The following is a 115343-nucleotide window of genomic DNA, read 5'->3' as shown; positions in this document are numbered from 1 at the left end:
GGTATCGGCTTGCGCGGTCCTGGTGAGACGCAGCTCGAAACAGACCGCCGGCTGATCGGCGAGCGCATCAAGGCGCTCAAATCGCGGCTCGAAAAGCTGCGCCGCCAGCACGGCACGCAGCGCCGCCAGCGCGCGCGCAATCAGACCATGTCGGTGTCGCTCGTCGGCTATACGAACGCGGGCAAGTCCACGCTGTTCAATGCGCTGACGAAAGCGCAGGCGTATGCCGCCGACCAGCTGTTCGCGACGCTCGACACGACCTCGCGGCGCGTCTATCTCGGCGACGAAGCGGGGCAGGTGGTGGTGTCCGACACAGTCGGTTTCATCCGCGAGCTGCCTCACCAGCTGGTTGCGGCGTTTCGCGCCACGCTCGAGGAAACCATTCACGCCGATCTGCTGCTGCATGTGGTCGATGCGTCGAGCGCGGTGCGTCTCGATCAGATCGATCAGGTGAACGAGGTGTTGCACGCGATCGGCGCGGACACGATCCGTCAGGTGCTCGTGTTCAACAAGATCGACGCGGTGCCGGAACTGGCCGCCCGTGGCGAAGCGGTCGAGCGGGATGAGTATGGTAATATTTCGCGCGTCTTTTTGAGCGCGCGCACGGGGCAGGGGCTAGATACATTGCGCGCAGCCATCGCTGAAATCGCTACAGCCGAACCTCTTCCCGACATGCTGCCGGACTCCCCGGAAGAAGACCGGCCGGCAGCGCCACGCGACGACCGCAAGGTTCCAGAACTCGGGCACTGACCCGTTCCAATTGCACTGACCCGCTGTCTACTCTGGTGAACGAACACAGGTGAACGATTACAACGAGCGGAGTATCTGGGTGCGCATGCGTACCATGCTTTCACTGAACGATCCGCGCTGGGGCCGTGGCGACGGCAATGGCGAGCGCCAGCGTCCGGGCGAACCCAGGCGTCCGCCGGCCAAGGACGGTGAAGGGCCGCCCGATCTCGACGAGATGTGGCGGGATTTCAACCGCCGTTTGAGCCGGATGTTCGGCCGCAAGGGCGGCGGTGCCGGCGGGGGCCGCCCGGATAATGGCCGTGGCGCGCGCATCGGCGTGGGCATCGTGATCGGCGTGCTGATCGCCATTTATCTCGGCAGCGGCGTGTTTGTCGTGCAGGACGGCCAGGCGGCCGTCGTCATGCAGTTCGGCCAGTATCGCTATACGGCGGGCCAGGGCGTGCACTGGCGTCTGCCCTATCCGTTCCAGGCGCATGAGCTTGTCAATATCGGTCAGGTTCGTCAGGTGGAAATCGGCCGCAACAACGTGGTACGTCTTGCGAACGTGAAAGACGCCTCCATGCTGACGCACGACGCGGACATCGTCGACGTGCGCTTTGCGGTGCAATACCAGGTTCGCAAGCCGACCGATTATCTCTTTCGCAGTGTCGATCCCGATCAGAGTGTGATGCAGGCCGCGCAGGCGGCGGTGCGCGGCATCGTCGGCGCGCGCGGCACCAGCGAGATTCTTGATCAGGATCGCGAAGCAATTCGTCTGCAGCTCATCGCGGCGATCCAGAAATCGCTCGACGACGACCAGTCTGGCCTCGCTGTGACCAACGTAACGATCCAGGGCGTGCAGGCACCCGACCAGGTGCAGGCGGCATTCGAAGACGCCGCCAAGGTCCGTCAGGAAAACGAGCGTGCGAAGCGCGACGCGCAGGCGTATGCGGCCGATCTGCTGCCGCGCGCGCAAGCCGACGTCGCGCGCCAGATCGACGACGCGAAATCCTACAGCGACAAAACAGTGGCGCAGGCGCAAGGCGACGCGGACCGTTTCAAGGAGGTCTACGCGCAATACTCGAAGGCGCCCGCTGTGATTCGCCAGCGCATGTACCTGGAAACCATGCAGCAAATCTATTCGAATACGACCAAGGTGTTTGTGGACAACAAGGGCGGCAATAACGTGCTGTACCTGCCGCTCGACAAACTGGTCGAGCAGACCCGTCAGCGCGTCGCGGATGCAGCCGCGGCTGCATCGAATGCGGCATCCGGCGCGGCCGCTTCGAGCGCTCCGCAAACCTCGAATGCGGGCGCGCCGTCCGTCGGCGGATCGTCGGCGGCGGTGCCGGGCGTCGCCGCATCCGCGCCTGCCGCGGCCTCCGTCTCCGCAGCCAGCCGCGCGGCCGCCGCCAGCGACTCGCTGCGTTCACGCGACTCCTTCCGCAGCCGTATGCGCGAAGACGACGTTCAATAAGGAGCGCACATCATGAACAGGATCATTGCGCTCGTCATCGCGGTTGTCATCGTGCTGTTTGCCGCTTCGTCGATGGTGTTCGTCGTCGATCAGCGTCATATGGCGGTGTTGTCCTCGCACGGCAACGCGTCGCCGGCGCTGCTCGGCCCCGGCCTGCACGTGAAGCTGCCGCCGCCGATGCAGACGGTCACGCTGATCGATAACCGCGTCCAGTCGCTCGACGCGCCAGACGAAGACCGCTACGTCACGTCCGACAAGAAGGATCTGCTTGCGAATCCGGTCATCAAGTATCGTGTGACCGATCCGCTGAAACTGCTGGCGCAGACAAAGGGCGACGTGGCGAGTCTGCCGGACCGCCTCGCGCTCGTTGCACGCGGCGCGCTCGGCGACGCGTTCGGCAAGTACACCCTCGCCGAGGCGCTCGCCAAACAGCAAGCCCTCGCCGACGAAGCGCGCGGCGCGATGGACAAGACTACGGCTTCGCTGGGCGTGTCGGTGGTGGATGTGCAATTGACGCGCGTGGATTTCCCCGCAGCGATGGCGGACTCGGTTTACAAGCGGATGATCGCCGAACGCGAGGAAGCCGCGGCGGACGTGCGCGCGAAGGGCGCTGCCGAAGCCGACAAGATCAAGGCGGACGCCGTCGATCAGCAGCAGGCGATTCTCGCGGACGGCTATCGCCAGGCGCAAGCGATCAAGGGCGAGGGCGACGCGAAGGCCGCGGAAATTGCCGCGCAGGCCTACGGCAGCGACCCGGAGTTCTATCAGTTTTATCAGAGCATGCAGGCGTACAGGAACACCTTCAAGCCGGGCGACGTGATCGTGGTCGACCCGAGCAGCGAGTTCTTCCGCTTCATGCGTAGCCCGACCGGCGGCCCCGCCCCGGACGCTTCCGCGGCCTCGCGCAAACACTAACAACCCGGAACGCTGCGGCACTCGCATCGCGGCCCCTTCTTTCGCATGGATATAGTCGGCTCGTTACTGCTCGCGATCGCGTTGATGCTGATTATCGAGGGGATGTTTCCGTTCGTTTTTCCGAGCGCCTGGCGCGACACCTTCCGTAGAATAGCGGAACGGCCCGCGCACCAGATTCGTGTCGGCGGCTTGATCGTGATGCTGCTCGGACTGATTCTGCTGTATTTCGTGACCTGACGAAGCGGGCTGCAACGGAACCTGTCGAGGTTCGCTGAGCCCGCGCTATCGCGAAGCCGCCAACGTCTTCGCCCGCGCGGGAAAAGCGCTGGAAAGGCGCCCGATTCGAGCCTTCGCCCGCCATTCACACTCATTTGCCGGCGCGCCCAGCCGCCGTGTTCAACGCCGTAGGACTGTATCGATGTCGACCTGGTTACTTCCCGAGAATATTGCCGACGTGCTGCCGTCGGAGGCACGCAAGATCGAAGAATTGCGGCGCCATTTGCTGGACCGTTTCCGTTCGTACGGCTACGAGATGGTCATGCCGCCGCTGCTCGAATATATCGAGTCCCTGCTCACGGGCGGCGGGCAGGACCTGAATCTGCGCACGTTCAAGCTCGTCGATCAGTTGTCGGGGCGCACGCTCGGTCTGCGCGCCGATATCACGCCGCAGGTCGCGCGTATCGATGCGCATCTGCTGAATCGCCAGGGCGTCACGCGCCTGTGCTACGCCGGGAACGTCGCGCACACGCGGCCACGCGGCCTGCACGCCACGCGCGAACAGATCCAGATCGGCGCGGAAATTTATGGCCATGCGGGTCTCGAAGCCGACCTGGAAATCCAGCAGTTGATGCTCGACGCGCTGCGTCTCGCGGGTCTCGGCAAAGTGCGGCTGGATCTGTGTCACGCCGGTGTGCTCGCTGCGTTGATCGACGCCGAACCGGCGGCCGCCGAACTCGGGCAATCGCTTTACGACGCGCTGGCGGGCAAGGACGTGCCGCGCCTCATCGAACTGACCGCGAATCTGACGGCCGTCACGCGCGATGCGTTGCGCTCGCTGCCCGCGCTTTACGGCGACGCGGCGGTGCTCGAGGAAGCGCGCGCGCGCTTGCCGAACGCGCCGGCTATCGCGCGCGCGCTCGACGATCTCGCGTTTCTCGCAAGCCAGGTGGCCGGCGCCGAAGTGATGATCGACCTCGCCGATTTGCGCGGTTACGCATACCACAGCGGCGTGATGTTCTCCGCGTATGTGGACGGCGTGCCGAACGCGGTCGCGCGCGGCGGCCGCTACGACCATGTCGGCCAGGCGTACGGCCGCGCACGCGCGGCAACGGGCTTTTCGCTCGATCTGCGCGAAGTGGCGCGCATCTCGCCGGTCGAGGCGCGCAGCAGCGCGATCCTCGCGCCATGGCAGCACGACGACGCGCTGCGCGTGAGCGTCGCCGCATTGCGCGATGCAGGCGAAGTGGTGATCCAGGCGCTGCCTGGCCACGAACACGATCTGGATGAATTCGCATTCGACCGCGTGTTGGTCGAGCGCAACGGCGCATGGACCGTCGAACCGCGCTCGTGAGCGCGTTCCGATAGTGCCGCCCGGAAGTTTTCCGGGCAAAACAGAGGGCGTCGCACATGCCGTGCATGCGTCGCCGGACATGGCGCGGCCAACCATCGCCGGTCGCCGCGCTTCTTTCGCCATACCCACCATAACGTGCATACCGTTGAGCGGAAACGGAAAAATTCCAGAAGCTTCCGCGAACCTAGGTAGAATACGTTTTTAACCAGCTTACGAAACAACATGTCTGCCAGCGCAGTGAATGTGAACCCCGGGCGTAACGTCGTCGTCGTGGGGACCCAGTGGGGTGATGAAGGCAAGGGCAAGATCGTCGACTGGCTGACGGACCACGCTCAAGGCGTCGTTCGCTTCCAGGGCGGTCACAATGCCGGTCACACGCTTATCATCGGCGGCAAGAAAACCATCTTGCGTCTGATTCCGTCGGGCATCATGCATCCCGGCGTCGCGTGCTACATCGGCAATGGCGTCGTGTTGTCGCCGGAAGCGCTGTTCAAGGAAATCGGCGAACTCGAAGCCGCCGGCGTCGACGTTCAGAATCGCCTCTTCATTTCCGAAGCCACCACGCTGATCCTGCCGTATCACATTGCCATCGACCAGGGCCGCGAAGCGCGCCGTGGCGCGAGCAAGATCGGCACGACCGGCCGCGGCATCGGCCCGGCCTATGAAGACAAGGTGGCGCGTCGCGGCTTGCGCGTGCAGGACCTGTTCGATCCGGCCACGTTCGCCGAACGTCTGCGCGAAAACCTCGACTATCACAACTTCGTGTTGACGCAGTACCTCGGCGCCGCCGCTGTCGACTTCCAGCAAACGCTCGACACGATGCTGGGCTACGCAGACCGTCTGAAGCCGATGGTGACCGACGTGTCGCGCCGTCTGTACGACGCGAACGCCGCAGGCAGCAATCTGCTGTTCGAAGGCGCACAAGGCACGTTGCTCGACATCGACCACGGCACCTATCCGTTCGTCACGTCGAGCAATTGCGTGGCGGGCGCGGCAACGGCGGGCGCGGGCGTGGGTCCGCAAAAGCTGAACTACATTCTCGGCATTACCAAGGCGTATTGCACGCGCGTCGGTTCGGGCCCGTTCCCGAGCGAGCTGTACGACGCGGACAACGCCGCGCGCCAGGAAGCCATCGGCCTCGAACTCGCCACCGTCGGCAAGGAATTCGGCTCGGTCACCGGCCGTCCGCGCCGCACCGGTTGGCTCGACGTCGCCGCGCTGCGCCGCTCGATTCAGATCAACGGCGTGTCGGGCCTGTGCATGACGAAGCTCGACGTGCTCGACGGCCTCGACGAAGTCAAGCTGTGCGTCGGCTACACGGTCGACGGCGCGAACGTCGATCTGCTGCCGCGCGGCGCGTCGGAAGTCGCGCGTTGCGAGCCGGTGTACGAAACCTTCGCGGGCTGGAAGGAAAGCACCGTCGGCATCAAGGAATGGGACAAGCTGCCGGCGAACGCGCGTGCGTATCTGTCGCGCGTACAGGAAGTGGCGGGCATTCCGATCGACATGGTGTCGACCGGTCCGGATCGCGACGAGACCATCCTTCTTCGTCATCCGTTCAAGGTTTAAGCAATGGTTCAAGGTGTACCCATGATTGCGATGAAAGATCCGCGCAACGACGACAAGAACTTGTGGGTCGGCTGGGACGAATATCACCGGCTGATCGAACTGCTGGCCATGGCGGTGCATGAGTCGGGCTGGAAGTTCGACAAGATCCTGTGTCTCGCGCGCGGCGGCTTGCGCGTGGGCGACCAGCTATCGCGCATTTACGATCTGCCGCTGGCTATTCTCGCCACCAGTTCGTATCGCGAAGCGGCCGGCACGGAGCAGGGTGAACTCGACATCGCGCAATACATCACGATGACGCGCGGCGAGTTGCATGGCAACGTGCTGTTGGTCGACGACCTTGTCGATTCAGGCGTGACGCTCGCGCGTGTTCAGCAGCATCTGAAGGAGCGCTATCCGGCCATCACGGCGGTGCGTTCGGCGGTGCTCTGGTACAAAGGCTGTTCGAAGGTGAAGCCCGATTATCACGTGCAGTTTTTGCCCACGAATCCGTGGATTCATCAGCCATTCGAGGAATGGGACACGGTTCGTCCGCACAACCTCGGCGCGTGGATCAAGCGCGGCGTGGCGCAAGCGCAGGAGTCCTCGGAAAAGTGATGAACATGGGCGCGAATGCAGCGCTCATGCAGAGCACTTACGCTGTGCATACAAAGCGGAGCCCATTGGGCTCCGTTTTTTTTATGTGTCGTCATCGGCATCGACAATCAGGGTCTGCGCGCCACGTCGCGGTTCGCTTCACGACTCGCCGGGCGCATCGGTTCACGCAGCAGACGCGCACATATCGCAGTGCTACACTGCGCGGACCTTCCACGTGGTGTATCCACAACAAGCCGGGCGGCGCCGGGCAGGCGGTTTAGAATAACGGTCGCTTTTTCCGCCCAGGAAACGGATTTCCTCGCGTTTATGACAGATAACAATCACGTGCACAAACAGCCACTGCCTTCTCTCGCTATCGCGGCGATTGGCGTGGTGTTCGGCGACATCGGCACGAGCCCGCTGTACTCGCTGAAAGAAGCGTTTAGTCCGTCTCATGGCATCCCATTGACCGAGCAATCCATTCTGGGCGTGATCTCGCTGCTGTTCTGGGCGATCGTGATCGTGGTCGGCATCAAGTACGTGCTGTTTGTGATGCGCGCGGACAATAACGGCGAGGGCGGTGTGCTCGCGCTCATGGCGCTGGCGCTGCGCTCGCTCGACGAAAAATCGAAAGGGGCCGGCTTGCTGATGATGCTCGGCATCTTCGGCGCCTGCATGTTCTACGGCGACGCGGTGATCACGCCCGCCATCTCGGTGATCTCCGCGGTCGAGGGTCTGGAGATCGCCGCGCCGCATCTGTCTCACCTGGTGTTGCCGCTCACTATCGTCATCCTCGTGCTGCTGTTCTGGATTCAGCGGCACGGCACGGCGACGGTCGGCCGCCTGTTCGGCCCGATCATGCTGCTGTGGTTCGTCGTGCTCGCCGCGCTCGGACTCTGGCACATCATGCAATCGCCGACTGTGATCCGCGCGCTTAACCCGTATTACGCATACACCTTCATGGCCGCGCACGTGCTGCAAGCGTACGTCGTGCTCGGCTCGGTGGTGCTGGTGCTGACGGGTGCCGAGGCGCTCTACGCGGACATGGGCCATTTCGGCGCGAAGCCGATCCGCATGGGCTGGTACTTCGTGGTCATGCCGTCGCTAGTGCTCAACTATTTCGGCCAGGGCGCGTTGCTGATGCACGACGCGAAGGCGATCGAAAATCCCTTCTTTCTGCTCGCGCCGCAGTGGGCCTTGCTGCCGCTGATCGTGCTGTCGACGGTCGCCACCGTGATCGCTTCGCAGGCGGTAATCTCGGGCGCGTATTCGTTGACGAGCCAGGCAATTCAACTCGGCTACGTGCCGCGCATGAAGATCCTCCACACGTCCGAACTGGCGATCGGCCAGATCTATGTGCCGGTGGTGAACTGGATGCTGCTTTTCATCATTCTGTGCATTGTGATCGCGTTCAAGAGTTCGGACAATCTCGCGGCCGCGTACGGCATCGCAGTGACGGCGACCATGGTCATCACCACGATTCTGGCTTGTGTCGTGATGGTGAAGGTGTGGAACTGGAACAAGATCCTTGTCGCGCTGATCATCGGTGTGTTCATGACAGTCGACATGGGCTTCTTCGGCGCGAACCTGCTGAAGGTGGAAGAGGGCGGCTGGCTGCCGCTCGGTATCGGCGCGTTGCTGTTCTTCCTGCTGATGACATGGTTCAAGGGCAGAATGATCGTCAAGGAACGCACGGCCGCCGACGGTATTCCGCTCATGCCGTTCCTGCAAGGGCTGCTCGCACATCCGCCGCATCGCGTTTCGGGCACCGCGATTTACCTGACGGGCAGCGATTCGCTGGTGCCGGTCAGCCTTCTGCATAATCTCAAGCACAACAAGGTGCTGCATGAGCGCACCATTTTCCTGACCTTCGTGACGCGCGATATTCCGTATGTGAAAGACTCGGAGCGCGTGAGCGTGAAGAACATCGACGGCGGTCTGTATGTCGTCAAGGCGGCCTACGGGTTCAACGAAACACCGGACGTGAAGGCCGTGCTCACGGAAATCGGCCGGACGCACGACATGACGTTCGAGTTGATGGACACGTCGTTCTTCCTCGCGCGCGAAACGGTGGTGCCGACGCAATTGCCGGGCATGTCCGTGTGGCGTGAACGCGTGTTCGCGTGGATGCATCAGAACGCCGCGAAGCCGACCGACTTCTTCAGCATTCCGGCCAATCGGGTGGTGGAGTTGGGGACGAAGATCGAGATTTGACCGTAGGCTCGCCAAGGTTCGCGGGCATCGCGAACGCAGCCGCCGTCAGAAGCAAAAAACCCACGCGAATGCGTGGGTTTTTTATTGGCTGCCGGGCGTGATAAGAGCCCGGCTCCTTACTTCTGCTTCAGCTTCGCGAACGCAGCGGCCATTGCGCCGCCCGGTTCCGGCTCGCGCGCGCGTTGCGGTGCGCCTCGGCCATTGCCGCCTGAACGGCCGAAGTTGCCGCGATCCTGCTGCGCGCCACCGCTGCCGCTGCGCGTTGCGGCCGCGCCGAATTCGTCGTCGAGGCGCATGGTCAGCGCGATGCGCTGGCGCTTCACGTCGACTTCGAGCACCTTCACTTTGACGATCTGTCCGGCCTTCACGACTTCGTGCGGGTCCTTGATGAATTTCGTCGACATGGCCGACACGTGCACGAGACCGTCCTGATGCACGCCCACGTCGATGAACGCGCCAAACGCGGCCACGTTCGTCACCACGCCTTCGAGCACCATGCCAGGCGTGAGGTCGCTGACCTTCTCGACGCCTTCGCGAAACGTTGCCGTCTTGAACTCGGGGCGCGGATCGCGGCCCGGCTTTTCCAGTTCGAGCAGGATGTCGCGCACGGTCGGCAGACCGAAGCGTTCATCGACGAATTCCGTCGGCGACAGGCCGCGCAGCGCGTCGCGATTGCCGAGCACCTCGCCGACATGCTTGCTGATTTTCGCGAGCATCCGCTCGACGACCGGATACGCTTCCGGGTGCACCGACGAGCGATCGAGCGGATTCTCACCATTGTTGATGCGCAGAAAACCCGCAGCTTGCTCGAAGGTTTTGTCGCCGAGGCGCGGCACCTTGCGCAAATGCTCGCGCGAAGGGAATGGGCCGTTCGCGTCGCGATAGTCGACGATATTGCGCGCCAGCGTGGCGTTCAATCCGGACACGCGCGCGAGCAGCGCGACCGAGGCTGTGTTCGCGTCCACGCCGACGGCGTTCACGCAGTCTTCGACCACGGCGTCGAGCGAGCGCGCCAGTTCGCGCTGGTTCACGTCGTGCTGATACTGGCCGACGCCGATCGCTTTCGGCTCGATCTTGACGAGTTCGGCGAGCGGGTCTTGCAGGCGCCGCGCGATGGACACCGCGCCGCGCAGCGACACGTCCATGTCCGGAAACTCCTTCGCCGCGAGTTCGGACGCCGAGTACACCGACGCGCCGGCTTCCGACACAACGATCTTCTGCAACTTGAATTCCGGATGACGCGCGATCAGTTCGCTCGCGAGCTTGTCCGTTTCGCGCGACGCCGTGCCGTTGCCGATGCTGATCAACTCGGCTTGCGTCTGCGCGCAGATGCGCGCGAGTTTCGCGATCGAGCCATCCCAGTCGCGGCGCGGCTCGTGCGGGTAGATGGTGTCGGTCGCTAGCACCTTGCCCGTGCGGTCGACCACCGCCACCTTCACGCCGGTGCGCAGGCCGGGATCGAGGCCGATCACGGCCTTCGGACCAGCCGGCGCGGCCAGCAGCAGATCTTTCAGATTGCGCGCGAAGACGCGAATTGCTTCGTGTTCGGCTTCGTCGCGCAGGTTTGTGAGCAGTTCGTTTTCGAGGTGCGGCTGCACCTTCACGCGCCAGCACCAGCGGCACACGTCGGAAAGCCACTTGTCGGCCGGACGGTTCTGGTTCGCAATGCCGAAGTGACGCGCGATCAGCGCTTCGCCCGGATGCGGCACCTGCGCGTCGAGTTCTTCGCCGAGTCCCAGCTTGATCATCAGCACGCCGGCATTGCGGCCGCGGAACAGCGCGAGCGCGCGATGCGACGGCACCGTGCGGATGGTTTCCGCGTAGTCGTAGTAGTCGCGGAATTTTTCTTCTTCAGCGGTCTCTTTGCCCTCGACCACTTTCGACGACACCACGCCCTGATTGAACAGGTAATCGCGCAGCTTGCCGAGCAGATCCGCGGTTTCGCCGAACTGTTCGCAGAGAATGTCGCGCGCGCCGTCGAGCGCGGCCTTCACGTCGGCCACGCCTTTCTCGGCGTCGACGTAGGCGGCGGCTTCGGTTTGCGGGTCGAGCAGCGGATTGCCGAGCAGCGCGTCGGCGAGCGGCTGGAGGCCGGCTTCGCGGGCGATCTGCGCGCGCGTGCGGCGCTTCGGCTTGTACGGCAGATACAGGTCTTCCAGCACCTGCTTGCTGTCGGCGCCTTCGATCGCGCTGCGCAACTCGTCGGTGAGCTTGCCCTGTTCGTCGATGCTCGCGATGATCGCCGCGCGCCGGTCTTCCAGCTCGCGCAGATACAGCAGGCGTTCCTCGAGATTGCGCAGTTGCGTGTCGTCGAGATTGTCGGTCACTTCCTTACGGTAGCGGGCGATGAACGGAACAGTCGCTCCTTCGTCGAGGAGTTGCACCGCGGCCGCGACCTGGCGCGGCTGGACGGACAGTTCGGCGGCGATGCGCTGTACGATCTTGAGTGCTACGGTTTCCGTCATAAGCTCTTGGGTTTCCTGCGGACTCGGTCAAAGGCCGTGCGCCGGCGGCGCCGGTGGCGCCGGGCAGGCAGTGCATGCGCGCTGCGGCCAGGTGGCTGGAGCGGGGCATTTTGCCATAAATGCCAAAGGGCTCAACCGCCGGGGTGATAGAATTTCGGGCATGTTCCGTTGACCCTCTATGACGTTGCCAATCACGTTGCCAATCTCCTTTTTGTTCAACCGCCAGGGCTCGCACCCGGTCTCCCGCTTGCTCCATTTGCCGCCGTTCGCCGTGCGCTGGCCGTTCGCATCGCGCGGGGCGGCGCCGCATCGCGCCGAGGGGTTGGCGACTGCCTGTGCGTCCGCTTCCGTGTCTGTTTCCGCTTCTGCTCTGGCTTCTGCTTCTGTTTCCGGCCGCATGTTCCTGATGTCCTGCGCGGCGTGTGTGACGGCCGCGGCGCTCGCGTTGTCCGCGCCGGCTTCGGCGCAGTCCGTCGCGCCTGCGGGTTTGGGTGCGCGCTCGGGTGCGGCCTCGTCGGTTGGAGCAAATGCCGCTGCGGACTCGGCAACCCGCGCCGCGGCCGATGGCACGGACAGTGAGGCTTCGGCGGAACGCGAGTTCGACGCGCGCCAGAAAGTGCTGGATCAGCGCACCGACGACAACAACTATCGCTATGGCGTTGCCGAGCATAATTGCTACAGCAAGTTTTTCGTCAACCATTGCCTCGACAAGGCGCGCGATCAGATGCGCACCGTGCAGGCGCAAATTCGCAAGGAACAGCTCGCGCTCGACGGCGAGGAGCGCGTGCAGCGCGCCCGCAAGCGTGACGAAGACGCGGCGCTCAAGCGCGCGCAGGACGAAGCAGGCGCCCCGCAGCGCGCCGCCGACGACGCGCGCAATGCCCAGGCTTACGACGAGAAACAGCGCCAGCACCAGCTCGACCAGGCGCAACGCGAAGCCGAGGCGCCGCAGCGCAACGCCAATGCACAGGCGTACGAGGAAAAGCAGCGTCAGCACGCAATCGACGAGGCGCAGCGCGGCATCAGCCCGCCCAAGGCCGCGGCGAATCAGCGGGCCTACGATCAGAAGCAAGGCGACTTCCAGCGCAAGCTCGACGAAGCTCGCCAGCAGGGTGCGCAAAAGGCGCAGGAGCGCGTCGAGAAGCAGCAGAGCTTCGAGAGGAAACAGGCCGACGCCGCCCAGCATAAAGCCGACGTGCAAACACGTCAGAAGCAGGCCGCCGAGAAAGCCGAGCAGAAACGTCAGGACGATCTGAAGCAGCAGCAACTGGAAGAACAGCAGAAGCAGCAACAGCAACAGCAACAACAGCAGCAATGAGTAGAGCGCGGCGGCCCGTCTGGGCCGGGCGCCGCGCGGTTGTAGTATCCGACGTACAGCCAGTGATAGAAGCGGTTTTGCACGCAGTTTGTAGACAGTCGCCGTAACGCGTTTTAAGCCGGACAGCAACCTCAGGCAAGGGCTGAACATGCCGACGCAGCCCGCGCCGCAGACGAGCGGAGGCGAGCATGCGCGATCAACATCACGTCATCAACGCGGACACACTTCGCGACCGTATTCTGCAACTGGAATCGGAGCACAGTGGGCTCGACCGTTTGATCGACCGAATGTCGGATGAGCCCGGCATCGACGACTTCGAGTTGCAGCGCCTGAAAAAGCGCAAACTCAAAGTCAAGGACACCATCATCTTGCTGCAATTGCAGCTCGAACCGGACGCGCGCGCCTGAGTTCGCGGCCTGGCAGGCGCCGGGCGCGCGCCGCGCGAGCCGGATTTTGCAGGAAACGCTTGCCTTGAATTCACCGCTTGAAACTTCACGCCGCGCCACGACCGCCGACGCGGACCGGGAAACCGGCGCGCCCGTGCCGCGTGCCGCCGCGTCCGCGCTTTCCGCATCGCTCAATCCACGCCGTGCCGCCGAACTCAACGAGATCTTCGCCGACAACGGCCTGTTGGCCCGGCAGATCGACGGCTATCGCTCGCGCGCGTCGCAGATCGAAATGTCGCGCGCCGTCGCGGCCGCCATGGAGGCGTCGGGCCGCGCCATGCCCGAGCCCGCGATGTTCGAGGCACAGAAGCGTCCCGCGCGGCGTCTGCAATCCGCCGCGACCGACGCCGCAGCCGAACACCCTGAGGCCGATGAGGCGCAAACCGTCGACGGCGGCGAGAACACGCTGATCGTCGAAGCGGGCACGGGCACCGGCAAGACCTACGCGTACCTCGTGCCGGCCATGTTGTGGGGCGGCAAGGTGATCGTCTCCACGGGCACGAAGCATCTGCAGGATCAGCTCTTTCAGCGCGATATTCCGACCGTGCGCGACGCGCTGGCCGTGCCCGTGTCGGTGGCCATGCTGAAGGGGCGCGCGAACTATCTGTGCCACTACTATTTGCAGCGCACGGCGGATAACGGCCGCTTGCCGTCGCGCCAGGAAACCTCGTATCTGCAGGACATCGTGCGCTTCGCGAAAATCACGCGCACCGGCGACAAGGCCGAACTCGCGAGCGTGCCGGAAACGGCGGCGGTGTGGTCGATGGTTACGTCGACGCGCGACAATTGTCTTGGCCAGGAGTGTCCGCATTACAAGGACTGCTTCGTGATGCAGGCGCGCCGCGAAGCGCAGCAGGCCGACATCGTGGTGGTCAATCACCACCTCTTTTTCGCCGACATCATGTTGCGCGATACCGGCATGGCCGAGCTGCTGCCCACGGCCAACACGGTTATTTTCGACGAAGCGCATCAACTGCCCGAAACCGCCACGCTGTTCTTCGGCGAGACGCTGTCCACCGCGCAGTTTCTCGAACTCGCGCGCGATTCCGTCGCCGAGGGTCTGGGTCATGCACGCGACGCGCTCGATTGGGTCAAGCTCGGCTCCACGCTCGAGCGCGCCGCGCGCGACGTGCGGCTTGCGTTCAAGGAAGACTCGGTGCGCCTGTCGATCGGACAGTTGCCGGACGATCATCCGTTGTTCCCCGCGCTCGAAACGCTCGAAACCGAACTCGATGCGCTCGCGTCCGCGCTCGCGGGTCAGGCAGAACGCGCCGAGTCGATCGGCGCATGTCTGCGGCGCGCGCGCGAGTTGCAAGGCGTGCTCGCCGGCTGGACCACGCCGCCCACCGAAACCGAGCGTGCCACGGCAGATGCCGGTGCGAGCGGCTCGGCCGACAGCAAAAGCGAGCGAGCCGATCCGAACGAGAAAGTGCGCTGGATTGAAGTCTTCGCGCATACCGTGCAGTTGCACGAAACGCCGCTCTCGGTCGCGCCGATCTTCGCGAAGCAGCGCGCCGGCGTGCCGCGCGCGTGGATTTTCACATCGGCCACGTTATCGGTGCGCGGCGACTTCACGCACTACGCCGCGCAAATGGGCCTGAACGCAAAACGTTCGATGACCTTGCCCAGTCCGTTCGACTATCCGGCGCAAGGACTTCTGTATGTGCCTCGCAATTTGCCGCAGCCGTCGTCGCCGATGTTCACCGACGCGGTATTCGACGCGGCGTTGCCGGCAATCGAAGCGTCGGGCGGCGGCGTATTCATGTTGTGCACGACGCTGCGCGCGGTGGACCGCATCTCGGCGAAATTGCGCGACGTCATCGAGGCGCGCGGCTGGAACTATCCGCTCCTCGTTCAGGGCGACGCCAGCCGCACGGAATTGCTCGATCGCTTTCGCGCGTATGGCAACGCGATTCTGGTCGGCAGTCAGAGTTTCTGGGAAGGTGTCGATGTTCGCGGCGACGCGCTCTCGCTCGTGGTCATCGACAAGCTTCCGTTCGCACCGCCTGACGATCCTGTTCTGTCAGCGCGACTCGATGCGCTTACGAAGAAAGGTCTGAGCCCGTTCGCGGTTCATCAGTTGCCGCAGGCTGTCATTACGCTCAAGCAGGGCGCAGGCCGCCTGATTCGCGCTGAGACCGATCGCGGCGTTCTGATGATCTGCGACACGCGTCTCGTGGACAAACCTTATGGCCGCCGCATCTGGCAGAGCTTGCCGCCGTTCAAGCGCACACGCGAGATCGAGGTTGTGCGCGAGTTCTTCGAGGAGGGCGCAGGGCCCGCTCACCAGCTCGATTGAATATCGGGATGCCGTTGTAAAAACGGCGCGCAAATAACAAAACGCCACGAATGTGAATTCGTGGCGTTTTGTTTGCCGCTCGGGAAATCGTGATGATTTCCCGATGCGGTTTTCGCCCGAAGGCGAACCCTATGCGACAGCTTACTGGCTTGCGCCCGAAGCCGGAGCAGCAGCCGAAGCAGCAGCGCCTGCGTCCGAAGCAGCGGTCGTAGCCGAAGCAGCAGCGTCGCTCGCAGCAGCAGCCGCACCCGAAGCAGCAGCAGCCGAATCCGAAGCTGCGGCAGCCGGTGCCGAAGCGGCAGCTGCGTCGCTAGCCGGGGCAGCGGCTTGGTCGTTGCTCTTGTTGCATGCAGCCAGTGCCACAGCTGCCAACAGGGATGCTACGAGGAGGGATTTCTTCATGATCACGTCCTTTTATGGTTAAAGGTAAGCAACAGCGCAAAATAATACCGGTAATGTGCTCCAACACCGACCTGGGCCGCTGGTGGAGACGCTCTTTTGACGAGCGAGAATCTTCCCTACGGCTTGGGCGGAAATTATATGCACTTTTGTACTGACAATCCATAAATCCGGGGTCAATACGTTGTCTTTCTCATACAAAATTTCAATGTACCGTGTATAACAGGCAGACGACGCTATGCAAGCTCGCCCACCTGTATCCAGCCCGCACGATACCACTCGTGTAGCCGTGCTGTCACCGACGAATCGTGTGAGAGTGTTACAAAGCGTTTCGCACTCAAACACCGGGAATCGGCGAGATTAAACACCCATTTTTTCTCACCGTCGAATGACATTTTCTCTCCATTTAGGAAGAAAAAACGGCGGTTGTACAACAAACTGGTCTTGCGGTCCAGCCGTACACCTAACTTGGATGCCCGGCTGATGAAACGGGCCTCGTTAAGCGGCCTTTGCGGCGGATCGAACACGACACTCGGCTTGGGTTCGCTGAGATACGTGCCAAGGAACGACGCGACGTCCTGCTCATTCCATTTGATTCCAGCAAGGATTGCGCCAATGCGGTCGACAAGCGCTGGCGGAATTTCCGCGGGACGCTCCACGGCAGGCTGTTGCGGGTCGCGATAATGCGCTCCGGCGTCGCCGCTCGCTTCGCCGCGTTCGGCAAGATGGTAGAGGAACTGCGCTGTCAGCTCGCCCGCCGAGGGCGCGCGAAAGCCAATCGAGCATGTCATGCATTCGCCCTCGGCCACACCGTCATGCGCGATGTGCGGCGGCAGATAGAGCATGTCGCCGGGCTCCAGCACCCACTCTTCTTCCGCATTGAAGTTCTGTAAAACTTTCAACGGCAAGCCGGCTTGCAGCGTCAGATCTTTCTGCGCGCTGATGCGCCAGCGCCGCTTGCCTTTTACTTGCAAAAGAAACACATCGTAGGAATCGAAGTGCGGGCCTACTCCGCCGCCGTCGGTCGCGTAAGAGATCATCAGATCGTCGAGGCGCGCATCGGGCACGAAGCGGAAGCGGTCGAGCAATGCGCGCGCACGATCGTCGTAGAGATCCACGCCTTGCACGAGCAGCGTCCATGCGCGCTGTTTGAGCGACGGCAGTTCGTCGGGCGCGAAGGGGCCGTGCTCAAGCTGCCATTTGTTGCGAAGGTGTGTGATGAGCCGGGACTCGACATCGTCCTGATCCGCCAGTTCGAAGAACTCGTCGCGCGAAAGCGGCGACTCCACGTTCGGAATCGCCTGGCGAATCAACAAGGGCTTTTTTTGCCAGTACCGGCGCATGAATTGCGACGGTGTCAGGTTGCCGAGTAGCGGCGTGGGCGTGTCGGGCGAGGGCGGCAGAGTTGCTGAAGCCGCCTTTCCAGCCGGTGAGGAATGGCGTGCCGAAGCTGCTTCGGCCGAGTGGTCAGTGGGCCGCCTGGGCATCGTATAATGTGAGTTGTATTCTGGAGAATCGAATGAAAATCGCAAAGAACACCGTCGTGTCGGTCGCTTACAAGCTGTCGGATGCGCAGGGCAACCTGATTGAAGAGAGCGACGAGCCGATGGTCTATCTGCACGGCGGCTATGATGGCACGTTCCCCAAGATCGAGGAAGAGCTCGACGGCCACGAGGCCGGCTTCGAGACGCAGATCCAGCTTGAGCCGCAAGATGCATTCGGCGAGTACGATCCGGAGCTCGTGAAGATCGAGCCGCGCAATCGCTTTCCGGAACCGCTCGAAGTCGGCATGCAGTTCGAAGGCACGCCGGAAGAAGGCGACGAGGACCTCGATTCGCTCGTCTACGTGGTGACCGACGTCGCGGAAGACAAGGTCGTGCTAGACGGCAACCATCCGCTTGCCGGCATGGCGCTGCGTTTCGCGTTGACGGTGAAAGACGTGCGTCCGGCGACCGAAGATGAAATCCAGCACGAACACGCGCATGGCGCAGACGGCCTCGAAGTTCTGGATGAAGACGACGAAGCTGACGAGGACAAGTCAGGGCCCACGCTGCACTGAGCTGGCGGGCACGCCGGGCGCGCCCGAGGCCGCCAGCGTTCCCGGTTGCGACGGCGGCACTGAAGTGGCAGGTCCGTATCCACCGCCGCCCTGGTCGGCTGGAATGCGCGGCAACTGGTCGAGTTGCTGCGAGTCGGGCGGTTGCTGGCCTGGTGGCTGAAGCAACGGCGGCAAGTCCGACGCGGGGCCGAACGTTGGTACAGCCGGCATAGCTGACGCGGCCGGCACCGAGGCCGCCGGCTCTTCGCGCGGCAAGATGGGCGGCGTCGCCGGCAGCGGCATTTGCCTCGGCACATCGCGCACCATCACGCGGAACGGCGGTTTCTTGCCGAAGTCCGCTTCTATCTGAGTCCACTGGTTAAGACGGTCATGCGGCGCAAGCGCGATACGCGTGAGGTTCGTCACCAGCATGCCTTTGTCATTGCGTAGCGGCTGATCGATCACAAAGCCGGCGCTCACGTGTTCGTCGTCGGAATGAATGACGAGCACCGGCCCGCGGAAAATCTGTGCGAGCTTCACGAGACTGCGTTTGAATTCCAGAAATCCATCGCGGCGCGGATTGCGCCCGAAGCGCAGCCATGCAAAACGCTCGGGACGTTCATAGCGCTCCGGGTCGGGATCGCCCTGAATGAACACGACGATCGCGCGCGCGTCGCGGCGCTTTGCATATTCGCCGGCGTGTTCGAGCCAGAACGCATTGGCAATCACGCGGTCTTCGAATTCGCCGTTGCGCCCGCCGGCAGTCAGATAGTGATTGTTGGGACTCGGCGCATTCAGCCCGACGAACACGGTATCGCCCACGAGCCAGCGCACATTTTCGCGATACGGACGAAAGCGCGACACCTCGCTCTCGCGTGTTAACGCAATGGGATTCTGGCCCATCGAGTTCGAATCGCCGAAGAGCGTCTGGCGCAACTGGTCCAGACGTTCGACCGGATCGAAACCGCCCGCCTGCGCGCTCGCGCAATCGACCCAGTCGTGCTGGCCTGGAATGAAGAAGAGGGCCGGCCGTGACGTTTCGAACAGCGCATGCCGCCGTTCATAGAGCGCGTCCCGGCAGGCTTCTTTCGGGCCCTTCAGATTGCCGTCGTACACGATGAACGACACGTCGCGCTCGCGGCCGATTGCGTCGATCAGCCGTTGCGTGAGCGCCTCGTCGGCGGAACTCTGCATGGTGTTCGCGATGACCGCGAAGCTGTAGTTCGGCGCGGCCGCATACGCCGGCGCGGTCCAGATCAACAACGCGGAAACGGCGGCGCGCGGCGCGCGGCCGCTCGCTAGCGCCGCTGCAATGCCCCGTGCCGCGCGGAACGTGCGCGGACGCTGCGAGCGGCGGCGTGCGTCAGTGACCGGCATCCGGCGCGGCGGCCAGTTCATGTAGTTCGTACAGCAGATCGAGCGCTTCGCGCGGCCGCAGATCGTTCGGATCGATGCCGCGCAGACGCTCGACGAGTGCCTCCATGGCGGGCGATAGTTGCGCAGCTTGCGGTGCCGTGTTGTCGGCGTCTTCGAGCAACATGGGCAACGGCGTGGCGAACAGATCGAGCTGCGGCGCGGGTTGCGCCGCCGATTGCTGTTCGAGATGCGCGAGATGTTTGCGCGCCGCGCGAATCACCGCGTTCGGCACGCCCGCGAGCTGCGCGACCTGCAAACCGTAGCTCTGATTCGCCGGTCCTTCGTTGACGGCGTGCAGGAACACAATGCCGTGCCCATGCTCGACCGCCGACAGATGCACGTTAGCCGCTTGCGGAAACTCGGCCGGCAACTGCGTGAGTTCGAAGTAGTGCGTGGCGAAAAGCGTATGGCAGCCGTTGTGCGCGAGCAGATGCCGCGCAATGGCCCACGCGAGCGCGAGGCCGTCGAACGTGGATGTGCCGCGGCCGATTTCATCCATCAACACGAGGCTTTGCGGCGTGGCGTCGTTCAGGATCGCGGCGGCTTCGGTCATCTCGACCATGAACGTGGAGCGGCCGCCGGCGAGATCGTCCGCGGCGCCAATGCGCGTGAAGATGCGGTCGATCGGGCCGAATGCCGCGCGCCGCGCCGGCACGTAGCTGCCCACATAGGCGAGCAGCGCGATCAGCGCCGTCTGACGCATGAAGGTCGATTTACCGCCCATGTTCGGGCCGGTGATCAGCAGCAGTCTGCGCTCGGCTGCGAGCGTGCAGTCGTTGGCGATGAATTGCTCGACCTGCGCCTCGACAACCGGATGGCGCCCCTGTTCGATTTCGATGCCCGCGTTCGGCGAGAAAGCCGGCGCGACCCAGTCGAGTGCGCGAGCGCGTTCGGCGAACGCCGTCAGCAGATCCAGTTCCGCGAGCGCCGAGGCGACGCGCTGGCAATCCGGAATGAAGGGCAGGAGCGCCTGCAACACCGCGTCGTAGAGCGAGCGCTCGCGGGCCAAGGCGCGTTCCTGCGCGGACAGCGCCTTGTCTTCGAACGTTTTCAGCTCCGGCGTGATGTAGCGCTCGGCGTTCTTCAGCGTCTGACGGCGCCGATAGTCGTCGGGCACCTTGTCGGTCTGGCCGCGCGTGACTTCGATATAGAAGCCGTGCACCTTGTTGTATTCCACGCGCAGATTGCCGATGCCCGTGCGCGCGCGTTCGCGCGTTTCGAGGTCGATCAGGAACTGCCCGCAGTTCTCCGAAATATCGCGGAGTTCGTCGAGGTCCGCGTCGTAACCGCGCGCAATCACGCCGCCGTCGCGCACCATGGCGGCCGGCTCCTGTGCGATGGCGCGCGAGAGCAGGTCCACACACGCTTGCGGCGGGACGAGCGACGCGTCGATGCGCGCGAGCGCGTCCGCATTCGAGGACACAGCCGCCAGCTTCGCGCGAAGTTCCGGCAGCGCAATGAAGGTATCGCGCAGGCTCGACAGATCGCGAGGCCGGGCCGACAACAGCGCGAGGCGGCCCGTGATCCGCTCGATGTCCGAGATGTGCCGAAGCGCGCCGCGAAGGGAGTCGACGTCCGCGCCCGCGGGCGCTTCGAGCAACGCGCCGATAGCCTGTTGCCGCGACTGCGCGACCGCCGATTCGCGCGGCGGATGATGCAGCCAGTGACGCAGCAGACGGCTGCCCATGGTGGTGCAGCAGGTGTCGAGCAACGAGCACAGCGTGGGCGACTCCGTGCCGCGCAGCGTCTCTGTGAGTTCGAGATTGCGGCGCGTGGCGGGGTCGAGGCCGATATATTCCGACTCGTATTCCACCTTCAGGCTGCGCACATGCCGCAATTGCTGGCCTTGCGTGGCCGCCGCGTACAGCAGCAGCGCGCCGGCCGCGCCGCACGCGCAGGTGAGCGAATGCGCGCCGAAGCCGTCGAGCCCCGCGACTTCGAGTTGATTGCACAGGCGCTGCGTGCCCGACGCGATATCGAAATGCCACGCCGGCACGCGCGTGAGCGCGCCCGCGCTGACAGGCGGCGCCCAGCTTGCGGACTCGGCGGCGCTATCGGCGACCAGAATTTCCGCGGGACGAATCCGTTCGAGCGCCGCCGCAACCTGGTCCGGCGCGACTTCCGCGAGCCGCAATGCGCCACTCGCGAGATTGAGCCACGCGAGCCCGACACTCGTCGCGACGCCGCGGCGATTGTGCGCGACGCACATGGCCAGCAGGAAAACGTCATTCTTGTCGGACAGCAGCGCGGCGTCGGTGAGCGTGCCCGGCGTGACCACGCGCACGACCTTGCGCTCCACCGGACCTTTCGACGTAGCCGGGTCGCCGATCTGCTCGCAAATCGCCACGGATTCGCCGAGCTTCACGAGTTTCGCCAGATACTGTTCGACCGCGTGATGCGGCACGCCCGCCATCTTGATCGGATTGCCCGCCGATGCCCCGCGCTGCGTGAGCGTGAGATCGAGCAGACGCGCGGCTTTTTCCGCGTCGTCGAAAAAGAGTTCGTAGAAGTCGCCCATCCGGTAGAACACGAGTGTGCCCGGATGGTCCGCCTTGATCCGCAGATACTGCTGCATCATTGGCGTGTGTTGTGCGACGTCGCTGGCCGCTGCGGTTTGAGTGCCCATCCTCGGTGTCTTTCTGCTTTAGCTGTTCAGGGCGTGAGTTTAACCCGGCGGCGCGGCGAGCGGACCCTGGCCGGATGGCCGAGGCAGGTTGTCATCGCTCGAATTCCGGCGCGGGCATGAGCACGCGCGCCGGCGTCATTCTTCCAGCAGCGCGCGCATATCGACGCGGCGCTCGTTCTCTACGCTGCGGCGTTTGGCGAGCCACATCATGAACGTGATGAACGCGCCGAACACGACAATGATCCACTGTGCCGGCATCTTCGCCGTGAGCAGCAGCGCGTACGCGCCGAGCATCAGCAGCACGGCGAGATTCTGGTTGAAATTCTGCACCGCGATCGAATGGCCGGCAGTAAGCAGCGTCGCGCCGCGATGTTGAAGGATCGCGTTCATCGGCACGATGAAAAAGCCGGACAGCCCGCCGAGCAGGATCATCAGCGGGTAGGCGAGCAGGATAGACACCGGCGCGACGTGCGAACCGATGTGGAGGCCCGCGCCCGCGGGAAAAAGGTTCTTGTTGTAGAAGGCCATGGCGATCGCCACCGCGCCCGTCACGAGGCCCACCGGCAACACGCGCAGCGAACGGCGCAACGGAATCAGCGCGGCCGCCGCCGCCGCGCCGACTGCAATGCCGAGGCCCGTCACGCCTTGCATGACCGCTGCTTTCGAGAGCGACAAGCCGAGATTCACGTTGGCCCACTTCAACACCAACAGTTGCATCGTGACGGCGCCGCCCCACATGAGCGTCGTCACCCACAACGCGATCTGCGCGAGCTTGTCGCCCCACAGCACGTTGAAGCAGTGATAGAAGTCGCCGACGAGCTTCGTCGGTTCGGCGAGCCGGTTCGGATAGCGCGCGCCGGTATCGGGAATGAACATGTTGATGCCGGCGGCGATCGCGTAGGTGAGCATCACGGCGAACATCGCGAGATCGGCGGATGAGCGGATCAGCGGCAGATGCGCGTGCGCGACGAACTTGTCGGCGAAACTGCTGATGAGCGCGCCGCCCACCATCGTGCCCACGATGGTCGACAACACGGTGGCCGATTCGAGCCACGCGTTCGCCTTGACGAGTTTTTCGGCGGGCAGCAGCTCGGTGAGAATGCCGTACTTCGCGGGCGAATATGCGGCCGCGCCGAAGCCGACGACGCCGTAGGCGATCATTGGATGCACGCCGGCGATCATCATCATGCAGCCGCTTGCCTTCAGCGCGTTCGAGACGAACATCACGTGGCGCTTTTGCATGGCATCCGCGAACGCGCCGACGAAGGGCGCGAGCAGCACGTACGACACGGTGAAGAAAATCTGCAGCAACGGCGTGACCCACGCGGCGGAATGGATCACGGACAACAACGCGATGGCGGCGATCAGCAGGGCGTTGTCCGCGAGCGACGACACGAACTGCGCCGCGATGATGGTGTAGAAGCCTTTTTTCATGAAGCGAAGGGGAAGCTGCGCGCGAGACCGGGCGCAGTCGGGCTCAGACGATGGCGCAGCGAAGAACTCGAAATGCAGCCGGCGAAAAAAAGCGCGCCGGCGCGGCTTCTGGCTTTGTAGCACGAACGCCCGCGCAATGCAGGCGCCATGCAGCCGCGCAAACGACAAAGCGGCCGAAGCCGCTTTGTGATGAAGCCGTGGTGAAGCGCTGCCCGCCGTCTGGCGGGCGAGGTTCAGGCCGCTTGCTGACGGGTGCGGCTATAGCGCGACAGGATCGGCACCATCTGCGCGTAGATCTTCGGATTGCCCGCGACCACTTCGCCTACGTGCAGGAAGTCCGAGTCGCCGGTGTAGTTGCCCACGAGGCCGCCGGCTTCGGTAATCAGCAGGCTGCCCGCGGCGACGTCCCACGGGTTCAGGCCTTGCTCGAAGAAGCCGTCCATGCGGCCCGCGGCCACGTTCGCCAGATCGAGCGCGGCCGCGCCCGGACGGCGCAGGCCCGCGCAGGCTTGCGTCATTTCCGCGAACAGGCGGCCGTATGCGTCGAGACCGTCCGTCTCGCGGAACGGGAAGCCCGTGCCGATCAGGCCGTCGGCGAGACGGTCGCGCTTCGCGACGCGAATGCGGCGGTCGTTCAGGAACGCGCCACGGCCGCGCGATGCGGTGTAGAGGTCGTTGCGGGTCGGGTCATACACGACGGCCTGCGTCACGAGGCCCTTGTGAGCCAGCGCGATCGACACGCAGTAGTACGGAAAGCCGTGAATGAAGTTGGTGGTGCCGTCGAGCGGATCGATGATCCACTGGTACTCGGACTCGTTGTCCGACTTGCCGGATTCTTCGGCGAGGATGGCGTGGTCGGGGTAGGCGGTCTTCAGCGTGTCGATGATCGCCGCTTCAGACGCTTTGTCGATCTCCGTGACGAAATCGTTGTGCTGCTTCTTGCTGACCTGAATCAGATCGAGGTCGAGCGACGCGCGGTTGATGATCTGCGCTGCGCGGCGCGCGGCCTTCACAGCGATATTGAGCATGGGATGCATGGACTGATCCTTGTGCCGGGGCAGCACGGCTGCTTGCCGGAAAATGAGCGCTAGGCGCGCGCTAAGTGGCGCCCTGCAAATTGACGCCCTGTATAAGGCGCGAAAACAGCACGGAACGCTCGCCCGGTGAACACCGGTGCGCATTCCGCCAACGGAGACGAATTGAATAAGAACGAGGCGTCCGGCTATGCTCAATTGCCTACACTGCAAGGGAATGGCTCGGGCCGGGCGCGAATTCCGGTATTTTACCCGACTCCGCGGGTTGCCGCAGCGTTGGGCCGGGGGCGCGCGTTGGCGCTACCATACGCGTTCTTTGGCTTGCAGAACTTCATCGTGGAACACACTCATCATTCTTCCGATCCCGCCGTGGCCGATTTGCGCGGTGGCTTCACGTCGACGCGTTTCGTGCTTGTCGAGCCGAGCCATCCCGGCAACGTCGGAGCCGCGGCGCGCGCGCTCAAAACCATGGGTTTTTCGCGGCTCGTGCTGGTCGCGCCGCGCGTGCCGCACGTGCAGAGCGATCCGGAAGCCATCGCGATGGCAAGCGGCGCCGACGACGTGCTCGCCTCCGCGCATATCGTGCCGACGCTCGCCGACGCGCTTGCCGGCGTGCATTGGTCGATCGCGCTCACCGCGCGGCAGCGCGAATACGGGCCGCCTCAATGGACGCCGCGCGCGGCCGCCAATCTTGCGCGCGACGAGGCGTTGCACGGCGAGATCGCGCTTGTGTTCGGCAACGAACGCACCGGCTTATCGAACGAGGACGTGGAGCGGTGCAGCGCGCTTGCGCATATTCCGGCCAATCCGGCCTACAGTTCGCTCAATCTCGCGCAGGCGGTGCAGGTGCTGGCCTACGAGCTGCGCATGATCTATCTGACAAGCGACGCGGAAACGGCCGACTCCGCGCCGGGCGCGCCGCATGCCGGCGCGGTGCACGTCGAAGCCGCGGGCGCGCGTGCCGCGAGCGACGAAATCGAAAGCATGTTCACGCACCTCGAAACCGCGCTCGTCGCGCTGGAGTTTCTCGATCCCGCCAATCCGAAGAAACTGATGTCGCGTCTGCGGCGGCTCTTTGCGCGTTCGGGGCTGGAGCGTGAGGAAGTGAACATTGTGCGCGGCATCGCCAAGCATATCCTGCTCAAGACGGCGCGCAAGGACGACGGCGCGCAGTAAGAACGCCCGCCTCGTCGGCGGCTGGCCGGGATTGACTATGAGGCACGACCTTTTGAGCTAGATGGACTTCCGGCGTTTTTCCGGTAATGGTCCTACAATCTTCGCAGAGTTCTAAGCAAAGCAGCCGATCTGCCAAGTGATGCCGTGCCTTCGTGCACGGCGTTTCACGCAAAAACGCGGACGGTCTTTCTCCACACAACTACGTCCCTGCCATGTTCACGAGACTTCGCGAAGACATTGCCACGATCCGCGAGCGCGATCCCGCCGCTCGCAGCGCCTGGGAAGTGCTCACGTGTTATCCGGGCTTGCACGCGCTGGTGCTGCACCGGCTCGCGCATCGGTGCTGGCAGGCGGGGCGCCGCTGGCTCGCGCGCTTCATCTCGCAGATGGCGCGCTTCATGACGGGCATCGAAATTCATCCGGGGGCGACGCTCGGGCGGCGCGTGTTCATCGATCACGGGATGGGCGTGGTGATCGGCGAGACCGCGCAGATCGGCGACGATTGCACGATCTATCAGGGCGTGACGCTTGGCGGCACGTCGCTCACGCGCGGCGCGAAGCGGCATCCCACGCTCGAGCGCGGCGTGATCGTCGGCGCGGGCGCGAAAGTGCTCGGCGGTTTCACGATCGGCGCGGACGCGAAGATCGGCTCGAATGCCGTCGTGACCAAGCCGGTGCCGGCGGGCGGCACGGCCGTGGGTAATCCGGCGCGAGTGATCGTGCCGGCTGCCGCTGCGTCTTCTGCCACTTCTGCCGCCTCTACCGCTTCTGTCATTGCAATGCCCGTGGCCGTCGGCGCGGCGGCTCGCAATGCGTCATCGGGTGAGCAGGCCGCTTCGAATGGCGGCGCGGGCGACGGCGCGAAACGCGCGGCCGAGCGCGGCGCTTTCTGCGCATACGGCATCACGCCGAATGCGGACGATCCGGTGTCGCTGGCCATTCACGGGTTGATCGATCAGGCGGCCACGCAGGCCAAACGCATCGATGAAATCGTCGTCGCGCTCGAACACCTCGGCACGAGCCTCGAAGGGCTGCAAGGCGCCGACGCGGCGCTGCTCGATCTGCGGCGTTTGTCCGCGGCGATCGCGGGCAAGGTGGACGGCGCCGTGGTGGCAGGGCGCTGAACGCGCGCACCGTTGCCGCATGCGGCGCTCTCGCACACGCTGGGCGCTCAATCCAGCGGCAACGCCCGGATTCCTTCCGAATCGATACGCAGATAACCGCCACGGCGTTCGCCGTGGTCGAGATCCCAGTCGGGCAGCACCCAGCGTATGCCGCCTGGCTCGCGATGCCGCGCGGGGCGATGCGTGTGGCCGTGAATCATCGTGGCCGTTTTCGTCGATTTGAAGAGCTTCGCGACGCCCTTCGGCGTGACGTCGTATTTGAGCGAGACAGGGCGCAAGCGGCCGTGCTCGCTTTTCGCGCGCATGTTTTCCGCGAGCGCCTGACGCCACGAAAACGGCGACACGAGAAATAGCATCTGCGCGAAACGGTTGCGCGCCAGATGCCGGAACATCTGATAGCCGCGATCCGCGGTGCACAGGCGGTCGCCATGCGCGAGCGCGACGCGCGTGCCGAAGGCCGTGATCACGAACGGATCGGGTAGCCAGATCGCGCCGGCCGCTTTCATGAAGCGCTTGCCCAGCAGAAAATCGCGGTTGCCGTGCATGATGTAGAGCGCGATGCCGCGCTCGCTCAGCGTGTGCAATAGCGCCGCCATACGCGCGGCGAACGGCTCCGCGAGCATGTCGTCGCCGACCCAGTATTCGAACAGATCGCCGAGTATGAACACGGAATCCGCCTGATCGGCGGTGACGCGGATGAAGTGCTCGAACGCGGCGACCGTGCGCGGGATCGCCTCGCTCAGATGAATATCGGAGAGGAAAAAAAACGGGCGTGCGGCGTGCGGGCGTTGGCCCTCGCCAGGCACACCCGCGGCGACGCTTCGCAGCGGCGTTTCTTGCAGCATTGAAGGTGCCTGTCTTGCAGTTTTTCTAGTGGACGCGAGTCCGCGATCAGTCGACGATCACGGCTTTTTCGATCACGACGTCGTCGGCCGGCACGTCCTGATGGAAGCCCTTCGAACCCGTCTTGACCTTCTTGATCTTCTCGACGATGTCCATGCCTTCGACCACCTTGCCGAACACCGCATAGCCCCAGCCTTGCGGCGTCGGCGACGAGTGGTTCAGGAAGTCGTTGTCGTTCACGTTGATGAAGAACTGGGCGGTCGCCGAGTGCGGGTCGTTCGTGCGAGCCATCGCGATCGAGCCGTTCACGTTCTTCAGGCCGTTGTTCGCTTCGTTGTTGATCGGCTCGGCCGTCGGCTTCTGCTTCATGCCGGGTTCGAAGCCGCCGCCCTGAATCATGAAGCCGTCGATCACGCGGTGAAACACCGTGTTGTCATAGTGACCGGCCTTCACGTAGTTGAGAAAATTCTCGACCGACTTCGGCGCCTTCTCGGCGTTCAGTTCGAGTTTGATGACGCCGTGGTTCGTATGCAGTTCGACCATGATGGAATCCTTTGATGAACAGGGTGGGTAGGAGAGACGCGGCGACGAGTCGTGCAAGTGCTTACTGCCTGTCTGCATTCGACTGCGGCCGCGCCGGGGCGTGGATCTGACGCTTGATGCGAGCGTTCCGTATCCTGTTGCTCGGGTTACTTGCCGCCGACGACCGTGGCCGATTCGATCACGACCGGCTTTTGCGGCACGTCGCTCATCGGGCCGCGTGTGGTGGTCGGGGTGCCTTCGATCTTCTTCACGACGTCCATGCCGCTCGTGACCTTGCCGAACACCGCGTAGCCGTTGCCGTCCGGATTCGGATAGTCGAGGCCGGCGTTGTCCACCGTGTTGATGAAGAACTGCGCGGTGGCCGAGTTCGGATCGCTCGTGCGCGCCATGGCGAGCGTGCCGACCGCGTTCTTCAGACCGTTGCGGCTTTCGAGCGGAATCGGCGCGCGCGTGGGCTTCTCGGCGAAGCTTTGCGTGTAGCCGCCGCCCTGGATCATGAAGCCGCGAATCACACGATGAAAGATCGTGCCGCTGTACTGGCCGGACTTCACGTAGTCGAGAAAGTTGGCGACGGTCTTCGGCGCTTTCTCAGGATACAACTCGACGCGAATATCGCCTTCCGACGTCTTGAGGAGGACGGACGGATGCGAGGCTTGCGAACCGGACTGGGCAAACGTGGGTGCGCTTGCGATCAGGGCGGCGCTGCCGAGCGCCAACATCAACCATTTCATGAAGATCCTCAGGGTTGGAAAAAACGTGTGACAGAACGCGTGGCCGCTTTATTGCGAGGGCGCCATGTAAGGCGGCATGGCGAGCGAGCCGTTTGCGCCGCCGAACTGGAAGCTCGGCGTTTGCGTCATGTTCGCGGTGGCGCGGGTCGTATAGTCGTCTTGCGCGGCCGCGGCTTTCTTCACGGGCGTGCGGGCCTTTTGCGGCGACACGATCTTCTGGATGTCGGCGATGCGCTGCGCGGTCGTGGCATTGGCCGTGCCGAGAGTCTGCGCGCGCCGATACGCTTCGTTTGCCATGCGCAGATAGAGGTCGCCGAGGTTCTCGTAGGCGAGACCGTAGCCCGGATTGACCTTGGTCGCGGTTTCGAGCGCCGCGCGTGCCTCGGCATAACGGCCGCGCTTCGCGTAAAGCGCGGCGAGATTGTTATACGGCTCGGGCAACTCGGGATACAGCTGCGTGAGTTCCGTGAAAGCGTTGATCGCTTCGTCGTCGCGGTTCAGGTGCGCAAGCACTGTCGCGCGTTTGAACTTTGCCTGTGCGTCGCGTGGATTCGACGCGATGCGCGCGTCGAGTTGCGTGAGCGAGGCTTGCCAGTCTTTCTGCGCGATCGATGCGTCGATCGCGGGCGTGTTGTCGCGTGTGGCGGGGCCTTGCGGCATGGTCGGCGCTTTCTGCGCGAAGGCGGCGGCGCCCGGCAGAATGCCGAGGGCGAGCGCCACGGCGACACGCAACGTGAAGGCCCGCGCAAGGTCACGGCTGGAACCGCGCGAGGGGCCGCTGAAGGCCGTCGCGGCGAGGGTCGCAGCGCTGCGCGCGCGGCCGCTGGAAGGTTTCATAGGCTCGGGTCTGGATGTTATACTCCGAGCCATTCTAACAAAAGGTCTGCGCGTTCCGTCGAACCGCCGGCTGTCTTTTCGCCACTCGTGGTCGTCTCCGCCTTGATAGCAGTCTGACCGCCGCACCAGGTGCCCGGTTTGCTGCTGTGCGTGCTGCGTCCGTGCTGCAACACTCGGCATTCCCCGGCAATACTCGGCAAAAACCCAGGCAACAGCCTGGCCTTCGTCGGGAATAATCGGGCAATAGCCGAATCCGCCGTTTTCTTCGCGGGGCGGCACGCACGGAACACATAGCGGATTTCCTTCGGCCCACGCACCGCTCTCTATGGAATCACTGCGCATCTACAACACGCTCGCGCGTGACAAGCAAACTTTCGTGCCGCTGCAAGCAGGCGTTGTGCGGATGTACGTCTGCGGGATGACCGTGTACGACTATTGTCACGTGGGTCACGCGCGTGTCATGGTCGTGTTCGACATCGTGCAGCGGTGGCTGCGCACGCTCGGTTATGACGTGACGTACGTGCGCAATATCACGGACATCGACGACAAGATCATTCGCCGCGCCGTCGAGAACGGCGAGACGATCAAGTCGCTGACCGATCGCTTCATCAACGCGTTGCACGAAGACGCGGACGCGCTCGGCATCGAGCGGCCCGACATCGAGCCGCGCGCCACCGACTTCATTGCGCAGATGCTCGGCATGATCGAGAAGCTCGAAGCGAACGGCTACGCGTATCAGGCGAGCGACGGCGACGTGAACTACGCGGTGCGCAAATTCGCGGGCTACGGCAAGCTCTCGGGCAAATCGCTCGAAGACCTGCGCGCGGGCGAGCGCGTCGCCGCGAACGACGCAAAGCAAGACCCGCTCGACTTCGTACTGTGGAAGCAGTCGAAGGCTGGCGAACCCGCCGACACCGGCTGGGATTCGAAGTACGGGCGCGGCCGTCCCGGTTGGCATATCGAATGCTCGGCCATGGGATGCAGCCTGCTCGGCGATCGTTTCGACATTCATGGCGGCGGCCAGGATTTGCAGTTCCCGCACCACGAAAACGAAATCGCGCAAAGCGAAGCTGCGACCGGTCAACCCTTCGTGAATTACTGGATGCACAACGGCTACGTGCAGATCGACAATGAGAAGATGTCGAAGTCGTTGAACAATTTCTTTACGATTCGCGAGGTGTTGGCGCAGTACGATGCCGAGGTTGTGCGTTTTTTCATCGCGCGGGCGCATTACCGTTCGCCGCTGAACTACAGCGACGTGCATATCGACGACGCGCGCAACGCTCTTGGCCGTTTGTACACGGCGTTGAAAGACGTCACGCCCGACGGCGCCGCGCTCGACTGGAACGAAGCACACGCGCAGCGTTTCCAGGCAGCCATGAACGACGACTTCAACACACCGGTTGCAGTGTCGGTGCTGTTCGAGTTGGCCACTGAAGTGAACCGCACGCGCGCCCCCGCGCTGGCCCGTCAATTGCGCGCGTTGGGCGCGGTGCTCGGGTTGCTCGGCCGTGAGCCGCGTGCTTACCTGCAACAGGCGGCGGGCGCGGCGGTTGAAGGCGCGCTCGAGCCCGCCGCGATCGAAGCGAAGATCGCTGAGCGCGTGGCCGCCAAGCAGGCGAAAGACTATGCGGCAGCAGACCGGATTCGGGCTGAATTGCTCGAAGCCGGCGTTGCACTTGAAGACAAACCCGGCGGGTTGACCGAGTGGCGGCGCGTGTGAGCGCACCTCGTACTTCCCTCTGAACGACTCGCCAGGCAGGAGGCAGGATGGCAACGGCCACGAAGACGCCGGCTAAACGAGCCACGTCTCAAACAAACGCGGCAGCCGCGGCGAAGTCGACCCGAACGTCGACGCGCACGGCAAGCGGCGCGGTGAAGACAGCATCGTCGAAAGGCGCGGGCGCGGCGGCGAAGACCGCTGCGAGCGCGGCGAAAAAGACAGCCGCCAAGCGCGCGCTCAACGGCGCTTCCGCGCCCGCGCCGGCTGCGAAGCAGGCTCGGGCGTCGCGCGCCAAGGGCAACAGCGGCAAGGGCGCGGGCGGCGGCAATGGCACGTCGGCCGGCGAACTCGCGGGCGACGTGCAGGAGATTGCGCGCGTCTCGAAATCGCAAGACGGGAATGAAGGCGAGATCGTGCGCAAGACGCGGGCGTCGTCCACGGCGGGCGGCGAAGCGGCGAGCGCGAGCGAAGTCGCGGTGCCGGTGCAGATCGGCGGTCTCACGCCCGAGGTCACGCGTCCGGACTACTGGGACAAAGCGTGTGCCGACCTCGTCAAGCGCGATCGCATTCTCAAGAAGCTGATTCCCAAGTTCGGACCGGTGCACTTGCTCAGCCGCGGCGATCCGTTCGTCACGCTCGCGCGCTCGGTCGTCGGCCAGCAGATTTCGGTGGCGTCCGCGCAGGCCGTGTGGGCGAAAGTCGCGGCCGCGTGCCCGAAGCTCGTGCCGCAGCAGTTCATCAAACTGGGTCAGGAAAAGTTGACCGCTTGCGGCTTGTCCAAGCGCAAGGCGGAGTATGTGCTCGATCTCGCGCAGCATTTCGTGTCGGGCGCGTTGCATGTCGGCAAGTGGCGCTCGATGGAAGACGAGGCGGTGATCGCCGAGCTCACGCAGATTCGCGGCATCGGCCGCTGGACCGCGGAGATGTTTCTCATCTTCAATCTCTCGCGTCCCGATGTGCTGCCGCTCGACGACCTCGGCCTGATCCGCGCGATCAGCGTGAATTATTTCAGCGGCGAGCCGGTCACGCGCAGCGAAGCGCGCGAGGTCGCGGCGAACTGGGAGCCGTGGCGCACGGTCGCCACCTGGTATATGTGGCGTAGTCTCGACCCATTGCCGGTCGATTACTGAAGAACAGGCAGCAGCGAACAAGAAGCGATGCCGTTTCAAAAACTATCAACTGTTAGATTTTGATAGTTGCGAAGTGGTTTTGACATCGGCGAGCGCGGTTAGAATACGCGCTGCCGGTAAGTCCAAGGATTAAAACCAATGAAGACCACCTTTCTGGATTTCGAGCAGCCGATCGCTGAACTCGAAGCGAAGATCGAAGAATTGCGCTTCGTGCAGGACGATTCGGCCGTCGATATTTCGGAAGAAATCGAGCGGCTGTCCAAGAAGAGCCAGCAGCTCACCAAAGATCTGTACGCGAACCTCACGCCGTGGCAGGTTTCGCAAATCGCGCGTCATCCGCAACGCCCGTACACGTTCGATTACGTGAACGAGCTGTTCACGGATTTCCACGAACTGCACGGCGACCGCAATTACGCGGACGACCTGTCGATCGTCGGCGGCCTCGCGCGTTTCAATGGCCAGGCGTGCATGGTGATCGGGCACCAGAAAGGCCGCGACACGAAGGAGCGCGCACTGCGTAACTTCGGCATGCCGCGTCCCGAAGGCTATCGCAAGGCCGAGCGCCTCATGCGTCTCGCCGAAAAGTTCGGCCTGCCGATCTTCACGTTCATCGACACCCCGGGCGCTTATCCCGGCATCGGCGCGGAAGAGCGCGGGCAGTCGGAAGCCATTGGCCGCAATCTGTACGTGATGGCCGAACTGAAGACACCGCTGATCGCGACGATCATCGGCGAGGGCGGTTCGGGCGGCGCGCTCGCCATCGCGGTCGGCGACAGCGTTTTGATGCTGCAATTCTCGACCTATTCGGTGATTTCGCCGGAAGGCTGCGCGTCGATTCTGTGGAAGAGCGCCGCGAAGGCGCCGGAAGCGGCGGAAGCGCTGGGCCTCACAGCGCATCGTCTGAAAGCGCTCGGTCTGATCGATAAGATCGTCAACGAGCCGCTCGGCGGCGCGCATCGCGATCCGAAGGGCATGGCCGCCATGCTGCGCCGTGCGCTCGCCGATTCGCTGCGCCAGTTCCAGGGCATGAGCATCAACGACCTGCGTCAACGCCGTTTCGACCGCCTGATGTCGTACGGCAAGTTCAAGGAAACGACGCCGGGCGCCTAAGCCCGCGCGTTCCCTTTCGTCCATCGGCGCACCACGCGTTCATACCGCGCCAGCGACGTGACTTCCACCGCCGAATCGCCCGCCGAGCGCCTCATTATCGAGGCGCTCGGCATTGCGCTTGCCGCGCTGCCCGCGAACGCACGCGTGGCGATTGCGTTTAGCGGCGGCGTCGATTCGAGCGTGCTGCTCGATGCTGCCGTGCGCGTGGCGGGCGCCTCGCGTTGCCTCGCGCTTCATGTGCATCACGGATTGAGCGCGAACGCCGATGCCTGGCTCGCGCATGGCGAGGCGTTCGCGCGGGAACGCGGCGTCGAATTCGCGGCGCAGCGCGTCGAGGTGTCGCGCAAGCCGGGCGTGAGCGTGGAGGCCGCGGCGCGCGACGCGCGTTATCGCGCGCTGGACGCGCTCTGCGCGGCGCACGGCGTGCACTTCCTGTGGCTCGCCCAACACGCGGACGATCAGGCGGAAACGGTGCTGCTGCAATTGTTGCGCGGCGCCGGCCTGGCCGGTCTCGCGGCGATGGCGCCGGAGTTTTCGCCGCCGGGCGCGGCGGCCACGCGCATGCGGCCGTTGCTTCATCTGTTGCGCGCGCAGATTGAGCAGTACGCAAGCGCGCGCGCGCTGCGCTGGATCGACGATGAATCGAACGCGGACACGCGCTATGCGCGCAACGCGCTGCGCCACCAGGTCACGCCGGCGCTGACGGTCCACTTTCCCGGTTTTCGCGACGCGCTCGCGCGCACCGCGTCGCATGCGGCGTCGGCGCAGCGCTTGCTGGACGACCTTGCGCGCATCGACCTCAGCACCGTCTCGCGAGACGAAGGGCGCGCGCTGTCGCACGACGCACTCGTCGCACTCGACGACGACCGCGCGCTCAATCTGTTGCGGTACTGGATGCGCTTGCAGGGCTTCGTCTCGGCATCGAGCGCGCGTCTTGGCGACGCGCTGCGTCAACTGCGCGAAGTGGGCGCGGGCGGCGACGGGCATCGTCTGCGGATCGATCATGCGGGTCATGCGTTGCGCAGCTATCGCGGGCTCGTCTATTGGGAAGCGGGCGACAGCAACGATCCCGCCGATGAAGCCGCGCTCATCGACCGCGAGACCGGTGAACTCGCATGGCAAGGTGAGGCGACGTGGCGTTTGCCGCAATGGCGCGGCACCTTTGTTTTTGAAGCAGTCGATCCGGCCGATCCGAATGCCGCCGACAGCGACGACGCGATTCCCGTCAGCGTCTTGCAGCGCGCATTGCTGAGCGCGCGCTCGCGCAGCGGCGGCGAACGCATGCGCACGAGCGATGCGCCCGGCGCGCCGCGTCGCACGCTCAAGAACCTGTTTCAGGAGCGCGGCATTCCGGCATGGAAGCGCGACGTGCCGCTGCTTTTTATCGGCGACGAACTGCTGTTCGTGCCGTCGCTCGGCGTGAACCGCGCCGCATTGCCGGCGCACGCGCCGCCGACCGAGGCGCGCGTGCGGGTCATCTGGCGTGAAGATTGGCTGATTGCCTGAGCGGCCGCCCGGTCACTTGCGAAGCGGCTCAATGAGTTTTGAAATAGGGCGCAAACGCGCGCCGGACAAGCCTTTGCGAGGGGCGCCGCGCGCGTGCGGACGGCCATTGCAGCTTGTCTTTTTGCGCTCGATCGGGTAATTTAACTTGTTTGCCCGACCCGCTTTTGCCGTCGCTTTTGTCGGTTTTCCGATCGTGATCCGAATTTCCCGGTAAGCCATTAGCGATCAATCACGGGCAAATCCGCGCGTGCTGCACGCGCGCTGCATCTACGCCGCCACACACTTTGCCGCCGTTCACGAGACGTTGCGCCCCTGTGCTTTTGTGCGGTCGTCGCGAGCGCGCCAGCGCGGTTTCTCCTTCAGTTCAGAACGACAATGGCACTCATCGTACATAAATACGGCGGCACTTCGATGGGCTCGGTCGAGCGCATCAAGAACGTCGCCAAGCGCGTCGCGAAATGGCACAAGGCCGGCCACAAGATGGTCGTCGTGCCGTCGGCAATGTCCGGCGAAACCAACCGCTTGCTCGGCCTCGCAAAAGAGATCACGACCCAGCCGAGCCCGCGCGAACTCGACATGATCGCGGCGACCGGCGAGCAGGCTAGCTCCGGCCTTCTGGCCATCGCGCTGCAGGACGCCGGTGTCGACGCGGTCAGCTATGCCGGCTGGCAAGTGCCGATCAAAACGGATAGCGCGTTCACGAAAGCGCGCATCAGCGAAATCGACGGCGAGCGCGTGCTGCGCGATCTCGACGCAGGCAAGGTGGTGGTGATCACGGGCTTCCAGGGTATCGACCCGGACGGCCACATCACCACGCTCGGCCGCGGCGGCTCGGACACCTCGGCGGTCGCGGTCGCGGCCGCGCTGAAGGCCGACGAGTGCCTGATCTACACGGACGTCGACGGTGTCTACACGACCGATCCGCGCGTGGTGGAAGAAGCGCGCCGGCTCGATCGCGTGACGTTCGAAGAAATGCTGGAAATGGCAAGCCTGGGTTCGAAGGTGCTGCAGATCCGCTCGGTGGAATTCGCCGGCAAATATCAGGTGAAGACACGCGTGCTGTCGAGCCTGACCGATCCGCTCATCCCGCTCGACGCCGAAATGAAGTCGGGCACCCTGATTACTTTTGAAGAAGACGAGACCATGGAAAAAGCAGTCATCTCGGGCATCGCGTTCCAGCGCGACGAAGCTCGCATCGCCGTGATGGGCGTGCCCGACAAGCCGGGCATCGCGTATCAGATTCTCGGCCCGGTGGCGGACGCGAATATCGACGTTGACATGATCATCCAGAACCAGAGCGTCGAAGGGAAAACGGCGTTCACGTTCACGGTGGGTCGCGGCGACTATCAGCGTGCCATGGACATTCTCACGGGCCAGGTGAAGGGCCACGTGCAGGCCGAGCAGGTGCTGGGCGATCCGAAGGTGTCAAAGGTGTCGGTGGTCGGCGTCGGCATGCGTTCGCACGTGGGCATTGCGAGCACCATGTTCCGCACGTTGTCGGAAGAGGGCATCAACATCCAGATGATCTCGACATCCGAAATCAAGATTTCCGTGCTGATCGACGAAAAATACATGGAGCTCGCAGTGCGCGCGCTGCATAAGGCTTTCGACCTGGATCAGGCGTAATTCGGTTGAAACAGCGGGGCGTACAAGAGCGCCTCGCGTGCTCGCGATGCATGCGTGGCCGCGGTGAGGAAAATTTCATCGCTAATGACAAGATTGGCACAAAAAGTGTTCGTCGGACATTGACCTATGCAGTTCGGCCCGCTATTATCTTGGCTTCGTCGCGCTGACTCCCTGCGCGACCGAAAGTTTGGGAGACGTGGCCGAGAGGTCGAAGGCACTCCCCTGCTAAGGGAGCATCTGGGCCAAAACCTGGATCGAGGGTTCGAATCCCTCCGTCTCCGCCAATGAAGGCGGCTTAAACCCCGTAAGTTCAAGGACTTACGGGGTTTTTGTTTTTTCGACCCACGAAGTGACCCACGTTGCGATAAGTGCGTCGCGCACATTGCAACGGCGTATGGTTGCGTTTGCATCCTTCTATGTCAAAGCTCATCGATGTTGGCTTCGTGGAATCGCCGTAGGTGCGCCAACAAAAAGCCGTGCACGAGGCGCGGCTCAATCATATGGGGCGGTCAGTTTTTGGCGGAGGCGGCGCGGCGGACGTCTGTCTGGTCGGCCTTTGTTGCGCAGGGTCAAGGGAGTGGGGCAGCGGCCAGATACTTACGCTTGGCCTCGACCGATACGCGCTGGTCCAGATACTTGCACGCCGCGCACCAGCAGCCCGCCAGTACCGCAATCGGGGACGTTGACCAGGTGTGGCCCCGTATACTCCCATTCCAGTTTCGTCGTGGCGTTCCTATAGGCGTCGGACAGGCATCGACCGCCACGCTCGCGAGCGATCTGGTTCATTTCTCCAATGGTATGGTTTGAGCGTTCCGCACGGGCGCACCCAAGGCACCAGGAGCCACCTTTGATATTGGCAGGGCTGGCGGCCCAAGCATGACCGCGTTTGCAGCGCCAGCGCATCGGATGCGCGCTGGTCCCATAGTCATCGGAGAGGCATTCGCCGCCGCGACCAGTGGCCAGCGCACGCATCTCCTCCAGCCTCGCGGCGCGGCGTTCCTGCTTTGCGCAGTCAGCACACCAGATGCCGTTGCGTACCTGGGCGGGGGACGTGACCCATTCGTGACCTGCGGCACAGCGCCAGCACAGTTTGCCCGTTGGTCCCGCGTACTCATTCGAGAGGCATTGTCCACCGCGCCGCGAGCGCGCGCATGTCCTCGATGCTGCGTTTCCGGCTATCGACGGCGCAAACCGGGCACCACGCCCCCCGCCACACGTATGCTGGCGGGCGTGGCGTCCCATGTGTGGCCGTGGTGGCATCCCCACGGCAGCTTCGTACGACCGTTGACGCGGGAGGTCGAGAGACAATTTGCCTCCCCGCTCGCGGGCCAGTGCCTCCAACAGGGGCAATCAGGTGCGCTCATGCTCTTCGGTGAGGCACGTCGAGCACCAGTTGCCTGTACGCTCACTAGCGACATCTGCCATTCGTGACCTTCGGGCATCGGCAGCACATACGAACCCATGTGGTGCACTTTCTTCACCGCGTAGTCGCCGTTGCCGTCCTTTTCGAACTTCACGCTCCAGCGGTCGAGTTCCTCGATCGTCGTGAAGCTGTGACGCGCATACGCATACACGGCTTCCTGATCGACGATGCCGTCGTTCGCGATGGTGACTCGCGCGTGTACTGCTCGGGCGTCGCGTGCCCCGGAACGCTCGCGTTGTTCAGACCGTCCATGCCCATCGAAATCGCGCCGCTGCGCTTCACGTTGGCCTTTTCGAGCAGCTAGACCTTGAGCGACGGATCGTGCTTCTTCGCCTTGATGGCCGCCATCGGCCCCGCCGTTCCAGCGCCGGCCACGACGATGTCGTAGTCGAGTACATGCGCATTGGTCATGCGCTCCTTGTGTTTTAGCGCTTATTCCGTGGGATTTTCTCGCGGTCGATGCGAAGCCGGCACTGAAAGGCGTCGCGGCGAAAGTACAGGTATTCGAAGTCCACCGGCTGTCCCGACGCATCGCGCGTGAGACGCTCGATCCGCAACCCGGCGTGGCCGAGCGACACATCGCAATCGTTCTCGATAATCAGAAAGGTGTCGCGCGTCGCGAGGTCCGCGTTCGCGAGTCGCTTGCCGATCGCTTGCGGCACCCACGGCAATTCGAGCGACACCGGTTCGCGATCGAGCACGCGATGCATCTCGATGGTTGACGATTTCATGGCCCATCGACGACATGGCTTCACAAGACGAAGTGACGAAGTGCGGTCTCGTGAGACGTCGTCTCGCATCAAACCAAGTTTTTCTGCTTTGCATTTGCCCAATCCTGCCGACGAACTGCGAAGACCTCGAATGTAACGAGACGTAACCGCACGGCGTCCTCGCGATGTTATGCATCAGTTATTACACACTTGAAATACGCGGCTCGCGACCTTGCGTTATATTTCCGCCCAACAACACATCTTCCAAGGGTGATCCATGAAGTCCGCTCGTTTTGTTCCGCTTCTGATCGGGGTCATTGCGCTGGGCGCGTCGAGTGCGGTAATGGCCGGGGGGCTCAACATCGGGGTCAATATCGGTATTCCCGCGCCGGTATACGTCGCGCCCGCTCCCGTCTACGCGCCGCCTCCGCCGCCCCCGCCGCCGGTCGTCTACCAGCCGGCGCCGGTGTATGCGGCTCCCGCTGTCGTGATCGGCTGGCACGGCGACCGCTACTGGGACGGCCGACGCTACTGGGCGCGCGACGACTGGTATCGCCGTCACCCGCCGGGCCGTTACGACTACGGCCGCGATCACTACGACAATCGCCGCGGCTGGCATTGAGCGAACGACGAAAAAAACCGCCCGTGAAAAGGCGGTTTTTTTCTGCCCGCGAGTGGTCGAAGTCAGCGGTGAGCCGCGCTCCTGTTCGCGCAGGTTTATTGGGTAGAATTCTCTCGCAACGCAATTGCCCACTGACCAATAAGGCGCTTATGACAACTGGCTCGCGACGGGTTCCATCGCCTCGTGCACTCCGATCCGGCGTGATTCCCCAGTCCTCGCGTGTCGGTCCCGCGCTCGTGTCGCGTTCATGGCGCAAGGTTTGCGTGGCAACCTGGTGCGGCGTGGTGGCCGCGGCCGCTTTGCTCGCGGCGCCCCAAGCTCACGCGGTCCACGCGATCGCCCAATATGGCGAGCCTAAATATCCGGCCGGTTTCAAGCATTTCGACTACGTCAATCCGGATGCGCCCAAGGGCGGCACGCTCGTGCTGGCCAATCCGAGCCGCCTGACGAGCTTTGATAAATTCAATCCGTTCACGTTGCGCGGCAACACCGCGCCCGGTGTCGATCTGCTGTTCGAGAGCCTGACGATCGGCAGTAGCGACGAAGTGGCGTCCGCTTATGGACTGCTCGCCGACGACATCAGAATCGCGCCGGATGGTTTGTCGGTCACGTTCCATATCAACCCCCGCGCGCGTTTTTCGAATGGCGATCCCGTCACCGCCGAGGACGTCAAATATTCGCTCGACACATTGAAAAGCCCGCAGGCCGCGCCGCAATTCGCGGCGATCTTCGGGCAGATCGTTCGCGCGGTGGTGGTCGATGCGCAGACGGTCCGCTTCGAGTTTCACCAGCGCAATCGCGAGTTGCCGTTGCTCGCGGGCGGCATGCCGGTGTTCTCGCGCAAGTGGGGCATGAAGCCCGACGGCAGGCATATTCCATTCGATCAACTGGCGTTCGAAAAGCCGATCGGCAGTGGGCCGTATCTGATCGAGCGCTACGATAACGGCCGCACGATCACGTACCGGCGCGATCCGAACTATTGGGGCGCGGCGCTGCCGGTGCGCGTCGGCATGTACAACTTCGAGCGCATCGTCTACAAGCTGTATTCGGATAACGTCGCGCGGCTGGAAGCATTCAAGGCCGGCGAGTACGACGCGCTCGTCGAATACGTCGCGCGCAACTGGGTGAGGCGCGATGTCGGCAAGAAGTTCGACAGCGGCGAACTGATCAAGAAGGTGTTCCCGCAACACAACGGCACCGGCATGCAAGGCTTCATGCTCAACACGCGGCGGCCCTTGTTTCAGGACGTGCGCGTGCGCCGCGCACTGGATCTCGCGCTCGATTTCCAGTGGCTGAACCGCCAGTTGTTCTTCAATCAGTACACGCGTATCGACAGTTTCTTTGCCAATACCGACTTGCAGGCGAAGGGGTTGCCTTCGCCGGGTGAACTGGCGCTGCTCGAACCGTGGCGCGCGAGACTCGATCCCGCAGTTTTCGGGCCGCCGCCGAAGCAGCCCGACACCGATCCGCCCGGCTCGTTGCGCGCGAATCTGCTGCAGGCGCGCGCGTTGTTGCAGCAGGCCGGATGGGTCTATCGCGACGGCGCGCTGCGCAACGCGAAGGGCGAGCCGTTCCAGTTCGAGATTCTCGACGACTCCGGCTCGGCCGCGCAGATGGAGCCGATCGTCGCGACCTACATCCGCAACCTGAAAAAGCTCGGGATTACCGCTACGTTTCGCGTGTCCGACTACGCGGTGTATCAGAAGCGGCTCGACGCATTCGATTTCGACACCACGACGATCCGCATGCCGGACGTGCAGGTGCCGGGTTCGGAGCAGATCGAGCGCTTCGGCAGCAAGGCGGCGGATACCACCGGCTCCGACAATATGATCGGGCTGAAGTCGGCCGCCGTCGATGCGATCCTGCGCGCGCTCGTCGAGGCGCAGACGCGCGAGCAACTGCTCGACGCCACGCACGCGCTCGATCGCGTGCTGATGCATGGTTACTACGTAGTGCCGCACTGGTACAGCGCGACGCATCGCGTGGCGTTCAGGCGCGGGCTCGCGTGGCCGGCCACGCTGCCCCTGTACTATGGGGCGGAAGGCTGGATCACGTCGATGTGGTGGTTCGTGCAACCGCAAGCGGCAAGCGGGGCCGAGCCGCAGTAATCCGGCGCGCGAGTCACGCGCTATAGTCATTCACATTGGTCAACCACGCAGTGCCCTCGCAACGGAAACACCCGCCATGTGGAGCTACATTCTCAAACGCCTGCTTCTGATGATCCCGACCTTGCTCGGCGTGCTGACGCTGACTTTCGCGGTGATCCAGTTCGTGCCCGGCGGCCCGGTCGAACAGATGCAGCACGAATTGCGCAAGGGCGCGGAGGGCGCCGCGCCATTCGGTTTGCGCGCGCATACCGGCGTCGACGCGCAGCAGATCGCGCAGCTCAAGGCGCTATACGGTTTCGACAAACCGCCGCTCGAACGCTACGTGTTGATGCTCAAGCGCTTCTCGACGTTCGACCTCGGGCAGAGTTATTTCCGTCATCAGAGCGTGTGGTCGCTGATCGTCTCGAAGCTGCCAGTGTCCATCAGCATCGGTTTATGGACGTTCTTTCTCACGTATCTGATCTCGGTACCGCTCGGCATTGCAAAAGCGGTGCGCAACGGCTCTCGCTTCGACTTCGCAACGAGCCTCGTCGTGTTGATCGGCTACGCGATTCCGGGCTTCGTACTCGGTGTGCTGCTGCTCGTGCTGTTCGGCGGCGGTACGTTCCTGCAACTCTTTCCGCTGCGCAATCTCACGTCGGATAACTGGGCGCAATTGAGCATCGCGGGCAAGATACTCGATTATCTGTGGCATATCGCGCTGCCCATCACGGCATCGGTCGTGGGCAGTTTCGCGGTAGTGACGATGCTCACAAAAAACGCCTTCCTCGACGAGATCCGCAAGCAATACGTGTTGACCGCGCGCGCGAAAGGCCTCTCCGAAAAGCGCGTGTTGTGGAAGCACGTGTTTCGCAACGCGATGTTGCCGCTTATCGTGGGTTTTCCGGGTGCGTTCATCGGCGCGTTTTTCACGGGAAGCCTGCTGATCGAGACGCTTTTTTCGCTCGACGGTCTGGGCTTGCTGTCGTATGAATCGGTCGTGCGGCGGGACTATCCGGTCGTGCTCGGCACGCTGTATCTGTTCACGCTGATCGGTCTCGCGACGAAACTGATTTCCGATCTTTGCTATGTGTGGGTCGATCCCCGCATCCAATTCGAACAACTGGAACGCTGATGAATCGAGCCCGCCTTTCCGCCGATGCAGCGGCGCGCACCGAGCCCGCGCGCGCGTTCGTCTCGCCTTCGCCCGCCCGCCGCGTGTGGCAGCGGTTTCGCCGGCAGCGTCTTGGCTACTGGAGTCTGATCGTGTTCGTCGCGGCTTTCGTGGCGAGCCTGGCGGGCCCGCTCTGGTCGAACGACAAGCCGATTGTGGTGCGCTACGACGGCCAACTGTATTTTCCGCTCTTCAAGACCTATGCGGAAACCACGTTCGGCGGCGATTTCCCCACGCCCGCGGACTATCTCGATCCGTATATCAAGCACCGCTTCGATGCGCCCGGCAACTTCGCCGTGTATCCGCCGAACCGTTACTACTACGACACGCTCAACTACTTTTCCAAGGCGCCGAATCCGGCGCCGCCTTCGCGTGAAAACTGGCTCGGCACCGACGACCGCGGCCGCGATCTGTTCGCGCGTCTGCTGTACGGTTTTCGGGTCTCGGTGGAATTCGGCCTCGTGCTCACGTTCATCGGAACGATACTCGGCATCGCGGCGGGCGCCGTGCAAGGTTATTTCGGAGGACGTATCGATATCGTCGGCCAGCGTCTGATCGAAATCTGGAGCGCGCTGCCGGAGCTTTACCTGTTGATCATTTTCTCGTCCATCTTCGAGCCGGGTTTCATCCTGCTGATCGTTCTGCTGTCGCTGTTCGGGTGGATCGGCTTGTCCGACTACGTGCGCGCGGAATTCCTGCGCAACCGGCAGCAAGACTATGTGCGCGCGGCGAAAGCCATGGGCCTCAGCAACTGGCAGATCATGTGGCGGCACGTGTTGCCCAACAGCCTCACGCCGGTGATCACGTTCCTGCCGTTTCGCATGAGCGGGGCGATTCTCGCGCTGACGAGTCTCGACTTTCTCGGCCTCGGCGTGCCTTCGCCTACGCCGAGCCTCGGCGAATTGCTCGCGCAGGGCAAGGCGAATCTCGACGCGTGGTGGATTTCGCTGTCCACGTTCGGCGTGCTGGTCGCCATGCTGTTACTGCTGACTTTCATGGGCGACGCGCTGCGTAATGCGCTCGATACCCGCCTCTCCGATGCCATGCGCGCCGGAGGTAATCAGTGAGCGCTCAAATCAACGGACAAGGGCGTGGCGGCGCGAAACCAGCCGAGCCGAGGAGCGACGCGCCACTGTTGGAACTGGATCGCCTGCACGTCAGTTTCGGCGACACCGTGGCGGTGAGCGACGTCACGTTGTCGATCCAGCGCGGCGAGCGCGTCGCGCTGGTCGGTGAGTCGGGCTCGGGCAAGAGCGTGACGGCGCTGTCCATCTTGCGTCTTCTGAGCGATGCGCGGATGAGCGGCTCGATCCGCTTCGACGGGCAGGATCTGCTTGCCAGAAGCGAGCGCGAGATGCGCGGCCTGCGCGGTTCGGACATCGCGATGATCTTTCAGGAGCCGATGACCGCGCTCAACCCGCTCTATACGATCGGCGACCAGATCGCGGAAACGATCGTCATGCACGACGGCGTGGCGGCGGCGGAGGCGCGCAAACGCGCGGTCGCGCTGCTTGCGCGCACGGGCATTCCGGAGCCCGGCAAGCGCGTGAACAGCTACCCGCATCAACTGTCGGGCGGGCAGCGGCAACGCGCGATGATCGCCATGGCGCTCGCGTGCCGGCCGCGACTTCTGCTCGCCGACGAACCCACCACCGCGCTCGACGTGACGATTCGCGCGCAGATCGTCGACCTGCTGCTCGAACTTCAGCGCGACGAGGCGCAAAAGCGCGGCATGGCCGTGCTGCTGATCACGCACGACCTGAACCTCGTGCGCCATTTCGCCCAGCGGATCGCGGTGATGGAAAAGGGCGTGCTCGTCGAAAGCGGGCCCGTCGAGCAGGTGTTCGAGTCGCCGCAGCATCCGTATACGCAACGCCTGCTGGAAAGCCGGCCGCAGCGCACCGTTTTGCCTGTGCTGCCTATCTCGCCGGTGCTGCTGCAAGCCCGCGATGTGTCCGTCGACTTCAAGACGAAGCTGCCCGGATGGGCCGGCTGGTTCGGCTCCGGGCGTTTTCGCGCGGTCGCCAGTGCGAGCGTTGCGGTGCGGCAGGGCGAGACGCTCGGCATCGTCGGCGAATCGGGTTCGGGCAAATCGACGCTGGCCATGGCACTGCTCGGGCTGCAGCGCACCGCGCACGGCGAGATCGAATTTCAGGGCAGGGCGCTCGGCAGCTATCGCGGCGCGGAGCAGACGGCGCTGCGCTCGAACATGCAGGTCGTGTTTCAGGACCCCTTCAGTTCGCTTTCGCCGCGCCAGACAATCGAGCGGATTGTCGGGGAAGGGCTCGCGCTGCACCGGCCGCAGATGTCGCCGCAAGCGCGGCGCGACAAGGTCGTCGGCGTGCTGCGCGAGGTCGGGCTCGATCGGACTGCGCTGCTGCGCTATCCGCACGAGTTCTCCGGCGGGCAGCGTCAGCGGATCGCCATCGCGCGGGCGCTCGTGCTCGAGCCGCGCCTGCTGATCCTGGACGAACCGACCAGCGCGCTTGACGTTTCCATCCAGCAGCAAGTGCTGAAACTGCTCGCCGGGTTGCAACGGAAGTACAACCTCGGCTTCGTTTTCATCAGCCATGATCTGGCCGTGATCGGGGCGATGGCGCATCGCGTGGCGGTCATGCAAGATGGTTCTATCGTCGAAAGTGGAGACGTTGAGCAGATATTTTCGGCGCCGTCCCACCCGTACACTCGAAAGCTCCTGAAAGCAGCGCTCGATCGTTGATTTTTCACCCTTTCGCCAATTGGGTGCGTGTCCCGATTGTATTTTTCTATTTGTTTTGACACGTGAATACTTACTGGCTAGTATCGACCAAACTTTTTTCCGTAGACCCCTGATTCTTTAGCAAAAAATACCGACCAATGCAGGACAGAAAACTCACCCAGGCTTGCACGCGCGTCGTCGCCGGGATGTTCATTGGCGTCTTGATGGCAGCAGCTCCCGGCGCTTTCGCCGACGAAGTAAGCAGTTTCAATCAAAATGCCTCGATTTCGCCCGTCAACGCGGCGAATTCCATGTCTTCCTCCAGCTCGCAATCGCTCAGCGGCAACACCGACAGCGGCGCCAAATCGTTCTTGTCCGGCATGGCCGGCAAAGCGGGCGACGTGGTGGTCGGCGCGCTCAACATGATTGGCGTTCGCTATCGCTGGGGCGGCAACACGCCGGATTCGGGGCTCGATTGCAGCGGCTTCGTCCGCTACGTTTTCCAGGACACGCTTGGCATGGCACTGCCGCGCCGCGCCGAGGAAATGAGCCGTGTCGGCGAGAAGGTTCGCGTGAGCGACTTGAAGCCGGGCGATCTGGTGTTCTTCAACACCATGCGCCGCACGTTTTCGCACGTAGGCATCTATATCGGCGACAACAAATTCGTGCATTCGCCTTCCACGGGCAGCACGATCCGCGTCGACGATATGGATAGCGGCTACTGGGAAAAGCGCTTTACCGGCGCGCGCCGCATCGAAACGTCGTATCAGGACGGCGAAGATCTGCGCAAGCGCGTGAACGCGACAATCGGCGGCAATAACTGATTTTTGCCGGGCTCGCCCGGTCGCGCGCATAAGAAAAAAGCCTGCTTCGAAAGAAGCAGGCTTTTTTGCGTTGCTGGCGGGACACTCTCGCAGGCAGCCAGAGCGTGCCTAATGCCGCGACTTATGCCGCGACTTATGCCGCCGCGCGGCTCGCCGCCAGCTTGCGTTGCAACTCCGGCATGATCTTCGCGACCGCTTCTTCTCCGGCCAGAATCGCCGCGTTGCGCTGCGAAAAGTCGCTGCCGCTCATGGCCGCCAGATTCGGCCGGATGACGATGTCGGCATATTTGTCGAGTTCGTAGGCCTTGATCGTCTGGCCCATGATCGTGAAGGTTTGCATGAGCACGTCGAACGAGCTGACCGTGAGGCCGCTTTCGGGGCGTTGCGAGATGTCCACGGCGATCACGAAGTCCGCGCCCATCTTGCGCGCGAACGAGGCCGGCACCGGACTCACGAGGCCGCCGTCGACATATTCGTGGCCGCCGATTTTCACCGGCTCGAAAATCGACGGCACGCTGCACGACGCACGCACCGCGATGCCGGTATTGCCGCGCTGGAACAGGATCGGCTGTCCGGTCCTGAGGTCGGTGGCGACCACGCCGAGCGGCTTGACCATTTTTTCGATGGGCCGATTGTTGAGCGTGGTGTTCAGATAGTTCTGCAGCGCGATGCCTTGCAGAAAGCCGCGCGTGCGAAACGGCATGGCCCAGTCGCTGATCGACGCTTCGTCCATGGTGAGCGCGAGCTTGTTCAGCGCGAAGCCGTTCATGCCCGACGCGTACAGCGCGCCGACCACCGACCCGGCGCTCGTGCCCGCCACGAGGTCCACCTGAACATTGCGCGCCTCGAGCGCCTTGATCACGCCGATGTGCGCGAAGCCGCGCGCGGCGCCGCCGCCCAGCGCGAGCGCGACGCGCAACGGCCGCTGCCGGTTGACGGGGGGCGTGTTCGTGGTGGGCGTGGCCGCGGATGTGTTCGACGGCGACGCGCCGTCGAGCTTGCTGCCAGCCGTGGTACAGGCGGCCAGCACCGCTGAGGCGGCCGCAAGCGAAAAGTTGCGGCGGCCGGGACGAGGCGACGAAGGTTTCAACGATTTCTCCAGCAACGGCGTACGCGGCGCGCTCCATGCAACAGGTGCAATCGGCGCCGTTTTTTCGCCGCGATCAGGCAAGGGTCAAGGCGACCGCGGAGGGCGGCTCCATGCGCCGTGGCGGGACTCCAGCCCCGGCGCGCGCACATCATAAATCAAAGCGGCGCGGGCGCGGCAGCCGGTAATGAAACGTTGCACAGGCGCCGGCCGCGCGCACCCCACGCGTGCCGTCTGACCATTCGGACGAGGGCAGGCGGCGCGCCGGTGAAAGGTATAATCCGGCTCTTGCTTATTCCTTCGCGTCCGTGCATGGCAGCGTCCTGCCGCATGGGTGCGGTTCGCTGCCGCGCTTTCCGGGCGATGTCCGTTCCGCGCCGGCGCCCGTCTTCGAGTAACCGCTAATGACCACCTCCGTTCGTACCCGTTTCGCGCCGAGTCCCACCGGCTTCATTCACCTTGGCAACATCCGCTCCGCGCTGTATCCGTGGGCGTTCGCGCGCAAGATGAAAGGGGTGTTCGTGCTGCGGATCGAGGACACCGACGTCGAGCGTTCCACGACCGAATCCGTCAACGCCATTCTGGAAGGCATGGAATGGCTCGGCCTGAATTTCGACGAAGGCCCGTTCTACCAGATGCAGCGCATGGACCGTTACCGCGAAGTGCTCAAAGAGATGCACGACGCGGGGCTCGTGTACCCGTGCTACATGTCCACGGAAGAGCTCGACGCGCTGCGCGAGCGTCAGCGCGAAGCCGGCGAAAAGCCACGCTACGACGGCACGTGGCGTCCCGAACCGGGCAAGGTGCTGCCCGAGCCGCCGGCGGGCGTGCAGCCGGTGCTGCGCTTCCGCAATCCGCTGACGGGCACCGTGGCGTGGGACGACGCGGTGAAAGGACGTATCGAAATCTCGAACGAGGAACTGGACGACCTCGTGATCGCGCGCCCGGACGGTACGCCGACCTACAACTTCTGCGTGGTGGTGGACGATCTGGACATGCGCATCACGCACGTGATCCGCGGCGACGATCACGTGAACAACACGCCGCGTCAGATCAACATTCTGCGCGCGCTCGGCGGTGAGCCGCCGGTCTATGCGCACTTGCCGACCGTGCTCAACGAGCAGGGCGAGAAGATGAGCAAGCGCCATGGCGCGGTGAGCGTGACGGGTTATCGCGACGCCGGTTTCCTGCCTGAAGCGGTGGTGAACTATCTGGCGCGCCTCGGCTGGTCGCATGGCGACGCGGAAATTTTCTCGCGCGAGCAGTTCGTCGAATGGTTCGACCTCGAGCATCTAGGCAAGTCCCCGGCGCAATACGACCACGACAAGCTGAACTGGCTCAATGCGCATTACATCAAGGAAGCGGATAACGCGCGCCTCGCCGGACTGGCCCGGCCGTTCCTCGCGGAGTTGGATATCGACGAAGCCGCCATTGTTCAAGGCGCGGATTTGACGGCGGTGGTGGGCTTGCTGAAAGACCGGGCGTCGACGGTGAAAGAAATCGCCGACAATGCGGCCATGTTCTATCGCGCGCCCGCGCCCGACGCCGACGCCTTGGCGCAGCATGTGACCGACGCGGTGCGTCCGGCGCTCGGCGACCTGGCTGCCGCGCTAAAGACGGTCGAGTGGACGAAGGAGGCGATCGCCGCCGCGCTGAAGGCGACGCTCGGCGCGCATAAGCTGAAGATGCCGCAGCTCGCCATGCCGGTTCGGCTGCTGGTGGCGGGCACGACGCATACGCCGTCCATTGATATGGTGCTGATGCTGTTTGGCCGCGAGGTCGTCGTGGGTCGTATTGAAAAGGCGTTGGCGTAACGAGCGCGTTCGCGGCGGCCATTGAGAGGGTTTGCGTGCGGCTTCAGAAAAAAGTCGCACGCAATTTGCTCAAAGGGTATTTACAAAGCGCAAATTGGCCTCTAGAATCTCGTTTCTGTTCTGCAAGGGGGTATAGCTCAGCTGGGAGAGCGCTTGCATGGCATGCAAGAGGTCAGCGGTTCGATCCCGCTTACCTCCACCATCAGAGCAGAGTGAAGTCGTTCCGAAGTCTGGAGCTTGTAGCAAAAAAGACTTCACAAACAGCGGTTGCGTAGTTTAAAATAGCGTTCTTCGCTGTTGACGAAACAAGCTTGTAGCGGAATAAGCAGCAAGTTAGCGTCAGTCAGCAGCGAGTTGAAGACAGATCTGAAAAGATTATGTCCCCTTCGTCTAGAGGCCTAGGACATCACCCTTTCACGGTGAGTACAGGGGTTCGAATCCCCTAGGGGACGCCAAACATCAGCGTCGCTTTAGTGTTCGGATTGCTATCCGGTTAGCAGTAAAGCAGCGCAGCTTGCAGAGAAATAACCGACGCTCGCAAGCTAGGGTGTAAAGACTGGAGTGGTAGTTCAGTCGGTTAGAATACCGGCCTGTCACGCCGGGGGTCGCGGGTTCGAGTCCCGTCCACTCCGCCAGACAAAGCCCGTTCATCCAAACTTGAACGGGCTTTTTCATTAAAGGTGTAAGCAGTACGTTGTCCCCTTCGTCTAGAGGCCTAGGACATCACCCTTTCACGGTGAGTACAGGGGTTCGAATCCCCTAGGGGACGCCAAAACATCGGCGTCGTTCGGTTGGAAGTTGAACGATGTAGTGGGTGAGTAAGCTAGCTAGCTTGCTCGCCAGGTGTGAAAATCTGGAGCGGTAGTTCAGTTGGTTAGAATACCGGCCTGTCACGCCGGGGGTCGCGGGTTCGAGTCCCGTCCGCTCCGCCAGATTTGAAAAAGCCCACTTCGAAAGAAGTGGGCTTTTTTTATTTCCGCCGACGATCCCACCCCATCCCGCCTGTTCACGCTCGGGACAAACAGCCATTGCCAGCGCACGCGGCCTGCTTTACCGTTAATCGACTTTTCTTCGTCGTGCCGCCATGTTCGATCCAACCGAAGCTCCGTCACCGTTCGTTCTGCGCGAAGCCAACATGGACGATTTCGAGTTCGCCGAAGCGCTGACTCATCGCAACATGGGCGGCTACTATGTGCGGCATCACCTCGTCTGGCGCGGCGATCTCTTTCTCGGTAGCTGGCGCGAGTCGGAGAACTTCATTCTGGAAATGGACGGCAAGCCGATCGGCGTATTGCGCATCACGCAGGAGGGCGATTCCCTGCATATTCGCGACGTCCAGATCGCCGAAGGCTATAGGCGGCTCGGCGCGGGGACGCATCTGCTGGACGTCTCGCACCAATGGGCGCGCGAGCGCGGCCTGCGCGAACTGCAACTGCGTGTTTTCGTCGATAACCCCGCGGCGCGGCTCTATCAGCGCAAGGGGTACAAGCTGGCCGGGCCGCGCCTCGCGCAGCTCGGCGCGATCCGTCATCTGGCACGGCGCGTTTGAGCTGCGCAGCCGGCAATCAACGCCCCGCGCCGCTCGTCACATCCTCTCCGAGCCGCGCCGGGTGCTCGCCGACATCTTCGCCCAGACCCGCGCCGTCTGCGCGTCCGCCATTTTCCAGCCGATGTTCCGAGCCGCGCTCAATAAACGCCCGCGGGCTCTCGCCGAAAGCGCGCCGAAACATCGCGGAAAACGCACTCTGGCTTTGATAGCCCAATTCCTGCGCGACATGCGAAAGCGGCCGCCCCTGGCTCAGCAACGGAATCGCCCGTGCCAGAATCGCCTGTTGGCGCCATTGCGAAAAGCTCACGCCGAGTTCCTGACGAAAGAGCCGCGCGATGGTGCGCGTGCTCGCGCCCACGCTTGCCGCCCATTGCTCGAGCGATTCGCCCGGCGTCGGGTCCGCGATCACGGCTTCGCACAGCGCGCGCAGGCGCTTTTCGTTGGGCATTGGCACGGAGAGAGGCAGCGGCTCGGAGCGTGTCAGTTCGTCAAGCGCGAGCGCGCCGAGCAGTTGCTCACGCGCGGCCGGAATGCCCGGTGTATCGAGCGCGGCAATCACTTCGCGCAGCAGATTGGAAACTTCGACCACGCGCGGCGTATCGAGGCCGGCGGGCACGGTTTTTTCGCTGATGTAGAGCGTGCGCAGGAATGCGTCTTCGACCGCGACGACCTCATGCATGACATGCGGCGGCACCCAGATCGCGCGCGAGGGCGGCACCATCCACGTCGTGCCGGTTGTCGCGACCCGCAGCACGCCGCGCGGCGCATACGCGACCTGCGCCCACGCATGCGCGTGACGCGCGAAGTGCGAGCCCAGCGGCATGGGCCGCGAGCGCACGCGAATCGGATGTGCGTCATTCGGCTGGAATTCGGGCGGGGTGTCGGTCAAGCTGACGAAGCTCGATGTGTCCGAGCCGACGGGCGAAGTCATGGCGAAGGTCGATCCACGAAACGAAACACTGCGGGTTGGAACCCGCCGGCTACGGGCGGATTCTCATTGTAGAGCTTGCCTGCTTTTCGACGTTGCATAATGTCCCGATTGACCCACCACCTATCAAGGAGCGCACACGACGATGCAAACCGTCTTTGTCTACGGCACGCTGCGAGCGGGCGAAGTGAACGATATCCGCGATGCCGCGGCGCGCAACGAGATCGCCGAGCCGAATCTGCTCGGTACGGCCACGATTCGCGGCCATCTATTCGACTTCGGCTCGTATCCGGGGCTCGTGATCGACGATCAGGGCGTGGACGTCATAGGCGACGTCTACGAGATCGACGATGAACTCGTCGCCGTACTCGACGAAATCGAGGCCGTGTACCCCGGCGTCGAAGACCGTTTTCTCGCGCGCGAGGCGATGGTCAAAGTGGACGGCAACGTGGTGAACTGCCGCTTCTATCCGGTCGCGCCCAATGCGGTGCAGGGGCTGCCCGAAATCCGCTCCGGCGACTGGGTGCAGCACCGCAGCACGCGCTGATCGCCGCGACAAACGCGGCAAACGCGACAATCAGGCCGGCACAAAAAAACGGCCCCTCGGGCTTACGCCCGTCGGGCCGTGCGGCCGGTCAATCTGTGCGCCCGGTCGCCGTGGCGACTCGAGCCTCGTTGTTTAGATTTCCTCGTAAAGCGGCAGCGTCAGGAAGTCGGTGAACTGCTCGGACGTCGACATCTCCTCGAAGATTTGCGCGGCGCGTTCGTACGGTTTCGTGTCGCCGCCTACAGCTTGCTTCACCTTGTCGAGTTCCTGCGCGGCGAGTTCGCGCACGAGTTCGGCGGTCACCTTACGGCCGTCGTCGAGAGTGCCCTTCGGCGAGCGAATCCATTGCCATACCTGCGAGCGCGAAATTTCCGCGGTGGCGGCATCTTCCATCAGGTTGTGGATCGGCACGCAGCCATTGCCCGCGAGCCATGAACCCAGGTAGTGAATGCCGACGTTGATGTTGTTGCGCAAACCGCCTTCGGTGATCGGCGCCTCCGGGCGGAAGTCCGTCAGGTCAGTCGCGGTGACGAGCACGTCGTCGCGTTGCTTGCCGATCTGATTCGGCTTGTCGCCGAGCACCTTGACGAATTCTTCCATCGCGATCGGCACGAGGCCCGGATGCGCGACCCAGCCGCCGTCGTAGCCGTCGCCGGCGTCGCGCGCCTTGTCGGAGCGCACGCCGGCCATGGCCTTGTCGTTCGCGGCCGGATCGTTCTTGATCGGAATCAGCGCGCTCATGCCGCCGATGGCCGGCGCGTTACGCCGATGGCACGTCTTCAGCAGCAACAGCGCGTAGGCGCGCATGAAGGGCGACGTCATCGTGATCTGCGAGCGGTCCGCGAGACAGAAGTCGCGGTCGGCCTTGAACTTCTTGATCGCCGAGAAGATGTAGTCCCAGCGGCCGGCGTTGAGCCCCGAGCTATGCTCGCGCAGCTCGTACAGAATCTCGTCCATTTCGAAGGCGGCGAGAATGGTTTCGATCAGCACGGTCGCGCGAATCGTGCCGCGCGGCACGCCGAGCGCTTCCTGCGCGGCGACGAAAATGTCGTTCCACAAACGCGCTTCCAGATGGCTCTCCATTTTCGGCAGATAGAAGTAGGGGCCCGAGCCGCGCGCGACCAGTTCCTTCGCGTTATGCACCATGAAAAGCGCGAAGTCGAAAATGCCGCCCGACACGCGCTTGCCGTCCACCTTCACATGCTTTTCGTCCAGATGCCAGCCGCGCGGACGCACGATCAGCGTGGCGATCCTGTCGTTCAGCCTGTACGACTTGCCGTTCTGCTCCAGCGAAATCGTGCGGCGCACCGCGTCCTTCAGATTGATGTGGCCGGTGATCTGATTGTCCCAGCTCGGCGCATTCGAATCTTCGAAGTCGGTCATGTACGAATCCGCGCCGGAGTTCAGCGCGTTGATGATCATCTTGCGCTCGACCGGACCGGTGATTTCCACGCGGCGGCATTGCAGATCCTGCGGCAGCGGCGCGATGGTCCAGTCGCCTTCGCGCACGCTTTTCGTTTCGGCGAGGAAGTCGGGACGCTCGCCCGCGTCGAGCCGCTTCGTGCGTTCCGCGCGCGCCTGCAACAACTGCTGACGGCGCGGCTCGAACGTGCGATGCAGCGCGGCGACGAGTTCGAGCGCCTCGCGCGTGAGAATCGCTTCAAAGCCTGGCTTGATCTCGGCGGTGATTTCCATGCCCTGCGGCAGCGACAACGATGACAGCGGATTCGCCATGTTTTCTCCTTGGTCGGTCAGATTGCAAAGATGCAAAGTTGAAATGCGGTTGGTGTGGATCGAGACGATCGTTCAGTGATGGAAGCGGCCTCACGCGCCAGGGCTGTGGCGCGTGCGGCTTCCTCCGGCGCCGGCGCGGCTCCCGCGTCCGGTGGATGCTTTGGAATTCAGAAAAGTCAGCAGGTCGCTCATGCTCGCGCCGATGCCGTGCGGCGTCGCGCCCAGTTCCTCGAACGGCGCGTTTTGCCGGTTCAGCCAGAATGTAGTGAAGCCGAACCACGTCGCGCCGGCCACGTCCCATCCATTCGACGACACGAACACGATCTCGCGCGGTTCCGCGCCAAAGGCCTGTGTGCCGAGCGCATAAGCGGCGGGCGACGGTTTATACGCACGCACGGCGTCGACGGAAAGCACGTGGTCGAAAAGGCCGCTCATGCCCGCGCTCTTCACGGCGACGTCGAGCATTTGCGGATTGCCGTTGGAGAGAATCGCGAGACCGGGCCGCGCGCCGCGCGGCGTGCCAGCCGATGAAGCAGCCAGGACGGATGCCGCGCCCGCCTTCGATGCAGCGGACACATCGGCGTCGCGCAACAGACGCAGCGCCTGCGCGGCATCCGGAAAGGCGGAGAGGCACGCGTACTCGTCCATCAGACGCTTTTCGGCCGAACGGCCGAGCGTCAGTTGAAGCTTTCTGGCTGAGAAGCGCAGGGCGTCGAGCGTGATGTCCCAGAACGGACGGTAATGCGAGGCGGCGCCGCCGGCATCAGCCAGCGTGCGCAATTGCGTGTATTCGATCTGTTTCTGGCGCCACAACTGCGAAAGCGCGTCGCCGCGCCCGGGGAAGATCTGCTCGGCGGCAGCGATCACCGAATGCACGTCGAAAAGCGTGCCGTAGGCGTCGAAAATCACTGCTTTTGGGAAAAGTGTCGTTGTGGCCGACATTGCCGTGCGCTCCTGTCAGAGGTCAGGATGGATTGTATTACCGCTGCTTCACGCTAAAAAAGAGGCTAAAGATCACTTGATCTTTTACTTTCATGCACCTAATCTGACGCCCATCGGCCACTTTGCCGCACACGCGGCGCCACTGTTCATGGACCGTTTCAAGCAGATCGAGACTTTCGTCACCGTCGCGGCCAAAGGCAGTCTGTCGGCCGCGGCGCTCGCCGAGGGCGTCGCGCCCGCGATCATCGGCCGCCGCATCGACGCGCTCGAAGAGCGCCTCGGCGTCAAGCTGCTGGTGCGCACCACGCGCAAGATCACGTTGACCTTCGAAGGCTCGGCCTTTCTCGAAGACTGCCAGCGCATCATTCACGACATGCAGAACGCCGAAGCGAGCGTGTCGGCGGGCGGCGTCAAGGCGAGCGGCCATCTGCGGCTGTCCGCGCCGGCGGGTTTCGGGCGGCGGCACGTCGCGCCGCTGGTGCCGGCTTTCACGGTCGCGCATCCGGATGTGTCCATCACACTCGATCTGTCGGACCGGCTCGTCGATCTGGTCAACGAAGGTTTCGACTGCGCGGTGCGGCTTGGCGAATTGCCGGATTCGTCGCTGGTGTCGCTCAAGCTCGGCGAAAACCGGCGCGTGTGCGTCGCCGCGCCGGCATATCTCAGTCGGCGCGCCGCGCCGCACAACCTCGCGGACCTCGTGCATCACAACTGCCTCGCGCTCGGCGCGAGCGCCAACCAGCAGCGCGGCTGGATGTTCCAGCAGGACGGCAAGGTCGTGTCGATCAAGGTGTCCGGCACGATGGAATGCTCGGACGGCGCGGTGCTGCACGAATGGTGTCTCGAAGGCCACGGCCTCGCGTGGCGCTCGTGGTGGGAAGTCGGCGCGGACATCGCGGCGGGACGTCTCGTGACCGTGCTCGACGAGTTCGCCGCGCCGCCCATCGGCATCCACGCAGTGTTTCCGCAACGCCGCCATTTGCCGCTGCGGGTGCGGCTTTTTCTCGACTTTCTCAAGCATACGTATGGCCTTTCGGACTACTGGGGCTGACGCCGCGCAACGGGTTTTCGATATTCGGACAGACCCTCAATAGCCGTTTGGGGCGGGTCTTCGCGTCCTACAATCGTTTTGAGGCGGCAGAAACGAACACGCGAGCTGCACCACCTACACGCCTACACGCGACTGACACGGATACGGAGGCTCAATGTTCAGGCACATTCTCGTTCCGACCGACGGTTCAGACCTCTCGCGCAAGGCGATCGCCGGCGCGATTGACCTTGCGCAGGCGGTCGGGGCGCGCGTCACCGCGTATGCGTGTCTGCCGCAATATCCGTACGCGCCGTTCTCCGACATCGCGGTCGAACCGCCGTCGGAATTCCTCGAACGCAGCGAGCGCGAGGCGCGCGAACATCTGCGTGAAGTGGAGTTTGCCGCGAGCCGCGTGGGCGTCGTGGTCGACAGCCGCACCAGCGTGCATCCGGCGCCGTATCTCGGCATCATCGAAGCGGCGGAGCGGGGCGGTTGCGACGTCATCTTCATGGCTTCGCACGGGCGGCGCGGTCTCGGCAGTTTGCTGATCGGCAGCGAAACGCAGCGCGTGCTCACGCATACGAAAATTCCGGTGCTCGTGTACCGCTGATCCCGCTGTCGCCGGCTGGGCAAAAAAACGCGCCGGCGATCAGGCCGGCGCGTTTTCCGTTCGCCGCACAACGTCGTTGCGCTGACCTGCCGCGCAGCGCCCAACTTTTTCTTAGGATTCCCGCCATCGACATGTTGTGCCGGTGCGCCGTTGCGCCGATGGCGGGCTCCTCCCTGTGACGGCGGCTTCCCGGCGCAACCGCTGCGCCGTTCTTTCGCCGCATGTCTGCCTTTCGTCTTTGCGATCGGGCCGCGAGAGGCCGTTACGCGACTTTCTTGTCGAAGAACTGTTCGTCTTCCGTCGAGCCGTGCAGCGCGGTCGTCGATGCATCGCGTTCCACGGTTTGCGTCACCGCGTCGAAATAGCCGGTGCCCACTTCGCGCTGGTGCTTGACCGCGGTGAAGCCCTTTTCGGCGGCGGCAAATTCGGCCTGCTGCATCTCGACGAACGCCGTCATCTGATTGCGGGCGTAGCCGTGCGCGAGGTTGAACATGGAGTAGTTCAGCGCGTGGAAGCCGGCCAAGGTGATGAACTGGAACTTGTAGCCCATTGCGCCCAGTTCGCGCTGGAACTTGGCGATGGTCGCGTCGTCCAGATTCTTCTTCCAGTTGAACGACGGCGAGCAGTTATACGACAGCAGTTGATCCGGGTATTCCTTGTGGATCGCGTCGGCGAATTTCTTCGCGAACTCGAGGTCCGGCTTGCCCGTTTCGCACCAGATCATGTCGGCGTACGGCGCGTAGGCGAGGCCGCGCGAGATAGCCTGTTCGAGGCCCGGCTTCGTGCGATAGAAGCCCTCGACAGTGCGCTCGCCGGTCAGGAACGGCTTGTCGTTTTCGTCGACGTCGGACGTGATCAGGTCGGCGGCTTCCGCATCCGTGCGGGCGAGCAGGACGGTCGGCACACCCGACACGTCCGAGGCGAGACGCGCGGCGGTCAGCTTCGCGACGTTTTCGCGCGTCGGCACGAGCACCTTGCCGCCCATGTGGCCGCACTTCTTCACCGACGCGAGCTGGTCTTCGAAGTGCACGCCCGCGGCGCCGGCTTCGATCATCGCCTTCATCAGTTCGAATGCGTTCAGCACGCCGCCGAAACCGGCTTCAGCGTCGGCGACGATCGGCGCGAAGTAGTCGATATAGCCTTCGTCGCCGGGATTTTTGCCTTCCGACCATTGAATCTGGTCGGCGCGCGTCAGCGTGTTGTTGATGCGCTTGACGACGAGCGGCACCGAGTTCGCCGGATACAACGACTGGTCCGGGTACATTTCGCCGGCCACGTTCGCGTCGCCCGCGACCTGCCAGCCCGACAGGTAGATAGCCTTGAGGCCGGCCTTGACCTGCTGCATCGCCTGGTTGCCGGTCAGCGCGCCGAGGGAATTGACGAACGGCTCGGTGTTCACGCTGTGCCAGAGCTTTTCTGCGCCGCGCTTTGCGAGCGTGTGTTCGACCTGGACGGAGCCGCGCAGACGGATCACGTCTTCTGCGGTGTAGCTGCGCTTGACGCCTTTCCAGCGCGGATCGGTGTCCCATTGCTGTTGAAGTTGGCGGGCTTGTTCTTCGCGCGTCGTCATGGTGTTCTCCTTGGTTGCCTGAAATGAATGGTGGACTCTGCCTTCGTCGAAGCGGCCGGCCTCAAAAAAGGCGTTTCGTTTCGTGAAGTCTTATATAAGAGTCTAGGCAAATCCATGAATGCGCAATAGCGCGGCGTACGCGTTTTTCTAATAATTATTTTCTTGTAAAATCAATGCATTGCGATATTCGTTTCACATCAAGAAACGATTTTTTCCATCTTGCAATGGCCCGCTTTGTGCCTTGCAGCACGATTTTTTACGACGCAAAAAAATTTTCCACATCGTGAAATGTGAGCGAGATGAACTGCGGGCGAAAAAAAACCGGCGCGAGGGCGCCGGTTTTTCATTTCGATCCACGGACGGCGAGGGGCCGTCCGGGTCTTTTCTTCTGCTTCCGAAGTTGCTTTGATGCGCTTGTCGGCGAGCGGCTTAGCTGCCGCGGCGCGCCGTACGCGGGCCGTCGCTGCGGCGTGCGCCGTAGCCGCCGTCGCGCGAGCCGCCGTAGCCTTCACGCGAGCCGCCGCCGTAGCCGCCTTCGCGCGAGCCGCTGCCCGACTTGCCGGCCCAGCCGCCGCCGTTACCGCTGCGCGAACCGCTATTGCCACCATTGCCCGGCTTACCCGAGCCGCTGCCGAAGCGCCGGCCGCCGTTGCCGCCGCCCGGACGGCCGCGGCCGCCAAAGCCAGGACGGCCATTACCCGACGGAGCCGCCTTGCGCGGCTCGAAGCCTTCGACGACGTTGACCGGCAGCGGCGTGCGCACGAAGCGCTCGATACGCTTCAATGCGCCTTGTTCGGCGTGATGCACGAGGCTCACCGCGACACCCGAGCGGCCCGCGCGGCCGGTACGGCCGATGCGGTGCACGTAGTCTTCAGCGAACTTCGGCAGGTCGTAGTTGAACACGTGCGTGATGCCTGGAATGTCGATACCGCGAGCGGCGACGTCCGTTGCGACCAGCACGCGCACGCGGCGCTCGCGCAGTGCGCGGATCGTGCGGTTACGCGCGCCTTGCGGCAGATCGCCGTGCAGCGCAGCCGATTCGAAACCTGCGTCGGCCAGACGGCCGGCCAGCTGGTCGGCGTCCATCTTGGTTGCCGTGAACACGATAGCCTGGTCGAGGCCGTCGGCGCGCAGCAGGTGGTCGAGCAGACGGTCCTTGTGATCGCGGTCGTCCACGTAATGAACGGTTTGCGCGATGTTGGTGCGTTGTTCCATGCGCTGAACGATCTCGATACGCTCCGGATCTTTCAGCAGACGGCCGGTCAGCGAACCGATCTTGCCGTCGAGCGTGGCCGAGAACAGCATGGTTTGACGCGTGTCCGGCGTGGCCGCCACGATCGTTTCGATGTCTTCGATGAAGCCCATGTCGAGCATGCGGTCGGCTTCGTCGAGCACGAGGATCTGCAGTTGCGACAGGTCGATGCGGCCGCGCTCCAGGTGGTCGATCAGACGGCCCGGCGTGGCAACCAGGATTTCCGGGTTCTTCGCGAGCAGCATCAATTGCTGGCCGTAAGCGACGCCACCCAGAATGCTGACGGTGCGCAGACGCTTCAGATGCTTGCCGTACGTGGCGGCGGCGGTGGTCACCTGCATGGCGAGTTCGCGGGTCGGCGTCAGAACCAGCATGGTCGGACGGGCAACCGGTTGCGGGCGGCGGCCACGGCCACCGTCGGCGGGACGCGGCTCACGCGGCTGGCTGGCTTGCGCCTTCTGCAATTGCGAGAAACGTTCGATGGCCGGCAGCATGAACGCCGCGGTCTTGCCCGAACCGGTCGGGCTCGACACCAGCAGGTCGCGGCCGGCGATACCGGCGGGCACGGCGCGTTGCTGAACCGGCGTCGGGTTCTGATAACCAGCGGCGGTCAGTGCGGAGACGACATCCGCGGACAGGCCAAGCGACGCGAACGTCGGGCCAGCGGGCGCGGCGGTTTCAGCGGCAACGGCCGGCGCGGCAGCGGCGGCTGCTTGCGCGGGAGCGTCGGCGAAACCGAGGGCCTGGTCGGCGATGGCGTTCAACGGGCTGCTGGAGGTATTGCTCGAAGTCATGTGAATCCTTAAAACACAGGGAATTAAAACGTCGGCGCCAATCGGCATACCCAAGTCGTCGGATTCAGCGAGCAAAGAAGCAGCGAGCAAATCGAAAAACGGGGGCAACTCGCAACAATGAAGGCGAGTTTTTCGTTAGAAGCTGTATCGGATGCGACACGCCAAAATGGCTTGCCGCCAGCCTGGGACATGATCGCCCGAAGAGGGCTAGGCAGGAGGGGACAGGTTCTAAACTGGATTGGAGCTAAACGCTACGAGGCGCTGCGCCGCAAAGGCCGCTTACGAAAGCCGGGCAAAGCAGTGAAGCGCAGGCAGCATTGTATAGGGTTTTGTTGCACTGCGCCACTGTTAGGACAATTCCTAGAGCGGAACCCGCGTGGGGCCGCCGGAGTCGCCACGTGCTGCGTCAGGCCGCCGCGCCGCTCTTCAGCGATTCGACCAGATCCACGTATTGCTGCTTTGCGGCTTCCTGGGCTGTGCCCTGGAGCGCGGCCCAGGCGTCGTACTTGTATTTGCCGACGATGTCGGTGAAGCCCGGCTTCTCGCCATGAACGTCGCCTTCGCTTGCCTGCTTGAAGAGCGCATAGAGGCGCAGCAGCGTGAGATTGCCCGGACGCTCCGGCAGTTGCCTGACGTCTTCCTGGGCCTGGGTGAATTGCGTATTGAGGTCGCTCATCGTCGTCGCTCTCCGGCGAATGGGTTAAGTGGCCGACGATCATATCAACTGCATGCGCCGGCGTGCCCGAGGGCTTATTCCAAACGAAGGCCGGCCGCGGGAGTGGAGAACCCAAACCCGACCCCGAACCCGACACGCACGTGTTCGAAGCGCCGGGGCAATCCCCAATGACCAAACCGCGTCCGCGCGCGCGGCGCCGATTACAATACGGTCCATGACTCAAACCGTGCTTCTTGCCCTTGATACCTCCACCGAATTCTGCTCGGTGGCGCTTCTGTCCGCCACCGTCGACGCAGCGGACCCAGCCTGTGCGCAAGCGCGCACGTGGGTTCGTCACGAGCAAACAGGCGCCGTGTCCAGCACGCGGCTTTTGCCCGCCATCCGCGAACTGTTCGACGAAGCCGGCCTGACGCTGGCCGACTGCCATGCAATCGCGTTCGGTTCCGGGCCAGGCTCGTTCACGGGTCTTCGAACGGCAACCGGCGTCGCTCAAGGTCTCGCGTTCGGGCTCGATTTGCCGGTCGTGCCGGTCAGCACCTTGCTGGTGTGCGCGGAAAGCGTGCGTTGGCGCGATCCGTCGGCCACGCGCGTGCTGGCCGCGCTCGACGCCCGCATGGATGAGATCTATTGGGCCGATTACGCGTGGGACGACGCGCAGCACGAATGGCGCGTGATTCACGATGCATCGCTCGATGCACCCGCCCGGCTGATTTTGCCCGACGAGCTGTTCACGCTGGCCGGTAACGCGGCTGCGGCCTTCGGCTCGCGGCTGCCGGCGGCGGCCGCCGCCCGAACCGTCGATCACGAAGCACTGCCGCATGCGCTGCCGCTCGCGTACGCCGCGTTGCGCGCGTTTCACGCCGGCCGCACGGTGCCTGCCGACCAGGCCGCGCCCGAGTACGTGCGCAACAAGGTCGCGCAGACCACGGCCGAGCGCATCGCTGACAAAGCCGCGAAGGTGGAGCAGGCGGCGACGCTCGCCCACGGCGCGGCGCAGCCCGGTGAGGGCCGGCAATGAGCGGCGTGCTGCTGGCGGACCGCTACATGTCGCCCATGACCGAAGGCGATCTGGACGAAGTGGCCGCCATCGAAAAGCTCGCCTATGAATTCCCGTGGAGCCGCGGCAATTTCGGCGACTCGCTGCGCAACGGCTATTTCGGCGTGTGCTTGCGGCACGTCACCGGCACGTTGCTCGGTTATTGCGTGCTGATGCCGGTGGTCGATGAAATGCATCTGCTGAATTTGTGCGTCGCGCCCGCGGCGCAAGGCGCGGGCGCCGGGCTTGCGCTCCTGCGCGAAGCCGTGCGCATTACCCACGCCGAAAAGCTCGACGGCCTGCTGCTCGAAGTGCGGCCGTCGAATCATCGCGCGATCCGGCTTTACGAGCGCTTCGGCTTTGCGTCGATTGGCCGGCGCAAGAACTATTATCCGGCGCGGCATCGCAGCCGGGAGGACGCCATCGTGATGCGTTTTGCTTTTGCCAGGGAGGGCGCAGATGGCGCTGCATGAATCGGTACTGGAAGAATTCGGCCTCGCGACGCGTTGGGTGCGTCGCGGGATGACGCCCGCGCCGGAAGCGGCCGCCGAAGCCGGCGTGCAGCAGGAGGCCGCGCCGGTCGGCGCGCCTCAGCCGACGCGCCACGCCGGCGATGCCGCGCACGCGCAAATGGAAACGCATGGGCCTGTTGCACGCGCGACTCGGACGCCTGAACCGGCTGCAACGCGCGATCGCGTGGAGAAGACGGAGCCGGCGCGCTTCGGCGAGGAAGCCGGGCAGGAAGCGCGTCGCGCGCGGCCTGCGGCGCAAGTGGCGCAATCAGCGCAATCACCCCAGCCGCCACAATCCCGGCACTCACCGCAGCCGCCACAGCCGCAACCACGCATGCAACCCGCTGCCGGGAGCCGCGATCCGCACACTGCGCCGTCTCCGCACGCGTCCGAGCCAGCCTCTTTCGATGCCCCGCCTGACGACGGCTTCGCCTGGTTCGACGATCTGCCGCTCTATCCGCCGGGCGATGCCGACGCTTCCATGCCGGCCGCGCCCGCCATCCACACACTCGACTGGGATACGTTGAACGAGCGCGTTTCCGCGTGCGAGCGCTGCCGTCTGTGCGAGAAGCGCACGAAGGCCGTGTTCGGCGTCGGCGACCGCAACGCGGACTGGATGCTGATCGGCGAAGCGCCCGGCGAGAACGAAGACCGCGTCGGCGAGCCGTTCGTCGGCCAGGCCGGCAAGCTGCTCGACAACATGTTGCGATCGTTGACGTTGGCGCGCGACGCGAACGTGTATATCGCGAACGTCATCAAGTGCCGGCCGCCCGGCAACCGCAATCCCGAACCGGACGAAGTCGCGCGTTGCGAGCCGTACCTGCAACGTCAGGTGGCGCTCGTCAAGCCGAAGCTGATCGTCGCGCTCGGCCGCTTCGCCGCGCAAAGCCTGCTCAAGACCGACGCGAGCATCTCGTCGCTGCGTGGCCGCGTACACGAATACGAAGGCGTGCCGGTGATCGTCACCTATCACCCGGCCTATCTGCTGCGCAGCCTGCCTGACAAGGCGAAGGCCTGGGTCGACCTGTGCCTCGCGCGCGATACGTGGCGTGCGGCGGGCGGCGCTCCGTCGGACGCGGACCAGCGGTGACGTCGGACGGGCCGGCGACGTGTGCGTCCGACGCGCCGGGCGTCGAAGCCAGCATCCTGTGTACGTTGCTCGATACGCTGCGCGACAGTGCCGTGCGCGATCTCGCGTGGTTGCTGCTGAGCGCGGATCTGTTGCGTGCGCAACCTCCGGTGGGCGCGCTCGCCACGCCGTTCAGAACGCCAAACGAACTTGCCGCGACCGTCGAGTGGCTGCGCGCGCTCGACGCCGCGCCTGACCCGCTGCATCACGATCTCGCGGCGACGCGCATCACGCGTCTTGGCCGCTACGCCGAGCGGCTGCTCGGCTGGTTCCTTACGCATGGGCCGGCGGTGCGCCTCGTCGCGGCTGGGGTGCCGCTGCGGCGGGCGGGCGTGACGCTCGGCGAATGCGATTTTCTGGTGCGCACGCGAGAGGGCGCGCGGCTGCACTGGGAACTGGCGGTGAAGTGCTATCTGCATGCCGGCGAGCGCCCGGCTTCGCCGTTATCGACACCGTTATCGACACCATTTCCGACGCAGCTATCCAGCTACGTCGGCCCGAATCTGAAAGACCGCTTCGATCTCAAACTCGCTCATCTGCTGAGTCATCAGTTGCCGTTGAGCGCGCGGGAAGATTTCGCGTCGGCCGGATATCCGGGACCGTGGACGCCGCAAATGTTCGTCAAAGGCTGGTTGTTTTACCGCAAGGGCGAGGCGCTCGCCGAGCCCGCCGAACTCGATCCCGAGCATGGCCGCGGCTGGTGGGTCACACGCGGCGAATGGCCGGCGTTCGCGGCGACGCATGCGCGCCATTGGCGCACGCTGCCCCGGCTGGAATGGCTCGCGCCGAGGCGTCATGGGCAAGATCGGCAAGATCAGGACGTGGCGCAGAATCCGGTTTCGGTCGATGCACAAACGCTCGCTGCTCAAACCGCGCATCAAGCTGCTCCCGCCATGGTCGTCTCGTTCGCCGAAAACCACGCGGGCGATCTTGTGGAGCGCTCGCGCGGTTTCATCGTGCCCGACGAGTGGCCCGACGCGGCGCGAAACTACGCGCGGCAGTAGCGCCGCGACCCTACCACCAGCGGTAGAAATGATGCACCGGCCCGACGCCGCTGCCGACATCCAGCCGGTCGCTCGCCTGCAATGCGCCGGTCAGATACTGCTTGGCATCGGCAACCGCGCTCGCGAGATCGTCGCGTTGCGGGATCAGCGCGGCAATCGCCGATGAAAGCGTGCAGCCCGTGCCGTGCGTGTTCTTCACCGGTACACGCGGGCCGCCAAGGCGCAGCGCGCCGCTTTCCTGGACCAGCCAGTCTGGACTCTCGACGGCGCTCAGATGGCCGCCCTTCATCAGCACCGCGCGGGCACCCAGCGCGCGCAGCGCTTCGCCTTGCTCGACCATCGCGGCTTCGTCGGCGGCCGGTTGCGCGCCGTCGAGCAGCGCGGCGGCTTCAGGCAGGTTGGGCGTCAGCAGATCGGCGAGCGGCAACAACTCTTCGCGCAGCGCGGCGACCGCATCAGGAAGCAGCAGCGCATGATTGCTCTTCGAAATCATCACCGTGTCGAGCACGATGTGCTTCGGCTGGTGGCGGCGCAACGCCTGCGCGACCGCGCGCACGATCGACGCGTTCGCGAGCATGCCGATCTTCACGGCGTCGATGCGGATATCGTCGAACACCGCGTCGAGCTGTGCGGTGATGAAACCCGCATCAGGCGCGTGAATCGCGGTGACGCCGCGTGTGTTCTGCGCGGTGAGCGCGGTGATCACGCTCGCACCATACGCGCCGAGCGCCGAGAACGCCTTCAGATCGGCCTGAATGCCTGCGCCGCCGCCGGAATCAGAACCGGCGATGGTCAGCACGTTGGGAATCGGTTGAGTCATGGCAAAGCGGGGAAGGGTTAAGGCGCGGTGACGGCGCGAAGAATGCACGCGCAACGAACCATGCGACGCATACGCTCGCGCCTGTCAGTGTTTGACTTCGCCGATCAGCGCGACCGAGTCGAACGCGCGCTGGTTCGCCTGGTGACGCCGCATCACGAGCCACATCATCAGGCAGACGAAGGTGCCGAACAGCACGATCACGGCCGCGACCGGCACGTCGAGCCAGACGAGCACGGCGTACAGGCACAGCATGATGAGCACGGAAAGATTCTCGTTGAAGTTCTGCACGGCGATCGAGTGACCCGCCGACAGCAGCACGTGGCCGCGATGCTGAAGCAGCGCGTTCATCGGCACCACGAAGAAGCCCGACAGGCCGCCGACGACCATCAGGAAAATATACGCGATGATCAGATAACCCGGCACATGCAGGCGGCCGAAGTAGACGCCCCAATGCGGCGGAAACAGGTGGCGCGTGTAGAACGCCATCAGCATCACGGCAACGCCCATCATGATGCCGACCGGCAGCACGGACAGCGACTTTTTCAGCGGCACGCGCGAAGCGGCGAGGATCGCGCCGACCGCCACGCCGACCGCCACCACGGCCTGCAGAATCGCCGCTTCGGAAAGCGACATGCCGAGTGACACTTCGGCCCACTTCAGCACGATGAATTGCAGCGTCGCGCCCGCGCCCCAGAAAAGCGTAGTGACCGCGAGCGAAATCTGCCCGAGCTTGTCGCGCCATAGCACGATGAAGCAGTCGGCGAAGTCGGTGACGAGCCGGATCGGACCGCGTTCCTGTTTCGGGTAACGCGCGCCGGTGTCGGGAATGCGCAGATTGAAGAGCGCCGCGACCACGTAGATCACCATGATCACCAGCATCGCCGCTTCAGCGGGCGTGTGGACGGTGGGAATGTGGTGCCGCAGGATCGGCGCGGCAATATGAGGACTGATCAGCGCGCCGCCGAGCACGGTGCCGAGAATGATGGAGCCGACCGTGGTGCCCTCGATCCAGCCGTTCGCGGCGACGAGTCGATCAGGCGGCAGCAGCTCGGTGAGAATGCCGTATTTGGCGGGCGAATAGGCCGCCGCGCCGAAACCCACGATACCGTACGCAATAAGCGGATGTGCACCGACCAGCATGGTGATGCAGCCCAGCACCTTGATGGTGTTCGTGATGAACATCACGCGTCCTTTCGGACGGGAATCGGCAAAGGCGCCCACGAAGGCGGCGAGAACGACGTACGACAGCACAAAAAACAGCTTAAGCAGCGGCGTCATCCAGTTTGGGGCGTGTAGATCTTTCAGCAGTGCTATAGCAGCGATCAGAAGCGCATTGTCGGCCAACGACGAAAAAAACTGCGCGGCCATGATGGTGTAAAAACCTTTTTTCATCTGATGCGATGCTGTCCTCGCCGCGGTCTGTCCGCCCAGGCCGTTTATTATGCGTCCGGGCTTATGCCGTTCGAAATGGGTTGTGCGCACGGCTTTATATCACGAAAATAGCTGCATTCAGACTAGCAGAATCCTTGATCGCACCGCCCAGCGGGCTGCCGAGCGTTGAAAACGCCCTGTAAGCCGCTGATTCGCAAGCGTCTTTACGAAAATATTCCATGCCGCGCCCCCTCTCAGCCACGATTCATACCTCCGCACTCGCCAATAACCTCGCCGTCGCGCGCCGCTATGCGCCCAAGTCGAAGATCTGGGCGGTCGTCAAGGCCAATGCCTACGGACACGGCCTCGCGCGCGCTTTCCCAGGTTTGCGTGCAACGGACGGCTTTGGGTTGCTGGACCTCGAAGAAGCCGTGAAGTTGCGTGAATTGGGCTGGGCCGGCCCGATTCTTTTGTTAGAAGGCTTTTTTCGTCCGACGGATATCGACGTCATCGACCGCTATAGCCTGACCACCGCGCTCCATTCGGACGAGCAGTTGCGCATGCTCGAAATGGCGCGGCTGTCCAAACCCGTCAATATCCAGTTGAAGATGAATAGCGGCATGAACCGGCTCGGCTACATGCCGGAGAAATTCCGTGCGGCATGGGAGCGTGCGCGCGCGTGCCAGGGCGTCGGTCAGATCACGCTGATGACCCATTTCTCCGACGCCGACGGCGAGCGCGGCGTCGCGCATCAGATGGAAGCGTTCGAGCGCGGCGCGCAAGGCATTGCCGGCGCGCGCAGCCTCGCGAATTCGGCGGCCACGCTGTGGCATCCGGAATCGCATTTCGACTGGGTGCGTCCGGGCATCATCATGTATGGCGCGTCGCCCTCGGGCGTGTCGTCCGCGATCGAAGGCACCGGACTGCAGCCGGCCATGACGTTCGCCTCCGAACTGATCGCCGTGCAATCCATCGCGGAAGGGCAGACGGTCGGTTACGGCTCGCTCTTCAAGACGCGCGCGGCGATGCGCATCGGCGTGGTCGCTTGCGGTTATGCGGACGGCTATCCGCGAGTCGCGCCGGAAGGCACGCCGGTGATCGTCGACGGCGTGCTCACGCGCATCGTGGGACGCGTGTCGATGGACATGCTCACCGTCGACCTGACGCCGGTCCCGACCGCGAACGTCGGCTCGCGCGTCGAACTGTGGGGCGCGTCGCTGCCTATCGACGACGTCGCACGGGCCTGCGGCACGATCGGCTATGAATTGATGTGCGCGATCGCACCGCGCGTGCCGGTGCGCGCCGAATAACGGTCACTCATCTTGCGGGGCGCGCCGTGTGGCCGGTGGCGCGGTGAGTGGAAAGAACGACAGAACAAGCATCAAGGCAAGCACGCGTGGCAAAAACAAAAACGTTGTACGTATGCAGTGAATGCGGCGGGCAATCGCCGAAATGGGCGGGACAGTGCCCGTCGTGTCAGGCGTGGAACACGCTCGTCGAATCGGTCGCCGAGACGCCGTCCACGCACCGCTTCCAGTCGCTTGCGAAGAGCGCGCCCGTGCGGCGTCTCGCCGACATCGAAGCGTCGGACGTGCCGCGTTTTACCACCGGCGTCAGCGAATTCGATCGCGTGCTCGGCGGCGGCCTCGTGCCGGGCGGCGTCGTGCTGATCGGCGGCGATCCGGGCATCGGCAAATCGACACTGCTTTTGCAGTCGCTTGCCGAAATCGCCGCGGAAAAGCGAGCGCTCTATATCAGCGGCGAAGAGTCGGCGGCGCAGATTGCGTTGCGCGCGCAACGGTTGTCGCTGCTCGAACCCGGTTCGAAGGCGAGCGAGCTGCAATTGCTCGCCGAAATCCAGCTCGAAAAAATCCAGGCGACGATCGCCGACCAGCGGCCCGACGTCGCGGTCATCGACTCGATCCAGACGGTCTATTCCGACGCGCTGACTTCCGCGCCCGGCTCGGTCGCGCAGGTGCGCGAGTGCGCGGCGCAACTCACGCGCATCGCGAAGCAGTCGGGCACGACGATCATCATGGTCGGCCACGTGACCAAGGAAGGCGCGCTCGCGGGGCCGCGCGTGCTGGAGCACATCGTCGATACGGTGCTGTACTTCGAGGGCGACACGCATTCGTCGTTCCGGCTCGTGCGCGCGATCAAGAACCGCTTTGGCGCGGTCAACGAACTCGGCGTGTTCGCGATGACCGAGCGCGGTTTGCGCGGCGTCGCGAATCCGTCGGCGCTCTTTCTGTCGCAGCATGAGCAGTCGGTGCCGGGTTCGTGCGTGCTGGTGACGCAGGAAGGCACGCGGCCACTGCTGGTGGAAGTGCAGGCGCTCGTGGATTCGGCCAATGCGCCGAATCCACGGCGCCTCGCCGTCGGCCTCGAACAGAACCGGCTCGCGATGCTGCTCGCGGTGCTGCACCGGCATGCCGGCATCGCCTGTTTCGATCAGGACGTGTTCCTGAACGCGGTGGGCGGCGTGAAGATCACCGAGCCGGCCGCGGACCTCGCGGTGCTGCTCGCAATCCATTCGTCGATGCGCAACAAGCCGCTGCCGAAGGGGCTCGTCGTGTTTGGCGAAGTGGGCCTGGCCGGCGAAATCCGGCCGTCGCCGCGCGGTCAGGAACGTTTGAAGGAAGCCGCGAAGCTCGGCTTCTCGATCGCGGTCATTCCGAAGGCCAACGCGCCCAAACAGCCGATTGACGGCTTACAGGTCGTTGCGGTCGAGCGGATCGAACAGGCTATCGACCGCGTGCGCACGCTCGAATAGACGGGCGTTTCGCCTGTTTCGGGCACGCGCCGCAGGCCGCGCGCGTCGTAATGCGCGGTAAATATCTCCAGGTTGTCTGTAACCAACAGGTACTTCCTTTTTCCTTAAGCTGCACAGCTATTGCATCCCTTGATGCTCGAAAAAGGATCGCGCCTTGAAACAGTCACATGAAACCGTTGCCGAGCGGCCCATCCAGGTGCGCGGCTGCCGGGTCTCCGCGCCCATTCATCAACCTTGGGGCGGGGCTTGCCGGATCGTCGAGTGGATCGACCGGGCCGGACAGATCTCGCGCCGGGTGGTGGCGGGCGACGCCACGGCGGCCGACGTGCGCGCCACGATCAATCGTCATGTGGAAGGCCGCAAGCATGTGCTCCATGACGACGAAAAGACGCCGCGTCAGACTTTGCCGCGACAGACGGTGGCGAGGCGGTAAAGCCCAGATGCCGCTCCGTTGACCTGCGTCACTCACGCTTCGGGGCGCGGGCGCCCTTGGGCTTCGTTTTCGTGTTCGACACCTTCGCCGTGTTCGCCGCCTTCCGGCCGCTCATACGACTGCGGATCGAAGAGCGGATGCCGCGCGGCTTCCGCCGCCGTCAACACCGGCGAGACGCAGCAATCGAGCGGCTCCAGCAACTCAAGCCATGCCTCCAGCGGACGTTTGCCCAGCACGTCGGCGAGTTCCTGCGTCAGCGCGGCGGCGTCCGGTCCGCCGATCGCCTGGCCGAGGCTCCAGTGGCGCGTGGCCCACTCGGGACGGTCGAGCGCCATGCACAGGCTTTCCCAGAACTTCAGTTCGAGCGCGCCGACCGCGAGCCAGCGCCCGTCGAGCGTGCGGTACAGGTTGTAGCAGGGCACGCCGCCGTTCAGCAGACCCGCGCCCGCCGCCGCATTGCCAGCCATGTCCGCCGCGTGTTCGTTATTCGCGAGCGCGACTTGCGCGACCACGTTGTGCGCGTAAGTGGCGTGAGTCATGGAGACATCGACGAAACGGCCTTCGCCGCCACGCGCCACGTGCCATAACGCGGCGAGTATCTGCGTGACCGCGCTCAACGCGCCGCCGAGCAGATCCGCGATCTGGACGTTCGGCACGACCGGCGTGCCGTCGCGGCTCGTGAGCTGATCCAGAACGCCCGCATAGCCGATGTAGTTCAGATCGTGCCCGGCATGACCGGCAAACGGGCCGCTTGCGCCATAACCGCTGATCGCGCAATACACGAGCCGCGGATTGGCCGCCCGCAGCGTCGCATAGCCGACGCCGAGCCGGTCCATCACGCCCGGCCGGAAGCTTTCGATCAACACGTCTGCCTCGGCGGCGAGCGCGCGCAGCACGTCGCGTCCCGCTTCCGACTTGAGGTCGAGACGCGTCTCGCGTTTGCCGCGATTGACGAGCCGGTAGAACGCGCCCGGCCGTCCGGCCACGCGGTCGCTGGACGACTGCATCATGGTGCGCGTCGGGTCGCCCGCACCGGGCGCTTCGATCTTCAGCACTTCGGCGCCGAGTTCGGCGAGCCGCAACGTGGCGACCGGGCCGGGCAGGAGGCGCGTGAGGTCGAGTACGCGCAAGCCTTTTAGCGGCGGCGCGCTCGCGGCCGTGGAAGCCCCGGAAGATGAAGCAAAAGACGTCGCTGATGACAAAGCCAACCTCCCGTCGATGCCGACGCGGATCGCAACGCGCGTTCCGTCAGCCGATTTGTTCGAGTTCCTCGTGCGTTTCGAGCCATTCGGCTTCGAGCGCTTCAAGGCGCGCGTTCACGTCTGCCTGACGGCGAATCGACTCCGTCAGTCTGGTTTTCTGCGCCGGCTCGTAGCTGGCCGGATCGGCGACGAAGGTGTCGAGCGTCGTCTTTTCGGCATTGAGCGCGTCCATTTCCTTCTCGATCTTCGTGATGCGGCTTTGCAGCGGCTTTTTCAGATGCGCGAGCTTCTGCCGCGTCTCCGCTTCGAGCCTGCGCTGCTCCTTGCGGTTCGCGCCGCTGTTGACGCCATTGTCGGGGCCGCCGTCAGCGCCGTTCGACGCATTGCCCGCCTTCAGCGCCGCGCGCTGCTCGGCGGCGTGCTGCAAGAGCCAGTCGCGGTAATCGTCGAGATCGCCGTCGAATTCCTGCAGGCGGTGCTTCGCGACCAGCATGAATTGATCGGTGGTGGCGCGCAGCAGGTGCCGGTCGTGCGACACCAGAATCAGCGTGCCTTCGAATTGCGCGAGCGCCATGGTCAACGCGTGACGCGTTTCGAGGTCCAGATGGTTGGTCGGCTCGTCGAGCAGCAGCAGATTCGGCTTTTGCCAGATGATGAGCGCAAGGGCGAGCCGCGCCTTTTCGCCGCCGGAAAAGGGCGCGATTTTCGAGGTCGCCATCTCGCCCGAAAAATTGAAGCTGCCGAGGAAGTCGCGCAATTCCTGTTCGCGTGTATCCGGCGCAAGGCGCGCGAGGTGCTGCAAAGGCGTGTCGTCCGCGCGCAGCGTTTCGAGCTGATGCTGCGCGAAGTAGCCGATGCGCAGCCCCTTGCCTTCGCGTACGTGGCCGCCGAGCGGCTCGAGCGTGCCGGCCAGGGTCTTGATCAACGTGGACTTGCCCTGGCCGTTCGCGCCGAGCAGGCCAATACGCTGACCGTTCTGGATGGACAGCATCACGCGCTGGACAATCGGAATCTCGGCGCCGTCTTCACTGTGATAGCCGCAGCGCACGTCTTCCATCACCATCATGGGATTCGGCGCCGAGTCCGGCGTGCGGAACTCGAACGTGAACGGCGACGTAGCGTGCGCCGGCGCGATCAGCTCCATCTTTTCGAGCGCCTTCACGCGGCTCTGCGCCTGGCGCGCCTTGGTGGCCTGCGCCTTGAACCGGTTGATGTAGCTTTGCAGATGCGCGACGGTGCGCTGCTGCTTCTCGTACGCGCTTTGTTGCAGCGCGATCTGCTGCGCGCGCAGCACTTCGAATTGCGAGTAGTTGCCGCCGTAGCGCTTGATCTGCTGCTGTTCGAGATGCAGCGTGACATTGCAGACGGAATCGAGAAATTCGCGGTCGTGCGAGATCACGATCAGCGTGCCGGGGTAGCGGTTCAGCCAGTCTTCGAGCCAGACGATCGCGTCGAGGTCGAGGTGGTTGGTTGGTTCGTCGAGCAGCAGCAGGTCGGAACGGCACATCAGCGCCTGCGCCAGATTCAGCCGCATGCGCCAGCCGCCCGAAAAGCTGCCGACGGGTTCGCGCGTCTGGTCGAGCGTGAAACCGAGGCCGAGCAGCAAGGCTTCGGCGCGCGCGGGCGCGGTGTAGCCGTCGGCGTCCGCGAAGGCCGCGTGGGCTTCCGCTTCGGCCGCGCCGTCATGTGCGGCGGAAGCGGCGGCAATGCGCGCTTCGATGGCGCGCAACGCTGCGTCGCCGTCGAGCGTATAGGCGAGGGCGCTCTTGTCCGCGGCGGGCGTTTCCTGCGCGACGTGCGCGATCTGCCACGTTGGCGGGATCGAAAAATCGCCGCCGTCCGCATGAAGTTCGCCGAGCAGGACGGCGAATAGCGTCGACTTGCCCGCGCCGTTCGCGCCCACGAGGCCCGCCTTTTCGCCGGGATTCAGGGTGAACGTGGTGTTGTCGAAGAGCGGCTTGGTGCCGCGCGCGAGGCTGAACTGGTTAAAGCGGATCACGACGAGGCCGGCTGAAGAAAACCGTTATTTTAGACTGCCGGGGATGACACCGGGCGCTCAGCCGGCATCGGCCACTCGGCCGACTGTACCGGCCACGCTTTTGGCATAGACTGACGGCTTTCGTGGGGAGAGCACATGACACCGATTTATTCTTTTTCGGCCCGCACGCTGGGCGGTGACGAAGTGAACCTCGGGCAGTACGAGGGCAAGGTTCTGCTGATCGTCAATACGGCGAGCGAATGCGGGTTCACGCCGCAATACGCGGGCTTGCAAAAGCTCTATGACAGCTTCGCCGCGCGCGGCCTCGCGGTGCTGGGCTTTCCGTGCAATCAGTTCGGCAAGCAGGAGCCGGGCGACGCCGCGCAGATCGGTAGCTTCTGCGAAAAGAACTACGGCGTGACTTTCCCGTTGTTCGAGAAGATCGAGGTGAACGGCGCGAACGCCCATCCGCTATTTCGCTATCTGACGGGCGAGGCGCCCGGTTTGCTGGGGCTCGAAGCGGTCAAGTGGAACTTCACGAAGTTTCTGATCGGCCGCGACGGCAACGTGGTCAAGCGGTATGCGCCGTTGACCAAGCCCGAGGCGATTGCCGAGGACATCGAAAAATTGCTGTGACCGGGCGCGCGCCGCGCTCACAAAATGGGTGAGAAGAGCCTTGCCACGTGCATCAGCACGCGCCGCAGCGCGCTCGCCTGGCGGTACTCGTTGCGGTCGATTTCGTGCGATTGCGCGAAGTCGGCGAGCAGCATCGTTTCGACTTCCTTCGCGAAGCCCTGGTCGACCGTCATCACCATGATTTCGAAGTTGAGGCGGAACGAGCGATTGTCGAGATTCGCGCTGCCCACCGCCGCGGCCACGCAGTCGATCAGCACGACTTTCTGGTGCAGGAAGCCCGGCTGGTAGCGGAAGATGCGCAGGCCCGCGCGGAGCGAATCGTACGCGTACAGTTTCGAGGCCTCGAACACCACCACATGATCGCGCCGGCTCGGAATCAGAATGCGCACGTCCACGCCGCGCAGCGCCGCGAGCCGCAACGCCGAGAACACGGCTTCGTCGGGCACGAGGTAGGGCGTGGTGATCCAGACGCGCTCACGCGCCGCATTGATCGCTTCGACGAAAAAGAGCGAGCAGGTCTCCTGCTTGTCGGCCGGACCGCTCGGCACGACGAGACAGTGCATGCCGGAGTCGCTTGCCGGGTCCGGCGCCGGCGACGGCGGCAGATCGAGTTGCGGCAATTGTTGCGTCGCCCAGTACCAGTCTTCGGTGAAGACGAACTGGATGCTGGCGACCGCCGGACCACGCACTTCGATATGCGTGTCGCGCCACGGCGAAAGCGGCGGCTTCGCGCCCAGGTACTCGACACCCACGTTATGGCCGCCGACAAACGCGCGTTCGCCGTCCACGGAAACGATTTTGCGGTGATTGCGGAAGTTCAGTTGCAGACGGTTCACGAACAGCCGGTTGGTCGCGAACGGATGCATCTCGACGCCGCCCGCGCGCAGCGCCGCCACGTAGCGATGCGGCAGATCGAAGCTGCCGATGCTGTCGTAGAGGAAATACACGCGCACGCCTTGCTGCGCCTTGGTGATCAGCGCGTCCTTGAACATCTCGCCGAGCGCGTCGTCGCGCACGATGAAGAACTGCACGATCACATACTCGCGCGCGCTTTCGATGGCTTCGAAAATGGCCTCGAAAGTCGCCGTGCCGTTCACCAGCGTGCGAACCGAATTGCCCGGCAGAAAAGGCATGCCACCGAGGCGCGTGAGCGAATGCACGAGCCTGCCGCCGAGCGCGTGCGTGGGCAGTTCCGCCGACGAAGCCCATTTGTCCCATTCCGGCGGGTGCGCGTGCGTGCGCAGCAATTCGTTTTCGACGCGGCGCGCGTCGGCGTAACCGGCGAACTTGCTGCGGCCGAGAAAGAGATAAGGAATGAGCGTGAAATACGGCATCGCGACAAGCGACACGGCCCACGCAATCGCGCCTTGCGACGTGCGGGTGTTGAGAATCGCGTGACACGCCGCGACCACGCCGAGGATGTGAGCGAGGGCCACCAGCGTGCCGACGTGAAGCAGGTCGAATTGCATAGGCGAGCGAAGGGATGAGCGATGTGCCGCGCCGCCGCGCCAAACAAACGCGGGCAGCTAACGGCGCTCATCTTACAGAACGTGCGCGCGTCGAGGGTGGTGTGACTGAGTCGATGCGCGCGCCGGCACGATGCCGCCGCGCGCTCGAGGCCTGTGCGGACAAGCCGGTGAACAGCGGGGAAAGCAGCGGGTAGTGCTGCTTCAGACGGGCAGATCGGCGGCCTGAATGAGGAACACGTTGTCGTCGCCGGCGCTGGTCGAGAGCCACACGAGGTTCAATCCGCCGAACGCGGCCTCGACATGCTGGCGTTCGTTGCCGATTTCGATCACGAGCACGCCGTCGTCGGTCAGCCAGTTGCGCGCGTTCGCAATGATTCGCCGCACGATGTCCATGCCGTCGGCGCCGCCCGCGAGCGCCATTTCCGGCTCGTGCCTGTACTCGGCGGGCAGTTCCTGCATCGAGGCGGCGTTCACGTACGGCGGATTGCTGATGATCACGTCGTAGCGGCGTTCCGCGAGCGGCGCATAAAGATCGCCTTCGAACAGCGCGATGCGGTCGTCGAGCTTGTAGTCGGTCACGTTGCGCGATGCGACTTCGAGCGCCGGCGCGGACAGATCGACGGCGTCGATGTCGGCATTCGGGAATGCATGCGCCGCGAGAATCGCGAGGCAGCCGGAGCCCGTGCACAGTTCGAGCACGCCGCCGACCTGCTCGGGATCTTCCACGTAGGGTTGCAGGCCGTCCTGCAGCAGCTCGCCGATAAACGAACGCGGCACGATCACGCGCTCGTCCACATGAAAGCGGAAGCCGTGCATCCACGCTTCCTGCGTGATGTAGGCGGCCGGAACGCGCTCGCTGGCGCGGCGCTCGATCACGTTCAGCACCGCGTCGATCTCGGCTGTGCAGAGGCGCGCGTCCATGAACGGGTCGAGCAGATCGAGCGGCAGATGCAGCGTGTGCAGGACCAGATAGGCCGCTTCGTCGAAGGCGTTGGCCGAGCCGTGGCCGAACGAGAGGCCGGCCTGGTTGAAGCGCGACACCGCGAAACGCAGCAGGTCGCGGACGGTGGAGAAGGGCAGCGTCATCGAAAATAGTCCTTGGTCAGGCAATCAGTTGTTCGAGCACGCGGCGATACACGTTTTTCAGCGGCTCGATGTGTGCGACTTCGATATGTTCATCGATCTTGTGGATGCTCGCGTTCAGCGGGCCGAACTCGACCACCTGTTGGCAGATGCGCGCGATGAAGCGGCCGTCCGACGTGCCGCCGGTGGTCGACAGTTCGGTGGCGACGCCGGTTTCGTCCTTGATCGCCTTGGCCAGTGCGTTCGACAACTCGCCATGCGGCGTGAGGAACGGCAGGCCGCTCACGCTCCATTGCAGATCGTATTCGAGCTTGTGTTTGTCGAGAATCGCGTGTACGCGTTGCTGCAAACCTTCCACCGTGCTCGCGGTCGAGAAGCGGAAATTGAACATCACGTCCGCGTGGCCGGGAATCACGTTGGTCGCGCCGGTGCCGCTATGAATGTTGGACACCTGCCACGTGGTGGGCGGGAAATATTCGTTGCCGTCGTCCCAGCGTTCGGCGACGAGATCGGCCAGTGCGGGCGCGAGCAGATGCACCGGATTTTTCGCCAGATGCGGATAGGCGATATGACCTTGCACGCCCTTGACGACGAGCTTGCCCGACATCGAGCCGCGCCGGCCGTTCTTGACCGTGTCGCCGAACTGCGTGCTCGAAGTCGGTTCGCCGACGATGCAGTAGTCCATGCGCTCGCCGCGTGCCTGAAGCGCTTCGACCACTTTGACGGTGCCGTCGGTGGCGGGGCCTTCCTCGTCGCTCGTGATCAGGAACGCGATCGAGCCGCGATGCGCGGGATGCGCCGCGACGAACTCCTCGCTCGCGACCACGAAGCCCGCGATCGAGCTTTTCATGTCGGCCGCGCCTCGGCCATACAGCTTGCCGTCGCGATGCGTGGGCTCGAACGGCGCCGAGTGCCATTGCTCCAGCGGCCCCGTGGGCACCACGTCCGTATGGCCGGCAAACGCGAGCAGCTTGCCCGCCGTGCCGTCGACGCCGCGTTTGACGGCCCACAGGTTCGTCACGCCGTTCGACGCGATGGTCTCATGCTCGAAGCCGAGCGCGGACAGGCGCTCGATCAGAAGGCGCTGGCAATGCTGGTCGTCGGGCGTGACGGAAGCACGCGCGATCAGTTGTTCGGTAAGGGCGAGGGTGCCGGACATGGATTCAGTACAAGCCACTTGGAAATGAAAAAATGCCGGCAGGCGGTGCGGCACCGCAGCCGGCAACAGCTTTGAAGCCGCGCGGCGAGGCCGCGCGTTTAATCATTGAACTCAGGCGAACAGCGCCGCGTAGTCGTCCGCGGAAAAACCGAGCCACTTGACCCGCCCGTTGACCACCAGCACCGGCCGCTTGATTACCGACGGCTTGTGGATCATCAACGCGATCGCGCCCGGCTGCGTGTCCGCGGCCGCTTTCATGTCGTCCGACAGAGCGCGCCACGTGGTGCCGCGACGGTTCAGCAGCGCGTCGAGCTTCACGTCCTTCAGCCAGTCCTGCACGAGCGGCTCGGTCACGCCGGCTTTCTTGAAGTCGTGAAACTCGAATTCGACGCCGTGCTCTTCCAGCCACACGCGCGCTTTCTTCACCGTGTCGCAGTTCGGAATGCCGTAGACGACGGTCTTGGTGCCGCGCGCCATCAGTCGCCTCGCAGCAGCTCGTTGAGGCCGACCTTCGCGCGCGTCTTCGCGTCGACCTTCTTGACGATCACCGCGCAGTAGAGGCTGTGCGAGCCGTCTTTCGACGGCAGGTTGCCCGCCACCACGACCGAGCCCGCCGGAATGCGGCCGTACGTGACTTCGCCGGTTTCGCGGTCGTAAATCTTGGTGCTCTGGCCGAGGTACACGCCCATGGAAATCACCGAGTTCTCTTCGACGATCACGCCTTCCACGACTTCCGAGCGCGCGCCGATAAAGCAGTTGTCTTCGATGATGACCGGGTTTGCCTGCAGCGGTTCCAGCACGCCGCCGATGCCCACGCCGCCCGACAGGTGCACGTTCTTGCCGATCTGCGCGCACGAGCCGACGGTGGCCCACGTGTCGACCATCGTGCCTTCGTCCACGTAGGCGCCGATGTTGGTGTACGACGGCATCAGCACGACGTTCTTTGCGATGAACGAGCCGCGGCGCGCGATGGCGGGCGGCACCACGCGAAAGCCGCCGGCCGCGAAGTCTTCAGCGGTGTAGCTGGCGAACTTGGACGGCACCTTGTCGTAGAACTGGCTGTAGCCGCCGGCCGGCATCGGCGCGTTGTCTTCGAGGCGGAACGACAGCAGCACGGCCTTCTTCAGCCATTGATTGACGACCCATTCGCCGTCTTTCTTTTCGGCGACGCGCAGCGCGCCCTTGTCCAGTTGCTCGATGGCGTGGGCGACGGCTTCGCGCACGTCGGCCGGAGCGGCCTTGGGCGACAGCTCGGCGCGGTTGTCCCAGGCGGTGTCGATGATGCTCTGAAGTTGTTGCGACATATGCGTGCTTTCTGAAGAGTTGAAGTCTGAAGAAGGGAGGCGGCGCGCGGGGCGTTCGCTGGAAAATACGAAACCGGCGTGAAACTCAGCCCGCGAATTCAGCCCGCGAGCCCACGGCAAAAATCGACGATGCGTTGCGCGCCTTGCGTGCATTCGTCGACACCAGCGACGAGCGCCATGCGCACGAAATTGCGGCCGGGGTTCACGCCGTGCGCAGTGCGCGCGAGGAACGAGCCCGGCAGAACCGTCACATTATAGTCGGCGTAGAGACGCCGGGCGAACTCGGTGTCCGAGAGACCCGTGCGCGAAACGTCCGCCCACAGATAGAACGCGGCGTCGGGCAGACGCACGTCGAGCACGTCGGCGAGCATCGGCGTGACGGTGGAAAACTTCTGCACGTACTTCGCGCGGTTCTCGCGCACGTGGGCTTCGTCGTTCCAGGCGGCAATGCTGGCGCTCTGGAATACCGTCGACAAGGCCGCGCCGTGGTAGGTGCGGTACAGCAAAAAGTCTTTCAGGATCGCCGCGTCGCCCGCGACGAAGCCCGAGCGCATGCCCGGCACGTTCGAGCGCTTGGACAGGCTCGACAGCATGACGAGCCGCTCGAAGCCGCGGCCCAGCTTGTGCGCGGCCTCGAGGCCGCCGAGCGGCGGGTTGGCTTCGTCGAAATAGATTTCGGAGTAGCACTCGTCGGAGGCGATCACGAAGCCGTGACGATCAGACAGCGCGAAGAGTTCGCGCCAGTCTTCGAGCGTGAGCACCGCACCGGTCGGATTGCCCGGCGAACAGACGTAGAGCAGTTGCGTGCGGGCCCAGACGTCGGCGGGCACCGCGGAGTAATCGCAGGCGAAGTTGCGCGCCGGGTCGCTGTTGACGAAATACGGCGTGGCGCCCCCGAGAATCGCCGCGCCTTCGTAGATTTGGTAGAACGGGTTCGGACAGAGTACGATCGCAGGCTCGCCTTCGGCATTGCGCTTCGGGTCGATGACGGTTTGCGCGAGCGCGAACAGCGCCTCGCGCGAGCCCGACACGGGCAGCACTTCGGTGGCCGGATCGACGGGCGGCAGGCTGTAGCGCTGCGTGACCCAGCTTGCAATCGACTCGCGCAACGGCAGCGAGCCGAGCGTGGCCGGATACGCGGACAGACCGCCGAGCGAAGCCACCACGGCGTCGCGGATCAGCTCGGGCGTGGGATGTTTCGGTTCGCCGATGCCGAAGCTGATATGCGCGAGGCCGGCGGCCGGCGTGACGTCCTTGAAAAGCACGCGCAGCTTTTCAAACGGATAGGACTGGAGAGAGTTGAGTAGCGGATTCACTGGGCGGATCGAGCCTGATCGAAGAGGGCGCGGAAGGATGCGCGAGGGCGCATGCGCTGCGGGCCGGGCAGCAGAGGCGGCAAGCGTCTGCAATGAACGGCAGCGGCGGCGAGCAGGAGATTATAACGTGGCGTGCGGCGGCTCGCGGGCCCGCGATTGGAGCGCCTCGAAGGGTCGGGCGGACGGCGCGTGCGGTTCGCCGGACGCGGCCTCGCAGGAAGCCGGCGGACGATGTGGAACCCACTACCCAACACAACGACGCAACACAACCCGCCAGGCGGCGCAAGCCATGCGCTGCAGCGGGTACGACGCGAACCGCGAACGGTCCGCGCGGCAACAGGCAGGAGCAGCAATGTACGCAGCAGTCGAGGAAGGCTTCGGAGCAGGCGCAGGCGGCCACGAAAAGGCCACTGTCCCTGGCGAGAGGCGCATCGGCAAGCGCGCCAACCAGCGCGCCACTCGCAGCACCGTTGCGCGGAGCCCTTCACCATGAGCAACTGGCTTCGCACCGGCTGGCCGACGCTCGCGATCATGCTCGGCGCCTCGGTATGGGGCGTGATCTGGTTTCCGCTGCGCACGCTCGCCTCGCTCGGCATCACCGGCACGGCGGCGAGCGCGCTGACGAGCGGCGCCGGTTGCCTTTTCGTGTTGCTGGTGCGCCGCCGGGCGATCAGGACCGTGCGCTGGCACTGGCTGCTGCCGGCGCTCGCGCTCGCCGCGGGCGTCACGAATCTCGGCTTCGTATGGGGCTCGATCCACGGGCAGGTGATGCGCGTGCTGCTGCTCTTCTACCTGACTCCCGCATGGACCGCGCTCTTCGCGCACTTCATCCTGCATGAACGACTGACATGGCCAGGCGTCGGTCTCGCCGCGCTGTCGCTCGCCGGCGCAATGACGATGCTGTGGTCGCCGCAGCTCGGCATCCCGCTGCCCGGCAATCTCGCCGAATGGGCGGGCCTCGCGGGCGGCATGGGCTTCGCGATGAGCAACGTGCTGATTCTCAAGACGAGCCGCGTCTTGCCGCAAATGAAACCGGAGATGCGCACCGCGACCATCTTCGGCGGCGCGGCGATTTTCGGCGCTGGCATGTCGTTCTTCGAGGCGATGCCCGCGCCGCCCACCGGCGCGCATCTCGCAACCGCCGCCTGGCTCGTGCTGGGCCTCGGGTTTCTGCTGGCGTCGAACAACATGCTGGTGCAGTACGGGCTCGCCCGCGTGCCGGCCAACCGGGCCTCGATCATCATGCTGTTCGAGCTTGTGGTCACGGCGCTGTCCGCGTGGCTCTTCGCGGGCGAGACACCCGGCACGCGCGAATGGGCGGGCGGCGCGTGCATCGTGCTCGCGTCGGCGTTATCGAGCTGGATGCATCGGACCAGGGCGATGCCGCCCGATCCGGCCAACCAGGAGGTGGACGCCGCCGCCGGGCGCGCGGCCGAGCCGCCCGGGCACGGCGAGCCTCGCGACCTTGGCGAGCCAGGTGACCCTGACGACCCTCGTGACGACAGCAACCAGGGCGAGCGCGGCAACCATCAGGACGGCAAGAACCGCCCACGCGCGATGGTATGATTGCCCCTCATTAGCCGGCGCATGCAAGAACGCGCATGCAGCCGGCGCCCAAATCCCGAGGGTTGGCAAGGAGCGTGGGCCGTATCGCCGCATCGGCGGACGGCGCGCGCGGCCTTCGTGAGCCACTTATTATTTTCCCTTTTCAAACAGCGAAATCGCCGTGCGTCTGACATCGATCAAACTCGCTGGATTCAAGTCATTCGTCGATCCCACGCATTTCCAGGTTCCGGGCCAGCTCGTCGGCGTGGTCGGGCCGAATGGATGCGGCAAGTCCAACATCATCGACGCCGTGCGCTGGGTGCTCGGCGAATCGCGCGCTTCCGAGCTGCGCGGCGAGTCGATGCAGGATGTGATCTTCAACGGTTCCACTGCGCGCAAACCGGGCAGCCGCGCCAGCGTCGAACTCGTGTTCGACAACGCGGACGGCCGCGCCGCCGGCCAGTGGGGCCAATATGCCGAGATTGCCGTGAAGCGCGTGCTCACGCGCGACGGCACCTCAAGCTACTACATCAACAATCTGCCGGCACGCCGCCGCGACATTCAGGACATCTTCCTCGGCACGGGTCTCGGGCCGCGCGCTTACGCGATCATCGGGCAGGGCATGATCGCACGGTTGATCGAAGCCAAGCCGGAAGAGTTGCGCGTGTTTCTCGAAGAAGCCGCGGGCGTCTCGAAATACAAGGAACGACGCCGCGAGACCGAGAATCGTCTGCATGACACGCGGGAAAATCTGACTCGTGTGGAAGATATCGTCCGCGAACTCGGCACGAATCTGGAAAAGCTCGAAGGCCAGGCGGTGGTCGCCACGCGCTATAAGGAACTGCAAACGGACGGCGAAGAGAAACAGCGTCTGTTGTGGCTGCTGCGCAAGAACGAGGCGGGCGGCGAGCAGGAGCGTCAGAAGCGCGCGATCGAACAGGCGCAGATCGACCTCGAGGCACAAACCGCGAAGCTGCGCGAAGTCGAAGCGCAGCTCGAAACCCTGCGCGTCGCGCATTACTCGGCGAGCGACGCGATGCAGGGCGCGCAAGGCGCGCTGTACGAGGCGAACGCCGAGGTGAGCCGGCTCGAAGCCGAGATCAAGTTCATCGTCGAGTCGCGCAACCGCACACAGGCGCAAATCGCCGCGCTGACCGCGCAGCGCGAACAGTGGCAGGCGCAGGCTGAAAAGGCGCGAGGCGATCTCGAAGACGCCGAGGAGCAGCTCGCCGTCGCCGAAGAAAAGGCCGCGCTCGCCGAAGATGAAGCCGCCGCGAAGCACGACGCGATGCCCGCGCTCGAAGCGCGCTGGCGCGATGCGCAAGCCGAGCTAAACGTCGAGCGCGGCGGCATCGCGCAGACCGAACAGGCGCTCAAACTCGAAGCCGCGCATCAGCGCAACGCCGACCAGCAATTGCAGCAGTTGCAGCAACGTGAGGAGCGTTTGAAATCGGAAGCGGGCGGTCTCGACGCGCCGGACGAAGCGCAGCTCGAAGACCTGCGCATGCAACTCGCCGAGCACGAGGAAATCCTGCACGACGCGCAGGCGCGCCTCGCCGACGCGCAGGAAACGCTGCCGCGCCTCGACGCCGAACGGCGTGCCGCGCAGGAGCGCGTGCAGGCGGAAAGCGCGCAGATTCATCAGCTCGACGCGCGCCTTGCCGCGCTCAAGCAGTTGCAGGAAAACGTCCAGACCGAGGGCAAGATCCAGCCGTGGCTCGAAAAGCACGAGTTGGGCGGCCTGCCGCGTCTGTGGAAGAAGCTGCACGTCGAGGCCGGTTGGGAAACCGCGCTCGAAGCCGTGCTGCGCGAGCGGCTGGCCGCGCTCGAAGTGTCGAATCTCGACTGGGTCAAGGCGTTCGCGACCGACGCGCCGCCCGCCAAGCTCGCGTTCTATGCGCCGCCCGCCGCCGGTCAGCCGGTGGCGGCGCCGCCCGCGTTAAGGCCGCTGCTGTCGCTCGTGCGGATCGACGACGCGGGCATCCGCGCGGTGCTGAACGACTGGCTCGGCCTCGCCTTCGTCGCCGACGATCTCCAGCAGGCGCTCGCCATGCGCTCGCAATTGCCCGAAGGCGGCTCGTTCGTCGTGAAGGCGGGGCACGTGGTGACGCGCGTCGGCGTTCAGCTCTATGCCGCCGATTCCGAGCAGGCCGGCATGCTGGCCCGCCAGCAGGAAATCGAAAACCTCGGGCGTCAGGTGCGCGCCCAAGCGCTGCTCGCCGACGAGGCGAAGGCCACGGCGATCCGCGCCGAAGCCGCGCACACGCAAGCGGCGCAGGCGCTGACCGACGTGCGTCAGCAGGCCGAGCGCGCGACCCAGCGCGTGCATGCGCTGCAACTCGACGTGCTCAAGCTCACGCAGGCGCACGAGCGCTACACGCAGCGCAGCACGCAGATTCGCGAAGAACTCGAAGAGATCAACGCGCAGATCGACGAGCAGCGCGCCCTGCGCGCGGAATCGGAAGCGAATTTCGAGCGTCACGACGGCGACCTCGCCGAATTGCAGGCGCGTTTCGAAGATCATCAACTCGCTTTCGAGGCGCTCGACGAAGCGCTGACCACCGCGCGCGGCGAAGCGCGCGATCTCGATCGCGGCGCCACCGACGCGCGTTTTGCCGCGCGCAACATGGCGAACCGCATCGACGAATTGAAGCGCAGCATTCAGGTCGCGCACGAGCAGAGCGAGCGCGTCGCGGCCTCGCTGGAAGACGCGCGCGCCGAACTCGAAACGATCAACGAGCAAACGGCGCACACAGGCTTGCAGGACGCGCTCGACATTCGCGCGGTCAAGGAAGAGGCGCTGCACGCGGCTCGTCTGGAACTCGACGACCTGACCGCGAAACTGCGCGCCGCCGACGAAACCCGTCTGTCCACCGAGCGTGCGCTGCAACCGCTGCGCGACCGCATCAACGAATTGCAGTTGAAGGAACAGGCCGCGCGTCTGAACGGCGAGCAGTTCGTCGAGCAACTGGCCGCGGCGGGCGTCGACGAAGCCGAATTGCAGGCCAAGCTCACGCCGGACATGAAGCCGTCGTATCTGCAAGGCGAAGTCACGCGCATCAACAACGCGATCACCGCGCTCGGTCCGGTCAACATGGCCGCGCTCGACGAACTGAAGGCGGCTACGGAGCGCAAGACGTTCCTCGACTCGCAATCGGCCGACTTGACGAGCGCGATCGAAACGCTGGAAGACGCCATCCGCAAGATCGACGCGGAAACGCGCACGCTGTTGCAAGGCACGTTCGACGAAGTGAACCGTCATTTCGGCGAGCTGTTCCCGCGTCTGTTCGGCGGCGGCCAGGCGAAGCTCATCATGACCGGCGACGAGATTCTCGACGCCGGCGTGCAGGTGATGGCGCAGCCTCCGGGCAAGAAGAATTCCACGATTCATCTGCTGTCCGGCGGCGAAAAAGCGCTGACGGCGACCGCGCTGGTGTTCGCGATGTTCCAGCTGAATCCCGCGCCGTTCTGTCTGCTCGACGAAGTGGACGCGCCGCTCGACGACGCCAACACCGAGCGTTTCGCGAACCTCGTGCGCGCGATGTCGGACAAAACGCAGTTCCTTTTCATTTCGCACAACAAGATTGCGATGGAAATGGCGCAGCAGCTGATCGGCGTGACGATGCAGGAGCAGGGCGTGTCGCGCATCGTCGCGGTCGACATGGAAACGGCTGCGGGTTTCGCCCAGAATATCGTTTAAGTTTTCCGGGTTTTCCGGGTTTTTGTTTGAATCGATGAAACGCGGACGCCCGCGTTCAGCGCGGCGGCCACTGGCCGCGCGACACGTGAAGCGGGCGCGAGGCCGCGTAGATAAAAGAATTGCTGATGGAGCATGCATGGACGAGTTGACACTCGGTTTGATCGGCGCGGGTGCCGTGGTGGTCGGGGGCGTGGTTGTGTACAACGCGTGGCAGGGCGCGAAGGTGCGCCGCAAGATGCCGCGGCCGATGCCGGCGGACGCCGCGGAAAATTTCGCGCGCGAAGACCACGAGGAACAGAGCCCGTTTATCGAACCGGCCCGGCCCACGACGCGCCGCGAGCCGGTGGTCGGTGCGGAGAAGGCCGCCGACACCGCGTCGGCGCGCGTCGAACCGACTTTCGGCGCGCCGGTGAGCGCCGCGCCGCTCGATACGCCGGCCGATATTCAGGCCGAATCGACCACGCCGAACGGCTTCGTGCAAGACGGGGAAGAAGGCGGGGCGGATGTCGAGTCCGACAGGCAGGAAGCCGCAACGGGCGAGCAGAGCCACGCGCAAGCGGCGGCGCAATCTTCGGCTCAGGCGCCGCGCGTGCCCGACGAACAGGTCGAGCCGATTCTGCCCGCCGCCACGACGATTTCGTCGGCGCCGCCGGCTATCGTCGATCGCCGCATCGACTGCATCGTGCCGATTCGCCTGAACGGTCCGGTTGCCGGCGACAAGGTGATTCCGCTCGCGCAGCGTCTGCGCCGCGCGGGCAGTAAGCCAGTGCATATCGAGGGCAAGCTGGAAGGCGGCGCGTGGGAGTTGCTGCAAAACGGCGCGCGTTACGAAGAGTTGCGCGCGGCCGCGCAACTGGCCAATCGCAGCGGCGCGCTGAACGAGCTGGAATTCTCCGAGTTCGTGACCGGCGTGCAGCAGTTCGCCGACGCGATCGACGCATCGCCGGAATTTCCCGACATGCTCGAAACGGTCGCGATGGCGCGCGAGCTGGACGGTTTTGCCGCGCAATGCGACGCGCAGTTGTCGATCAACGTGCTCTCCGACGGTGCGCCGTGGTCGGCCAATTACGTGCAGGCCGTGGCCTCGCAAGACGGCTTGCTGCTGTCGCGCGACGGCACGCGCTTCGTCAAGCTCGACGCGCGCCAGAGCCCGGTGTTCATGCTGCAGTTCGGCGACACCAACTTCCTGCGCGACGACCTGACGTATAAGGGCGGCCAGATGATCACGCTGGTGCTTGACGTGCCGGTGGCGGACGAAGACATCCTGCCATTCCGGCTGATGTGCGACTACGCGAAATCGCTGGCGGAGCGCATTGGCGGCCGCGTGGTGGACGACGGGCGTCGTCCGCTGCCGGAATCCGCGCTGCTTGCCATCGAAAAGCAGCTCATGACGCTCTACGCGAAGCTCGAACAGGCGGGCATTCCGGCGGGTTCGCCGGCTACGCGGCGTCTGTTCAGCCAGTAACGTCTCGGGTATTTTTGCATTCGGCGGCCGCACACAGTGCGGCCGTTGTCGTTTGGAGAGGCCGTCGCACGGCGTCTTGCGCGCTCATGCGCCAGGCTCCGTCTTAGGCCCTCCGGCCGATGTGAAGGGGCACGCTTTCCTGCGATAATCCCATGTCCGATTTCACCGAAGAATCTTCCGACAGCATGGCCCGAACTCCCGCCTCGAATCCTGCAACCAGCGCTCCGGCCGAGCGGGCCGCATGGCTGCGCGCGGAACTGGAACGCGCCAATTACGCGTACTACGTGCTCGATCAACCGGACCTGCCGGACGCGGAATACGACAGGCTGTTCAAGGAACTGGAGCACGTCGAGTCGGAACATCCGGATCTGATCGTGCCGGATTCGCCCACTCAGCGCGTGGGCGGCGAGGCGGCGAGCGGTTTCGAGCCGGTCGTGCACGACCTGCCCATGCTGTCGCTGAACAACGGTTTCGCCGACGAAGACATCGTCGCGTTCGACAAGCGCGTGGGCGACTCGCTCGGCAACAACGCCAAGGAGCCGCCGGTCCCGGTCGATTACGCCACGGAGTTGAAGTTCGACGGCCTTGCCATCTCGCTGCGCTATGTAGACGGCGTGTTCGTGCAGGCCGCCACGCGAGGCGACGGCGCAACGGGTGAGAACGTCACGGAAAACATCCGCACGGTCCGCTCCATTCCGCTCAAGCTGAAGGGCAAGCGCGTGCCGCACCTGCTCGACGTGCGTGGCGAAGTGCTGATGTTCAAGCGCGATTTCGAGCGCCTTAACGAGCGTCAGCGGGCAGCGGGGCACAAGGAGTTCGCCAATCCGCGCAATGCCGCGGCGGGCAGCTTGCGTCAACTCGATTCGAAGATCACAGCGCAGCGGCCGCTGTCTTTCTTCGCGTACGGCATCGGCGTGCTCGAAGGCATGGAGATGCCCGCCACGCATAGCGAGCTGCTCGACTGGTACAAGGAACTCGGCTTGCCGGTCAATGGCGAGCGGGCGGTCGTGAAGGGTGCCGAAGGGTTGCTCGCGTTTTTCCATGCGGTTGGCGAGAAGCGCGACAAGCTGCCGTACGACATCGACGGCGTGGTGTACAAGGTCAACCGGCGCGACGAGCAGGACGCGCTCGGCTTCGTGTCGCGCGCGCCGCGTTTCGCGCTCGCGCACAAATTCCCGGCGCAGGAAGCGCTGACCCGACTCGTCGCGATCGACGTGCAGGTCGGGCGCACCGGCGCGATCACGCCGGTGGCGCGGCTGGAGCCGGTGTTCGTCGGCGGCGCGACGGTCACGAACGCCACGCTGCATAACGAAGACGAAGTGCGCCGCAAGGACATCCGGATCGGCGACACGGTGATCGTGCGGCGTGCCGGCGACGTGATTCCCGAGGTAGTGGGCGCGCTCATTGAGCGTCGTCCAGACGATGCCCGCGAGTTCGTGATGCCCACGCATTGCCCGGTGTGCGGCTCGAACATCGAGCGCTTACCCGACGAGGCGATCGCGCGCTGCACCGGCGGGCTCTTCTGTCCGGCGCAGCGCAAGCAGGCGCTGTGGCATTTCGCGCAGCGGCGCGCGTTGGACATCGACGGGCTCGGCGAAAAAATCATTGACCAGCTGGTCGAGCAGAACCTCGTGCGCACGCCCGCCGATCTGTTCAACCTCGGGTTTTCGACGCTCGCCGAACTCGATCGCTTCGCCGACAAATCCGCGCAAAACCTGCTCGATTCGCTCGACAAGGCGAGGCACACCACGCTTGCGCGTTTCATCTACGCGCTCGGCATTCGCCACGTGGGCGAATCCACGGCGAAAGATCTGGCGAAGCACTTCGGCTCGCTCGATCCGATCATGGAGGCTTCGGTGGAAGCCTTGCTCGAAGTCAACGACGTCGGGCCGGTGGTCGCCGAATCTATCCACCAGTTTTTCGCCGAAGAGCACAACTGCACGGTGATCGAGCAACTGCGCGCGCCCGGCAAGGTCACGTGGCCCGAAGGGCCGCCCGCGCCCAAGGCGCCGCAAGGCGTGCTGGCGGGCAAGACGGTCGTGCTCACCGGCACGTTGCCGAGCCTCGCGCGCGAAGAGGCCAAGGAAATGCTCGAAGCGGCCGGCGCGAAGGTCGCGGGCTCGGTGTCGAAGAAAACAGATTATGTGGTGGCCGGGGCCGAAGCAGGCAGCAAGTTGGCGAAAGCCGAGGAACTCGGCATTCCCGTACTCGACGAAGATGGTATGCGTAAGCTCCTGGAGGGGCAGTTATGATCCGCGAAATTCTTAAAATGGGCGATCCGCGCCTGCTGCGCATTGCCAATCCGGTCGATCACTTCGACACGCCGGAATTGCATGAGCTCATCAAAGACATGTTCGAGACCATGCACGACGCGAATGGTGCAGGGCTGGCCGCGCCGCAGATCGGCGTCGATCTGCAGGTGGTGATCTTCGGGTTCGGCAGTAGTGAACGTTATCCGGACGCGCCGCCGGTGCCGGAAACGGTGCTGATCAATCCGACCATCACACCGGTTTCGCTCGACATGGAAGAGGGCTGGGAAGGCTGTCTGTCGGTGCCGGGTTTGCGCGGCGCGGTCAGCCGCTTTTCGATGATCAAGTATCACGGCTTCGATCAGTACGGCCAGCCGATCGACCGCGTCGCCGAAGGTTTCCACGCGCGCGTCGTGCAGCACGAATGCGATCACCTGATCGGCAAGCTGTATCCCATGCGTATCACCGATTTCGCCAAGTTCGGCTTTACCGAAGTGCTGTTCCCGGACATGGACCCGAATGGCGACGATTGACGCATTGCATCTTCGAACGCTGTTCGCCGCGGTTTTTCAGCAACAAAAAAGCCCCGCATTGGCGGTAATGCCGTTCAGTTAAGGTTTCTTTTAAAGACTCGAACGGTATAACGGGACGGTCGCGATTTGACGGCTCGGGCGCAACTGCGCCCGAGCCGTTTCTCATTGGGAAGTTGTTTGAGCCGCTCGCGCAGGCGCTTGAGCAGCGCGGGCAGTTTGCCGTACGAGCGCGTCACGGCCGCCCATGTCATTTCGTACTGGAAAGTGTGGAACGCGCGGGTGAAGTTCAGTTCATCGGGCGCGTGCCCGGCGTCGATCGCCGCTTTGGCCATCTCCAGGCGGATCAGGTTATAGGCGATCAGGGCGCCCCAGAATTCCTGATAGACGCCTTCCACGGTCTGGCTGCGAAGGGTCAGCTCCATGCCCAGCATCGACTGCTTGAACTCGTGGTAGCTGGTCTCGATCTGCCAGCGACGCTCGTAACACGACACAATGTCGGCCGCCCTGAAACGCCTTCGATCGGTCAGGGACGTCAGCAGCATGCGTTGCCGCCCACTTGCATCCACGGCGAGCACGGCGCGCGCCTGCCAGAATTCAGGCAGTTCGGGGCACTTCGTGCGGGCCTGCGGTGAGACGCGCATACGCACGATCTGGTCACCGTCGCGCCCGCTCACGACCTCGCACCGCAGATTGGATTTGGCCGGGATGATGTAATGCCGGTTCTCACCGCCCGAGACCAGATTGCACAGGAGTGGGGCCGACATGAACCCCCTGTCGAATACGGTGATGGAATGGGCCGGCACACGGGCAACGAGTTCGCGCGCAGAGACCATTTCGTTGATGTTGTAAGGCCCGAACACCGCATCACGCACCAGATGCGTGGCAAGCGCGGTGAGCGTAACCGCACGCAGTTGGGGATAGCTGCCAATGCGGCCATGAACGGCGACCGAGGCGCCGAAATGCCTGCGGTTGGCGGCACTGTCGGCGGTGCGCAGCGTGGTGCCATTCATCGCGAACAACAAGAATCCCTTGATCATCGACGACCTCGCTGATCGACTGGTGCCGGTACAGCGCGAGCGCGATCACAAGCCAGACGACCTGTTGCGCGGGCAGTCGACGCCGACGGACGCTGGCACTGCCACTCGCCTGTACGGCAGACTCGATCCATTCGTACGGCAGGTGCTGACCCAGCCGTCCCCATTCGAGCGGCGGCTGTGATTCGACAAGAAGGCACAGATCATCAACCAGCATGGCGATGCAAGTTAACATCGCCGCGCCCCGTTTACAACTACTTTGCGCCGGAAACAAAAATGCCGTTCAGTCGCTTAACTGAACGGCATTACCCGCATTGGCGGGGCTTTTTGTTGAGCGGCAACGAGCGAGCCAGCCAGCCTTAAAACGACTCGTCCGGCGCCAGATAACGCCATTGTCCCGGCGGCAACGCTCCGAGCATCACGCGGCCCATCCGCACGCGTTTCAGGCCGACCACTTCGAGACCGACCAGTTCGCACATCCGGCGGATCTGGCGTTTCTTGCCTTCGCGCAGCACGAAACGCAGTTGCTCGCCGTTTTGCCAACTGACTTGAGCGGGCTTGAGCGGCACGTCGTCGAGCGAGAGGCCGTGGCGCAGCAGCGCGAGGCTTTCCGGCGGGAAATGGTTTTCGACGTCGACGGCATGTTCGCCGTAGGCCACGCGCACCAGATATTCCTTGTCGATTTCCGAATGGCCGCCAATCAGTTGCTTGGCGATGCGGCCGTCCTGCGTCAGGACCAGCAGGCCGGTCGAGTCGATGTCGAGGCGTCCGGCCGGCGCGAGCTGGCGCAGATGCGCGACGGAAAAGCGGACGTCCGAGCGATCGCCTTCCCAGCGGTTCTCCGGCGTGACGAGCGTGATGGCCGGCTGATAGCCGTCTTCCGCCTGGCCCGACACGTAGCCGACCGTCTTATGGATCAGCACCGTCACCTGGCTTGCTTGCGCAGCTTCGGCCGCGGGGTCGATCTCGATCCGCTGATCGGGGCGAACCTTCGTGCCCAAGGTGTCGATTCGTTCGCCGTCGACCAGCACCCAGCCTTTCTCGATCCATTCGTCCGCCTCGCGGCGCGAGCAGAGGCCAAGCTCGGACATCAGCTTGGAGAGGCGCAGCGTGCCGGGCGCGTCTTCAATATCACGACGCGGCGTGCGCGGAGCTGCCTCGGTGTCCGGTTGGCGTTCGGCCGGTGGGGCGCTGCGCGGTTTGTTGGCGCGCGCCGGGCGGTCGTCGGAGAAGCGACGCTCGGCGGCCGGTGTTTTATCGAAACCGCGAACTGGGCGGTCGGTGCGCTCGCTGCGATCCGTGCGGCCGGTGCGTGCGCTCGTGTGGGAATCGCGTTGGGTTGCGCGGTCGCCGAATTCGCGGCGGACCGGGGCGCGCTCGCTCCGATCGCCTCGTTCGTCACGCTGCGCGCGCGAGGGACGATCCGTGCGGTCGCCATAGCCGCTCTTGACGGGCTTTGCGACGCTGCGTTCGCCGCCGCGACGTTCTTGTGAAGCGCCGCGCTCATCGCCGAAACGCGGCCGCTCGGTCGCGTCACGTTCGCGTCGCATAGGACGCTCGCCGCGCGGACCGCCTTCCGCGAACCGGCTTCCCGCCGCGCGCGGGCCGCTGGACGAACGGCGTTCGCCGTCGTCCCGGCGCGGCGCGCGTTCGCCACGCTCAGCGCCGCCTTCGAACCGGCGCGGTGCGCGTTCGCCACGCTCAGCGCCGCCTTCAAACCGGCGCGGTGCGCGTTCGCTACGCTCAGCGCCGCCTTCGAACCGGCGCGGTGCGCGTTCGCCACGCTCAGCGCCGCCTTCAAACCGGCGAGGTGCGCGTTCGCCACGCTCAGCGCCGCCTTCGAACCGACGCGGCGCGCGTTCGCCACGCTCAGCGCCTCCTTCAAACCGGCGAGGCGCGCGTTCGCCACGCTCAGCGCCGCCTTCGATCCGGCGAGGCGCGCGTTCGCCACGCTCAGCGCCGCCTTCAAACCGGCGAGGCGCGCGTTCGCCACGCTCAGCGCCGCCTTCGAACCGACGCGGCGCGCGTTCGCCACGCTCAGCACCGCCTTCAAACCGACGCGGCGCGCGTTCGCCACGCTCAGCACCGCCTTCGAACCGACGAGGTGCACGTTCGCCACGCTCAGCGCCGCCTTCAAACCGGCGAGGTGCACGTTCGCCACGCTCAGCGCCGCCTTCAAACCGGCGAGGCGCACGTTCGCCACGCTCAGCGCCGCCTTCAAACCGGCGAGGCGCGCGTTCTCCATTCTCACGGCGCAGACCGCGCTCGCTGCTTTCCTCGAAACGCCGCGCGGGCGCAACACCAGCGCCTTCGCGACGCTGCGGCCGCTCCGACGCCGCGCCCCGCGCGCCACCCGCCGCGCCCGCACTACGCTCGCGCGAAAATGTGCCTTCCTGACGAGGAGCGCGCGGCGCGCGCTCGCCCCCGCCAGCCGGGCGCTTGCCGCCGGCCGACGTACCCGTGCCTTCGCCGCGGGTCCCGCCGGAACCTGCCGTCGACGGCTTCGGTCCCGCAGGACGGGTCGGTTTGCGCGCCGACGCGCTGCCGCTACGGACAGGGGCGCGTTCGGACGAAGCCGGCCGCGGGTGCTTGGCTGTTAATTTGACTCGCATGAAATCTCACACTGCGATCGCGCGCAGCAGTTCGGTCTCGACCCGAATTTGCAGGCGGTTGTCCGACAGACCGTGTCCGTCAAGCAGAAACACGTCCTCGACGCGTTCGCCGAGCGTGTTGATCCGCGCCGACGCGACGCCGACACGGTGTTCCGCCAGCACGCGCGCGATTGAATAAAGAAGGCCTGGCCGGTCGTTCGCCGACACGGACAGGATGTAGTATTGGCCGCGCTCGTCGGCCCGAAGATCGACGCGCGGCGTGACAGGGAAGGTCCGCGACAGCCGCGACAAGCGACCCTTCGACGGACCCGGCAGCCAGGTGCCGTCGCCCTTGAGGCGCGCGGTCAGTTCCTGTTCGACGAGATTGGCAATGTCGCGATAATGCACGTCTTCTTCGGTATGCGCGACGAGGAAATTGTCGAGCGCGTAGCCGTGACGCGTGGTGCTGACCCGCGCATCGAGCACCGAGAGCCCGTTGCGGTCGAAATACGCGCAAATGCCGGCGAACAGATCGGGCTGATCCTTCACATACACCAGCACCTGCAGCGCTTCGCCGATCGGCGAAGGCCGGGCCCGCACGAGCGGCGTGGGCGTTTCGACATGCCGGTACAGCACGCGCGTTTGCCACGCAATGTCCGCCGCGTCGTGGCGCAGAAAATAGCCGACGTCCAGCTTGTCCCACAGCGCCTTTTGCGCGCCTTCGGGCACGGTTTCGAGGCGCAGCAGCGCGAGCGCCGCTTCCTGCCGCGACTCCAGTTCCGAATGCGCGTCCGGACGCGCGCCGCCGAGCACCGCGAGCGTCGCACGGTAGAGGTCCTCGAGCAGCTTGCCCTTCCACGTGTTCCAGACTTTCGGGCTCGTGCCGCGGATATCGGCCACCGTCAGCAGATAAAGCGCGGTCAGGCGGCGCTCGGTGCCGACCAGCTCGGCAAAGCGCTTGATCACTTCCGGATCGCTCGTGTCCTGCTTCTGCGCGACCTGGCTCATGGTCAGATGCTGCTGTACGAGCCACACGACCAGTTCGCCGTCGTCGCCCTCGATGCCGTGATTGCGGCAGAAGCGCCGCGCGTCGGCCATGCCGAGCGTGGAGTGATCGCCGCCGCGGCCTTTCGCGATATCGTGAAACAGCGCCGCGACGTACAGCACCCACGGCCGGTCGAAGCCGACGATCAACTGGCTGCAGAACGGATATTCATGCGCGTGTTCGGCAACCGCGAAGCGCCGCAGATTGCGCAGCACCATCAGAATGTGCTGGTCGACGGTGTAGACGTGATACAGGTCGTGCTGCATCTGGCCGACAATGCGCCGGAAGTTGAGCAGGTAGCGCCCGAGCACGCTCGTCTGGTTCATCAGGCGCAAGGCGTGCGTGATGCCGGCCGGCTGCTTCAGAATGTTCATGAAGAGGCGCCGGTTTTCCGGATCGCGCCGCCAGTGCTGGTCCATCACGTCGCGCGCGTTGTAGATGGCGCGCAGCGTGCGCGCCGACAGACCTTTTACGCCCGGCGTCTGTTCGTAGAGCAGGAAGGCTTCGAGAATCGCGTTCGGCTCACGCTGGAACAGGTCGTCGCTGGCAATTTCCAGCATGCCCTGCTTTTCGACGAAGCGGTCCGACAGCACGCGCGTGATGCCGCTCGTGCTCGGGAAAAGCTGCGCCTCGATGTTCTGGATCAGGATTGTGGCGAGCTGCGTGACCGCCTTGGCCGCCCAGTAATAGCGGCGCATCAGCTGTTCGCTCGCGCGCTTGGTGGCGGTCGGCTGGTAGCCAAAACTTTCGGCCACCGGCGTTTGCAGGTCGAAAACCAGAATGTCCTGGCGACGCCCGGCCGTGACGTGCAGCCGCGCGCGCAGCGCCTTCAGGAAGCCTTCGTTGCGGCGCAGTTCCTGCGCTTCGCGCTCGGTGATGAGGCCGCGCGCTTCGAGTTCGCGCCAGCTGCTGCCGAAACCCGCCGCGCGCGTGACCCACAGAATCAGTTGCAGATCGCGCAGACCGCCTGGACTTTCCTTGATGTTCGGTTCGAGCGAGTAGGGCGTGTCCTGAAACTTGGCGTGGCGCTGGCGCATTTCCAGCACTTTCGCCTGGAAGAATGCCTTCGGATCGAGCGCCTCGCGATAACGCTGCGCGAAGTCGTCGAACAGCGCCGCGCTGCCCGTAATGCGCCGCGCTTCCAGCAGCGACGTGCGCACCGTCACGTCGTTGGCGGCTTCTTCGAGACATTGCGAGACGCTGCGCACGCTGCTGCCGAGTTCGAGCCCAAGGTCCCACGCGAGGCCGATAAACCGCTCGATGCGCGTTTCGAGATGATCGAGCGGCGTGTCGGGCAGCAACACCAGAATGTCGATATCCGAGTGCGGCGCCAGCTCGCCGCGGCCGTAGCCGCCTACCGCGAGCAAAGCGAGGTCGGGCGGCAGTTCGCAGGTGCTCCAGGCGGCGCGCAGCGATTCGTCGGTGCTGCGCGCGAGCGCGGCCATCAACGCCTCGACGTTGGTGGCCGTCCTGAAGCGCTCCAGCAACTGGGCTTTGGCCACTTTGTAGTCCGCCTTGAGCGACTTGGCCTGGGATTGGGCGACGGCTGAAACACTACTCATGGGCGGGCTGACTTGTGGACGAAATCCGGCGAAAGCGGGCGAAAGCCCGTCAGGCGGTGGTGGCGGCGACCGGCGGGCGCGCGGGCGTGCCGGCGGAAACGGTCAGCACGTCATAGCCGGTTTCCGTGACCAGCACGGTGTGTTCCCATTGCGCCGACAGGCTGCGGTCTTTCGTCTTGACGGTCCACTGGTCCGGCATGGTGCGGATGTCGCGGCGGCCGGCGTTGATCATCGGCTCGATCGTGAAAATCATGCCGGCTTGCAGTTCGAACCCGGTGCCGGGCCGGCCGTAGTGCAGGATCTGCGGATCTTCATGGAACACCGTGCCGATGCCGTGGCCGCAATATTCGCGCACGACGCTGTAGCCCTGCGCCTCGGCGTGCTTCTGGATCGCATGGCCGATGTCGCCGAGATGCGCGCCCGGGCGCACCTGGTCGATGCCGAGCCACATGCATTCGAAGGTGGTCTGGACGAGCCGTCTGGCTAGAATCGACCCCTCGCCGACGATGAACATCCGGCTCGTGTCGCCAAAATAGCCTCCCTTGATCACCGTGATGTCGATGTTCAGCGCGTCGCCGTTCTTCAGCGTCTTCTCGCCGGGAATGCCGTGGCAGATCACGTCGTTGACGGAAATGCAGGTGGCCTTGGGGTAGGGCGGATAGCCGGGCGGCTGATAGTTCAGCGGCGCGGGCACGGTGCCCTGTTCCTTCAGCATGTATTCGTGACACAGGCGGTCGAGTTCGCCAGTGGTGATGCCGGCGGTGACGAACGGCGTGATGTAGTCGAGCACTTCGCTCGCCAGCTTGCAGGCGACGCGCATCTGCGCGATATCGTGTTCGTTTTTGAGCGTGATTGCCATGAGTCGGGCCTGAAATGCGATTTATTGCGGAATTATCGCACCATATTCCCACTGCCGCAGGGTTTTGGCGGGTTTTCGCCGGTTGCTCGCGGCTGTTGCTCCGCTATTCCGGCGCTGTTTTGTCGTCGTGTCGCGGAAACAGTAGGCGGAAGGTGCAACCCGGGGGCCGGAACCGGGGAGCTACTCGGCAGGTTGAGTTGGCCGATAGTCGCATGCTATAATCTTTGGCTAAGTCGATCACTCTTTTGCCTCTTGCACGCCTGCTGTCATTGTCCGGACCGAGTCTGGGCGGAGAATGAATGAAATGAGGGCGTCAAGGCCAAGGCGGCGGATCGGAGTGAGGCTTCCCGCAGCGCCCGTTGCCTGCGTCGCGGAGTGGTAGAAGAAGTACCAGCGAAGTACCAGCGAGTACCAGTGCAGTGCTAGCGCAGTACCCAGGCAACAAACTCGCAAGCCGGCGCACCCAGGGTGTCGGCCGCGTTCAGCCAGATAACGGAATGGCGGCGCGGCAGATACGGCAGCCGGCTTAAGACCCAACCCTCGCGGAGATTTTCATGGCAGTTACCATGCGTCAAATGCTGGAAGCCGGTGTCCACTTCGGTCACCAAACGCGCTTCTGGAACCCGAAGATGGCCCCCTTCATTTTCGGTCATCGCAACAAGATTCACATCATCAACCTCGAAAAGACGCTGCCGATGTACAACGACGCGCTGAAGTACGCGCGTCAACTGGCGGCCAATCGCGGCACCATCCTGTTCGTCGGTACGAAGCGCCAGTCGCGCGACACGATCGCTCAGGAAGCGCAGCGCGCCGGCATGCCGTACGTCAACGCACGCTGGCTCGGCGGCATGCTGACCAACTTCAAGACGCTGAAGGTTTCGATCAAGCGCCTGAAAGACATGGAAGCAGCGCTGGAAGCAGGCGAAACCGAACGCATGAGCAAAAAGGAAGCGTTGCTGTTCGAACGCGAAATGCTCAAGCTGCAAAAGTCGATCGGCGGCGTGAAGGACATGGGCGGCATTCCGGACGCGATTTTCGTGGTCGACGTCGGCTACCACAAGATTGCCGTCACCGAAGCGAACAAGCTCGGCGTGCCGGTCATCGCAGTGGTCGATACGAACCACTCGCCGGAAGGCATCGACTACGTGATCCCGGGTAACGACGACGCCAGCAAGGCTGTCGCTCTGTACGCGGCTGGCGTGGCTGACGCGATCCTCGAAGGCCGTGCTAACGCGGTCAACGAAGTGGTGCAGGCTGCACGTGGCGACGACGGCGACGAGTTCGTCGAGGTCAACTCGGAAGCGTAAAGCTGCCCCGTGTCCGGCAAAAAAGGGGGCTTTCTACAGGCCCCCTTTTTTTAAGCCGCGACATTTTAGCGGGTGTTGCTTCCGGAGCCGGAGCGGTGCCCGAGCGTTACGAGCAAAAAATACGCGTAACGCTGAAACGAATTCTTGCCGCCGGAATCGAAGTCCGGGCGGCGTGTGACAGACGGAACACAGACGGAACTCAAGGAGCAAATGATGGCGGCAATTACCGCAAGCATGGTTGCAGAACTGCGCGCGAAGACCGACGCGCCCATGATGGAATGCAAGAAGGCGCTGACGGAAGCCGACGGCGACATGGCGCGCGCTGAAGAGCTGCTGCGCGTGAAGCTCGGCAACAAGGCGAGCAAGGCGGCATCGCGCGTCACGGCTGAAGGCGTGGTCGCTTCGTTCATCGGCGGCAATGCGGGTTCGCTGGTCGAGCTGAACTGCGAAACCGACTTCGTTTCGAAGAACGACGACTTCCTCGCTTTCTCGAAGAAGATCGCCGAGCTCGTCGCCGCGCAGAACCCGGCTGACGTCGCTGCTCTGTCGGCGCTGCCGCTCGACGGCCAGACGGTCGACGCAGTGCGCCTCGCACTGGTCGGCAAGATCGGTGAAAACCTGTCGATCCGCCGTTTCGTGCGCTTCGAAACGTCGAACAAGCTGGCTGCTTACCTGCACGGCACGCGCATCGGCGTGCTGGTCGAGTACACCGGCGCGGACGAACAGGTCGGCAAGGACGTGGCAATGCACATCGCCGCAATGAAGCCGGTTTCGCTGTCGTCGGACGACGTGCCGGCGGATCTGATCGCCAAGGAACGCAGCATTGCTGAACAGAAGGCCGCCGAATCGGGCAAGCCGGCTGAAATCGTCGCGAAGATGGTCGACGGCAGCGTGCAGAAGTACCTGAAGGAAGTGTCGCTGCTGAACCAGACGTTCGTGAAGAACGACAAGCAGACCATCGAACAGATGCTGAAGGCCGGCAACGCTAGCGTGCAGAAGTTCGCGTTGTTCGTGGTCGGCGAAGGCATCGAGAAGAAGCAGGACGACTTCGCGGCTGAAGTTGCCGCTCAAGTGGCTGCTGCAAAGCAACAATAAGCGTCACCTAAGTTTCAGCTAGTACCGTCGGACCCGCGGCAGAGCAAGACTTTGCCGCGGTCGGCGGCGCCGCAAGGCTGCGCGCGGGTTGACCCTCGCTTGCGCAGCCGCCGGTGGCGGACCTCAAGGTTCGTCAATTTGGCGGCGCTTGCCCGAATCAGCGTTTCACCCCTACATTAGTCCCTTGTTGTTGCCCTCTGCGCGATCTGGATATCTCTATGCCCTCTGCCTACAAACGCGTCCTGCTCAAACTCTCCGGTGAAGCTCTTATGGGCGACGATGCCTTTGGCATCAATCGCTCGACCATCGAACGAATGGTGGCGGACGTGGCCGAAGTGGTCCGTCTCGGAACGCAGTTGGCCGTGGTGATTGGCGGCGGCAATATTTTTCGCGGCGTCGCGGGCGGCGCGGCCGGTATGGACCGAGCCACTGCCGACTACATGGGCATGCTGGCCACCATGATGAACGCGCTGGCACTGCAGGACGCCATGCGCCATGCGGGGATCGAAGCGCGTGTGCAATCCGCGCTGCGCATGGACCAGGTGGTCGAGCCGTACATTCGGCCGCGCGCGATTCGCCAGCTCGAAGAAGGCAAAGTTGTGATTTTCGCGGCCGGCACCGGCAACCCGTTCTTCACGACCGACACCGCCGCTGCACTGCGCGGTTCTGAGATCGGCGCCGAAGTCGTGTTGAAGGCGACCAAGGTAGACGGCGTCTACTCAGCTGACCCGAAGAAAGATCCGAGCGCGACGCGCTACAACACGATCAGCTTCGACGAGGCAATCGGCCGCAATCTGCAAGTCATGGACGCCACCGCGTTCGCGCTGTGCCGCGATCAGAAGCTGCCGATCCGCGTGTTTTCGATCGTCAAGCCGGGCGCGCTCAAGCGTATCGTGCTCGGCGAGGACGAGGGCACCCTCGTCCACGTGTAAACTCTCGTTCACATAACGTGGGCTTTGACGCGAGCCCGGGCCGCCGCATCCCGCGCGTGCAGGCCGGCTCGCACCGTTTTGAAGGTTCGGAGGTTTAAAAATGTCTGTGGCTGATATCAGGAAGGGCGCTGAACAAAAGATGCAGCGTTCCATCGACGCGTTCAAGAACGACCTGTCGAAAATCCGTACGGGCCGTGCGCACACGGGCCTGCTCGATCATATCCAGTGCGACTACTACGGTTCGCCGGTGCCCATTTCTCAGGTTGCGAACCTGACGCTGATCGACGCACGCACGATCGGCGTGCAGCCGTGGGAAAAGAAGATGGTCCAGGTCGTCGAAAAGGCGATTCGCGAATCTGACCTGGGTCTGAACCCGGCCACGCAAGGCGATGTGATCCGCGTCCCGATGCCCGCGCTGACCGAAGAGCGCCGCCGCGAACTGACCAAAGTGGTCAAGAGCGAAGCGGAAACGGCCAAGGTCGCTGTCCGCAACCTGCGCCGCGACGCCAACGAGCAGTTGAAAAAGCTCGTTAAGGACAAGGAAATTTCGGAAGACGACGAGCGCCGCGCAGGCGACGACGTTCAGAAATTGACCGACCGCTTCGTCGCTGAGATCGACAAGCTCGTCGTGACCAAAGAAGCCGAGATCATGACGGTGTAACGCCGCCGTCCGGCTCGCGAAAGCACAGCCGGGCCGCCCGAGGTTTTCTTGCCCCTTCGGGGGCTGGCGCGAAGCCAGGCACGAAGCCAGCATAAAGCGCCAGGTCTGGGAGCACTCACCACTTTCAGGGTTTTCACTTCTTTATTTGCAGTTATTGTCCCGACGGCCATGACCTACACCAGCTCAACCGTGCGCGTGCCTGATGTCGCAGCGGTGCCGCGACATATCGCGATCATCATGGACGGCAATGGCCGTTGGGCCACGCAGCGCCGCTTACCGCGCGTGGCCGGTCACACACGCGGGGTCGACGCGGTGCGTGCGGCCGTCGAGGCGTGCGCCCGCCAGGGCGTCGAATATCTGACGCTGTTCGCCTTCAGCTCGGAAAACTGGCGCCGTCCGAACGAGGAGGTGTCGTTCCTGATGCGCCTGTTCGTCACCGCGCTGGAGCGCGAGATCGGCAAACTTCACGCGAACGGCATCCGTCTGCGCGTGGTCGGCGACCTGGATCGTTTCGACACGCGTATTCGCGATCTGATCAAGCGCGCGGAAACCAAGACCGCGCGCAATACTCGCCTGACGCTCACCATCGCCGCGAATTACGGCGGCCGCTGGGACATCATGCAGGCCACCCGCAAGCTCGCCGAGCAGTCGGCGCTGGCAGGCAAGGCGGTCGAAATCAGTGAGGAGTCGTTCGCCGGGCATCTGTCCATGGCGTATGCGCCCGAGCCCGACCTGTTTATCCGCACGGGCGGCGAGCGGCGCGTCAGCAATTTCCTGTTGTGGCAACTCGCCTACACCGAGTTCTATTTCACCGATACCTTCTGGCCTGATTTCGACGCTGACGCGCTCGGTCATGCCATTGCTTCCTACGCCGAGCGCGAGCGCCGTTTCGGCCGCACCAGCGCTCAACTCGAGCCGCAATCGCAAAACGTCGATTCGCTTCCATGCTAAAAACCCGTGTCATCACGGCGGTTGTGCTCCTGGCGGTGTTTCTGCCCGTCACGTTGTTCGCGCCGGTCGGCGCGTTCGGCGCGCTGATCGCCTTCGTCGTGGTGTTTGCTGCGTGGGAGTGGGCGCGCCTGCTCAAGCTGGGCGGCGCCGGCCCGGTGATTTACGCGCTCGTGGCCGCGGTCGCGCTGGTCGCGAGTACGCGGTTTGGCGTGGGCCTGGGGGTCGACGGTGACGGCGCGCGGCCGTTCTATAAGGCGGCGGCCATTTTCTGGGTGATCGCCGGGCCGTTTGTGCTCCTGCGCAAGCCGACGCTCGCACAAGGCGTCTGGCGCAACTTTCTGCTCCTTGCCGGGATTGTGATATTCGTCGCCTGCTGGCATGCTCTCGTCGCCGCGCGCGTGCAGGGTGTGAGTTTCGTGCTGTCGCTGCTGCTGCTCGTCTGGCTCGCCGATATCGGCGCATACTTCTCGGGTAAGGCGTTCGGCAAGCACAAGCTCGCGCCCGCCATCAGTCCGGGCAAGACCTGGGAGGGCGCGATCGGCGGCTGGGTGGTGGTCATGATCGTCGCGTTCGCGGCCGTGTTTCTGCATGCGTTCGAACCGACCCTGTATTCTGAGTTGTGGGCGCATTGGGGCGCCGTCCGTACGCTGCTCGTACTGACCTTGCTGGTGGCATTCAGCGTGGTGGGCGACCTTTTTGAATCCATGTTGAAGCGCCAGGCCGGCGTGAAGGATTCGAGCGGCTTGTTGCCGGGTCACGGCGGCGTGCTCGACCGCATCGATGCATTGTTGCCGGTGCTGCCGCTTGCCATGCTGCTGCTCGGCTAGAGAAAGAGATATGCAAAAACGTCTGACATTGCTCGGTTCCACGGGCTCGATTGGAGACAGCACGCTCGACGTCGTCGCGCGTCATCCGGAGCGCTTTTCGGTGTACGCGCTCACCGCGCACCGCAACGGCGACAAGCTCGTCGAGCAATGCCTGCGCTTTAAGCCCGAGGTGGCGGTGGTGGGCGACGCCGACACGGCCGCGCGCGTTTCCGCGAAACTTCGCGAGGCGGGGAGCAAGACCGAGGTGACGTTCGGCGCTCAGGCGCTCGTCGACGTGTCCCGGAGCAGCGGTTGCGACACGGTGGTCGCGGCCATCGTCGGCGCGGCCGGGCTGGCGCCGAGTCTCGCGGCCGCGCGCGCCGGCAAGCGCATTCTGCTGGCCAACAAGGAAGCGCTCGTCATGTCCGGCGCGATCTTCATGGACGCGGTGCGCGACAACGGTGCGGTTCTGCTGCCGGTCGACAGCGAACATAACGCGATTTTCCAATGCCTGCCGCGCGAAGCCGCGCTGCATGGCGGCGTCTCCAAGATCATCCTGACCGCGTCGGGCGGCCCGTTCCGCACGCGCGAGCCCGCCACGCTCGTCGATGTCACGCCGGAAGAGGCCTGCAAGCACCCGAACTGGGTCATGGGCCGCAAGATTTCCGTCGATTCCGCCACGATGATGAACAAGGGCCTTGAAGTGATCGAGGCGCATTGGCTGTTCGGCTTGCCGGGCGAGCGCATCGACGTGCTGATTCATCCGCAAAGCGTGATCCATTCGCTGGTTTCCTACGCAGACGGCTCGGTGCTCGCGCAACTCGGCAATCCCGACATGCGCACGCCGATCGCCCACGCGCTCGCCTTCCCGGACCGGGTGGACTCGGGGGTCGCGCAACTGGATCTCGCGGAGATCGCGTCGCTCTCGTTCGAAAAGCCGGATTACGCGCGTTTCCCTTGCCTGGCGCTGGCCATGAAGGCGCTCGCCGAAGGCGGCGTCGCGAGCGCGGCGCTGAACGCCGCGAATGAAATTGCTGTTGAAGCGTTCCTGTCGCGCCAGATTGGCTTCATGGCGATCGCGCAAGTGGTCGACGCAGTGCTCAACACGTTGCCGAACCGCGGCGCGCACGCACTCGAAGACGTGATCGAGGCCGATGCCGTCGCGCGTCGCGCCGCTGCGGAATTCATCGCGCGTCTGCCTGACGCCGCCCGCCGCACGGAACGCGCCGTCCAGTGAGGCGCATATGAACCTGCTGATCGAACTGCTCGCCTTCGCGGTCGCGATTGGCGTGCTCGTGGTCGTCCACGAATACGGGCATTACAGCGTGGCGCGGCTGTGCGGCGTCAAGGTGCTGCGTTTTTCGATCGGCTTCGGCAAGCCGCTTTTCCAGTGGGTCAGTCCGAAAAGCGGCACCGAGTGGACCATCGCCGCGCTGCCGCTCGGCGGCTACGTGAAGATGCTCGACGAGCGTGAGACAGGCGGCGCGCCGATTCCGGCCGAGTTCTTGCCGCATGCGTTCAACAGGCAGTCGGTGTGGCGTCGTATCGCGATCGTCGCGGCCGGTCCGGTTGCGAATTTCGTGCTGGCCGTGGTGCTGTTCGGCCTCGTGTTCGCCACCGGCGTCACCGAGCCGGCCGCCATTCTGGCCACGCCCGCGCCGAATACCGCGGCGGCCGTTGCCGGCTTCGAAGGCGGCGAAACCGTGGTCGCGGTGCGGGGCGAGCGTGCCGCCGAATCGGAGCCGGTGCGTTCGTGGTCGGATCTGCGCTGGAAGCTGCTCGGCGCGGCCTTCGATCACAAGCGCGTCGTGTTGAGCGCCAAAGGCGCGGGCGGCACGTCGGATTTCCAGATCGATTTGCGCGGTATCAGCGAAAAAGACGTCGATGACGACTTCATGTCTCGGCTCGGTTTCGAGCCTGGCGGCGGCAAGTTGACGGTGGCGGGCGTGCAGCCGGGCAGCGCGGCGCAGAAAGCGGGCCTCGTTCCCGGCGATCGCTTGCGCGCGATCAACGGCATCGGCACCGACAATGCCGCGGCCTTTATCGCCTATGTAAAATCGCACGCCGGGCAGGCGTTGACGCTGCAAGTCGAGCGCGCGGTGGCGGGGCAGCCGCAAGCTCAGGGCAAGATCGAGAACCTCAGCATCGTGCCGCAGGCGCAGCGCGACGAAGCAACGGGGCAGCAGATCGGCCGCATCGGCGCGGAGCTGGCCACGCAGGTGCCGTCCATCAAGGTGCGCTACGGGCCGATCGAGAGCGTGCAACTGGGCGCGCGCCGCACATGGGATCTCGCGGTTTACTCGGTGCGCATGTTCGGCCGCATGATTGTCGGCGACGCCTCGCTGAAAAATCTTTCGGGCCCCGTGACGATCGCCGATTACGCAGGAAAGAGCGCACGTCTAGGTCCTTCTGCATTTTTGTCGTTCCTGGCCCTTGTCAGTATTAGCCTCGGCGTACTGAACCTGCTACCAATTCCGGTATTGGACGGGGGTCATCTGTTATATTATTTGGTTGAAGCTGTGACCGGTAAAGTTGTCTCCGATCGCTGGCAACTCGTTTTTCAGAGGGCGGGTCTCGCCTGCATCGTCGCTTTGTCGGCGATTGCACTGTTCAACGATCTCGCTCGTTTAATCCACTTTTAAAGTGTCCGGCGGCGCTTAAATGGCGACCGTCCGACCTGATGCAGCTATACACACTGGGGAAGCACGTTGTTTAAACCTCATCGCCTGGTTCCGAAGACGGTTATAACCGCGGCATTCGCCGCGCATGGGCTGGTTGCTCACGCAACTACGCCGTTCGTGGTGCAAGACATCCGGATCGAGGGATTGCAACGCGTCGAACCTGGTACCGTGTTCGCCTACCTGCCCATCAAGCAGGGCGACACGTTCAGCGACGACAAGGCGTCCGAAGCCATTCGCGCCCTGTACGCAACGGGCTTCTTCAACGACGTCAAGATCGCGACCGAAGGCAACGTGGTCGTCGTGCAGGTGCTGGAGCGCCCGGCCATCGGCACGATCGACTTCGCGGGCATTCACGAGTTCGACAAGGAGAATCTGACCAAGGCGCTGCGCGCGGTCGGGTTGTCGCAAGGCCGTTATTACGACAAGGCGCTCGTCGACAAGGCCGAACAGGAACTGAAGCGCCAATACCTGACGCGCGGCTACTACGCGGCCGAAGTCACGACCACCATCACGCCGATCGACCGCAATCGCGTCTCGGTGCTGTTCTCGGTGGCCGAAGGGCCGAGCGCGAAGATCCGTCAGATCAACTTCATCGGCAACAAGGCGTTCAGCACCGGCACGCTGCGCGACGAAATGCAGCTGTCCACGCCGAACTGGTTCTCGTGGTACACGAAGAACGACCTGTACGCGAAAGACAAGCTCACCGGCGACCTCGAAAATATCCGCTCGTACTATCTGAACCGCGGCTATCTCGAGTTCAACATCGAATCGACCCAGGTGTCGATCACGCCGGACAAGAAGGACATGTATCTGACGGTCACGCTGCATGAAGGCGAGCCGTACACCATCTCCAGCATCAAGCTGGCCGGCAATCTGCTCGACCGTGAGCCGGAGCTGGCCAAGCTCATCAAGATCAAACCGGGTGACCGCTTCTCGGCTGAGAAGCTGCAGACCACCACCAAGGCTATCGTCGACAAACTGGGCGAGTACGGTTATGCGTTCGCGACCGTCAACGCGCAGCCGCAAATCGACCAGACCAACCACAAGGTCGACCTGACGCTGCAGGTGGACCCGAGCCGCCGCGTCTACGTCCGCCGTGTCAACGTGGTCGGCAACACCCGTACGCGCGACGAAGTGGTGCGCCGCGAGATGCGCCAGCTCGAAAGCTCGTGGTTCGACTCGAACCGTCTCGCGCTGTCGAAAGACCGTATCAACCGCCTCGGCTACTTTACCGACGTCGACGTGACCACCGTTCCCGTGGAAGGCACGCCGGACCAGGTGGACGTCGACGTGAAGGTCGCTGAAAAGCCGACCGGCGCGATCACGCTGGGCGCGGGCTTCTCGTCCACCGACAAGGTGGTGCTCTCGGCGGGCGTCTCGCAAGATAACGTGTTCGGTTCGGGTACGAGTCTCGCGGTGAACATCAATACCGCGAAAACCTACCGTACGCTGACGGTCACGCAGGTCGATCCGTACTTCACGGTGGACGGCATCAAGCGTATTACCGACGTCTATTACCGTACGTACCAGCCGCTGTACTACTCGACCGATTCGAGCTTCAAGATCGTCACGGTCGGTGCCGACCTGAAGTTCGGCATTCCGTTCTCGGAAGTCGACACGGTGTACTTCGGCGCGGGTATCGAGCAGAACAAGCTGGATGTCGACAACAATACGCCGGCTTCGTACAAGCAATACGTCACGGACTTTGGCCAGGTCTCGAACAACGTGCCGATCACCGTGGGCTGGTCGCGTGACGCGCGTGACAGCGCGCTCGTGCCGAGCCGCGGTTACTTCACGCAGGCCAACGCCGAATACGGCACGCCGATCGGCGGCACCCAGTATTACAAGGCCGACATCAACGCGCAGTACTATTACTCGTTCGCGCGCGGCTTCGTGCTGGGCTTCAACTTCCAGGGCGGGTACGGCAAGGGCATGGGCGGCAAGCCATACCCAATTTTCAAGAACTACTACGCGGGCGGTATCGGTTCGGTTCGCGGCTATGAGCCGAGCTCGCTCGGCCCGCGCGACAAGACGACTAACGATCCGATTGGCGGTTCGAAGCTGCTCGTCGGCAATATTGAATTGACATTCCCGCTGCCGGGCACCGGCTATGATCGGACCCTGCGCGTGTTCACGTTCCTGGACGCGGGTAACGTGTGGGCAGACGCGAGCAATGCCGCGAACTCCAATGGCGCCAACGGTCTGCGTTACGGCTATGGTGTCGGTCTCGCGTGGATTTCGCCGATCGGCCCGCTCAAGCTCAGCTTGGGCTTCCCGCTCACCAAGCACACGGGCGATCAGTATCAGAAGTTCCAGTTCCAGATTGGGACGGCGTTCTGATCCGCGCCGCGGGCAGTTCGCCAAACAACAGTATCGAGAGGATGACTTTGCTAACCGGTATGTTTTCGAAACGTGTGGCTTGCGCGCTGGCGCTTGCAATGACGCTGGGCGTCGGCGTGGCGCACGCGCAGGAAGCCAGGATTGCCGCCGTGAATTCGGACCGGATCCTGCGGGAATCCGCTGCTGCAAAGGCGGCGCAGGTCAAGCTCGAGGCCGAGTTCGCGAAGCGCGACAAGGACCTCGCGGACATGGCGCAGAAGCTCAAGTCCATGTCCGATTCGCTCGACAAGAACGGCGCGTCCATGTCGCCCACGGATCGCGCGCAAAAGCAGCGTGATCTGTCGCAACTGGACACGGACTTTCAGCGCAAGCAACGCGAGTTTCGCGAAGACCTGAATCAGCGCCGCAATGAAGAACTGGCGGCGGTGCTGGATCGCGCGAACAAGGTGATCAAGCAGATCGCCGAGGCGCAGCACTACGACCTGATCGTTCAGGAAGCGGTGTATGTGAGCCCGCGCATCGACATCACGGATCAGGTGCTCAAGGCGCTCGCGGCTTCGGGCAACTGAGCGCGCAGCGGGGCGGCGCTTGCAGCGCATCCGCTCGGCGGGCGAGCGGAGCCCCAAACCGCGGCACTGATACGTTGCACTGAATAGCAGGAGACAGGATAGGCATGGCATTTACGCTTGAGGACATCGTCCAACGGTTCGGCGGTGAAGTAGTGGGAGACGGTTCGCAGCGCGTCGGCAGTCTGGCGCCGCTCGACCAGGCAGGCCCGGACCAGCTGGCGTTCCTCGCCAACCCGAAGTATCTGTCGCAGGTCGAGACGACCCGTGCGGGCGCGGTGCTGATCAATGCCGACGACCTCGCCAGGCTCGCTTCCCGCAGCGGCCGTAACTTCATCGTCACGCCCAATCCGTACGCTTATTTCGCGCGCGTCGCGCAAACCTTTATCGATCTGGCCGCGCCCAAAGTCGCGCCCGGCATTCATTCCAGCGCAACGATCGACCCGTCCGCGCAGGTTGCCGCGAGCGCGGTGATCGGGCCGCACGTCACCGTGGAAGCGGGCGCGGTCATCGGCGAAAATGTGCGGCTCGATGCGAACGTCGTGATTGGCCGGGGCACGCGCATCGGCGCGGGTTCGCATCTGTATCCGAATGTGGCCGTGTACCACGGCTGCAAGCTCGCCGAGCGCGTGATCGTGCACGCGGGCGCCGTGATCGGTTCCGACGGCTTCGGCTTCGCGCCGGATTTCGTCGGCGAGGGCGCTGCGCGCACGGGCAGTTGGGTGAAAATTCCGCAGGTGGGCGGGGTGTCGATCGCGGCAGACGTCGAAATCGGCGCGAATACTACGATCGACCGCGGCGCGATGGCCGATACGGTCATCGAAGAATGCGTGAAGATCGACAACCTCGTGCAGATCGGCCACAACTGCAAGGTCGGCGCGTACACCGTGATCGCCGGTTGCGCGGGTATTGCGGGCAGCACGACGATCGGGCGTCATTGCATGATCGGCGGCGCGGTCGGCATTGCCGGGCACGTGACGCTGGCCGATCATGTGATCGTCACCGCGAAGTCGGGCGTGTCGAAGTCGCTTCTGAAGCCCGGCATGTACACGAGCGCGTTCCCGGCTGTGAACCACGCCGACTGGAATAAAAGCGCGGCCTTGTTGCGCAATATCGACAAGCTCCGCGACCGTATCAAGGCGCTGGAAAACGCGGCGGCGGATCAGGCGAACGGCAAGCCCGCGAGCGTGGCCACGAGCACGGCAGGCCATTCCCAAAGCGGCAAAATCTGACAGATCAGGGTCTGCGATATCAGGACGGGCCGCCCACACCGCGTAAAATAGCGGGCGAATATCAGGAAGCGAAGTCGGTTGCCGTGACCAGGTGGCACGGCAACCGGTTCACAGCGAGCGCCGGCGGCACGCGTTACCAACCCACCTGCACCAGCATCCGCAGTCATCATCGCGCAGTCAATGCGTGAGCAGAAACACCATGAGCACCGAAAAAATCAATCTCGACATTCATAAGATTCTCACGCTGCTGCCCCATCGTTACCCGATCCTGCTGGTCGATCGGGTGCTCGAACTCGAGCCGCACAAGAGCATCAAAGCGCTGAAGAACGTGTCGATCAACGAGCCGTATTTCCAGGGCCACTTTCCGACGCGTCCCGTCATGCCGGGCGTGCTGATTCTCGAAGCGCTCGCGCAAACGGCCGCGCTGCTCACGTTCTCGGAAGAGCCGAGCGATCCGTCGAACACGCTGTACCTGTTCGTCGGCATCGACAACGCGCGCTTCAAGCGCGTCGTGGAGCCGGGCGATCAGCTCATCCTGAACTGCACGTTCGAGCGGCATATGCGCGGCATCTGGAAGTTCAAGGCACGAGCCGAGGTGGACGGCGCGGTGGCGGCGGAAGCCGATCTGATGTGCGCGGTGCGGCACACGGACAAGGACGCCTGAGTCACCGTTTGGGTAGCCGGCGCCTCACGAGAAGCGCGTCCGGCTCGCCTTAGCCCATCCAGACAACGCAACAGAATCAGAAGCGAGGACGCATGAGCAGGATTCATCCCACTGCGATCGTCGAACCGGGCGCACAACTCGACGAATCCGTCGAAATCGGCCCGTATGCCGTGATCGGCGCGCATGTGACGATCGGCGCACGGACCACGGTCGGTTCGCACAGCGTGATCGAAGGCCACACCACGATCGGCGAAGACAACCGGATCGGCCATTACGCATCGGTCGGCGGTCGTCCGCAGGACATGAAGTACAGAGACGAGCCCACGCGGCTCGTTATCGGCAACCGCAACACGATTCGCGAATTCACCACGATCCATACCGGCACGGTGCAGGACGCGGGCGTCACCACGCTCGGCGACGACAACTGGATCATGGCGTACGTGCATATCGGGCACGATTGCCACGTCGGCAACAACGTCATTTTGTCGAGCAACGCTCAGATGGCCGGCCACGTCACGATCGGCGATCACGCTATCGTCGGCGGCATGTCGGGCGTGCATCAGTTCGTGCGCATCGGCGCGCATTCCATGCTGGGCGGCGCTTCGGCGCTGGTGCAGGACATTCCGCCGTTCGTGATCGCGGCAGGCAACAAGGCCGAGCCGCACGGCATCAATGTCGAAGGCCTGCGCCGCCGCGGCTTCTCGCCGGATGCCATTTCGGCGCTGCGCTCGGCGTACCGCCTGCTGTACAAGAACAGCCTGTCGCTTGAAGAGGCGAAAGTGCAGTTGCGCGAGCTGGCGTCCGCCGGCGGCGACGGCGACGGCCCCGTGGAGACGCTGCTCGCTTTCGTCGAAGCGTCCCAGCGCGGCATCATCCGCTAAACGATGGCATTGCAACCGAGTCCGCTGCGGGTCGCGATGGTGGCCGGCGAGCCGTCCGGCGACCTGCTGGCGTCGTCGCTGCTCAATGGCCTGGCGAGCCGCCTGCCCGCCACCACGCAGTATTACGGGATCGGCGGTCCGCGCATGGTCGCCACCGGCTTCGACGCGCATTGGCCAATAGACAAGCTGTCGGTGCGCGGCTACGTCGAAGCGCTGCGGCATATTCCCGAAATTCTTCGTATCCGCACCGATCTGAAGCGCCAACTGCTGGCGGAGCCGCCCGCGGTGTTCGTCGGCGTGGACGCGCCCGACTTCAACTTCGGGCTCGAGCATCCGTTGCGCGAAGCGGGCATTCCGACGGTTCACTTCGTGTGTCCGTCCATCTGGGCGTGGCGCGGCGGGCGCATCAAGAAGATCGCCAAGGCGGTTGATCATATGCTGTGCGTGTTCCCGTTCGAAACGGCGCTGCTCGAAAAGGCGGGCGTCTCGGCCTCGTACGTGGGTCATCCGCTCGCCGACGAGATTCCGCTCGAGCCGGATACGCTCGGCGCGCGCCGGGCGCTGGGCCTTGCGGAAAGCGGGCCGGTCATCGCCGTGCTGCCGGGCAGCCGGCGCTCGGAGATCGACCTGATCGGCCCGACGTTCTTCGCCGCGATGGAAATGATGCAGCATCAGGAGCCCGGTCTGCGTTTCGTGATGCCGGCGGCCACGCCGGCCTTGCGCGAGATGCTGCGCCCGCTGGTCGACGCGCATCCGGGTCTCGCGCTGACCATCACCGACGGCCAGTCGCAGCTCGCCATGACCGCCGCCGACGCGATTCTCGTGAAAAGCGGCACGGTCACGCTGGAAGCGGCGCTTCTGAAAAAGCCGATGGTCATCTCGTACAAGGTGCCTTGGCTGACCGGCCAGATCATGCGCCGGCAAGGCTATTTGCCGTATGTCGGCTTGCCGAACATCCTGGCGGGGCGCTTCGTGGTGCCGGAAATCCTGCAGCATTTCGCAACGCCGCAGGCGCTCGCCGAAGCCACGCTCAAACAGTTGCGCGATGAAGCCAACCGGCGCACGCTAAAGGAAATCTTCACGGAGATGCATCTCGTGCTGAAGCAGAACACCGCGCAGCGTGCGGCGGACGCCGTGGCGGGCGTCGTCGAAAAGCGGAAGGCGCGGCCGTGACGCACGCACGCGCGCCACGCCGCAAGACCGCCGCCGTTACCGTTGCAGGCGCGGCGGCGCGACAGGTCGGCTTGGACTTCGAGACGCCGGACGACATTCTCTGCGGCGTGGACGAAGCAGGGCGCGGGCCGCTGGCCGGCCCGGTCGTCGCCGCAGCCGTCATTTTCGACCCGTCGAAGCCCATGATTCGCGGCCTCGACGATTCAAAGGCGCTGAGCGCGAAAAAGCGCGACGAGCTGTACGACAAGATCGTCGACCGCGCGCTCGCCTATTGCATTGCCTCGGCAAGCGTAGAAGAAATCGACTCGCTGAACATCCTGCACGCCACCATGCTCGCGATGAAGCGCGCCGTGGAAGGCCTGTCGGTCACGCCTACTTTGGTGAAGATCGACGGCAATCGGTGCCCGACGCTGAGCATGCGCAGCGAAGCGGTGATTGGCGGCGACGCGCTCGTGAAAAGCATTTCCGCGGCGTCCATTCTCGCCAAGGTCACGCGCGACCGGATGCTGCTCGAACTGCATCAGAGCTATCCCGTGTACGGCTTTAACGCGCATGCCGGTTACGGCACGCCGCAGCATCTCGCGGCGCTGCGCGAACACGGGCCTTGCGAGCATCATCGGCGTTCGTTCGCGCCTGTGCGCGAGGCGCATCTGCGATTCGGCACGGGCGGGCCGTTGCCGGCCGGTGGCGTCATCGCGGCGCCCCAAACGCTCGCCGACGGAATGCCGGACGACGACGCCTTCGGCGAACACATCGGCGCGTGAGCGTCGCGCGCGGAGCCAGCGGCGTCATCGCGCAAAGCAGAACGCTCCACGCCACGCCGCCTAACCCTTTTCACTTTCCACACTGTCTTCGCTGCCTGTGAAAGCCATCACCTCGCGGGACAATCCGCTCTATAAACGCCTCAAAGCGCTCGCCGGCTCGACGCATCAACAGCGCCGCAGCGGCCATGCGCTACTGGAAGGCTTTCATCTCGCGAGTGCCTATCTGGACGTCGCCGGGCAGCCGGAAATGTGCATCGTGACCGACGGCGCGCTGCGTCACGACGAAGCTCAGGCCATTGTTTCGCGCATCGAGGATCATCGGCTTGTCACGCTGCCGGACGCGCTGTTCGGGCAACTGTCGAATGTCGTGCATGGCGTCGGCATTCTGCTGCTCGTGGGCAAGCTCGACACGCCGCTGCCCGAGCGCGTCGCGCAAACGTGCCTCGTGCTCGACGGCGTGCAGGATGCGGGCAACGTCGGCTCGATTCTGCGCAGCGCGGCGGCAGCCGGTATCCAGCACGTGTTCTGCGCGCCGGGTACGGCGTACGCGTGGTCGTCCAAGGTGCTGCGCTCCGGCATGGGCGCGCATTTCCTGCTGCAGATCCACGAAGACGTGGACGCGCAGACGCTGATCGAACGTCTCGCGGTGCCCGTCGTGATTACGGATTCGCACGGCGCCGAAGCGATCTACGACTGCGACCTGAGCCGCGAGCTGGCGTGGGTGTTCGGCAACGAAGGCGCGGGTGTGTCGCAGGCGTGGCGCGACGCCGTCTCGCTGCGCGTGACGATTCCGCAGCCGGGCGGCATGGAGTCGCTCAATGTGGCGGCCGCCGCGGCGGTCTGCGTATTCGAACAGTGCCGGCAGCAGCGCCGGCCCGGCTGACCAGGCGGCCGCGCCTCAGCTTCAGTAAGACGGCCGGTCCAGCTTGATTTCCTGCAGGATCGTGGTCGCGATTTCCTCGATCGACTTGTGCGTCGACGAAAGCCACTTGATCCCTTCGCGACGCATCATCGCTTCCGCTTCGTTGATTTCGTAGCGGCAATTTTCCGGCGCGGCGTACTTGCTGCCCGGACGCCGTTCGTTCCGGATTTCAGACAGCCGCTGCGGATCGATCGACAAGCCAAACATCTTCTGCCGATGTGCCAATAGCGGCGTTGGCAGCTTGCCGCGCTCGAAATCTTCGGGAATCAGCGGGTAGTTCGCCGCCTTCACGCCGTACTGCATGGCGAGGTACAGACTCGTGGGCGTCTTGCCGCTGCGCGACACGCCGACCAGAATCACGTCGGCGTCGGCCAGATTGCGGTTCGACTGGCCGTCGTCGTGGGCGAGCGAGAAGTTGATCGCCTCGATACGGTTCTTGTATTCCTCGGTGTCCGCGTTCTGGTGGCCGCGCCCCATCGCGTGGCTCGACTTCAGTTCCAGTTCCAGTTCGAGCGGCTCGACGAAGGTCTGGAACATGTCCAGCACGAGTGCATTCGAGCCTTTGACGATCTGATTCGACGCGCTGTCCACGAGCGTCGTGAACACGATCGGACGGCGGCCGTCCTGCTGGATCGCCTCGTTGATCTTTTCGAGCGTGGCGTAGGCTTTTTCTGTCGAATCGACGAAAGGCACGCGAACCAGGCGGAATTTCTGGTCGAACTGGGAGAGGATCGAGTGCGCGAAGGTTTCGGCAGTGATCCCCGTACCGTCGGAGACGATAAATACGGTGGGCGGCATCAGTGGGGCAGGGAACGTGAGCGGCAAAAAGCGCTCGAATGGAACAGTGCTGGATCGACTTCGCTGCGCGGCGGCTAACCGCGAAATCAGCGGCATCGACACAGCGCGCCGTGGGCACCGCAACCACGCCCGGCCGGTCCGGGCGCGATTCGAGGCGCAATTCTCGTCCGACAGTCACATTTCGAGAGTCGGCACGGTAGAATAGCGGCAACCTGTTGGATAAGCAATTGCAGGCGATTGGCGGCTAACTCACCGCGAACGGTCGTTCAACGTCACGTTATTTGGCGCTATCCGGCGCGAAATGGCGCGCAAATGAACACAACCGGGCGGATTGGTCAGTAAAATCCGCCATCGCGTGATGGGTCGCCAGTCGTCGCTGGGTAGGCGCCGCGAGCGATTGCTTCTCCAACAGGTTGTGCAAGACGCGAGGTCACGCTTCCAATGAGCGTCTCGCGTTCGAGCCCACTTGCACAGCCGTGAATTTCTTTCACACTTAGGGGCTTGTATGACTAACGCAGTTACCGTCGCAAAGGATAAGGCGTATGTAGTTCCGTTTGAGCAGTTGCGGATGACCGATGTGGAGATTGTCGGCGGCAAGAACGCGTCGCTGGGCGAGATGATCAGTCAGCTCGCCGAAGCCGGCGTGCGCGTGCCGACCGGTTTCGCCACCACGGCATTGGCTTTCCGTGACTTCCTGCATCACAACAATCTGACTGAGCGCATTGCCAAACGTCTCGAAACGCTCGACGTCGACGACGTGAAGGCGCTTGCCGAAGCGGGCAAGGAGATCCGTCAGTGGATCGTCGACGCGCCGATGCAA

Annotated in this window: 92 protein-coding genes, 6 tRNA genes and 3 pseudogenes (2 of these 101 running past the window's edge); 66 read left to right on the top strand and 35 right to left on the bottom strand. The window is 64.1% G+C overall.

The features are described 5' to 3' along the window. The 8 genes from hflX to VOM14_RS09300 form a co-directional block, all read left to right on the top strand. A protein-coding gene (gene hflX / locus VOM14_RS09335) for a GTPase HflX (RefSeq protein ID WP_327628418.1) crosses the window boundary here: on the top strand, positions 1–750 show its 3' portion. The gene continues 438 nt to the left of window position 1, outside the view; only the last 750 of its 1188 coding nucleotides appear in the window; its start codon lies off the left edge, out of view; the stop codon is at positions 748–750. Between the two features lie 49 nt (positions 751–799). After that, on the top strand, positions 800–2206 hold the full coding sequence (hflK, locus tag VOM14_RS09330) for an FtsH protease activity modulator HflK (protein WP_327628417.1): 1407 nt from the start codon (positions 800–802) through the stop codon (positions 2204–2206). Between the two features lie 12 nt (positions 2207–2218). Continuing rightward, the gene (gene hflC / locus VOM14_RS09325; RefSeq protein WP_327628416.1) at positions 2219–3121 is read left to right on the top strand and encodes a protease modulator HflC; all 903 of its coding nucleotides are present in this window, start codon (positions 2219–2221) and stop codon (positions 3119–3121) included. Between the two features lie 45 nt (positions 3122–3166). Then, positions 3167–3358 carry a DUF2065 domain-containing protein gene (locus VOM14_RS09320; protein ID WP_027213391.1) on the top strand — a complete coding sequence of 64 codons (192 nt, stop codon included), beginning with the start codon at positions 3167–3169 and terminating at the stop codon, positions 3356–3358. Positions 3359–3539: 181 nt separating this feature from the next. Continuing rightward, on the top strand, positions 3540–4691 hold the full coding sequence (locus tag VOM14_RS09315; RefSeq protein WP_327628415.1) for an ATP phosphoribosyltransferase regulatory subunit: 1152 nt from the start codon (positions 3540–3542) through the stop codon (positions 4689–4691). Positions 4692–4913: 222 nt separating this feature from the next. Next, positions 4914–6260 (top strand): adenylosuccinate synthase, encoded by a 1347-nt coding sequence (locus VOM14_RS09310; RefSeq protein ID WP_327628414.1) that lies wholly within the window; start codon positions 4914–4916, stop codon positions 6258–6260. A gap of 3 nt (positions 6261–6263) precedes the next feature. Continuing rightward, positions 6264–6854 (top strand): phosphoribosyltransferase, encoded by a 591-nt coding sequence (locus VOM14_RS09305; RefSeq protein WP_327628413.1) that lies wholly within the window; start codon positions 6264–6266, stop codon positions 6852–6854. A 306-nt stretch (positions 6855–7160) separates the two neighbouring features. Then, positions 7161–9047, top strand: coding sequence for a potassium transporter Kup (locus VOM14_RS09300; RefSeq protein ID WP_327628412.1), 1887 nt, complete (start codon positions 7161–7163; stop codon positions 9045–9047). Positions 9048–9163: 116 nt separating this feature from the next. Here the strand turns inward: VOM14_RS09300 and VOM14_RS09295 are convergent, their stop codons facing one another. After that, entirely contained in the window at positions 9164–11512 is a 2349-nt protein-coding gene (locus tag VOM14_RS09295) for a Tex family protein (protein WP_327628411.1), read from the bottom strand. A 397-nt stretch (positions 11513–11909) separates the two neighbouring features. Between VOM14_RS09295 and VOM14_RS09290 the strand changes: the two genes are divergently transcribed. From VOM14_RS09290 to VOM14_RS09280, 3 genes are all read left to right on the top strand, one after another. Beyond that, positions 11910–12830, top strand: a complete 921-nt coding sequence (locus tag VOM14_RS09290; RefSeq protein ID WP_327628410.1) for a hypothetical protein — start codon at positions 11910–11912, stop codon at positions 12828–12830. A 188-nt stretch (positions 12831–13018) separates the two neighbouring features. Further along, positions 13019–13237: a DUF465 domain-containing protein gene (locus VOM14_RS09285; protein WP_007181361.1), complete on the top strand. Its 219-nt coding sequence runs from the start codon at positions 13019–13021 to the stop codon at positions 13235–13237. Between the two features lie 64 nt (positions 13238–13301). Next, a complete protein-coding gene (locus tag VOM14_RS09280; RefSeq protein WP_327628409.1) occupies positions 13302–15575 on the top strand; it encodes an ATP-dependent DNA helicase in 2274 nt (757 codons plus the stop codon). Positions 15576–15716: 141 nt separating this feature from the next. Here the strand turns inward: VOM14_RS09280 and VOM14_RS09275 are convergent, their stop codons facing one another. Together VOM14_RS09275 and VOM14_RS09270 are read right to left on the bottom strand one after the other, a co-directional pair. Further along, on the bottom strand, positions 15717–15977 hold the full coding sequence (locus tag VOM14_RS09275) for a hypothetical protein (RefSeq protein WP_093633513.1): 261 nt from the start codon (positions 15975–15977) through the stop codon (positions 15717–15719). Between the two features lie 233 nt (positions 15978–16210). Continuing rightward, positions 16211–17461: a cupin domain-containing protein gene (locus VOM14_RS09270; RefSeq protein WP_327628608.1), complete on the bottom strand. Its 1251-nt coding sequence runs from the start codon at positions 17459–17461 to the stop codon at positions 16211–16213. Positions 17462–17493: 32 nt separating this feature from the next. On the opposite strand from VOM14_RS09270, the gene VOM14_RS09265 reads away from it, so the two are divergent. After that, positions 17494–18033: an FKBP-type peptidyl-prolyl cis-trans isomerase gene (locus VOM14_RS09265; protein ID WP_327628408.1), complete on the top strand. Its 540-nt coding sequence runs from the start codon at positions 17494–17496 to the stop codon at positions 18031–18033. Here the strand turns inward: VOM14_RS09265 and VOM14_RS09260 are convergent. From VOM14_RS09260 to VOM14_RS09245, 4 genes are all read right to left on the bottom strand, one after another. Continuing rightward, entirely contained in the window at positions 18013–19389 is a 1377-nt protein-coding gene (locus VOM14_RS09260) for a hypothetical protein (protein WP_327628607.1), read from the bottom strand. The genes VOM14_RS09265 and VOM14_RS09260 overlap by 21 nt on opposite strands. Continuing rightward, entirely contained in the window at positions 19376–22054 is a 2679-nt protein-coding gene (mutS, locus tag VOM14_RS09255; protein ID WP_327628407.1) for a DNA mismatch repair protein MutS, read from the bottom strand. Before mutS ends, VOM14_RS09260 begins: the two co-directional genes overlap by 14 nt. A 135-nt stretch (positions 22055–22189) precedes the next feature. Beyond that, positions 22190–23488 carry a lysophospholipid transporter LplT gene (gene lplT, locus VOM14_RS09250; RefSeq protein WP_327628406.1) on the bottom strand — a complete coding sequence of 433 codons (1299 nt, stop codon included), beginning with the start codon at positions 23486–23488 and terminating at the stop codon, positions 22190–22192. Positions 23489–23721: 233 nt separating this feature from the next. After that, the gene (locus VOM14_RS09245; RefSeq protein WP_327628405.1) at positions 23722–24525 is read right to left on the bottom strand and encodes an inositol monophosphatase family protein; all 804 of its coding nucleotides are present in this window, start codon (positions 24523–24525) and stop codon (positions 23722–23724) included. A 333-nt stretch (positions 24526–24858) separates the two neighbouring features. Here VOM14_RS09245 and VOM14_RS09240 point away from each other — a divergent pair, with 333 nt between their 5' ends. Both VOM14_RS09240 and cysE read left to right on the top strand, forming a co-directional pair. Further along, positions 24859–25698, top strand: a complete 840-nt coding sequence (locus VOM14_RS09240) for an RNA methyltransferase (RefSeq protein WP_327628404.1) — start codon at positions 24859–24861, stop codon at positions 25696–25698. Between the two features lie 212 nt (positions 25699–25910). Beyond that, complete coding sequence (gene cysE, locus VOM14_RS09235; protein ID WP_327628403.1) at positions 25911–26822, top strand: serine O-acetyltransferase; 912 nt, start codon at positions 25911–25913, stop codon at positions 26820–26822. A 47-nt stretch (positions 26823–26869) separates the two neighbouring features. On the opposite strand, the gene VOM14_RS09230 is transcribed toward cysE, so the two are convergent. From VOM14_RS09230 to VOM14_RS09215, 4 genes are all read right to left on the bottom strand, one after another. Next, complete coding sequence (locus VOM14_RS09230; RefSeq protein ID WP_327628402.1) at positions 26870–27667, bottom strand: UDP-2,3-diacylglucosamine diphosphatase; 798 nt, start codon at positions 27665–27667, stop codon at positions 26870–26872. A gap of 46 nt (positions 27668–27713) precedes the next feature. Continuing rightward, the gene (locus VOM14_RS09225) at positions 27714–28208 is read right to left on the bottom strand and encodes a peptidylprolyl isomerase (RefSeq protein WP_327628401.1); all 495 of its coding nucleotides are present in this window, start codon (positions 28206–28208) and stop codon (positions 27714–27716) included. A gap of 146 nt (positions 28209–28354) precedes the next feature. Beyond that, positions 28355–28939, bottom strand: a complete 585-nt coding sequence (locus VOM14_RS09220) for a peptidylprolyl isomerase (protein WP_327628400.1) — start codon at positions 28937–28939, stop codon at positions 28355–28357. A 48-nt stretch (positions 28940–28987) separates the two neighbouring features. Further along, a complete protein-coding gene (locus VOM14_RS09215) occupies positions 28988–29776 on the bottom strand; it encodes a tetratricopeptide repeat protein (RefSeq protein ID WP_327628399.1) in 789 nt (262 codons plus the stop codon). 325 nt (positions 29777–30101) lie between these two features. On the opposite strand from VOM14_RS09215, the gene cysS reads away from it, so the two are divergent. From cysS to VOM14_RS09185, 6 genes are all read left to right on the top strand, one after another. Next, a complete protein-coding gene (gene cysS / locus VOM14_RS09210) occupies positions 30102–31499 on the top strand; it encodes a cysteine--tRNA ligase (RefSeq protein ID WP_327628398.1) in 1398 nt (465 codons plus the stop codon). Between the two features lie 47 nt (positions 31500–31546). Beyond that, positions 31547–32629 (top strand): DNA-3-methyladenine glycosylase family protein, encoded by a 1083-nt coding sequence (locus VOM14_RS09205; protein ID WP_327628397.1) that lies wholly within the window; start codon positions 31547–31549, stop codon positions 32627–32629. 138 nt (positions 32630–32767) lie between these two features. Next, entirely contained in the window at positions 32768–33739 is a 972-nt protein-coding gene (locus VOM14_RS09200; protein ID WP_327628396.1) for an acetyl-CoA carboxylase carboxyltransferase subunit alpha, read from the top strand. A 57-nt stretch (positions 33740–33796) separates the two neighbouring features. Further along, the gene (gene tilS / locus VOM14_RS09195; protein ID WP_327628395.1) at positions 33797–35245 is read left to right on the top strand and encodes a tRNA lysidine(34) synthetase TilS; all 1449 of its coding nucleotides are present in this window, start codon (positions 33797–33799) and stop codon (positions 35243–35245) included. Positions 35246–35620: 375 nt separating this feature from the next. Further along, positions 35621–36871 carry an aspartate kinase gene (locus VOM14_RS09190; protein WP_327628394.1) on the top strand — a complete coding sequence of 417 codons (1251 nt, stop codon included), beginning with the start codon at positions 35621–35623 and terminating at the stop codon, positions 36869–36871. Between the two features lie 190 nt (positions 36872–37061). After that, positions 37062–37155 (top strand) — tRNA-Ser (locus tag VOM14_RS09185). Between the two features lie 1140 nt (positions 37156–38295). On the opposite strand, the pseudogene VOM14_RS09180 reads toward VOM14_RS09185, so the two are convergent. Together VOM14_RS09180 and VOM14_RS09175 are read right to left on the bottom strand one after the other, a co-directional pair. Further along, positions 38296–38705: pseudogene (locus VOM14_RS09180) on the bottom strand (FAD-binding protein); the annotation flags it as partial. Positions 38706–38719: 14 nt separating this feature from the next. Beyond that, a pseudogene (locus tag VOM14_RS09175) lies at positions 38720–39061 on the bottom strand (GntR family transcriptional regulator); the annotation flags it as partial. A gap of 220 nt (positions 39062–39281) precedes the next feature. On the opposite strand from VOM14_RS09175, the gene VOM14_RS09170 reads away from it, so the two are divergent. The 6 genes from VOM14_RS09170 (at position 39282) to VOM14_RS09145 (ending at position 46409) form a co-directional block, all read left to right on the top strand. Beyond that, entirely contained in the window at positions 39282–39626 is a 345-nt protein-coding gene (locus tag VOM14_RS09170; protein ID WP_327628393.1) for a hypothetical protein, read from the top strand. Between the two features lie 236 nt (positions 39627–39862). Continuing rightward, positions 39863–41734: an extracellular solute-binding protein gene (locus tag VOM14_RS09165; protein ID WP_442955530.1), complete on the top strand. Its 1872-nt coding sequence runs from the start codon at positions 39863–39865 to the stop codon at positions 41732–41734. Positions 41735–41810: 76 nt separating this feature from the next. Continuing rightward, positions 41811–42848 carry a microcin C ABC transporter permease YejB gene (locus VOM14_RS09160; protein WP_327628391.1) on the top strand — a complete coding sequence of 346 codons (1038 nt, stop codon included), beginning with the start codon at positions 41811–41813 and terminating at the stop codon, positions 42846–42848. After that, a complete protein-coding gene (locus VOM14_RS09155) occupies positions 42848–43954 on the top strand; it encodes an ABC transporter permease (protein WP_327628390.1) in 1107 nt (368 codons plus the stop codon). The genes VOM14_RS09160 and VOM14_RS09155 overlap by 1 nt, the downstream gene beginning before the upstream one ends. Beyond that, a complete protein-coding gene (locus VOM14_RS09150) occupies positions 43951–45606 on the top strand; it encodes an ABC transporter ATP-binding protein (protein ID WP_442955527.1) in 1656 nt (551 codons plus the stop codon). Before VOM14_RS09155 ends, VOM14_RS09150 begins: the two co-directional genes overlap by 4 nt. Before the next feature lie 137 nt (positions 45607–45743). Then, a complete protein-coding gene (locus tag VOM14_RS09145) occupies positions 45744–46409 on the top strand; it encodes a C40 family peptidase (protein WP_327628389.1) in 666 nt (221 codons plus the stop codon). 133 nt (positions 46410–46542) lie between these two features. Here the strand turns inward: VOM14_RS09145 and VOM14_RS09140 are convergent, their stop codons facing one another. Then, positions 46543–47499: a patatin-like phospholipase family protein gene (locus VOM14_RS09140; RefSeq protein WP_327628388.1), complete on the bottom strand. Its 957-nt coding sequence runs from the start codon at positions 47497–47499 to the stop codon at positions 46543–46545. Between the two features lie 401 nt (positions 47500–47900). Here VOM14_RS09140 and gltX point away from each other — a divergent pair, with 401 nt between their 5' ends. The 7 genes from gltX to VOM14_RS09105 all read left to right on the top strand — a co-directional run bounded on the left by gltX (position 47901) and on the right by VOM14_RS09105 (position 50859). Further along, positions 47901–49310 carry a glutamate--tRNA ligase gene (gltX, locus tag VOM14_RS09135; protein ID WP_327628387.1) on the top strand — a complete coding sequence of 470 codons (1410 nt, stop codon included), beginning with the start codon at positions 47901–47903 and terminating at the stop codon, positions 49308–49310. 126 nt (positions 49311–49436) lie between these two features. Further along, positions 49437–49512, top strand: a tRNA-Ala gene (locus tag VOM14_RS09130). 177 nt (positions 49513–49689) lie between these two features. Next, positions 49690–49765 (top strand) — tRNA-Glu (locus VOM14_RS09125). Positions 49766–49868: 103 nt separating this feature from the next. Further along, positions 49869–49945, top strand: a tRNA-Asp gene (locus VOM14_RS09120). A gap of 61 nt (positions 49946–50006) precedes the next feature. Next, positions 50007–50082 (top strand) — tRNA-Glu (locus VOM14_RS09115). A gap of 83 nt (positions 50083–50165) precedes the next feature. Next, positions 50166–50242: transfer RNA gene (locus tag VOM14_RS09110), tRNA-Asp, on the top strand. 152 nt (positions 50243–50394) lie between these two features. After that, a complete protein-coding gene (locus VOM14_RS09105) occupies positions 50395–50859 on the top strand; it encodes a GNAT family N-acetyltransferase (protein WP_327628386.1) in 465 nt (154 codons plus the stop codon). A 16-nt stretch (positions 50860–50875) separates the two neighbouring features. On the opposite strand, the gene VOM14_RS09100 is transcribed toward VOM14_RS09105, so the two are convergent. Continuing rightward, entirely contained in the window at positions 50876–51790 is a 915-nt protein-coding gene (locus VOM14_RS09100; RefSeq protein ID WP_327628385.1) for an AraC family transcriptional regulator, read from the bottom strand. 142 nt (positions 51791–51932) lie between these two features. On the opposite strand from VOM14_RS09100, the gene VOM14_RS09095 reads away from it, so the two are divergent. Beyond that, positions 51933–52334 (top strand): gamma-glutamylcyclotransferase family protein, encoded by a 402-nt coding sequence (locus tag VOM14_RS09095; RefSeq protein WP_327628384.1) that lies wholly within the window; start codon positions 51933–51935, stop codon positions 52332–52334. Between the two features lie 132 nt (positions 52335–52466). On the opposite strand, the gene aceB is transcribed toward VOM14_RS09095, so the two are convergent. Continuing rightward, entirely contained in the window at positions 52467–54068 is a 1602-nt protein-coding gene (gene aceB, locus VOM14_RS09090; RefSeq protein WP_327628383.1) for a malate synthase A, read from the bottom strand. Between the two features lie 90 nt (positions 54069–54158). After that, on the bottom strand, positions 54159–55010 hold the full coding sequence (locus tag VOM14_RS09085; RefSeq protein ID WP_327628382.1) for a (S)-2-haloacid dehalogenase: 852 nt from the start codon (positions 55008–55010) through the stop codon (positions 54159–54161). Positions 55011–55158: 148 nt separating this feature from the next. On the opposite strand from VOM14_RS09085, the gene VOM14_RS09080 reads away from it, so the two are divergent. Continuing rightward, a complete protein-coding gene (locus tag VOM14_RS09080; RefSeq protein WP_327628381.1) occupies positions 55159–56061 on the top strand; it encodes a LysR family transcriptional regulator in 903 nt (300 codons plus the stop codon). Between the two features lie 154 nt (positions 56062–56215). Beyond that, complete coding sequence (locus VOM14_RS09075) at positions 56216–56650, top strand: universal stress protein (RefSeq protein ID WP_327628380.1); 435 nt, start codon at positions 56216–56218, stop codon at positions 56648–56650. Between the two features lie 262 nt (positions 56651–56912). Here VOM14_RS09075 and aceA read toward each other — a convergent pair whose 3' ends face one another. From aceA to VOM14_RS09060, 3 genes are all read right to left on the bottom strand, one after another. Further along, entirely contained in the window at positions 56913–58220 is a 1308-nt protein-coding gene (gene aceA, locus VOM14_RS09070; protein WP_327628379.1) for an isocitrate lyase, read from the bottom strand. A gap of 429 nt (positions 58221–58649) precedes the next feature. Further along, the gene (locus tag VOM14_RS09065) at positions 58650–60266 is read right to left on the bottom strand and encodes a DEAD/DEAH box helicase (protein ID WP_327628378.1); all 1617 of its coding nucleotides are present in this window, start codon (positions 60264–60266) and stop codon (positions 58650–58652) included. A 406-nt stretch (positions 60267–60672) separates the two neighbouring features. Continuing rightward, complete coding sequence (locus tag VOM14_RS09060; RefSeq protein ID WP_327628377.1) at positions 60673–60942, bottom strand: acyl-CoA-binding protein; 270 nt, start codon at positions 60940–60942, stop codon at positions 60673–60675. Positions 60943–61156: 214 nt separating this feature from the next. Here VOM14_RS09060 and tsaB point away from each other — a divergent pair, with 214 nt between their 5' ends. The 4 genes from tsaB to VOM14_RS09040 are packed head-to-tail and all read left to right on the top strand — an operon-like array spanning position 61157 to position 64623. After that, positions 61157–61960, top strand: coding sequence for a tRNA (adenosine(37)-N6)-threonylcarbamoyltransferase complex dimerization subunit type 1 TsaB (gene tsaB / locus VOM14_RS09055; RefSeq protein ID WP_327628376.1), 804 nt, complete (start codon positions 61157–61159; stop codon positions 61958–61960). Further along, positions 61957–62451 (top strand): ribosomal protein S18-alanine N-acetyltransferase, encoded by a 495-nt coding sequence (rimI, locus tag VOM14_RS09050; protein WP_327628375.1) that lies wholly within the window; start codon positions 61957–61959, stop codon positions 62449–62451. The genes tsaB and rimI overlap by 4 nt, the downstream gene beginning before the upstream one ends. Continuing rightward, complete coding sequence (locus tag VOM14_RS09045) at positions 62438–63580, top strand: uracil-DNA glycosylase (protein WP_327628374.1); 1143 nt, start codon at positions 62438–62440, stop codon at positions 63578–63580. Before rimI ends, VOM14_RS09045 begins: the two co-directional genes overlap by 14 nt. After that, positions 63577–64623, top strand: coding sequence for a DUF1853 family protein (locus VOM14_RS09040; protein ID WP_442955526.1), 1047 nt, complete (start codon positions 63577–63579; stop codon positions 64621–64623). Before VOM14_RS09045 ends, VOM14_RS09040 begins: the two co-directional genes overlap by 4 nt. 10 nt (positions 64624–64633) lie before the next feature. On the opposite strand, the gene thiD is transcribed toward VOM14_RS09040, so the two are convergent. Continuing rightward, a complete protein-coding gene (gene thiD / locus VOM14_RS09035) occupies positions 64634–65443 on the bottom strand; it encodes a bifunctional hydroxymethylpyrimidine kinase/phosphomethylpyrimidine kinase (RefSeq protein ID WP_327628373.1) in 810 nt (269 codons plus the stop codon). Positions 65444–65527: 84 nt separating this feature from the next. Continuing rightward, positions 65528–66835 carry a lysophospholipid transporter LplT gene (gene lplT / locus VOM14_RS09030; RefSeq protein ID WP_327628372.1) on the bottom strand — a complete coding sequence of 436 codons (1308 nt, stop codon included), beginning with the start codon at positions 66833–66835 and terminating at the stop codon, positions 65528–65530. Between the two features lie 218 nt (positions 66836–67053). Between lplT (VOM14_RS09030) and alr the strand changes: the two genes are divergently transcribed. From alr to VOM14_RS09015, 3 genes are all read left to right on the top strand, one after another. Continuing rightward, positions 67054–68124 (top strand): alanine racemase, encoded by a 1071-nt coding sequence (alr, locus tag VOM14_RS09025; RefSeq protein ID WP_327628371.1) that lies wholly within the window; start codon positions 67054–67056, stop codon positions 68122–68124. A gap of 86 nt (positions 68125–68210) precedes the next feature. Further along, a complete protein-coding gene (gene radA / locus VOM14_RS09020) occupies positions 68211–69587 on the top strand; it encodes a DNA repair protein RadA (protein WP_327628370.1) in 1377 nt (458 codons plus the stop codon). Positions 69588–69741: 154 nt separating this feature from the next. Continuing rightward, positions 69742–70020, top strand: a complete 279-nt coding sequence (locus tag VOM14_RS09015) for a DUF2866 domain-containing protein (RefSeq protein WP_327628369.1) — start codon at positions 69742–69744, stop codon at positions 70018–70020. Between the two features lie 32 nt (positions 70021–70052). Here VOM14_RS09015 and VOM14_RS09010 read toward each other — a convergent pair whose 3' ends face one another. Both VOM14_RS09010 and VOM14_RS09005 read right to left on the bottom strand, forming a co-directional pair. Next, a complete protein-coding gene (locus tag VOM14_RS09010; protein WP_442955525.1) occupies positions 70053–71222 on the bottom strand; it encodes a CaiB/BaiF CoA transferase family protein in 1170 nt (389 codons plus the stop codon). Between the two features lie 46 nt (positions 71223–71268). Beyond that, positions 71269–73221, bottom strand: a complete 1953-nt coding sequence (locus VOM14_RS09005) for an ATP-binding cassette domain-containing protein (protein WP_327628368.1) — start codon at positions 73219–73221, stop codon at positions 71269–71271. A gap of 135 nt (positions 73222–73356) precedes the next feature. Here VOM14_RS09005 and VOM14_RS09000 point away from each other — a divergent pair, with 135 nt between their 5' ends. Next, positions 73357–73836, top strand: a complete 480-nt coding sequence (locus VOM14_RS09000; protein WP_327628367.1) for a glutathione peroxidase — start codon at positions 73357–73359, stop codon at positions 73834–73836. A gap of 17 nt (positions 73837–73853) precedes the next feature. On the opposite strand, the gene cls is transcribed toward VOM14_RS09000, so the two are convergent. The 6 genes from cls to dapC form a co-directional block, all read right to left on the bottom strand. Beyond that, positions 73854–75305: a cardiolipin synthase gene (cls, locus tag VOM14_RS08995; RefSeq protein WP_327628366.1), complete on the bottom strand. Its 1452-nt coding sequence runs from the start codon at positions 75303–75305 to the stop codon at positions 73854–73856. A 201-nt stretch (positions 75306–75506) separates the two neighbouring features. Next, complete coding sequence (gene prmB, locus VOM14_RS08990) at positions 75507–76391, bottom strand: 50S ribosomal protein L3 N(5)-glutamine methyltransferase (protein ID WP_327628365.1); 885 nt, start codon at positions 76389–76391, stop codon at positions 75507–75509. Between the two features lie 16 nt (positions 76392–76407). Beyond that, the gene (dapE, locus tag VOM14_RS08985; RefSeq protein ID WP_327628364.1) at positions 76408–77547 is read right to left on the bottom strand and encodes a succinyl-diaminopimelate desuccinylase; all 1140 of its coding nucleotides are present in this window, start codon (positions 77545–77547) and stop codon (positions 76408–76410) included. A 111-nt stretch (positions 77548–77658) separates the two neighbouring features. Further along, positions 77659–78024, bottom strand: coding sequence for an ArsC family reductase (locus VOM14_RS08980; protein ID WP_327628363.1), 366 nt, complete (start codon positions 78022–78024; stop codon positions 77659–77661). Further along, positions 78024–78851 (bottom strand): 2,3,4,5-tetrahydropyridine-2,6-dicarboxylate N-succinyltransferase, encoded by an 828-nt coding sequence (dapD, locus tag VOM14_RS08975; RefSeq protein ID WP_327628362.1) that lies wholly within the window; start codon positions 78849–78851, stop codon positions 78024–78026. Before dapD ends, VOM14_RS08980 begins: the two co-directional genes overlap by 1 nt. Before the next feature lie 98 nt (positions 78852–78949). Beyond that, positions 78950–80167, bottom strand: a complete 1218-nt coding sequence (gene dapC / locus VOM14_RS08970) for a succinyldiaminopimelate transaminase (protein WP_327628361.1) — start codon at positions 80165–80167, stop codon at positions 78950–78952. 489 nt (positions 80168–80656) lie between these two features. Between dapC and VOM14_RS08965 the strand changes: the two genes are divergently transcribed. The 5 genes from VOM14_RS08965 (at position 80657) to def (ending at position 89659) form a co-directional block, all read left to right on the top strand. Continuing rightward, a complete protein-coding gene (locus VOM14_RS08965) occupies positions 80657–81733 on the top strand; it encodes a DMT family transporter (protein WP_327628360.1) in 1077 nt (358 codons plus the stop codon). Positions 81734–81893: 160 nt separating this feature from the next. After that, positions 81894–85412 carry a chromosome segregation protein SMC gene (gene smc, locus VOM14_RS08960; protein ID WP_327628359.1) on the top strand — a complete coding sequence of 1173 codons (3519 nt, stop codon included), beginning with the start codon at positions 81894–81896 and terminating at the stop codon, positions 85410–85412. A gap of 136 nt (positions 85413–85548) precedes the next feature. Next, entirely contained in the window at positions 85549–86877 is a 1329-nt protein-coding gene (locus VOM14_RS08955; protein ID WP_327628358.1) for a cell division protein ZipA C-terminal FtsZ-binding domain-containing protein, read from the top strand. Between the two features lie 185 nt (positions 86878–87062). Continuing rightward, on the top strand, positions 87063–89129 hold the full coding sequence (gene ligA / locus VOM14_RS08950; RefSeq protein WP_327628603.1) for an NAD-dependent DNA ligase LigA: 2067 nt from the start codon (positions 87063–87065) through the stop codon (positions 89127–89129). Continuing rightward, entirely contained in the window at positions 89126–89659 is a 534-nt protein-coding gene (def, locus tag VOM14_RS08945; RefSeq protein WP_327628357.1) for a peptide deformylase, read from the top strand. Before ligA ends, def begins: the two co-directional genes overlap by 4 nt. Before the next feature lie 74 nt (positions 89660–89733). Here the strand turns inward: def and VOM14_RS08940 are convergent. The 4 genes and pseudogenes from VOM14_RS08940 to map all read right to left on the bottom strand — a co-directional run bounded on the left by VOM14_RS08940 (position 89734) and on the right by map (position 96750). Then, positions 89734–90910, bottom strand: a pseudogene (locus VOM14_RS08940) (IS4 family transposase). 142 nt (positions 90911–91052) lie between these two features. Continuing rightward, entirely contained in the window at positions 91053–92951 is a 1899-nt protein-coding gene (locus VOM14_RS08935; protein WP_442955529.1) for a pseudouridine synthase, read from the bottom strand. 360 nt (positions 92952–93311) lie between these two features. After that, a complete protein-coding gene (locus VOM14_RS08930) occupies positions 93312–95891 on the bottom strand; it encodes a [protein-PII] uridylyltransferase (protein ID WP_327628355.1) in 2580 nt (859 codons plus the stop codon). A gap of 49 nt (positions 95892–95940) precedes the next feature. Next, positions 95941–96750 carry a type I methionyl aminopeptidase gene (gene map / locus VOM14_RS08925; protein WP_327628354.1) on the bottom strand — a complete coding sequence of 270 codons (810 nt, stop codon included), beginning with the start codon at positions 96748–96750 and terminating at the stop codon, positions 95941–95943. A gap of 554 nt (positions 96751–97304) precedes the next feature. On the opposite strand from map, the gene rpsB reads away from it, so the two are divergent. From rpsB to VOM14_RS08845, 16 genes are all read left to right on the top strand, one after another. Further along, positions 97305–98057 carry a 30S ribosomal protein S2 gene (gene rpsB / locus VOM14_RS08920; RefSeq protein ID WP_013588798.1) on the top strand — a complete coding sequence of 251 codons (753 nt, stop codon included), beginning with the start codon at positions 97305–97307 and terminating at the stop codon, positions 98055–98057. A 213-nt stretch (positions 98058–98270) separates the two neighbouring features. Then, the gene (gene tsf, locus VOM14_RS08915) at positions 98271–99152 is read left to right on the top strand and encodes a translation elongation factor Ts (RefSeq protein WP_327628353.1); all 882 of its coding nucleotides are present in this window, start codon (positions 98271–98273) and stop codon (positions 99150–99152) included. 218 nt (positions 99153–99370) lie between these two features. Next, positions 99371–100084 (top strand): UMP kinase, encoded by a 714-nt coding sequence (gene pyrH, locus VOM14_RS08910; RefSeq protein WP_327628352.1) that lies wholly within the window; start codon positions 99371–99373, stop codon positions 100082–100084. Between the two features lie 100 nt (positions 100085–100184). Next, a complete protein-coding gene (gene frr / locus VOM14_RS08905) occupies positions 100185–100745 on the top strand; it encodes a ribosome recycling factor (protein ID WP_094778704.1) in 561 nt (186 codons plus the stop codon). Positions 100746–100913: 168 nt separating this feature from the next. After that, complete coding sequence (gene uppS, locus VOM14_RS08900) at positions 100914–101696, top strand: polyprenyl diphosphate synthase (RefSeq protein ID WP_327628351.1); 783 nt, start codon at positions 100914–100916, stop codon at positions 101694–101696. Further along, positions 101690–102523, top strand: a complete 834-nt coding sequence (locus tag VOM14_RS08895; RefSeq protein ID WP_327628350.1) for a phosphatidate cytidylyltransferase — start codon at positions 101690–101692, stop codon at positions 102521–102523. Before uppS ends, VOM14_RS08895 begins: the two co-directional genes overlap by 7 nt. Positions 102524–102533: 10 nt before the next feature. Continuing rightward, positions 102534–103739, top strand: a complete 1206-nt coding sequence (locus tag VOM14_RS08890; protein WP_327628349.1) for a 1-deoxy-D-xylulose-5-phosphate reductoisomerase — start codon at positions 102534–102536, stop codon at positions 103737–103739. Positions 103740–103746: 7 nt separating this feature from the next. Beyond that, complete coding sequence (gene rseP, locus VOM14_RS08885) at positions 103747–105144, top strand: RIP metalloprotease RseP (protein ID WP_327628348.1); 1398 nt, start codon at positions 103747–103749, stop codon at positions 105142–105144. Between the two features lie 66 nt (positions 105145–105210). Continuing rightward, positions 105211–107523: an outer membrane protein assembly factor BamA gene (gene bamA, locus VOM14_RS08880; RefSeq protein WP_327628347.1), complete on the top strand. Its 2313-nt coding sequence runs from the start codon at positions 105211–105213 to the stop codon at positions 107521–107523. A 47-nt stretch (positions 107524–107570) separates the two neighbouring features. Continuing rightward, positions 107571–108092 (top strand): OmpH family outer membrane protein, encoded by a 522-nt coding sequence (locus tag VOM14_RS08875; protein ID WP_327628602.1) that lies wholly within the window; start codon positions 107571–107573, stop codon positions 108090–108092. A 104-nt stretch (positions 108093–108196) separates the two neighbouring features. Further along, positions 108197–109321, top strand: a complete 1125-nt coding sequence (gene lpxD / locus VOM14_RS08870; RefSeq protein WP_327628346.1) for a UDP-3-O-(3-hydroxymyristoyl)glucosamine N-acyltransferase — start codon at positions 108197–108199, stop codon at positions 109319–109321. Between the two features lie 199 nt (positions 109322–109520). Continuing rightward, positions 109521–109985, top strand: a complete 465-nt coding sequence (gene fabZ, locus VOM14_RS08865) for a 3-hydroxyacyl-ACP dehydratase FabZ (RefSeq protein WP_020065638.1) — start codon at positions 109521–109523, stop codon at positions 109983–109985. 92 nt (positions 109986–110077) lie between these two features. After that, positions 110078–110866 (top strand): acyl-ACP--UDP-N-acetylglucosamine O-acyltransferase, encoded by a 789-nt coding sequence (lpxA, locus tag VOM14_RS08860; protein WP_327628345.1) that lies wholly within the window; start codon positions 110078–110080, stop codon positions 110864–110866. A 3-nt stretch (positions 110867–110869) separates the two neighbouring features. Continuing rightward, on the top strand, positions 110870–112039 hold the full coding sequence (gene lpxB, locus VOM14_RS08855; protein WP_327628344.1) for a lipid-A-disaccharide synthase: 1170 nt from the start codon (positions 110870–110872) through the stop codon (positions 112037–112039). Beyond that, on the top strand, positions 112036–112803 hold the full coding sequence (gene rnhB / locus VOM14_RS08850) for a ribonuclease HII (protein WP_327628343.1): 768 nt from the start codon (positions 112036–112038) through the stop codon (positions 112801–112803). The genes lpxB and rnhB overlap by 4 nt, the downstream gene beginning before the upstream one ends. A gap of 97 nt (positions 112804–112900) precedes the next feature. Next, positions 112901–113686 (top strand): TrmH family RNA methyltransferase, encoded by a 786-nt coding sequence (locus VOM14_RS08845; protein WP_327628342.1) that lies wholly within the window; start codon positions 112901–112903, stop codon positions 113684–113686. Between the two features lie 21 nt (positions 113687–113707). Here the strand turns inward: VOM14_RS08845 and ppsR are convergent, their stop codons facing one another. Beyond that, the gene (ppsR, locus tag VOM14_RS08840) at positions 113708–114523 is read right to left on the bottom strand and encodes a posphoenolpyruvate synthetase regulatory kinase/phosphorylase PpsR (protein ID WP_327628341.1); all 816 of its coding nucleotides are present in this window, start codon (positions 114521–114523) and stop codon (positions 113708–113710) included. A gap of 505 nt (positions 114524–115028) precedes the next feature. Here ppsR and ppsA point away from each other — a divergent pair. Next, positions 115029–115343, top strand: the beginning of a protein-coding gene (gene ppsA / locus VOM14_RS08835) for a phosphoenolpyruvate synthase (protein ID WP_327628340.1). The gene runs 2091 nt beyond the window's last position; the window shows 315 of its 2406 coding nt (coding positions 1–315); it begins with the start codon at positions 115029–115031; its stop codon lies beyond the right edge, outside the window.

This window comes from Paraburkholderia sp. MPAMCS5 (assembly GCF_036016995.1).
Lineage (GTDB): Bacteria > Pseudomonadota > Gammaproteobacteria > Burkholderiales > Burkholderiaceae > Paraburkholderia.
Note: the sequence above shows the minus strand (reverse complement) of the source record. Positions and strands in the feature narration are given on the sequence as shown.

Bases quoted from the DNA above. Each gene is read 5' to 3' on its own strand.
- VOM14_RS09305 (WP_327628413.1), top strand. From the start codon at position 6,264: ATGGTTCAAGGTGTACCCATGATTGCGATGAAAGATCCGCGCAACGAC.
- tsf (WP_327628353.1), top strand. From the start codon at position 98,271: ATGGCGGCAATTACCGCAAGCATGGTTGCAGAACTGCGCGCGAAGACC.
- VOM14_RS09230 (WP_327628402.1), bottom strand. From the start codon at position 27,667: ATGCTGCAAGAAACGCCGCTGCGAAGCGTCGCCGCGGGTGTGCCTGGC.
- VOM14_RS09190 (WP_327628394.1), top strand. From the start codon at position 35,621: ATGGCACTCATCGTACATAAATACGGCGGCACTTCGATGGGCTCGGTC.
- alr (WP_327628371.1), top strand. From the start codon at position 67,054: ATGCCGCGCCCCCTCTCAGCCACGATTCATACCTCCGCACTCGCCAAT.
- prmB (WP_327628365.1), bottom strand. From the start codon at position 76,391: ATGACGCTGCCCTTCTCCACCGTCCGCGACCTGCTGCGTTTCGCGGTG.
- VOM14_RS09300 (WP_327628412.1), top strand. From the start codon at position 7,161: ATGACAGATAACAATCACGTGCACAAACAGCCACTGCCTTCTCTCGCT.
- tsaB (WP_327628376.1), top strand. From the start codon at position 61,157: ATGACTCAAACCGTGCTTCTTGCCCTTGATACCTCCACCGAATTCTGC.
- cls (WP_327628366.1), bottom strand. From the start codon at position 75,305: ATGCAATTCGACCTGCTTCACGTCGGCACGCTGGTGGCCCTCGCTCAC.
- VOM14_RS09265 (WP_327628408.1), top strand. From the start codon at position 17,494: ATGAAAATCGCAAAGAACACCGTCGTGTCGGTCGCTTACAAGCTGTCG.
- VOM14_RS09145 (WP_327628389.1), top strand. From the start codon at position 45,744: ATGCAGGACAGAAAACTCACCCAGGCTTGCACGCGCGTCGTCGCCGGG.
- VOM14_RS09315 (WP_327628415.1), top strand. From the start codon at position 3,540: ATGTCGACCTGGTTACTTCCCGAGAATATTGCCGACGTGCTGCCGTCG.
- VOM14_RS09170 (WP_327628393.1), top strand. From the start codon at position 39,282: ATGAAGTCCGCTCGTTTTGTTCCGCTTCTGATCGGGGTCATTGCGCTG.
- VOM14_RS09075 (WP_327628380.1), top strand. From the start codon at position 56,216: ATGTTCAGGCACATTCTCGTTCCGACCGACGGTTCAGACCTCTCGCGC.
- VOM14_RS09320 (WP_027213391.1), top strand. From the start codon at position 3,167: ATGGATATAGTCGGCTCGTTACTGCTCGCGATCGCGTTGATGCTGATT.
- VOM14_RS09225 (WP_327628401.1), bottom strand. From the start codon at position 28,208: ATGGTCGAACTGCATACGAACCACGGCGTCATCAAACTCGAACTGAAC.
- rseP (WP_327628348.1), top strand. From the start codon at position 103,747: ATGAACCTGCTGATCGAACTGCTCGCCTTCGCGGTCGCGATTGGCGTG.
- VOM14_RS08955 (WP_327628358.1), top strand. From the start codon at position 85,549: ATGGACGAGTTGACACTCGGTTTGATCGGCGCGGGTGCCGTGGTGGTC.
- VOM14_RS08890 (WP_327628349.1), top strand. From the start codon at position 102,534: ATGCAAAAACGTCTGACATTGCTCGGTTCCACGGGCTCGATTGGAGAC.
- uppS (WP_327628351.1), top strand. From the start codon at position 100,914: ATGACCTACACCAGCTCAACCGTGCGCGTGCCTGATGTCGCAGCGGTG.
- lpxB (WP_327628344.1), top strand. From the start codon at position 110,870: ATGGCATTGCAACCGAGTCCGCTGCGGGTCGCGATGGTGGCCGGCGAG.
- rpsB (WP_013588798.1), top strand. From the start codon at position 97,305: ATGGCAGTTACCATGCGTCAAATGCTGGAAGCCGGTGTCCACTTCGGT.
- VOM14_RS09085 (WP_327628382.1), bottom strand. From the start codon at position 55,010: ATGTCGGCCACAACGACACTTTTCCCAAAAGCAGTGATTTTCGACGCC.
- thiD (WP_327628373.1), bottom strand. From the start codon at position 65,443: ATGACTCAACCGATTCCCAACGTGCTGACCATCGCCGGTTCTGATTCC.
- VOM14_RS09290 (WP_327628410.1), top strand. From the start codon at position 11,910: ATGTTCCTGATGTCCTGCGCGGCGTGTGTGACGGCCGCGGCGCTCGCG.
- lpxD (WP_327628346.1), top strand. From the start codon at position 108,197: ATGGCATTTACGCTTGAGGACATCGTCCAACGGTTCGGCGGTGAAGTA.
- VOM14_RS08980 (WP_327628363.1), bottom strand. From the start codon at position 78,024: ATGGCGCGCGGCACCAAGACCGTCGTCTACGGCATTCCGAACTGCGAC.
- VOM14_RS09105 (WP_327628386.1), top strand. From the start codon at position 50,395: ATGTTCGATCCAACCGAAGCTCCGTCACCGTTCGTTCTGCGCGAAGCC.
- cysS (WP_327628398.1), top strand. From the start codon at position 30,102: ATGGAATCACTGCGCATCTACAACACGCTCGCGCGTGACAAGCAAACT.
- dapD (WP_327628362.1), bottom strand. From the start codon at position 78,851: ATGTCGCAACAACTTCAGAGCATCATCGACACCGCCTGGGACAACCGC.
- VOM14_RS08965 (WP_327628360.1), top strand. From the start codon at position 80,657: ATGAGCAACTGGCTTCGCACCGGCTGGCCGACGCTCGCGATCATGCTC.
- VOM14_RS09245 (WP_327628405.1), bottom strand. From the start codon at position 24,525: ATGCATCCCATGCTCAATATCGCTGTGAAGGCCGCGCGCCGCGCAGCG.
- rimI (WP_327628375.1), top strand. From the start codon at position 61,957: ATGAGCGGCGTGCTGCTGGCGGACCGCTACATGTCGCCCATGACCGAA.
- aceB (WP_327628383.1), bottom strand. From the start codon at position 54,068: ATGGCGAATCCGCTGTCATCGTTGTCGCTGCCGCAGGGCATGGAAATC.
- VOM14_RS09080 (WP_327628381.1), top strand. From the start codon at position 55,159: ATGGACCGTTTCAAGCAGATCGAGACTTTCGTCACCGTCGCGGCCAAA.
- VOM14_RS09270 (WP_327628608.1), bottom strand. From the start codon at position 17,461: ATGCCCAGGCGGCCCACTGACCACTCGGCCGAAGCAGCTTCGGCACGC.
- dapE (WP_327628364.1), bottom strand. From the start codon at position 77,547: ATGTCCGGCACCCTCGCCCTTACCGAACAACTGATCGCGCGTGCTTCC.
- VOM14_RS08895 (WP_327628350.1), top strand. From the start codon at position 101,690: ATGCTAAAAACCCGTGTCATCACGGCGGTTGTGCTCCTGGCGGTGTTT.
- VOM14_RS09310 (WP_327628414.1), top strand. From the start codon at position 4,914: ATGTCTGCCAGCGCAGTGAATGTGAACCCCGGGCGTAACGTCGTCGTC.
- VOM14_RS09060 (WP_327628377.1), bottom strand. From the start codon at position 60,942: ATGAGCGACCTCAATACGCAATTCACCCAGGCCCAGGAAGACGTCAGG.
- lpxA (WP_327628345.1), top strand. From the start codon at position 110,078: ATGAGCAGGATTCATCCCACTGCGATCGTCGAACCGGGCGCACAACTC.
- ligA (WP_327628603.1), top strand. From the start codon at position 87,063: ATGGCCCGAACTCCCGCCTCGAATCCTGCAACCAGCGCTCCGGCCGAG.
- hflC (WP_327628416.1), top strand. From the start codon at position 2,219: ATGAACAGGATCATTGCGCTCGTCATCGCGGTTGTCATCGTGCTGTTT.
- mutS (WP_327628407.1), bottom strand. From the start codon at position 22,054: ATGGGCACTCAAACCGCAGCGGCCAGCGACGTCGCACAACACACGCCA.
- lplT (WP_327628372.1), bottom strand. From the start codon at position 66,835: ATGAAAAAAGGTTTTTACACCATCATGGCCGCGCAGTTTTTTTCGTCG.
- VOM14_RS09260 (WP_327628607.1), bottom strand. From the start codon at position 19,389: ATGCCGGTCACTGACGCACGCCGCCGCTCGCAGCGTCCGCGCACGTTC.
- VOM14_RS09100 (WP_327628385.1), bottom strand. From the start codon at position 51,790: ATGACTTCGCCCGTCGGCTCGGACACATCGAGCTTCGTCAGCTTGACC.
- VOM14_RS09215 (WP_327628399.1), bottom strand. From the start codon at position 29,776: ATGAAACCTTCCAGCGGCCGCGCGCGCAGCGCTGCGACCCTCGCCGCG.
- lplT (WP_327628406.1), bottom strand. From the start codon at position 23,488: ATGAAAAAAGGCTTCTACACCATCATCGCGGCGCAGTTCGTGTCGTCG.
- VOM14_RS09205 (WP_327628397.1), top strand. From the start codon at position 31,547: ATGGCAACGGCCACGAAGACGCCGGCTAAACGAGCCACGTCTCAAACA.
- fabZ (WP_020065638.1), top strand. From the start codon at position 109,521: ATGAGCACCGAAAAAATCAATCTCGACATTCATAAGATTCTCACGCTG.
- aceA (WP_327628379.1), bottom strand. From the start codon at position 58,220: ATGACGACGCGCGAAGAACAAGCCCGCCAACTTCAACAGCAATGGGAC.
- VOM14_RS09275 (WP_093633513.1), bottom strand. From the start codon at position 15,977: ATGAAGAAATCCCTCCTCGTAGCATCCCTGTTGGCAGCTGTGGCACTG.
- pyrH (WP_327628352.1), top strand. From the start codon at position 99,371: ATGCCCTCTGCCTACAAACGCGTCCTGCTCAAACTCTCCGGTGAAGCT.
- map (WP_327628354.1), bottom strand. From the start codon at position 96,750: ATGGCAATCACGCTCAAAAACGAACACGATATCGCGCAGATGCGCGTC.
- VOM14_RS09295 (WP_327628411.1), bottom strand. From the start codon at position 11,512: ATGACGGAAACCGTAGCACTCAAGATCGTACAGCGCATCGCCGCCGAA.
- cysE (WP_327628403.1), top strand. From the start codon at position 25,911: ATGTTCACGAGACTTCGCGAAGACATTGCCACGATCCGCGAGCGCGAT.
- VOM14_RS09220 (WP_327628400.1), bottom strand. From the start codon at position 28,939: ATGAAATGGTTGATGTTGGCGCTCGGCAGCGCCGCCCTGATCGCAAGC.
- VOM14_RS09160 (WP_327628391.1), top strand. From the start codon at position 41,811: ATGTGGAGCTACATTCTCAAACGCCTGCTTCTGATGATCCCGACCTTG.
- VOM14_RS09285 (WP_007181361.1), top strand. From the start codon at position 13,019: ATGCGCGATCAACATCACGTCATCAACGCGGACACACTTCGCGACCGT.
- VOM14_RS09095 (WP_327628384.1), top strand. From the start codon at position 51,933: ATGCAAACCGTCTTTGTCTACGGCACGCTGCGAGCGGGCGAAGTGAAC.
- VOM14_RS09045 (WP_327628374.1), top strand. From the start codon at position 62,438: ATGGCGCTGCATGAATCGGTACTGGAAGAATTCGGCCTCGCGACGCGT.
- VOM14_RS09065 (WP_327628378.1), bottom strand. From the start codon at position 60,266: ATGACTTCGAGCAATACCTCCAGCAGCCCGTTGAACGCCATCGCCGAC.
- VOM14_RS09155 (WP_327628390.1), top strand. From the start codon at position 42,848: ATGAATCGAGCCCGCCTTTCCGCCGATGCAGCGGCGCGCACCGAGCCC.
- gltX (WP_327628387.1), top strand. From the start codon at position 47,901: ATGACCACCTCCGTTCGTACCCGTTTCGCGCCGAGTCCCACCGGCTTC.
- VOM14_RS09000 (WP_327628367.1), top strand. From the start codon at position 73,357: ATGACACCGATTTATTCTTTTTCGGCCCGCACGCTGGGCGGTGACGAA.
- def (WP_327628357.1), top strand. From the start codon at position 89,126: ATGATCCGCGAAATTCTTAAAATGGGCGATCCGCGCCTGCTGCGCATT.
- frr (WP_094778704.1), top strand. From the start codon at position 100,185: ATGTCTGTGGCTGATATCAGGAAGGGCGCTGAACAAAAGATGCAGCGT.
- VOM14_RS08930 (WP_327628355.1), bottom strand. From the start codon at position 95,891: ATGAGTAGTGTTTCAGCCGTCGCCCAATCCCAGGCCAAGTCGCTCAAG.
- VOM14_RS09200 (WP_327628396.1), top strand. From the start codon at position 32,768: ATGAAGACCACCTTTCTGGATTTCGAGCAGCCGATCGCTGAACTCGAA.
- ppsR (WP_327628341.1), bottom strand. From the start codon at position 114,523: ATGCCGCCCACCGTATTTATCGTCTCCGACGGTACGGGGATCACTGCC.